A 113959-nucleotide genomic window follows, 5' to 3' on the forward strand; every position below is an offset into this window, starting at 1 on the left:
TCACGAACCACCACCACCCTGATGGAGCGTCAGCTCACTAGACTCACAAAAGACCCTGTGACCAGGACAAATGGAGAAGTGCAACTGGAGTACTACGTAACAACGCCCGGCTGGACAGACTCGAACATTGGTGGTCAGTAACGGAGGCGGGCCGTGTCCCCGTGGATACGCAAGATGCAGTCTCTGAAGCAGGTCAGAGGCGCGCCCCCGTCCGAAGGGTGCAAGGTCGGCCCAAGTCCCATCAGGGGGCGGATGACCTCCGCATTCCTACTCCCGTCGGGGTCAGGTCCTTGTACAGCCGTCCACGCCTCGAACAGCGCCCTGCAGGTCTCCCACCCCAATCCGGGCACGAAGCGGCACAAGACCGTTGGCTGGTCGACCCCGTACTCACGAAGCTCACCGACCCGGACGTCTCCGCGCGTGAGCCACCACGTCCTCACCTGAACCTCCCCGGTCCTTGCGACGGAAGCACGCTATCGCCGTTCGCTCGCGCTCGGGTTGCTCGATTCAGTCGCTCCGCATCGGCACAGGACGGTTGAACCGTCCCCGACAAGGGCTATGAACGCGGCTTGACATGGATCATCAAGCAGCTTTCACAGCCCTTTGAGCGTCTGGAGACGACGGGGATGGGCAGTTGGGCCCGTAGGCACGGCGAGTACTTCGAACTCTGGTCGCTGGTGGCAGCGGCCAACCACCCGCTCACCGGGTTGATATGCCTCCGTGTGGGCTGCTGACCACCAGGGCAGTGGCTCATCGGCGAGGTAAGAGTGCCCGGGGATGTAATCGATGCGGAGGTGACCGCCGTCCTCGGCAGGGGCCGTGTCCCGCAGGTTCTCCGCGGACTCTGCCCTGCTGGCACGGTCACGGCTGATCACAAGCGCCTGCCGCTCAATGCCCCGGATGAGGACTCCGAGGCCGGAGGTGTCTTTGGCCTCGGCCCCGCCCGAAGGAGTTGCCTCCCGGCAAAAAAGGGGAGCCGAGCGGGTGGCCCCGTGACCGGAGTGGTGGTCTGCCGTAGCTGCCGAGTCACTTTTCATGCGCAGGGAGCCCCTGAGGCGGTGGTCAGTCGACCTCCGCCCCTGCGGCCAGTTCATCGACCGCCATGCGCAGATCGGCCAGTTCAGCCGGGGTGGGATCGGCAGGCTCGTGCGGCACCAGCGAAGCGGGGTTCACCACGGGGGTGGTGCCCTCCGGACCAGGTGCACTGGTGGCGCGGGCAATGAGCGCGGCGCCGTCGGTCGGCGGGGTGCCGAGGCCGTCGCTGATCCGCCGCAGTGCGGCCGCGAGCGGCGGCTGTGGGAAGGGGAAGTCCGCCGGGAGCAGCCCGGCCTGCTGGATATGGTCGTCGCCGCGGAAATCCAGGACCCAGTTCTCCCAGCCCGGCAACGGCCAGTCGTGGATGCCGGCCACGGTCTGCACTGCCCAGAGCGAGACGGTGCGAGCCTGCGGGTCGAAATGGACGCCGCCGTTCGGCATGTCTGTGAGCGGAGGGGTGGCCTGCGACGCGACGAGCAGGTCGATCAGGCCGGGGCCGTCGGCGACGTGCTCGATGGGCTCCCGAGCGCTGCCCCACGCGCGGACGCTTCCGTCGGGCAGGCGCAGGGAGACAACGGAACAGGGCTCGGCGTTCTCGGTGTCCGAGAACCAGGAAGCCTCGAAGGTCTCGAACCAGCCCGGCGGACGCGTCAGGTCCCTGCCAAGGCCCAGGTGGTGGGTCAGATCACCCATGCCGTCGTGCGCGAAGCGGACGTCCCAACCGGTCCATGTCCGGGCCAGTACGGTGCGGGCGGCGAGGTGGTCGGCCCAGCTGTCCACGAAGGCGAACCAGAGCAGGACCCGGCGGTCGTGGTCAACGAGTGCGGCACCCTCGCACCACACGTCGTTGAGCCATTCGTCGATCTCCCGGCTGGCGCGGAAGCAGCGTGTCGCCGCGGCCGGGCCAGTCAGCAGGTCGTCGACCAACCGGTTGGCGGCCCAGTGTGAGTAGTACCGCTGCCAGGCGCCGTCCTCGACCACCACGTACTGCGCTCGTGCTCCCATGACCGGCGAGGCTAACGTGGCTGGACGACGGGCGGCGAACGCTTTTCAGGCCTGCCCGACGGCTGCGATGTCCATCCCAGATCCATCAGAGGAAGGGACGTCGTGGGCTTCGCCGCAAGCCGCGAGTACCAGCCACTCCTCATAACCACAGAGCGCTTCGACTGTCAGAGAAAGGGTCTAAGAACACGGCTTGACATGAATCATCAAGCCGCGTTCACAGACAGCATCCATGTCCCTGGCGGCGTGCCGGAGAGGTTGGCCGAGATATGGGGCGGCTCGCGGGGCGAACCCCATGACTTCCGGGAGAGCGAGCTGATCGCCCGCAGGACCGGTGTGTATGAGCCGAGAGGATCTGTGCGGTCAGTCGAACGCTACGACCAGGCGGACGCCGCCATCACCAAAGCGGTGTGCCAGCGCCTTCATCACGGCGAAGACATGTGACCAGTGCGTTTCAGGTCCCAGGACTGCGCCGACGGTCAGCGGTTCGTACGTGCACATCACTTCGCCGGTGGTCCACTTCCACGCGGAGCAATGCTCATGACCTGTGGATCGGCCTCGGGTTGGACGCGGAGGGCGTACCTTCCCGTGTGATCGACTTCTGGTCATCGAGTGGGTCGATGTTGCACCGTCGGTCGGGAAGGCACGCCCGTGCTGAGCGTAGTGAATGCCGGTGGAATGACCGAGACCGGCTCCCTCATCGACGACATCGTCCGTGAGGGTGCGAGGCGGATGCTGGCCGCCGCGCTGGAGGCCGAAGTCAACGCCTGCATAGCCGAGTTGGCTGACGAGCACGATGAGCGCGGGCGCCGCCTGGTCGTCCGCAACGGCTACCACCAGCCGAGGAAGGTGACCACCGCGGCCGGGACGGTCGAGGTGAGGGCCCCGCGAGTGAACGACAAGCGCGTCGATGAGGCGACGGGTGAGCGCAAGCGGTTCTCCTCGGCGATCCTGCCGCCGTGGTGCCGCAAGTCGCCGAAGACCAGCGAGGGGCTGCCGCTGCTGTATCTGCACGGCCTCTCGTCCGGCGACTTCGTGCCCGCGCTGGAGCAGTTCCTGGGCAGCTCCGCCGGGCTCTCTCCGGCAACCGTCACCCGGCTCACCCAGCAGTGGCAAGACGACCATGCCGCGTTCGGCGAGCGCGACCTGTCCGGGGCCGACTACGTCTACGTCTGGGCTGACGGCATCCATCTGCGCATCCGCCTGCGCGAGGCCAGGTCGTGCGTGCTCGTGCTGATGGGCGTGCGCGCCGACGGCACGAAAGAGCTGGTCGCCATGGCCGACGGCTACCGCGAATCGGCCGACTCCTGGGCGGACTTGCTGCGGGATGCCCAGCGGCGCGGCATGCGCGCTCCCGTCCTCGCGGTCGGCGACGGAGCCCTGGGCTTTTGGAAGGCCCTTGCCGAGGTGTTCCCTGTCACCCGGCATCAGAGGTACTGGGTTCACAAGGTCGCCAATGTCGCGAACGTCCTGCCGAAGTCCGCGCAACCCGGCGCGAAGAAGGCCCTGCAGGAGATCTACAACGCCGAGGACCGCGACCACGCGCTCATGGCCATCGCTGCGTTCGAGAAGACGTACGGAGCGAAGTTCCCCAAGGCCGTCAAGAAGATCACCGATGACGCGGACGAGCTGCTGGCGTTCTACGACTTCCCCGCCGAGCACTGGATCCACCTGCGGACCACGAATCCGATCGAGTCGACCTTCGCCACCGTCCGGCTGCGGACCAAGGTCACCCGCGGAGCCGGCAGCGCGGCCGCCGCCCTGGCCATGGTCTTCAAGCCCGTCGAGTCCGCCCAGCAACGGTGGCGGGCCGTGAACGCACCCCATCTCGTCGCTCTCGTCCGCGCCGGGGCCCGCTTCGAACGTGGGCACCTCGTCGAACGACCCGCGACCCTCGTGGCATGAAACAACTCCACCTGCTGAAGCACAGATCTACCTGAGTGTGTGGTCGGATCGGCCGCCTGTTCCTAAAGGTCCGCTACGAGAAGTCGGTAGCCGACGTCCAGTGTGTCGCGGTCAAGCAGGTCAGTATGGCGTGCGTGCCACAGGCCGGAAGACAGGTCGCTGGACAACCGGTCCAGGCACGGGCGGAGGATCTCCTCGCCGGTTTCAGCGAGCATCGATATGCCTGCTCGCACCTCCGGATCGAGGTATGCCTCGGGTCGGCGCCAGAAGGCAGCGCCGAATCCGTCGGTGCAGTCGTGCGGGATCGGGACCGTCTCGATGCGGGCGCCTTCCAGCAGCGCAAGCAGCCGGTCAATCAGAACAGCGCGTGTGTCGACGAACGCGGCTACCTCCGGCAGGTACTCGTCCAGCAGCCAGTACCTGCGGAAGACGGCCTGGTCCCACGTGAAGATGACGACACGCTGCCGGGCGATCCGGAGAAGTTCTCTGATACCGGCTTCCAGGTCAGTCCAGTGGTGCACGGTCAGCAGGGCCATCGCCGCGTCGGCCGAGTCGTCGGCGATGGGGATCGACTCCGCGGATGCCTGAAGGGCCCGCGCGGATCCGGCCGGACGTTGGGCGATCATCACTGCACTGGGTTCAACCGCCAGCACCGTTTGCGGTGGTTCGTAGGAGCCAGCGCCAGCACCGACGTTGATGACAGTGCCGGCATCGCCAAGCGCCTCATGGATCTTGACAGAAATCCGGTGGTCGGCGCGTCGCGTGTGATTGTAGGTCGCACCGATGCGGTCATACATGGTCACGATCGACAGTGTGCCTCGTCACTCACCACCCACCGTCGCTAATGAGCCATCCACAAGTATTGATAATTTCTCCTTCACGCGTCCCGTCGCGCTGTACAAGTCCGCGGGCGGCACGCCTACCGCGGACAGAGCTTCCGGCGGCCAGGAAACGCACACGAGTTGTTGGTGCAAGGCCGACGGCAACGATTTCGTGCGCCAGGTCAGCCGACCGATGAAATGATCAGGCCCGGTCGCGAGATCCATCGCAACAAGCTCCGTCCAGCTGACCCAGCTCGCGCCGTGGAGATCGCCCGCTGCAACAGAGGCCCCCAACTGTGAACGCAGCCCGCTCGACAGATCGATGGGGAGGCCACGGTCCGGCGCGAGCGGTTGAAAGCCCGCGTACTTGCGCACTCCGAAGAGACAGCCGAAAACCGCGTAGTCGGTCTCGTCGTACAGCGGCCAAAGATCCATAGCGGCAACCCACGGCTCACCGGCGTAGTAGTCGGTGTCGACACTGGGGTGACGGAACTCGATGCCACCATGAATGTCCGTACTCACAACGCCGGACCCTAACAACGGCAGTCTCGACAGACACACGATTATCGGTCGATCAGCAACGGACTCGGCCCGTGTCACCACAGACGTGCAGGGTGCACCCTCTGAAGTAGCCCCGAGGTGCGCCGCCTGCTTGCATGGCCAGGAATGAACACCAAACGGCCAAGCTCTTGGCGGGACAGAGGCGAGGAAAGGTCTGTGAACACGGCTTGACATGAATCATCAAGCCGCGTTCACAGATCTAACGCACCGCAGCAGCATCTGGACGCGGGAGCGATCTAGTCCACCTCGATGCCGAAATCCTGCACGAGTTCCTCCAGGCCGCCGGTGTAGCCCTTGCCGCCCAGGACGAAGTCCCAGTCCCCGTTTGGCCTTCGGCGGAAGGAGCCGAGTACCAAGGCGGTTTCGCGGGACCGGCCGTCGGAAACCTCAAGTTGTCCCAGCTCAGTCAGCCCCGGGTCGAGCAGACGGATACGGGCGTCCGTGAAACCGGAGAGGTCGGCGTCCGGGTTGACCTCTGGGTCGATCGCTGCCACCAGTACGAACCGGTCAGCCTCATCCGGCAACCCGTCGAAAGAGACGGAGATCGCGGCCTTGTCAGGTGCAGTGGCGGTTAGAGCGCGCACGGAACCGTCTGCTGTCCGCGGGTTGTTGAAGAAGACGAAGTGATCGTCGCTGAGGACGCGGTTGCCACGGCAGACGAGAGCACACACATCCAAGGCGACGCTGCCGGTCCATGACATGCCGAGGACGTTGTAGTCGTCGGGCAATCGAGTGTCAGGGCCCGATGGCGTCGGCTGTGCCGCAGTTTGACGGCCGCCCTCACCCAGGCGCCCACGCAGCCCATGACGATGCAGCAGGTCGACAAGTTCAGTGCCCGAGATCAGTTCCAGCGGCTTGCCGTTGGCGAAGGTGTGCGAGCCGGGGCCGAACCCCGACGTCGTCACGAGGACGCCCTTGTTGGCGCCAGCATCCTGCACGGTTCCATACAAGTCACGTACAGCAGTGGGCGGCACCGTGTTGCGGTAGCGCTTCACCTGAACGACGATCTTCCCGCCTCGGATCGGTGTCGGATCCAGCGCGTCGACGTCCACGCCGCCATCGTTGGAGCGCTGGGTCGTGACCGCCTGCATTCCCATGGCCCGGAAGAGGTCGGCAACGAGATCTTCGAAGGCGATCGGATCCATGTCGTACAGGTCAGGTTCCTCATCGCCGCCATGCGCGACAACGCGGTTGCCGACATCCTGCGGCCGACGACTCGGCCGTACCGGCGCAAGTTGGTCGGGCCGGGCCGAGAGCTGTCCGCGTAGTGCGTCGGCCAGGCAGCTGCTTGCGTCCACCTGTGCCAGGTGCAGGTCGCGGAACGTCGAGCGCGAAGCCATCACGGTTGCCAGGTGGATGTGGCCCGGTCGGCCCGTCGTAGGGTCGTGCCCATCCACGAACCCGTTCAGAGTCACAGACTCAAGCGCGCCCAGCTCATCTGCGCCGAAGATCTCGTGCAGAACAAGAAGCATGCACTGCGCGAGGACTTCCCGGTACAGGGCGCGACGCTGGCCCACTGGGCGGGGGGTCTCCTTGTCCTGGTCGGTCCCGGACACGTACCGAACGGACTTGACGTCGGGGACGATGCTGTAAGCGGGCAACTCCCAGTCCAGTACCAACTGTCGAGCTGCCGAGTCATAGGCTGCGGTCACCTGACGGGGAAAGCCCTCCGGCCATGCAGCCGAGGCGTAGAGAGCGGCGGAGAAGTACTCCACGACCGAGTCAGGATCGTGGCGTCTCACTCCATCGGTCACCTGGACGATGCCAGCGTTGTGCCGCCTCACATCGGCGAGCTGGGCATCGGCCCACTGCTGGTGTTCCCGCTGGTACGACGCCAGCTGTTGTTGCCGCTGAGCCTCCGCCGCCTGGGCCGCGTGCCAGTCCCGCTCGAAGCGAGCCCGCGCTTCAGCCTGCGCCTGGGCCCGGCGGCTGGAAGTCCACCCACTCTGCGTCTGGTAATGACTGAGGTCAGGCATGGGCACGGGCTGCGCCAACGGTCCCGGAGTGAATGGCTGGACCTCCTCATGGCGCATGAGAGAGGAAGCTCTGAAGGCCGGAGCCTGACAACCCAAGGCGAGAAGGCTTTGCAGCGACGCAACCAGTGCGTCCAACTCTTCCGTGCGGCGTAGCGCTTCCGCCTGCCTGTACTCGCGGTGGCCTTGGGCGGCCCGCCGCTGATAAGCACGTGCCTGCTGAGCTTCTTGTCTCCGCCGTCTGGCTTCGGCTTCCAGCTGGCGTTGCTGCTGCCGCTGCACTTCTGCCCAGACGCCGACAAAGCCAGTTGACCGACGACTCATGTGTTGCAGGCCCTCCCCAATGCGCTCTGGCTGCCCCCACAACCAGGTGTGACGAGACGACTCTATCCAGCAACAGTCGTCCCGCATATCCACTTGCCAAAGGCAACTGGGTCGCATCATCCCTGCAGGTCAACCTGACTGGAGGGTAAGCATGGCCGTGTCTGGCCGCAGCACCCGCACTGTCGCGGTCCGCAGGTTGTTCCCGCCAGCGCACGCCGCCGACCGAAAGGTCTGCGAACGCGGCTTGACATGGATCACCAAAGCGCGTTCACAGCCCCGTCCGTGGTCGTAAGATCTCCCGCCGGTGGTCGACACAGTTTGTGGGGGCGAACATGGAGAGACCGGACGACCGCATCGCATCCGTCCTGCGCTTCGCTGCGGAACTCGTCGCCTGGGTGGCCACTCCCTGGGCCTTGTCCCCGTACTCATGGCTGCTTGCCGTCTTGGCTGTGGTGGTACTGATCGGCCTCCCGACCGTCTTCTCCACTCCGGGAGACAAGGCGCAGGTGATCGTCCCTGTCTCGGGTGCGGTCACGATCCTGCTCGTGCTGCTCCAGCTCACCGCTGCCGCGATCGCCGCATGGTCGGCATGGCCCATCCACGCGGCAGCCCTCGTGTTCTTCCTCGTGGCCGCCACCCTCGTCACGGAACGTCAACGCTGGCAGTGGCTGCTCGCCACGGACCGGCACACCGGCTGAGCTGCGGAGGGTTGGCACCGGAGTGCGTTCGCTCTCCGGGCAGGCCCGCCACTTCCCGGCCTCTCCCTACCCTTCGGTGAAGTAGGCATACGGCGCGACCGAGACTCCTTCGGAGACCGCGCGTTCGTCGTCCTCGCCGGCATCCGGGTCGAGGTCGAGCGCCCACAACGCATGCATGGACCACACGGAGAAGCCGGCGTGGAAGTCGTGGCCGATGTCTGAGGGTGTGCTCGAGTGCCCCAGGGCGTGGAGGTCCGCGACGACGTCATCCAGAAAGCGATGGGTCAGCTGAACCCCGTCGTACTGCGCTTCGGCATCGCCGCCTTCGCCGCTGTAGGCGATCTCCACGAGTTCGACCGTCTCGTCGGCCGCGTAGGTGATCACCAGCGTGGGTGAGGTGGTGTAGACGGCCCGCTGTCCGCCTGGGCCGTGATACGGCGACCCGACGCGCTCCTCGACCTGCGAGCGCGGATCGCCGCTCCTGACGAGGGCCACGCCTTGTCCCGGGATGATCTCCATGTCGACCATCCTGTCAACCAGGACAACCACTCGGAAGTCCGCGGAGCGATGAGAGCGCCGCCGCTCCATCCGGCACACGTCTGCGACGGCTATTCCTCAGGCTGAGGCATCGCAGATGTCCCTGCGGGGCTCCCGTCCGAGGGCGGGTCGACGGGTGCCGTGACCACACGAGCGGCCCCCTGCTGTGCCGCTCGCAGCGCCGCGCCGAGCAGTCCCGGCGCCTGTGCCAGCGACGGCCCGTACCAGGTCAGCAGGCGGCCGTCGACGAGCGCGCAGGGCACGCCCTCGAACGCCTCGGGTCCGTCGTCCGCGGTGAAGCGGTACGGCTCGTCGGGCAGGACCACGAGGTCGGGGGCCGCCGCCCGGAGTTCGGGGAGTGGGACGCGGGGGTATCGGTCGGCGTGGTGCGCGTACACGTTGTCGACGCCCAGGCGCGCCAGGACGTCCCCGGCGAAGGTGTCCCTGCCGAGGACCATCCAGGGGCGCCGCCAGATCGGCACGATCGCGGTCGTACGGCGGTCGGGAGCGGGGAGCCGCGCCCACGCGGCCTCCGCCTCGTCCAGCCAGCGGGGGCGGGCCCGCGCCCCGCACGCGCCCAGCACTCGCGCCAGCTCGCGGAAGGCCTCCGGCACCGCGCGGACCTCCGTGACCAGCACCTCGATCCCCGCCTCCCGCAAAGCCGTCAGATCAGGCTCGCGGTTCTCCTCCTCGTTGGCGATCACCAGATCCGGGGCGAGTCGTACGATCCGGTCGACCGCGGGGTTCTTGGTGCCGCCGACCCGCACGACGTCGAGGTCCGGCGGACGGCTGCACCAGTCGGTCGCGCCGACCAGGGCACCGGGGACGGTGACGGCCACGGCCTCCGTGAGTGAGGGCACGAGGGACACGACCCGCGCTCCCGCGGGCCCGCTAGACATGACGGGAGGTCTCGGGCGGCATGGCACCCAGTATCGCAGCGGCCCGCGATCGTGGCCGCTCGCGATCGTCGCGGCCCGCGCGGCAACGGCTCAGCGCTTGCCGAAGGTCTGGCGGTCCTCCACGGCCTCGATGTGGTCGGCGACCTCGACCACGACCACCCGGGTGTCCGGCACGGTCGCCCGCCACCGGTGGCGCACCCCACCCGTGAGGTACAGCGTGTCGCCGCGCCCCAGGCGGTGGGCGCGGCCCTCCGCCTCGACCTCGACGGCCCCGTCGGCGACGTACATCAACTTGTCGTTGCGGTGCTGGAGTTCGCGGCCCTCCTCGTGGTCACCGGTGAACTCCGTGGCGTGCAACTGGTGGTGACCGCGCACCAGGGGGCGCATATGGGCTTCGGGAGTGAACTCGGCGCCCGAGTCGGCGCGCACCACATCGACACTGCACGCCGGGTCGGCCGCCGCGAGCAGTTCGACGGCGGTGGTGCCCAGGGCGTCGGCGACCCTCTCCAGGGAACTCTGGCTGGGCCGGGCCCGTTCGTTCTCGACCTGACTGAGGAAGGGCACCGACAGGCCGCTGCGCTCGGCCACGACGGCGAGCGTGAGCTCCAGTGTCCGGCGCCGCCGCCGGACGGCCGCACCCACCCGAAGGCGTTGTTCTTTGTGGTCGCCCATCGCTCCGGCTCCCTCCCACGCGTCGTCGGTCCACTGCTTCGGTCTGCCGCTTCGGCTGCTGCCTCGGCTGCCGTTTCGGCGCACAACTTCTGATGAGTTGTTTGCACCCTACGCATGTTCGGCAAACCGTTTCATGCACCCGTCACATCGCTGACACATCGGAGGAGGGTGAGGGCCACAATTCGCGCCAATAGACGAGTCGCCCCGGCTCCCCCGGCGCCACACCCTCCCACGGGACGAAAAGGCTGACCAGCAGGGCCGGATGCCCCTGCGGATCGATGAGCGCGGGCACGGAAGGACCGGCGCGGGCGCGACTGCCGCCGTGGGTGCGGATGGTCAGCCGATCAGCCCGCCCGGTCGTCGGATCATAGGCGTACGTCTGTCACCTCCCGAAGCCCGGCACCTAAGCTGACTTTCCGTCAAACTCAGTCCGCAGGAGCCGAGTTGGAGGAGCGAGCGACTGCCGATGTCGCCGCGCGCACCCCAGGAATCCAGGGCGCGGTCCGGCCGCCGGTCGAGGCTTGCGTGCCAGGTCGTGAAGTCCTCGGGGGTGGCGCGGAGTTCACGGTCGGTGTCGCAGCGTGCCCGGCGGTGACCGGCGAGCTCGACCGTGCCGTCGTGCACGGAGGTGATGTCCGGAGTGCCTCGGCGCAGCGCGACAGGGTGCGCGGCGCATCGACGGCGCGGGAGGTGTTCCCGGACAGGAGGGCGTCCAGATCGGCGTAGCCGCGTACGGCGATGTGGTTGTCCGGATCCTTCCCATACGCCAGTACGTAGCCACTGGTGCCGTCGGTCGCGAGTGCGGGCCGGAACGGGGGGCGCACGGACGTCGGGGTGGCCGTCGGTCACACGGGGGCCGGGACCCGTGTGACCGACGGCCACCCCTCGTCGAACGACCTTGCGGCTACTGCGGCGTCATCCGCTCCACCACGTCCGGGTGCTCCGTCAGCCATGCGGCGACGGCCGCCTCCTCATTGCCCTGGCCGCGCTGCTTGATCTCGCTCTCCAGGGTGCCGAGCTCGGACTCGCTCATCCTGAAGTTCTTGATCCACTTGGTGAGCTGCGGGTACTGCTCGGGGAACTTCTTGCTGGAGATGGTCCGGATCGTGTTCCCCTCACCGAAGAGCTTCTTGTCGTCGGCGAGCTTGGTGAGCTTGTACTCGCTGTACGCCCAGTGCGGGGACCACAGGACGACGGCGACCGGCTGCTTCTTGGCGTACGCGCGCTTCAGCTCGGCCAGCATCGCGGGCGTGGAGCCGTCGACGACCTTGTACTCCTTGTCCAGGCCGTAGCCCGGAAGGACCTTCGTCTTCAGGAGGTTCATCTCGCCGGTGCCCGGCTCGATGCCGATGATCCGGCCGCCGAAGGTGCCCGCCTTGCCCTTGAGGTCCGCGAGGGACTTGACATCCTTCACGTACGAGGGCACGGCGATCTCCAGCGAGGTCGGCCGGTACCAGGTACCCAGGTCCCTCAGGTCGTTCTTGTGCTGGTCCCAGTAGTTCGACTGGGCGTACGGCAGCCAGGCGTCGAAGTTGAGGTCCAGGTCGCCGGAGGCGAGGCCGGTGTACACGGGGCCGACGTCCATCTGCTTGAGGTTCAGCGTGTAGCCGCGCCGCGCCAGGACGTTCTTCCAGAGGTAGCTGACGGCGACGTCCTCGTCCCAGGGGAACCAGGCCACGTCCAGCGGACGCTTCGTCTCGGCGGCCGCCGTGGAGTTCTTGACCGGGGCCAGCTTGTCGACGACTGAGGGGTTCCGCTTCAGCCAGGCGCGCACCGCGTCCTGCTGCTTGCCCTTGCCCACCTTGTTGATCTCGGCCTCGAGACCGGTGAGCTGCTTCTCCGTCATCCTGAAGTTCTTCAGCCACTGCCCGACGACCGGGTTGTCCTGCGCGAAGCCCTTGCGGGCGAGGGTGTGCACGCCGTCGCCCTTGCCCCAGGCACCCTTCGGGTCCTTGAGTTTCTTCAAGTCGTAGTCGCTGTAGGCCCAGTGCGGCGACCAGAGGGTGACGACGATCGGCTGCTTCTTGGCGTACGCGCGCTTCAGCTCGGCCAGCATCGCGGGCGTGGAGCTGTCGACGACCTTGTACTCCTTGTCGAGGCCGTAGTCCTTCAGGACCTTGCTCTTGAGCAGGCCCATCATTCCGGCGCTCGACTCGATGCCGGTGATCTTGCCACCGAAGGTGCCGGCCTTGCCCTTGAGGTCCGTCAGGGAGTCGACGCCCTTCATGTACGAGGGGACGCTCAGCTCCAGCGAGGTGGGGCCGAACCAGGAGCCCAGGTCGTCGAGCTTGCTGCCGTACTTCTTCCAGTACTGCTCGTGGGTGGTCGGCAGCCAGGAGTCCGTCTCGAAGTCGATGTCGCCCTGGGACAGGGAGGTGTACAGCGGACCCGCGTCGAACTGCCTGGCGTCGACCTGGAAGCCGCGCTCCTCGAGGATCTCCTTCCACAGGAAGGTGGAGGCGACGCCCTCGTCCCACGGGATGTAGCCGATGGTGATCTTCTTGCCCTGGCCGACGTTCTGGCCGTCGGCCGCGGTGGACGTCGCGTCGGTCCCGCCGAACATGCCCATGCCGCCCGCGACCAGCGCGAGCACGACGACACCGATGACGGCGACGGCCGCGCGGGGGCGGTAGGACCAGATCTTCAGGCCCTGCGCGGCGCGCAGTTTGGCGGCGGCGCGGCGGCCGAGCGGGGAGACCTGAGTGCCCAGGGCGCTGGTCATACGGTCCAGGTAGATCGCCAGGATGACGATGGCAACGCCCGCCTCGGAGCCGAGGCCGACGTTCAGCTGCCCGATGGCCTCGTTGACGTCGCCGCCGAGGCCACCGGTGCCGACCATGCCCGCGATGGCGGCCATGGACAGGCCCAGCATGATGACCTGGTTGACGCCCGCCATCACCGTGGGCAGCGCGAGCGGCAGCTGGATGCGCAGCAGGGTGTCACGGGGCGTGGTGCCGAACGCGTCGGCGGCCTCGACGAGTTCCTTGTCGACCTGGCGGATGCCCAGCTCAGTCATGCGGACGCCGGGGGCCAGCGCGAAGATCAGGGTGGCCACGATGCCGGCCGGGGCGCCGGTGCCGAAGAACAGGATCGCCGGGATGAGGTAGATCATCGCGGGCAGCGTCTGCATGAAGTCCAGGACCGGGCGGACGATGCCGCTGACCCGGTCGGAGCGCGCCGCCCAGATGCCCACGGGTACCGAGACGACGAGCGCGATGAGCGTGGCGACGAGGACCAGCGAGAGGGTCACCATCGCGTCCTCCCACAGTTCGAGGGAGTCGATGAACGCGAATCCCGCGAAGGTGAGAACACCGGCGGAGGTGCCGCGCAGCCAGAACGCGATCACCGCGAAGATGCCCGCGAGGAGGAGCGGTTGGGGGGCCTGGAGGACGGCGTCGATACCGTCGTAGGTGCCCTGGAAGACGGTCTTGAAGAAGTCGAAGAGCCACGCCATGTGGTTCAGCAGCCAGTCGACGGCGCTGTTGACCCAGTCGCCGAAGGGAATCCTAGGCACCGGCCGTCACCGCCTCGTCCCGAGGACTGGCACAGCGTGCGGGGGTCCCCTGCTCGTCGCCGAGGAAGGCGACGAGGCGCTGCCGGTGGACGACGCCCACGAGTGCGCGCCGCTCGTCGAGCACCGCCACCGGGTGCGTGAGGCGGGCGCTGATCGCGCAGAGGTCCACGAAGGGGGTGTCGGGCGTGGCGGTCTCGCAGTCGCAGTCCGCCTCGTCGCCGCGTACGTCGGTGTCCATGACGGCCCCGGCGGTCAGGACCCGGGAGCGGTCGACGTCCTGGGTGAAGGAGGCGACGTAGTCGTTCGCGGGACGCACGAGGATGTCCTCGGCCGTGCCGGTCTGGACGATGCGGCCGTCACGCATGACGGCGATCCGGTCGCCGAGGCGCATCGCCTCGTTGAGGTCGTGGGTGATGAAGACGATGGTCTTCTTGAGCTTCTTCTGGAGCTCGATCAGCTGGTCCTGCATGTCACGGCGGATCAGTGGGTCCAGCGCGCTGAACGACTCGTCCATCAGCAGCAGATCGGCGTCGGTGGCGAGCGCGCGGGCGAGGCCGACGCGCTGCTGCATACCGCCGGACAGCTCGTCGGGCCAGGACTTCTCCCAGCCGGCGAGCCCGGCCAGCTCCAGGGCCCTGGTGGCGCGTTCCTTGCGCTCGGCACTGGGCACGCCCTGGACCTCCAGGCCGTAGGCCGCGTTCTCCAGGACGCTGCGGTGCGGGAAGAGCGCGAAGTGCTGGAAGACCATGCTGATCTTCTTCGAGCGGACCTCGCGCAGCGCGCGGGCGCTGAGCGCGGTCAGGTCCTGGCCGTCGAAGCGCACCTGGCCCGCGGTGGGCTCCAGAAGTCCGTTGAGCATGCGCAGGAGGGTGGACTTGCCGGATCCGGACAGGCCCATGACGACGAAGATCTGGCCGGGTTCCACCGTGAAGGACGCGTCGATCACCGCGGCGGTCGTGCCGTCGGCGCGCAGTTCCTCACGGTCGGCTCCCTGACGGAGCCGCTCCACCGCGGCGTCGGGTCGTCTCCCGAACACCTTGTACAAATGCTCGGCCTCAAGCCTGGATGACACGGGTGCCTCTCGATCGGACAGTTGAAAAACCAACGGGGTTGTCCCGGGGCCGCGCCTGCCCACGCTTACACGGAGCAAACACACGAGTGGTCCAGGTCACTGTCAGTGGCGTACGGCATGATGCGAGGCGTGACCAGACGCCTGATGCTGCTCGACACCGCTTCCCTGTACTTCCGGGCCTACTTCGGGGTCCCCGACTCGGTGAAGGCCCCGGACGGCACGCCCGTGAACGCCGTGCGCGGGCTGCTCGACTTCGTCGACCGGCTGGTCAAGGACCACCGCCCCGACGACCTGGTGGCCTGCATGGACGCGGACTGGCGCCCGCAGTGGCGGGTCGACCTGATCCCCTCGTACAAGGCGCATCGCGTCGCCGTGGAGACCGAGGCCGGCCGGCCGGACGAGGAGGAGGTGCCGGACACGCTCTCCCCGCAGGTGCCGGTCATCGAGGAGGTCCTCGACGCGCTGGGCATCGCCCGCGTGGGGGTCGAGGGGTACGAGGCGGACGATGTGATCGGCACCTTCACCGGCCGCGCCGACGGCCCGGTCGACATCGTCACCGGCGACCGCGACCTCTACCAACTCGTCGACGACAAGCGGGGGGTGCGCGTCCTGTATCCCCTCAAGGGTGTGGGCACGCTCCAGCTCACCGACGAGACCTGGCTGCGCGAGAAGTACGGGGTCGACGGCGGCGGATACGCGGATCTGGCGCTGCTGCGCGGCGACCCGAGCGACGGTCTGCCGGGGGTGCCGGGGATCGGCGAGAAGACGGCGGCCAAGCTGCTCGACCAGTTCGGCGACCTGGCCGGAATCATGGCGGCGGTCGACGATCCGACGGCGAAGCTGACACCTTCTCAGCGCAAGCGGCTCGACGAGTCACGGCCGTACGTCGCGGTCGCGCCCAAGGTCGTACGGGTCGCCGGTGACGTTCCCCTGCCGGACGTCGACACGGCGTTGCCACACGCGCCGCGCGATCCGGCCGCGCTGGAGGCACTGGCCGCGCGTTGGGGTCTGGGCGGGTCGCTGCAGCGGTTGCTCACCACGCTCGGCGAGTGAACGGGAGCGAGCGGAAGTAAACGTGCAAGTGCCGTTCTCACTCAGAAGAGTGAGATTCTCAATTTAGGGAAGCCTTACTCACACAGCGGGACTCGACCCCGGCCACCGCGCGACTCGAGTCCTGGTGTGGGGGGCTCATGGGCTTTTCACACAGGGGGTGTTAACTAGGAGAGAGATGCTAACTTAGGTAAGCCTAAGCGAGTGAACGAGGAGGCCGTCATGGCAGAGCGTCCGGCACGCAGGTCCAGGAAGCCGCACTCCGCGCACGTCGTGCGGACCGAGCGGTTGACCCCCCACATGCAGCGTGTCGTGCTGGGCGGCGAGGGCCTCGCCGAGTTCACCGCGGGCACCAGCACCGACCACTACGTGAAGCTGCTGTTCGCCCCGAAGGGTGTCACCTACCCCGAGCCCTTCGACGTCGAGCGGATCCGCGAGGAACTCCCGCGCGAGCAGTGGCCGGTGACCCGGACGTACACCGTGCGTGCCTGGGACCCCGAACTGCGCGAGCTGACGCTCGACTTCGTGGTGCACGGCGACGAGGGACTGGCCGGGCCGTGGGCGGCGCACGTCCAGCCGGGCGAGGTCGTGCGGTTCATGGGTCCGGGTGGCGCCTACGCGCCCGACGCGAGCGCCGACTGGCATCTGCTCGCCGGTGACGAGAGCGCGCTGCCCGCGATCAGCGCCGCTCTGGAGGCACTGCCGGAGGGCGCCGTGGCCCGCGCCTTCGTGGAGATCTCCGGGCGCGAGGAGGAGCAGAAGATCGACTCCGACATGGAGGTCGTCTGGCTGCACCGCGGGGACCGGCCGCTCGGCGAGGCCCTGGTGGAGGCCGTCCGCGCCCTCGACTTCCCGGCGGGCCGGGTACACGCGTTCGTCCACGGCGAGGCGGGCTTCGTGAAGGAGCTGCGCCGGCTGCTGCGGGTCGAGCGTGAGATCCCGCGCGAGGACCTGTCGATCTCCGGCTACTGGCGTCTCGGTCACAACGAGGACGGCTGGCAGGCCTCCAAGCGGGACTGGAACGCGCAGGTGGAGGCGGAGCAGGAGGCGACCGCGTCGGCCGCCTCCTGACTCCCGCCCCCTCGTCACCCCGGACGCCACCCCCGGCCCCTCGGGGTCACACGGAACGCTGGTACGACCTGAACGTACGGATCGACAGCCACACCGCCGCCACGGCCAGCGCGAGCAGCGCGCCCGAGCGGCCGAGCACGACACCCCAGTCGGGATGCTCGGACATCGCCGAACGCCCCGCCACCATCGCCCAGTTGAGTGGATTGAAGTCGGCGATGTGCCGCATCCAGCCGGGCATCTGGGACGGGGCCATGAAGGCCGAGGAGAGGAAGGTCAGCGGCAGCAGCAGGAACGTGTTGATGCCGATGATCGACTCCCGCTCCCGGACCAGCATGCCCAGCGCGTTGGACAGCGCTCCGAAGATCGTGCCGAGCAGTACCGAGGCGACGATCAGGATCGCGATACCGCCGATTCCGCCCGGGTAGTCCGCGCCGCCCAGCAGGCCGAGCAGCACGATGATGACCGACTGCAGGGCGGTGATCAGGCCGTTGTTGACGACGTTGCCGTTCATCAGGGCGGCCCGGCTGACGGGCGTGGTCAGGAAGCGGTTGAGCGTGCCGCGCTGGATCTCGTCGAGCGTGCCCATGCCCGCCCACATGTTGGAGCTGAGCGCGCTCATCACGACCACGCCCGGGACGAGGTAGTCCAGATACGAGGTGGTGCCGAAGCCTCCGAGTTCGACGACCTTCTTGAAGAGGTTGCCGAACAGGAACAGCCAGATCACCGGCTGGATCAGGGTGATGATCGCGTACGCGGGCTGACGTGCGAACACCATCAGCTGACGCTGGGTCATGTACCAGGTCTGGGAGACGGCTGTGCTCATCGGGCACCTCCGGCGAGGACGAGGTTCTCGGCGCCTTCCGCTTCCGCCTCCGCGTAACGGCGGCCCGCGTAGCGGAGGTAGACGTCGTCGAGCGAGGGGCGGGCGACGGTCGCGGCGGCGACCCCGACCCCCGCCCGCTCCAGCACCCCGAGCAGGGCGGGCATCGCGGCGGCCCCGTCATCGGCGCGGACACTGACACGGCGGCCGTCGAACAGCGCCTCGTGCACGCCCGGCAGCCCGGTGAGGGCGCCGTTCAGCAGCGTACGACCGGCGTCTCCCAGGGCTTCGCGCAGTTCCACGTGGACGGCGTCACCGCGGAGTTCGCCCTTCAGGGCGTCCGGGGTGCCCTCGACCACGACACGCCCGCGGTCGACGATCGCGATGCGCTCGGCGAGCCGGTCGGCCTCCTCCAGGTAGTGCGTGGTGAGCAGGATGGTCAGCCCCTCGTCGCCGGCGAGGCGGGCGATCTCGTCCCACATCGCGGTGCGCGCCTCGGGGTCGAGTCCGGTGGTGGGCTCGTCGAGGAAGAGCACCTCGGGCCGGTGGACGAGACCGAGCGCGACGTCGAGCCGGCGCCGCATGCCGCCCGAGTAGCCCTTGACCGGGCGCCGCGCCGCGTCGGTGAGCGTGAAGCGGTCGAGCAGTTCGTCCACCCGGCGGTTCAGCCCGGCTCCCTTCAAGCCGTAGAGCCTGCCCTGGAGTTGGAGGTTCTCCCGGCCGGTGGCCACCGGGTCGGCGCCGGAGTTCTGGGCGACCACGCCGATCGCGCGGCGCACCCGGTCCGGATGGCGCAGCACGTCGTGCCCGGCCACGGTGGCGGTGCCCGAGTCGGGACGGGCCAGGGTGGTGAGGATCTTGACGGTGGTGGACTTGCCGGCGCCGTTCGGGCCGAGCAGGCCGAAGACGGTGCCGGTCTCGACGGTGACGTCCATACCGCTGAGCGCGGTGACGTCACCCGGGTAGGTCTTGATCAGCTGACGCGCCTCGACCGCGGGCGCACGGGTACTGCTCATGACGACTGCTCTCCTGTGTGAGCGGTGATCTCGGGTGGGTGTGCCGAGCCGATCCGCGTGAAGAGCGCCGGGCTATCCTGGGTGTGCCGCACCTCGATGGCCCGGAGCTGCCTCACGGCGGGTTCGGTTCGGGGTTCGAGACCCCGGCGGGGCTGCTGCAACAGCGCTGCCGGGGTCATTTCTCTGTCCGGCTACAGCCTTTCGACCTCACCGGCTTCCAGCTTCAGATACTCCTCGGGGACCTCCCCCGTCTCGCTGAAGGACCGCCACTCCTTCACGCCCGGAAACGTGCCCTCGGTGACCTCCGCCAGGAAGCCGCGGACCCATTCCGCCTCCGCCTCGATCATGTGCAGGTTGAACTCGGCCTCGATCAGGAAGAGCCGGGGCAGCGTCTCGTGGAGCTTCTCCAGGCCGCCGCGCAGACTCGCGGCCCGCACCTCCAGCATGTTGAGCCGCTCTCCCAACAGGCGAGCCACCTCGTCGGGATGGAGCACGCCCATCAGTGAGAGCGCGGCCTCGAAGATCGGATACTCCTCCGCCGGGACGGCGAGCAGATCCGACAGCCACTCCGTGGCCTCCACACGTCCGGCGTCCGTGATGCCGTACAGCGTGCGCTCGGGGCGGTTGCCCTGTCGCTGCACCTCCGCGACCTCGACGAAGCCGTGCTTCTCCAGGTTCTGCACGACGGTGTAGAGCGAGCCATAGTTGATCTTCAGGCTGGTGTCCTTGCCCCGTCGGCGCAGGGTCTGGGCGATCTCGTACGGATGCATCGGCTTCTCGGTGAGCAGCACCATGACCGCGAGCGCCAGCGGATTGCTCAGCTTCCGGCGTTTCGTCGCCATGATGACCTCACCTCGTTTCCGAATATCCGTGGACGAACATATCGCGTGTACGCGGCGAGCGTCAATACACACGATGTATCGCGATCCTCCACGGGGCGCAAGGGCGTGAGGACTTAGGCCCGACCCCGACACGGCCGTGTCATGCGAGCGAAACAGGCACTCCCTAATTTCTGTCACCCGACAGGAATCCGGCTCACGCCGTCCAGCACACCCACCCCGCCCACCCTTCCGCGCCGAAGGCAGGTGCCGCCGTGACCACCACCGCCCCCTCCGACGTACGCCCCGACCCTCCGGAGTCCTCCGGCGACCGCTCGCTGGCCGAGTTCGGCTACCGCCAGGAGCTGCACCGCAGCCTCGGCCGGTACGCCTCGTTCGCCGCCGGCTTCTCCTTCATCTCCGTCCTGACGACCGTCTTCCAGTTCTTCGCCTTCGGGTACGCGTTCGGCGGCCCCGTCTTCTTCTGGACCTGGCCGGCCGTGCTGGTGGGCCAGTTGGCGGTCGCCGCCTGCTTCGCGGAGCTGGCCGCGCGCTATCCGATCTCGGGCGCGATCTACCAGTGGTCCTCGCGTCTGTCGAACCTCTCCTTCGGCTGGTTCGCCGGCTGGATCATGGTGATCGGGCAGATCGTGGTGGTCGCGGCGGCGGCGCTCGCGCTGCAGATGGTGCTGCCCGCGATCTGGTCCGGCTTCCAGCTGGTCGGCAGCGATCCGGCTCCCACCAGTCCCGACGGCGCGGCCAACGCGGCGGTCCTCGGCGTGATCCTCCTCGTGCTGACCACACTGGTGAACGTCATCGACAACCGCGTGATGTCGATGATCAACCGCATCGGTGTCACCGCCGAGATCATCGGCGCCGTCCTGATCATCGTGCTCCTGCTCACCCACTCCGAGCGCTCCCCCGGCATCACCTTCCACACCGGCCAGGGCGGCACCGGCCTGTTCGGGGCGCTGATGGTGGGCTCGTTCATGGCCGCGTACGTCATGATCGGCTTCGACAGCGCCGGTGAGATGAGCGAGGAGACCCACAACCCGCGCCGCACCGCACCCCGCACGATCCTCACCGCGCTCGGCGCCGCGGGTCTGCTCGGCGGACTGATCGTGCTCGGCGGACTGCTCGCCGCGCCCAGCCTCACCGACGGCCGTCTCGGCGTCGACGGTCTGAGCTACGTCCTGACCAGCAGCCTCGGCGACGGGGTCGGCCGCGCGCTGCTGGCCGACGTCGTGGTGGCCATCGCGGTGGCGACCCTGGCGATCCAGACCGCCGCCTGCCGCATGCTCTTCTCGATGGCCCGCGACCACCAGCTCCCCTTCTCCCGCCGCCTCCGCGCGGTCAACCCGCGCACCGGCATGCCGAGCGCTCCCGCCCTGGTCGTCGGCGTCCTCGCCGCCGCCCTGCTACTGCTCGACTTCGCCTCCCCGGACGCCTTCCTGGCGATCGGCACCACCTGCATCGTGATGCTGTACCTGGCGTACGCGATGGTGACCGGCCCGCTGCTGGTCCGCAGGCTGCGCGGGGAGTTCACCGCCGACGGCACCGACGAGAGGGGTGCCCCGCTCTTCTCGCTGGGCCGCTGGGGCCTCCCCGTCAACGCGATCGCCCTCGTCTACGGCCTCTTCATGACCGTCAACCTCGCCTGGCCGCGCGCGGCGGTGTACGACCCGGCGGGCGGGCACTGGTACTTCCAGTGGTTCACGGTGCTGTTCCTGGGCCTGACGCTGGTCGCGGGCGCCGTCTACCGGGCGTACCGGGCGCGGACACCTGTGGCCCAGACTCCCGAGGTGGTCCCGGCCTCGTACGCCTGAAGCCCTCCCCCGCCCGCGCCTCGTACGCTTGACCAGGTGAGACGCAGACCCCGGATCCCGCCCTCCCCCCTCCCGCAGCGCGAGGGAGTCGACCCCGTGCGGATCAGGCTGCCGCGGGACGGGGAGTGGGCCACCGTGCGGGAGCATCTGGTGGAGCGGCTCGCAGCGGGGGCCGGGGTGATCGACGGGATGCTCGGGGACGGGCTGATCGTCGGCGCCGACGGGCGTCCGGTGGCGCCCGACGCGGCATACGAGCCGGGGATGTTCGTGTGGTTCCACCGGGAGCTGCCCGACGAGGTACCGGTGCCGTTCGCCCTCGACGTGGTGTACCGCGACGATCACATCGTCGTCGCAGACAAGCCGCACTTCCTCGCCACCACCCCGCGCGGGAGCCATGTCGCCGAGACGGCGCTGGCCCGGCTGCGGCGGGAGCTCGGCCTGCCGGCGATCGGCGCCGCCCACCGGCTGGACCGCCTCACCGCCGGGCTCGTGCTGTTCACCGTGCGGCCCGAGGAGCGCGGCGCCTACCAGACGCAGTTCCGCGACCGGCTGGTCCGCAAGGAGTACGAGGCGGTGGCCCCGTACGACGCGGGGCTCGCGCTGCCCCGGACGGTCACCAGCCGGATCGTGAAGGAGCGCGGGGTGCTGGCCGCTCGCGAGGTGGCGGGCGAGCCGAACGCCCTCACGGAGGTCGAACTCACCGGCCACCGCGCCGGACTGGGGCGCTACCGCCTGCTGCCGCGCACCGGGCAGACCCATCAACTGCGGGTGCACATGAACACGTTGGGCGTGCCGATCCTCGGCGATCCGCTCTACCCGGTGGTGACCGGCCCCGTGCCGGCCGGCGACTTCCGGCGCCCGCTCCAACTGCTCGCGCGGGTGCTGGAGTTCACCGATCCGGTCACGGGGCGCGCGCACCGGTTCGTCAGTGGGCGGGCACTGCGGGCCTGGTCCTCGTACGACGACTGGGCCCGGGAGGCGTGATCGTCGGCGGCCGGGCTCAGTAGCCGCGCCACCAGCGCAGGAAGCGCTGCCAGGCGCCGAGTCGGCGCACGGGTTCCGGTGTCGGCGGCAGGGCGGGCGGTGCCACGGGTGCCGGGGCGGGCGCCGCGGCCGGCTCGTCCGTCGTGACCTCCAGGCTCGGCCGCTGCCGCGGGAGGGGGTTGATGGAGGGCACGTCCTCGACGTCCTGGGGCGCCTGCGGCGCGAAGTACACCGGAAGCTCCACCAGGTGGCGCGAGGACATCGACGAGCGCCAGCGCAACTCGTCCTCGTCGCCCTCGAGTTCGACGTCGGGCAGCCGGATCAGCAGTGCCTCGACCCCGACGTCCGCGATGGCACGGCCGATGTCCTGGCCCGGGCACTCGTGGGGGCCGCCGCCGAAGGCGAGGTGGGCGCGGTTGCCCATCATGTTGGCCTTGAGGTCGGGACGCACCTTGGGGTCGATGTTGCCCGGCGCGATCCCCAGGATCAGACCGTCGCCCCGGAGGATCTCCCGGCCGCCCAACTCCGTGTCCTGCTTGGCGAAGTAGCCGAGGACCGCGCTGAACGGCGGCTCGTCCCACAGGGACTGCTCGACCGCCTGGGGCACCGTCATCTGGCCGCCGTTCAGCTGGGCGCGGAAGCGCGGGTCGGTGAGCACCACGCGCAGCACGTTGGCGAGCAGGTTGGCCGTGGCCTCGTACGCGGCGAGCAGCACCAGGCGCAGATGCTGGGAGACCTCGTCGTCGGTGAGCTGGGCCGGGTGGTTGATCAGGACGCTGGTGAAGTCCCCGGTGGTCTCGGCCCGGCGCCGGGCGGTGTGCCGGATCAGGATGTTCATGACGTACTCGTTGCTGGCGATCGCGGTTTCGGTGCCCCTGAGCAGGTCGCGGGTGGCCTGCACCAGCCGGTCGTCGTACTCGTCGGGCATGCCGAGGATCTCGCACAGCACGGCCATCGGCAGGTGCTCGGCGAACTGGCTGACCAGGTCGGCCCGGCCCTTCTCGCAGAACCGGTTGACGAGCAGCTGGGTCGCGCGGTTGATGTGCCGCCGGATGGTGCGGTGGTTGATGGTCGACATGGCACCGATGACCGCGCCGCGCAGCCGCAGGTGTTCGTCGCCCTCGGCGTGGGAACAGATCGGCTGCCAGGCGATGTGCGGCGCGAGGGGGTGGTCGGCGCCGGCCGTGCCGTCCTGGACGGCCTTCCACAGCCGGCTGTCCCGGGAGAAGTGTGTGGGGGTGCTCACCAGGTGCAGGTTCTCGGCATGGCCGAGCACCACCCAGATCGGCACGTCGTTGTGGAGCAGGACGGGGGCGACCGCACCGTGCTCCTGACGGAGTTTCTCGTACAGGTCTCCCAGGTCGTCCGCCTCGGGGCCGTACAGCCGGTGCAGCCCGCCGGGACCGAGGCCGTGGGCGGGGCAGCCGGGCGGCGGGGCGAGCGTACGGTCGTCCGTACCGGCCGGGAAGTGGGATTCAGACGTCACGGTGATCGCTCCGAAACTGAAGTGGATCCGGTGTCTTGGGGGTGTCCCGGTTCTTGGGGGTGTCCGGGTTCTTGGGGGTGTCCGGGTTCTTGGGGGTGGTCCGGTGTCTTGGGACGGGAGTGGTGGCCGCCGCGGGCATCAGGCGCGCGCCTGGCTCATCGTGAGCGAGTACAGGAAGTGCATCAGCGTCATCAGGACGTCCCGGCTGGAGGCCCGGCGGCGCGCGTCGCACTGCACGATCGGGATGTCCTCGGACAGGTCGAGCGCGGCGCGCAGGTCCTCGATCGGATAGCTGGGCGCGTCCGGGAAGGTGTTCATGGCGACGACGAAGGGCACACCACGCTCCTCCAGACGGCCGATCACGTCGAAGCTGACTTCCAGGCGGCGGGTGTCGATCAGTACGACCGCGCCGAGCGCGCCTTCGAAGAGGCCGTTCCACAGGAACCAGAAGCGCTCCTGGCCGGGGGTGCCGAAGAGGTAGAGCACCAGCCGTTCCGTGATGCTGATGCGGCCGAAGTCCATGGCGACGGTGGTCGCGGTCTTGGTCTCCGAGCCGTAGTTGTCGTCGATGCCGATACCGGCCTGCGTCATGGTTTCCTCGGTGGTCAGCGGTTTGATCTCGCTGACGGCACCCACCATGGTCGTCTTGCCGACTCCGAACCCGCCCACGATCACGATCTTCACGGCGGCTTGCGCCGTGTGCGGCAGATGGTCCTCGGCGCGCGGGCCGGTGATCGTCTCAGAGCTTTTGAAGTCCATGCATCACCGCTTCGAGGAGGGAACGGTCGGGGAGCGCCGAGCGAACGATCGGGGCGCGTGCCTGTACCAGTTCGGCCGCCAGCAGCTCGGTGAGCAGGACGGTCACCACGCTGAACGGCAGATTGAGATAGGCCGAGAGCTCGGCCACGGACAGTGGGGCCTGGCAGAGCCGGAGCAGCGCCGACTGCTCCGGCTGGGTGGTGGGTGTCGGCGCGTCGGCGTGCGCCACGATCAAGGTGACCAGGTCCAGGTCGGCGCGCTCGCCCGCCTCGCCCCCACCGGTGAGCAGATACAGGCGCCCGGGGTTCTTGGGGTCCTCTTCCTCACCGTCTTCCTCGCCCTCTTGGGGAGGCCGCTCCCGGGGAGGCTCGGTGAACTCTTCCTTGGGGTATCGCCGTCGGCGTTGCGGAGGAGTCATACGGTCTGCCCGTTGCGCCTCGGCGGACTGGTCAGATGGGCGCCGATCCGGGCGACGAGGTCGCTCATGCGGTTGCTCATGAGGCCGGGCTCCGCGATCTGGTTGGCGAGGACCGCGAGATAGGCGTTGGCCCCGGCGGACATGAGATAGAAGTAGCCTCCGTCGATCTCGATGAGGACCATCTTCATCGTGCCGTCGCTGCTGGGAACCTCGCCCGCGACCGCCGCTGCCAGGCTCTGCAGGCCCGCGCAGGCCGCGGCGACACGGTCGGCGGCATCCGGGTTGCCGCCGTAGCGTGCGATGCGCAGTCCGTCGGCGGAGAGCACCACGATCTGTTGGATTCCCGGTACACCGTCAGCGAGATCCCTGAGCATCCAGTCGAAGTTGTCCCGCTGATGGATCACTTGAGGTCCCCCTCGTCGTCGGCCTCCGCGGCCGCCTGGTTCTTCCTGGTGAACGCGTCGGGATCCGGGTCACGCTTGAGGCCCTCCCAGAACGCCTCGACCCAGTGCCCCGGTGGCTTCTCCTTTTCCTTCTCCTTCTCCTGCTTCTTCGGGGCGGCGGGCACCGTGCCCCAGGAGGGCGCCGCGGCGGCGGCCGCCGCCGCTTCCTCGGCGGCGAGCCGGGCGGCCTCGGCGTACCGCTCCTTGAGCGGGATCTTGACCCGGCTGCGCCGCTGCGGCAGGCCGTTGGGCGTCCACTCGGTGACCAGGGGGGCGTCGTCGTCCCTGGACCCGTCTTCCTGCTCGGGGAGGCGGGGTCCGGTGGTCGGGCGGCGCTTCTTCGGCTTGCGGTCGGGCCCCTCGACCCCGTCGGTGTCCATGGTCGCGGTCGAGTTCGCGCCGATGCCGTGGGCGAGGGAGGCCGCGGGGTCCTTGGTGAGCATGTTGCTCGGCACCACGACGACCGCGCGGACACCGCCGTAGGCGGACTGCCGGAGCGCGATCGCCATGTCGTACATCTTCGAGAGCCGGCCGACGACGGAGATGCCGAGCCGGGGGGCCTCGCCGAGGACCTGGAGGTCGGTGCCGGCCGCGGCCTGCCGGAGCAGTTCCTCCATCTTGCCGCGGGCCTCGTCGCTGAAGCTGACGCCGGAGTCCTCGATCTCGATGGCGACACCGGTCTGCACCTTGAGTGCGGTCAGGTGCACCTTGCTGTTCGGCGGCGAATAGCGCGTCGCGTTGTCGAGGAGTTCGGCGACCGCGTGGATGACCGGTTCGACGTGGATGCCGTTGACGTTGACGTCGGCGATCGAGTGCAGCTCGATGCGCCGGTACTCGAGGATCCGGGACATCGCGCCGCGCATCACGCTGAACAACGGAACGGGCTTGGGCCAGTTGCGGCCCGGGCGGCCGCCGCCGAGCACCGCGATGGAGTCGGCGAGGCGGCCGATCAGCGCGGTGCCGTGGTCGATGCGCAGCAGGTCGTCGAAGACCTCGGGGTTGCGCCCGTGGTCCTCCTCCATCTCGCGGAGTTCCTTGTTCTGCTGGTGGACGATCGCCTGCACGCGGCGGGCGATGTTGACGAAGGAGCGGTGCGAGGAGTCGAGCAGCAGCTTCTCGGTGTCCAGCAGCTGGAGGACGGTGCCCAGCAGGTCCCGTTCCACCTCGGAGATCTGCGGCAGGCTGGGGTCGTCGTCGCCGAAGCGGAGCGCCACGCTGTCGGGGTTCATGCCGCGGTTCATGCGCCGGATCGCGGCGGGCAGGACTTCGTGGTGGAAGCGCACGACGTCCTGGTCGTGGGCGGCGATGCGCTGTTCCAGGTACGCGGTACGGCGGGCCAGTTCGGCGCGCACGGCACGGATGACGCGGCCACGGCGTACGGCTTCGGCGGCGACCGCGATCACCAGCAGCGTCGCGACGGCGCCGCACCAGCCGACGGCGGCCCGGGCCGGGCCCGTCACCAAGGCGACGGCGGCCCCGGTCACCGCGGCCATCAGTATGGCCGGCGGCAACAGCACGCGCGCGTAGGGAAGTTCACGGCCACCGGGAGGCGATTGAACACTCACCATGTATGCCCTCTGAGACAAATCGGCTGGGGTAGGGGGGAGTTCGTGGGGAAACTACGTGGTCAAACCGAATCTTCGGAACTTTTGGGAACAAGCGCACGATTACATCTCAACTCGGTGCGCTGCGGGCGAGCTTAGTCCGACCGGATCATCGCCGTGTCATATTCAGCAACCGCCTGAAATCGCCCGAGCGACAGGAGTACTCTCGGCCATTTACACGCTCAGGCTTCGTTCGCACACGGTGAGTAGTGGCGTACTGGCATGCGAAAATCGCACCCCCACAGGGCGGTAGGTCAGATTCCGGCGATCCGCAGCGCCGCGTCGGCGGTTGCTTCGGCGAAGGCGGACACGGGCCGCTCGGGGTCGGACCGGTGCACGAGGATCACCCCTTCGATGAGGCCGAACAGCAGATCCGTCCGCAGGTCGAGTTCACTCTTGACGAGCGCGCCACCCGTCGTGGTCGCGGCCAGCAACTGCCGGTAGGTGTCCTTCAACTCGGCCCGTACGGCGTGGAAGCCGGCGAAGCGCTCGGCGCGCACCTCGGGCAGCAGATACAGCCCGCCCAGGTTGTGCGGGCCCCCGCAGAGCAGCTCCACGTCGGTGCGGCACAGCTCCCACAGCCGGCTCTCGGGCGGGGTCGCGTCGTCGGCGAGGAGCTCCCGGGCGAAGGCGAGCGAGGGTGTGACGGTCGACTCCAGGAGCTCGGCGAGCAGCTCCTCCTTGCCGGAGACGTAGTGGTACATCGACGCCTGGCGCATCCCGGCCCGCTCGGCGACGGCGCGGGTGGTCGTCGCGGCGTAGCCGTGCGTCGTGAACAACTCGGCGGCGGCGTCGAGCAGTTCGTCCCGCGGCGACAGTCCGCTGTCCGGCCGTTGCGCAGCCCGGGGCCGCCCGACCCGTCGCCCACCACCACTTCCCATGCGTTCGATCCTCGCACACGGCACCACCCCCAAGGCGCGCGAGGAACCACGCCCCCAGCCACCACCGGCCCGCGGCTCCACACCCACGACACACCCCACCCATCAGGGGCGCGAGGAACTGCGCGCCCCGCCACGAACGACCCGCACCCTCAAGCCGGCGTGAGGGGTCGGTTACCGTCCGGCAACACTCGGGACACGGCCCCGACCCTCCCCGCCCCTAATTTCTGTCGAGCGACAGAAACCACCCAGGAGCCGGAGGACTCGCGATGGCGACAGCGACCACTTACGGAGCCCGTGCCCACGCCCGGGCGCAAGCGGGCTCCCGCACGGAGGCCATGCCCGTCGTCCCGGCGAGCGCCTGGCCCGCGCCGCCCTGCGAGGCGGGCCATCTGGTGTGGGCGGAGACGGTGGCGGGCGGCAACTACACGCACAAGGTGCTGGCCCGCGGTACGGAACTCAGGCTCACCGACCTCAGGGGCGACGCCTGCGCACACCTGCTCCTGTACGCCGCCGACCGCCCCTGGGAACGCCTGAACGTGGCGGACACGGTCAAGGTCCAGTGGAACGCCTACCTCGGCGAGGGGCAGCTGCTCCTCTCCGACCAGGGCCGCGTCCTCGCCGCCCTGGTCACCGACACCTCGGGCCGCCACGACACGCTCTGCGGCACCTCCACCCTCGTACGCAACACCCGGCGCTACGGCGACGGAACCCCGCAGTCCACCTCCCCCGCCGGCCGCGAACTGTTCAAGCTGGCCGCCGCCAAGAACGGACTCGAACCCCGCGATCTGCCACCCTCGCTCTCCTTCTTCCAGGGCGTGAAGGTCCGTGACGACGGCTCGCTGGACTTCACCGGTTCCGCGGGCCCCGGCGGCAGCGTGACGCTCCGCGCCGAGCAGGACGTGACCGTGCTGATCGCGAACGTGCCGCACCCCGCCGACCCCCGTACGGAGTACGTCAGCACGCCCCTGGAGGTCCTCGCCTGGCGCGCGGCCGCGACCGCGCCCGGCGACCCGCTGTGGGAGGCCACGCCCGAGGGCCGCCGCGCCTTCCTGAACACCGCCGAGTTCCTTGCCGCGAGGGGGATCGCATGAAGACCGTGGTTTTGGCCCGGGCCGCCTGGTCCGCCGTCGTCCGCGCCGGAGAGACGCTCACCGTCACCGACCTGCACGGCAACCAGGCCGTCGACTTCCTGGTGTACGACGCCCACGACACGACCGTCCGCTACAGCGCGCCCGACACGATCCACGCGCAGGGCAATCTCTTCCTCACCACCGGCAGCGTGCTGATGTCCAATGAGCACACCCCGCTGATGACCGTGGTCGCGGACGAGGTCGGCCGGCACGACACGGTCGGCGGCGCCTGCTCCAAGGAGTCGAACACCCTGCGGTACGGCCACCACACCTGGCCCCAGCATGCCTGCGTGGACAACTTCCTCGCGGAGGGCGCCAAGTACGGCCTCGGCAAGCGCGATCTCGTCTCGAACATCAACTGGTACATGAACGTGCCGGTCGAGAAGGACGGCACCCTCGGCATCGTCGACGGCATCTCGGCCCCGGGGCTCACACTGACCCTGCGCGCCGAGTGCGACGTCCTCGTGCTGGTCTCCAACTGCCCCCAGATCAACAACCCCTGCAACGGCTTCGAGCCGACCGCGGTGGAAATGACCATCGAGGCGAGCGGGGCGACGGGATGACCTTCGACACCCTGCTGGTCGCCAACCGCGGCGAGATCGCGGTACGGATCATCCGCACGGCCCGCGAACTCGGCCTGCGCACGGTCGCCGTGTACTCGGACGCCGACCGCTCCGCGCCCCACGTCCGGCTCGCCGACGAGGCGGTACGGCTGGGGCCCGCGCCCGCGAAGGAGTCCTATCTCGACGCCGACCTCGTCCTGAAGGCGGCCAAGGACACCGGGGCCGGGGCGATCCACCCCGGGTACGGCTTCCTGTCCGAGGACGCGGCCTTCGCGCGGCGCTGCGAGGACGCCGGGATCGTGTTCGTGGGTCCGACGCCCGAGCAGCTGGAGCTGTTCGGGGCGAAGCACACGGCGCGGGCGGCGGCGGAGGCGGCCGGGGTGCCGCTCGCGCCCGGCACGGGACTTCTCCCCGGTCTCGCCGAGGCTCTGGAGGCGGCCACCCGCATCGGCTATCCCGTCATGCTGAAGGCCACCGGCGGTGGCGGCGGCATCGGTATGTCGGCATGTCGCTCCGCCGATGAACTGACCGGGGCATGGGAGCGGGTACAGCGCGTCGCCGCCGCCTCCTTCTCCTCCGCCGGGGTCTTCCTGGAGCGGCTGGTGGAGCACGCCCGCCATGTCGAGGTACAGGTCTTCGGCGACGGCCGGGGCCGGGTCGTCACCTTCGGCGACCGGGACTGCTCGCTCCAGCGCCGCAACCAGAAGGTGCTGGAGGAGGCCCCCGCACCGGGCCTGCCGCCTTCCGTGCGCGCCCAACTCGCCGCTGCCGCACGAGACTTGTGTGCCGCCGTCGGATACCGCTCGGCCGGAACCGTCGAGTTCGTCTACGACGCCGCCCGCGAGGAGGCCTACTTCCTGGAGGTCAACACCCGCCTCCAGGTGGAGCATCCGGTCACCGAGGAGATCTACGGCGTCGACCTCGTCGCCTGGATGCTGCGGCTCGCGCGCGGGGAGTCGGAGGTCGTACGCGATCCGGGGGTGCCGCGCGGTCACGCCGTCGAGGCCCGGGTGTACGCCGAGGACCCCTCGCGCGACCACCGGCCGAGCGCGGGCCTGCTCACGCGGGTCGAGTTCCCCGGCGGCGTCCGCGTGGACGGCTGGGTGGAGACGGGCACCGAGGTGACCACCTCGTACGACCCGATGCTCGCGAAGGTCATCGCGTACGGCCCGGACCGGGCGCACGCGCTGGAACGCCTCGACGAGGCGCTGGCCAGGACCCGGGTGGACGGTATCGAGACGAACCTGGGGCTGGTGCGGGCCGCGCTCGCCGAACCGTCCTTCCGGCGGGCGACGCACTCGACGGCGACGCTGGCCGAAGTCAGCGATCCCACGCAGCGCGTCGAGGTCGTCTCCGGCGGGACCCTCACCACGGTCCAGGACTGGCCGGGCCGCACCGGCCACTGGCAGGTGGGCGTGCCCCCGTGCGGTCCGATGGACGACCTCTCCTTCCGGCTCGGCAACCGCGCCCTCGGCAACCACGAGGGGGCACCCGGTCTGGAGTGCACCCTCCAGGGGCCGACCCTGCGCTTCACCCATGCCACGACGGTGTGCGTCACGGGCGCACCGGCGCGGGTCACCGTGGACGGCGCGGCGGTCGCGCAGTGGGAACCGGTGACGGTACCGGCGGGGGCCCTGCTGGAGGTCGGCTCCCCCACCGAACACGGCCTGCGCACATACGTGCTCTTCGCGGGCGGGGGCCTGGACGTACCGGCGTTCCTCGGCAGCGCGTCCACGTTCACGCTGGGCCGATTCGGCGGGCACGGAGGCCGCGCCCTGCGCACGGGCGACGTACTGCACGGCGGCTCGGCGTCGGATCAGGGGGCGCCGGTACCGGTCGGCGAGCGCCCCGGGTTCTCCTCCACCTGGCGGGTCGGCGCGCTCGAAGGCCCGCACGCCGCACCGGAGTTCTTCACCGAGGACGACATCCACGACTTCTACGCCGCCGACTGGAAGGTCCACTTCAACTCGGCGCGCACGGGCGTACGGCTGATCGGCCCGAAGCCCCGCTGGGCGCGCACGGACGGCGGCGAGGCGGGCCTGCACCCGTCCAACATCCACGACACGCCGTACTCGGTCGGCGCCGTCGACTACACCGGCGACATGCCGGTGCTGCTCGGCCCGGACGGCCCCTCGCTCGGCGGCTTCGTCTGCCCGGCGACGGTCGTCAGCACGGAACGCTGGAAGCTCGGCCAGTTCCGCCCCGGTGACACCGTGCGCTTCGCACCGCTGGCCGACGACGGCTCGCCGCGGCCCGCGATCGTCGACGGCGGGGTGCTCGCGCGGGACGGCGACGTGACGTACCGCCGCAGCGGCGACGACAACCTGCTGGTCGAATTCGGGCCCATGCACCTGGACCTGGCGCTGCGCATGCGGGTCCACGCGCTGATGGAAGCCGTGGCCGAGTCCGCGCTCGACGGCGTCACGGACCTGACCCCCGGCATCCGCTCCCTGCAGATCCGGACGGACCCCGGCAGGCTTGCGCAACGCGAACTCCTCGCCCTGGTGCGGGAGACGGTCCGCACGCTCCCTCCGAGCGACCAGTTGGTCGTCCCCTCCCGCACGGTGCACCTCCCCCTCTCCTGGGACGACCCCGCGACCCGCGAGGCGATCGCCCGCTACATGGCGGGCGTCCGCGACGACGCGCCCTGGTGCCCGTGGAACATCGAGTTCATCCGCCGCGTGAACGGCCTCGACTCGGTGGACGACGTGTACCGCACGGTGTTCGACGCGGAGTACCTCGTCCTGGGCCTGGGCGACGTCTACCTCGGCGCACCGGTGGCCACCCCGCTGGACCCGCGCCACCGCCTGGTGACCACCAAGTACAACCCGGCGCGCACCTGGACCGCCGAGAACTCGGTCGGCATCGGCGGCGCCTACCTCTGCGTCTACGGCATGGAGGGCCCCGGCGGCTACCAGTTCGTCGGCCGTACGACCCAGGTGTGGTCGGGGTGGCAGCAGCGCGGCGCGTTCGAGCCGGGCTCGCCCTGGCTGCTGCGCTTCTTCGACCGCATCAAGTGGTACGCCGTCGAGCCCGACGAACTCCTCGACCTGCGCGCCGACATCATCTCGGGCCGTTTCGTGCCCCGGATCGAGGAGGGCGTCTTCTCACTCGCCGAGTACGAGGCCTTCCTCGCCGCCCACGCCACGTCCATCGCGGAGTTCCGGGCCAGGCAGGGCGCCGCGTTCTCCGCCGAGCGGGACGCCTGGGAGGCGGCGGGCGAGTTCGACCGCGCGGACGCCGCGTCCACGCCCGCGGCGCCCGCCGCCGAGGTGACCGTCCCCCCGGGCGGCCGTCTGATCGAGGCCGAGTTCGCGGCCTCCGTATGGCAGCTGAACGTCAAGCCGGGCGACCGGGTGACGACCGGCCAGCCCCTGCTGGCGCTGGAGGCGATGAAGATGGAGTCCAGGGTGCCCGCCCCGATGGACGGAGTGGTCCGACAAGTCCTCACCAAGCCCGGCGCCCAGGTCGAAGCGGGCACAGTACTGGTGGTCCTGGCACCGGTGAGCTGAGAACACGCCGGTGGTCTGTGGGCAGGCGCTCCGCGAGGGGCGGAACGGGTGGGCACAGACCATCCACCGGCCCGCGCCCGAAGAACAAGGAGCAACGCATGTCCGCCCTGACCCGAGTCCGCCTGGCCTACGCCCGCATCGAAACCGTCGACCGCCCCGAGATCTGGATCGACCTCCGCCCCCAGGCAGAGGTCGAGAAGGAAGCCCAGGCCATCGACGCCCGCCTCGCCGCGGGCGAACACCTCCCCCTCGCCGGCAAGCTCCTCGCCGTGAAGGGCAACATCGACGTGGCCGGCCTGAAGACCACCGCGGGCTGCCCGGCCTACGCGTACACCCCGGAGGGCGACGCCCCCGCGGTCGCCCGCCTCCGCACGGCCGGCGCGCTCGTCCTCGGCACCACGAACCTCGACCAGTTCGCCACCGGCCTGGTCGGCACCCGCTCCCCGCACGGCGCCGTACGAGGCGCCCTGGACCCGGCCAGGATCAGCGGCGGCTCCAGCTCGGGATCGGCCGTGGCCGTGGCCCTCGGCATCGTCGACCTCGCCCTCGGCACCGACACGGCCGGCTCCGGACGCGTCCCCGCCGCCTTCAACGGCATCGTCGGCCTCAAGCCCACCCGCGGCCTGGTCCCGGCCACCGGTGTCGTCCCGGCCTGCGCCTCGCTCGACTGCGTGAGCGTCTTCGCCCGTACGCTCCCGGAGGCCGAGCAGGCCCTCGCGTACCTGGCGTCCCCCTCCGGACGCGAACTCCCCGCACTCCCCCAAAGGGCCCCCGGCCCCTGGCGCGTCGCCGTCCCCCCAACGACCCAGCTCGGCGAACTCGACGAAGGCTGGGCGCAGGCGTACGAGGCCGCCGTGGAGCAGTTCGTCGCGGCCGGGGCCGAGGTGCGCACGCTCGACCTCACCCCGTTCACCGAGGCGGCGGCGATGCTCTACGAGGGCGCGTTCGTCGCCGAGCGCTACACGGCGGTGGGAAGTTTTGTCGACAAGTTGATCAGTGAGGGGGGTGCGGGTCTCGACCCGACCGTCGCCGGGATCATCACCCGCGCCCGGAACATCCCGGCCCACCAGCTCTTCGCCGACCAGGACCGGCTGGCGGCCCTGCGCACCCGGGCCCTCGCCGAACTCGGCGACGCGGACGCCCTGTTGCTGCCGACCGCACCCGGCCACCCCACGCTCGCGGAGGTCGCGGCCGACCCGCTCGGCGCAAACGCCCGCCTGGGCCGCTTCACCAACTCCACGAACCTCTTCGACCTGGCGGCGGTCGCCGTCCCGGCCGGTCTCACGCCCGCCGCTCTGCCCTTCGGCGTGATGCTGATCGGCCCGGCGTTCACCGACGAACGCCTCGTCCGGATCGCCGCGCTGCTCCAGCCGGTGCTGCGGATCGCGGTGGTCGGCGCCCACCTGTCCGGCCAGCCGCTCAACCCCCAGCTCCTGTCCCTGGGCGCGGAGTGGGAACGTACGACCACGACGGCACCCGCCTACCGGCTGCACGCACTGTCCACCACCCCGCCCAAGCCGGGCCTGGTCCACGTCGGCGAGAGCGCCGGAGCCGGCATCGAGGCCGAGGTGTGGCGACTGCCCGCGGCGGGCCTCGGCCGGCTGGTCGCCGACCTGCCCCGGCCGATGGCACTGGGCCGGGTCGAACTGGCCGACGGCACCCACGTGCCCGGCTTCCTGTGCGAGCCCGCGGCGCTCGAAGGCGCCGAGGACATCACGAAGTACGGCGGCTGGCGCAGCTACCTCCAAACCCGCGCCTGACCTCACGGCCGTGGTCGGGCGGGAGCCGGAAAGCCGCCGCGTCACGATGCGTCACGTCAACAAGCATCGCCTGCTGGACGCCCACACCGGCCGCCCCGTGCCGCTTGAGGGGCGCACGAGGCCTCACCGAGCTGGAGCTGACAGGAAAGCGCGCCGTCCCCGGCAGGGAGGCGGCGCGCCACGAGCGACCGGGCCGCAGGCTCAGCCCACCGACGAGTAGGCGACCACTCCGCGCAGCAGGCCGTCGACCGCCTTGCGCGCGTTCTTCGCGACCGTCGACCTCTCACCGCCGGCGACCGGCGCGGCGGCCGAGATCTGGCCCAGCACGTCGATGACCTGCTTGCACCAGCGGACGAAGTCACCGGCCGGCATCTCCGCCTCGCGCAGCACCTCGTCGAGGCCCTTGCCGGAAGCCCACTCGTAGGCCGCCCAGGCGAAGCCGAGGTCCGGCTCGCGCTGGCCGACGCCCTCGGACTGGGTGATCCGGAAGTCCTCCTCCAGCGCGTCGAGACGGCCCCAGATGCGGACCATCTCACCGAGCGCCGCCTTGGCCTTGCCGGACGGCAGCTTCGGCGCCATCGCGTCGTCGCCGACGCGCGACTCGTACACCAACGCCGAGACGCAGGCCGCGAGTTCGGCCGGGTCGAGACCTTCCCAGACCCCGGCGCGCAGGCATTCGCTGGCCAGCAGGTCGAGTTCGCCGTACAGCCGGGCGAGCCGTCTGCCGTGCTCCGTGGCCTCGTCGCCGCGCAGGTAGTCCAGCTCGGTGAGGAGGGCGACGATCCGGTCGAAGGTGCGGGCGATGGTGTTCGTCCGGCCCTCGATGCGGTTCTCCAACTGTTTGGTGTCGCGCAGCAGCCGGTGGTAGCGCTCGGCCCAACGGGCGTGGTCCTCGCGGTCGTTGCACCCGTGGCAGGGGTGGGCACGGATCGCGGTGCGCAGCCGGGCGATCTCCCGGTCGTCGGCGGCCTCGGAGCGGCGCTTGCGCAGCCGGTCGGGGACGATGTGCCCGGCCTTGGTGCGCAGCGCGGAGGCGAGGTCGCGCCGGGACTGCGGGGAGCGCGGGTTGAAGGACTTCGGGATGCGCATCCGCTCCAGCGCCTCGACCGGCACCGGGAAGTCCATCGAGGCCAGTCGCTTCACCTGACGCTCGGCGGTGAGGACCAGCGGGCGTGGCCCGTCGTGGTGTTCGAAGCCGCGGTGACCGTTGGACCGGCCCGCGGGCAGCCCCGGGTCGAGGACCAGCGCCAGGCCCGCGAACTTGCCCGTCGGGACATGGATGATGTCGCCGGGCTTGAGCTTCTCCAGTGCCACGGCCGCCTCGGCGCGCCGCTGTGCCGCGCCCTGCTTGGCGAGCTCCGTCTCGCGGTCCTTGAGTTCGCGGCGCAGTCGCGCGTACTCGTCGAAGTCCCCGAGGTGGCAGGTCATGGACTCCTTGTAGCCCTCAAGACCCTCCTCGTTGCGCTGCACCTGCCGGGAGATCCCGACCACCGACTTGTCGGCCTGGAACTGCGCGAAGGACGTCTCCAGCAGCTCGCGCGAGCGGTGCCGGCCGAACTGCTCGACCAGGTTCACGGCCATGTTGTACGACGGCTTGAAGCTGGAGCGCAGGGGGTAGGTGCGGGTGCCCGCGAGTCCCGCCAGGTGGTCGGGGCTGAAGCCGCGCTGCCACAACACGACGGCGTGGCCCTCGACATCGATGCCGCGCCGCCCGGCACGGCCGGTAAGCTGGGTGTACTCGCCGGGTGTGATGTCGGCGTGCTGCTCGCCGTTCCACTTGACGAGCTTCTCCAACACCACCGAGCGGGCAGGCATGTTGATGCCCAGTGCCAGGGTCTCGGTCGCGAACACGGCCTTCACCAGGCCGCGTACGAAGAGTTCCTCGACGACTTCCTTGAACGTGGGCAGCATGCCCGCGTGGTGGGCCGCGATGCCGCGCTCCAGGCCCTCCAGCCACTCGTAGTAGCCCAGGACGTGCAGGTCCTCGGAGGGGATGGACGCGGTGCGCTCCTCGACGATCTCGCGGACCTTCGCGCGCGACTCCTCGTCGTTGAGCCTGAGGCCCGCGTACAGGCACTGCTGGACGGCGGCCTCGCAGGCGGCACGGCTGAAGATGAACGTGATCGCGGGCAGCAGGCCCTCGGCGTCGAGCCGTTCGATGACCTCGGGGCGGCCCGGCGTCCAGATCCGCGAGCGCTGCCGGCGCTCGCGCTCGCGGTCGGCCTCGCGCATGGCGCGGCCTCGTCTGCGGTCCTGGAACGACGGACGGCTGGCCTCCATCCGGGCCAGGCGGGTGAGATCGGGGTTGACCGCCTTCTTGTTGCCCTCGCCCTCCTCGAAGAGGTCGTACATCCGGCGCCCGGCCAGCACGTGCTGGAACAGCGGGACGGGCCGGTGCTCGGAGACGATCACCTCGGTGTGGCCGCGCACGGTGTCCAGCCAGTCGCCGAACTCCTCCGCGTTCGACACGGTCGCCGAGAGTGACACCAGGGTCACCGACTCCGGGAGGTGGATGATCACTTCCTCCCAGACGGCGCCGCGGAAGCGGTCGGAGAGGTAGTGCACCTCGTCCATGACCACATAGCCGAGGCCGAGAAGGGTCTGGGAGCCCGCGTACAGCATGTTGCGCAGCACCTCGGTGGTCATGACGACCACCGGGGCATCGGAGTTGACGCTGTTGTCGCCGGTGAGCAGGCCGACCTTGTCCGCGCCGTAGCGGCGGCACAGATCGGCGTACTTCTGGTTCGAGAGCGCCTTGATCGGCGTGGTGTAGAAGCACTTCTTGCCCTGCTGGAGGGCGAGGTGGACGGCGAACTCGCCGACGACCGTCTTGCCCGAGCCCGTGGGCGCGGCCACGAGCACACCCTTGCCCGCTTCGAGCGCCTGGCAGGCCTCGATCTGGTAGGGGTCGAGGCCGAAGTCGTACATCTCGCGGAAGGAGGCGAGCGCGGTGGCCTGCTCGACAGCGCGCTTCCGTGCTGCCGCATACCGCTCGGCCGGTGAGAGGTCCTCTGTCATCGTGCTTTCGAGACTACCGGCAGGCACTGACAACATGACGATCAATATCCGGATCTGTTTATCTCAAACCCCGGATTCCCGCAGCTCAGGGAACGGCCACGCGCACCGCGGCGGGCACGCACTCCGCCGTGAGCGGCAGCGGCCCCAGCGGCTCCCCGTCCGCGTACGCGGTGACACCCTCGGCGACGAGCTCGACCTTGACGGCCCGGTGCACGGTGACGACGGGGTGATCGAGGTGGGTGCCCCGGTAGACCCTGGGGAACACCTTGAGCAGGGTCGTACGGCTGCACTCCCCGACGACCGTGACGTCGAACAGCCCGTCCTCCAGGTCGGCGTCCGCGCAGATCCTCATCCCGCCGCCGTACGACGATCCGTTGCCGACCGCCACGAGGGTCGCCCCGATCTCCCGGACCTCGCCGTCGTCCAGGGTGATCCGGTACGGGAGGGGCTTGAGGGCGGCCAGTTCGGCGAGCATGGCGAGGTCGTACTTGAAGCGGCCGACCGGCCACCGCATGCGATTTCCACGATCGTTGACCCGGGAGTCGAAGCCGGAGGCGAGAACGGTGGCGAACCAGGTGCCGTTCACCCGGCCCAGGTCGATGTCGCGCAGCCGCGCCCCCTTGAGGGACTCGGCGATCAGCCGTCCCGCGGCCGCCGGGTCGCGCACCGGAAGTCCGAGGGCGCGGGCGAAGTCGTTCCCGGTGCCGGCGGCGACCAGACCGAGCGGGGTGCGGGTGCCGGCGACGGCCTGGAGGGCGAGGTTCGCCATGCCGTCGCCCCCGACGGCTATCAGGGCGCCGGTGCCGCCCTCGACGGCCGCACGCGCGCGTGTGAGGGCGTCCTCGGCGTTCTCCCCGAGGACCGTACGGACGGAGAATCCCGCCGCCCGCAATGCGAAAGCGGCCGGCTGCGCCGCGCGGGCGCCCCGGCCGCGTCCCGCGGTGGGGTTGACGAAGAGGGTGATCTCGCTGGTCACGGCCCCGACCTTACGAGATCACCGGGCTTCGTCAGGTCACGTCGTCATAACCGTTGACCCGGTCCGTGCTCGACTGCTCGGGCAGCGCGCGGTTCGCCGACACGCTCTCGACCTCGCCGATGTCCTCGGGCGTGAGGTCCAGGTCGGACGCCTCGTCGTCCGCAGGACCCTCGGCGGCACGCAGCCGCTTGCGCCGGTCGTTCAGCAGCGAGAAGACGACGGCGCCGAAGTACAGGACCCAGATCGGTACCGCGAGCGCCAGCATCGTCAGCGGGTCGGTGCTCGGCGTGGCGACGGCCGCGAACACCGTGATGCCCATGATCATGGCCCGCCACCAGCCGAGCATGCGCTTGCCGGTGAGGATGCCGGTGAGGTTGAGCATGACCAGCAGCAGCGGCAGCTCGAAGGAGAGACCGAAGACGAGCACCATGCGCGTGACCAGGTCGAGCAGGTCGTCCAGCGGCAACAGGTTGTTCACGCCGTCCGGCGTGAACCCCATCAGGACCTTCGCGGTGGTGGGCAGCACCTTGTAGGCGAAGAGCCCACCGGCGAAGAAGAGCGGAACGCCGGTGCCGACGAACGCGTACGCGTACTTCTTCTCGTTCCTGTGCAGACCCGGCGCGACGAACGCCCAGAGCTGGTAGAGCCAGATCGGGGAGGCGATCGCGACACCGGCCATCAACGAGACCTTCAACGCCAGGGTGAAGGGAGCTAGCAGACCGTTGATCGTGATCTGCGCGCACTGTTGGCCCTTGGGCATCTTCGCCAGCTGGGCGAAGGTCGAAGGACACCCGACAGAGTCCAGCACCGGCTTGGTGAAGAAGTTGATGATGTCGTTGTAGTAGAAGGCGGCCACGACCGTGACGATGACGATGGCCAGCATCGCCTTCGCGAGGCGGTTGCGGAGCTCACGAAGGTGGTCCGCAAGGGGCATCCGTCCCTCGGGATCCTTCTCCTTCTTGCGGGCAGACTTGAGCAACCCACGTCCTCATCTCGTGCGGCGGGCCGGAGGCGTCCGGCCCTGCGTCAGCGCTTGGTCGTGTCCGTCGGCTCGGTGACCGGGCGGGAGCTGGTCACATCGCCGGGCGCGGCCTGGATCGTGCGCTGAGCCGGGGTCTGCTCGTCGGTGCTGGGCGGACCGGCCGGGGCGGGGTTGCTGCCCTCGTCCTTCATCGCCTTGGCCTCGCTCTTCAGGATGCGCGCGGACTTGCCGAGGGAGCGCGCCATGTCCGGAAGCTTCTTCGCGCCGAACAGCAGGATGATGACGACGAGGATGAGAATGATCTCGGGAGCGCCGAGCCTTCCGAACATAAGTCTTTACCTTCTCACCGAGGCGGCTGGGTCGGGGTGCTGTCCGATCGGTCGGACATGTGCCCGAACGTCGTGATGACAGCGATCGTAACGCTCAGGGGTGAACGCGGGGCAATCCCTGTGCGTACTCCCAGTTCGCGGCCCGCGCCTCGTTCTCCGGACCGCGATCAGAAGCGTACCCGCCCTCACCGGCAAGTCGACAGGCTCAAACGCCTCATTGCCGATACCTCGACGGACTCATACCTGGATCCCTGGAAGGTCATACGGCATCCACAGAGCGCGCGACCCCGACGGCCGCCCGCTCCAGGTCGTCGGCCGCCTGGTTGATCCGGCGCGCCGAGTCCGTCACCTGCTTGCCCAGACGTTCCGCTTCCACGAAGACACGGACAGCGAGCACGCCGAGAACGGCGATTCCCAGAAAACCCACAACAATCGCGAACATCGGCCAGAACATGGGGTCGAGCCTAAGTCTTGGAGTGCAGGCGGAGTGTGCGCACCCCACCGCCGGTGAGGAGTTCGACGATGCGCTCGCCCGCGGGCTTGCGGACGGCCGAGCCGCACTCGGTGCAGGTGAAGGAGTAGAACGTGGTGCGGCTGGTGGCGCCGATGGCCAGCATCAGGGCGTTCGCCCTGAGCTCCAGAGCGGCCCGGCAGTCGGGGCAGCCGGCCTTGAACAGCACGTCGGCGACTCTGCGCATACCGGCGAACGCGGTGCCGACCGTCATCTCCGCCGCGCTCGAGGACACACCGGCGCGCTCCGTACCGCCCGCCTTCACCGACCCGCCGGCCCTCTGCGAGGTACCGGCTTTCCCCGACGCGCCCGACATCGCCGACGTGGTCAAAGCCCCTGCTCCTGACTGTCGTACGGTCCGTCCTGATCGCCCTTGAGCCCGTCGTAGGCCGCGAGCGCCTCCCGAGCCGCCTCACGGGCGCTGTCCGCCAGCTCGGGGGGCGACACGATCCGGCCGTCGCGGCCCAGGCGCAGCGCCAGCCGCCGCAGCGACGCGGGGTCGGGGGTCCGCAAGGTGATACGCAGCCCGCCCTCCGGCAGCTCATCCGCACTGTCGTGGGGGTAGTACTCCGCGACCCAGCGCCCGCCAGGACCGACCTCGACGACCACCTCGGGATCCTCGGCCGCGGGCTGCACCAGGCCCTCGGAGAGGTCCCGCAGCTCGATCTCGGGCGGCGCGGACGGCTCGTCGAGGATGCGGATCTCGGCGACCCGGTCGAGCCGGAAGGTGCGGCGCGCCTCGGAGCGGCGGCACCAGGCCTCCACGTACGTGTGCCCGACGCTGACCAGGCGGATCGGGTCGATCTCGCGCTCGGTGAGCTCGTCACGCGAGGGCGAGTAGTAGCGGATCCACAGCCTGCGCCGCTCGGAGATCGCCCGGTCGACGTCCGCGAAGACCCCGCCCTCGGACTCGAAGGTCACCGAGAGGCGGGAGCTGGCGCCCGCCGCCTCGCCCGAGGCGGCCTCCACCTTGGCGGTGGCGCGCAGCAGCGCCTGCCGGTCGCCCTCGCGCAGCCCGGGCAGCGTGGAGACCGCGCGGGCGGCCACCAGCAGCGCGGTCGCCTCGTCCGCGGCGATACGCAGGGGTTCGGCGACGTCGTCGGGGTTGTGCCACCAGATGCGGTCGCCGTCGGTGTCGATGTCGAGGAGGTCACCGCCGCGGAAGCTGGTCCCGCACAGCGGCAGCACGTCGAGGTCGGAGATCAGCTCGTCCTCGGTGATCCCGAAGGCCCGGGCGACATCACCGACGTGCGCGCCGGGGCGCTCGCGCAGATAGGTCACCAGGGACAGCATCCGCCGGGTCTGGTCGATCGCGTTCGTGGGCCTGGCCGGTTTTCCTGCCACGTTCTCTACGTTCCCCCTCAGCCCTTGGCCACGGCGCGCAGCCGGTCCACTACATCGGCCCGCAGCTCGGCGGGCTCCAGGACCACCACGTCGGGCCCGAACTCGACGAGCCAGGCGTCCAGGCCGTGCCCGTACGGAATCTCCAACTCGTCCCAGCCGTCGCCGAGTTCCCGTACGGAGACCGCTTTGGCCCGCAGCGGGTAGCCGGAGCCGGTGCGCAGCCGGATCAGCGCGGAGCGGTCGGCGATCTCGCCCGCCCAGCTCGCCACGGTCTCCCGCACGGTGACGACGTCGGGCACCTCGGCGGTGTAGCGCCCGGCGCGGGAGCGGACCCGGCCGGTGATCCGCGAGAGCCTGAAGACGCGCTCGGCGCCACGATCACGGTCCCAGCCCGCGAGGTACCAGTGGCCGCGCCAGCACTCCAGCGCCCACGGCTCGACCTGCCGGGTCTCGGGGTGGGCGGCGGTGGCCTTGCGGTAGTCGAAGACGACCGGGCGGCGGTCGCGGCAGGCCAGCATGAGCGGCTCGAAGGCCGCCTCGTGCACGGGGATGTGCGGCTCGAGGGCGCCATGCGCCTCGTACGGGTCGAAGTCCTCGGGCAGCCCGGCGGCGCGCAGCTTCTGCAACGCACCGCTGGCCGCGCCGGCCAGCCGGGCCTGCTGCCAGACCTTGGCGGCGAGGCCGAGGGCGGCGGCCTCCTCGGCGTCGAGGGTGACGGGCGGCAGGCGGTTGCTGTCGCGGCGGGCGAGATAGCCGACCTCGCCGTCGAGGTTCTCCACCGTCTCGATGACCAGGCCCAGCTCGCGCAGATCGTCCTTGTCGCGCTCGAACATCCGGTTGAAGGAGTCGTCCGACCCGGCTTCCAGATAGGCCTCGATGGACTCGCGGAGTTCGCGCTTGCTGAGCGGCCGCCGCGTCCCGAGCAGACACAGCGCGAGGTTCATCAGCCGCTCGGCCTTGGCAATGGCCATCGACGCCCTTCCTATGGTGCTTCCGACCGATGACCGTACCGCTCCGGAGTGCCCCGGCAAAAGCCGAGGGCCCATGCCCGGACAGGCATGGGCCCCAGGTGATCGGCTTCGGACGAATCCCGATCACAGAGCGTACGAAGATCGGGCGGGAACCCGACCCTCATGCTGATCGGATCACGACCCGATCCGGCTGTGGATCAGACCGCGACCAGGTCGCAGACGAAGATCAGCGTCTCGCCGGGGCCGATTCGGCCACCGGCGCCACGGTCGCCGTAGGCGAGGTGTGCCGGGATGACCAGCTGGCGACGGCCGCCGACCTTCATGCCCTGCACACCCTGGTCCCAGCCGCTGATGACCTGACCGACACCGAGCTGGAACTCCAGCGGGGTGCCGCGGTTCCAGGAGGCGTCGAACTCCTCGCCGGTGGAGAAGGCCACGCCCACGTAGTGGACCTTGACGAAGTCGCCGGCCTTGGCGACCTGGCCTTCGCCCTCCCAGATGTCCTTGATCTCGAGGTCCGCCGGGGGCTCGCCGCCCGGGAAGTCGATCTCGGGCTTCTCGATGCTCACGTCTCTAGCTCCTGCTTGTTCGCGTAAAGGCCTTAAAGCAACACCGACAGTCTCACATCCCGCAACGCGTTACATCTTGGCCAGGATGTCCACCGAGAACACCAGGGTGGAGTCCTTCTTGATGCCACTGCCGCTCGGCGGGTTGTTGCCGTAGCCCAGCGCCGGGGGAATGGTGATGAGGACGCGGCTGCCCACCTTCTTGCCGGTCAGGCCCTGCGCCCAGCCCTTGACGACCTGCTGCAGCGAGAACGACGCCAGCCGGCCGCTGCTGTACGTCGAGTCGAACTCCTTGCCGGTGTCCCAGAGCACGCCCTTGTACTGCACCAGGACGCTGCTGTCCGCCTTGACCTCGTCGCCGTCGCCCTCGAGGACGTAGTTCGCCACGAGCTTCGTCGGGGCCGTCGCCTTCGGCACGTCGATGGAGGGGGCCTTGCCGTCGGTGTTGGTGCCGACCTTCGGGAGGGCGGCGTCGCTCTGCGCGACCTCCTTGCCCTGGGCGGAGCTCTTCGCGTTGAAGGTGTTCTCGATGTCGACGACGAACACCAGCGTGTCGGTGCCCTTGATGCCCGCCTGCGTGTTGCCCTGCGAGCCGTAGCCCCAGGTGGGCGGCACGGACATCTGGACGCGGCTGCCGACCTTCTTGCCCACCAGGGCATAGCGCCAGCCGTCGATGATGCCGCCCTGCGCGAGCTGGATGATCAGCGGCGTCTTACGGTCGTAGGAGTTGTCGAAGACCTTGGCGGTGTCCCAGATCTGGCCGAGGTAGTTGGCCTGGATGTAGTCGTTCTCCGCGACCGTCTTGCCGCCGCCCGCGATGACCGTCTTGACCGCCAGATCCTTCGACGGGGAGCCGCTGCCCTTGGCCACGGTCGGCTTCTCACCGAACTTCGCCCCGGCCGTGATCGCCGGCAGCGGACCGTCGACGATCTTCGGCGGCGGCGCCGCCGAGGCGGACGCGGCGGCCGACGGGGACGGGCTACTGGTGCTGGACTTGGCCTTGTCCGACTTGTCGTCACCGCATCCGGCGAGCGTGACCAGTCCGGCGGGTACGGCAATCATGAGGGAGCGTCGGCGCACGGTGAGGGCCTCGTATCGATCGATCTTGGTTGATGGCGTGCGCGCAACTCTACGACGTGAGAAGGGCGCCGTACGGAAAACGTACGGCGCCCCGCGTTGCGTTCCGCCATCACACCCGGAACTCAGCGCTCACATTCCCGCGATCAGCTTCTCCACCCGGTCGTCGACCGAACGGAACGGGTCCTTGCACAACACCGTGCGTTGTGCCTGGTCGTTGAGCTTGAGGTGGACCCAGTCGACGGTGAAATCGCGGCGCTGCTCCTGAGCGCGCCGGATGAAGTCGCCGCGCAGCCGGGCCCGAGTGGTCTGCGGCGGCACGGACTTGCCTTCGAAGATCTTCAAATCGTTGCAGATCCGGGTGGCTTGTCCCTTCCTCTCCAGCAGGTAGTACAGACCACGACGCCGGTGGATGTCGTGATATGCGAGGTCTATCTGCGCGACCCGGGGATGCGACATCGTCATGTTGTGCTTGGCCCGGTACCGCTCGATGAGCTTGTACTTCATCACCCAGTCGATTTCGGTACCGATACGGTCGAGGTCCTCGGCCTCGATCGCGTCGAGCGTGCGGCCCCACAGTTCGAGCACCTGCTCGACCGTGCCGGTGCGGATGCCGCGGCGCTCGCAGAAGTCCACGGCCTTCTCGAAGTACTCCCGCTGCACTTCCAGCGCGGAGGCCTCCCGGCCGCTGGCCAGACGCACCTTGCGCCGGCCCGTGATGTCGTGACTGACCTCGCGGATCGCCCGAATGGGGTTCTCCAGGGTGAGGTCGCGCATGACCGTACCGGCCTCGATCATGCGCAGTACCAGGTCGGTGGCGCCGACCTTGAGGAGCATCGTCGTCTCGGACATGTTCGAGTCACCGACGATGACGTGCAGCCGCCGGTAACGCTCGGCGTCGGCGTGCGGTTCGTCGCGGGTGTTGATGATCGGCCGGGAGCGGGTCGTCGCCGAGCTGACGCCCTCCCAGATGTGCTCGGCGCGCTGGCTCACGCAGTACACGGCGCCGCGCGGAGTCTGCAGCACCTTGCCGGCACCGCACAGCAGCTGCCGGGTGACCAGGAAGGGAATGAGAATGTCCGCGAGCCGGGAGAACTCCCCGTGCCGGGCCACCAGATAGTTCTCGTGGCACCCGTAGGAGTTGCCCGCCGAGTCGGTGTTGTTCTTGAACAGATAGACGTCGCCCGCGATTCCTTCCTCGTGCAGGCGTCGTTCGGCGTCGACCAGGAGTCCTTCGAGAATGCGCTCGCCGGCCTTGTCGTGGGTGACGAGTTCCGTCACGTTGTCACATTCGGGTGTCGCGTATTCCGGATGTGATCCCACGTCGAGATAGAGGCGGGCACCGTTCCGCAGAAAGACATTGCTGCTGCGGCCCCATGACACGACACGGCGGAAGAGGTACCGCGCCACCTCGTCGGGAGACAGGCGACGCTGTCCCCTGAACGTACACGTGACGCCGTACTCGTTCTCCAGCCCGAAAATGCGGCGGTCCATGACTGAACATTACGCCCGATCCCCCGAGCTGAAACGGGGTTCGACGGCACGGTTTGGATCATTTTCCGATGAGACCGCAACGACCGCACCGTCCCCGGTAGCTGCGAGGACCCGCCCCGTGGCCAGCAGAACCACCAACGCGGCGGCACCCGCGGCACCCGGCAGGGCGAAGCCCCACACCGCCCCGCCCCACTCGACGACCGGGCCCGCGAGGCCCGTTCCGACCGACGCGCCCACGGTGAACGTCGTCACAAGCCAGGAGAACGCCTCGGTGACGGTGCCCCTGGGCGCGTGCCGGTCGACGATGATGAAGGCGCAGGCGATGCAGGGCGCCAGGAAGACCCCGGCGAGTGCCGCTAGGGCCGTCATGGCGACCACGCCCGGCATCAGCACGAGTGGCAGATAACACACCGCCAGAAGGGCGACCAGCACCCGCAGTCGCCGTTCGGGCGCGCCGCTCCACCGCCGCGCCCCGTACGCCGTCCCACCGACGAGGGCCCCGAGCCCCACGGCCGCCATCAGCCAGCCGTACACCGCGTCGCCGCCGTGGTCGTCGGCGTACGACACCGCGGCGACCGTGATCGAGCCGAGCGCGATCCCCACGAACAGGAACGCGCCGAGCAGCGCCAGCAGCCCGGGTGAGCGCAACGCGCCGAGCCAGTGCGCCTCGCGCGGTGCCGAACGCCACGCGCGCGAGGGTGGCGAGAGGACCACGGAGAGGGCGCCCAGCACCCCGACGACGTTCAGGATCAGCAGCGCCGCCCGGGCGGACCAGAGCGAGGCACACAGGGTCAGCAGCAACGGTCCGACGGTGAACATGACTTCCTGCGCCACGGCGTCCATCGCGTACGCGGTGTGCACCTGCTCCTCCCGGCGCAGCACGGAGGGCCACAACGCCCGCAGACCGCCCTCCAGGGGCGGCGTGAAGAGCCCGGCGACGACCATCGCCAGATACGCCACCGGCAGCGGGTCGGTGCCCGAGAAGGCGAAGACGCCCATCCCGAGGGCCGAGACAAGCGCGGCCGGCAACTGGACACGCGGCTGCCCGTACAGATCCACGAGCCGCCCGAGGAGCGGCTGCCCCACGGCATTGCCCACCCCGTACACGGCCGCGAGCGCACCGGCCAGGCTGTACGTCCCGCCCTCCGCCCGGACGAAGAGCACGACGGCGATGGCGGCGGTGGCGTTCGGCAGCCGCCCGGTGAGCGTGCCGGCGAGCAGCCGTGCGGCGTGCCTCGCCCTGAGGATCTCCAGGTATCCAGCGGCCATGTCATGCCCTTCCGGTCACGCGTGACGTCCGACTGGTCATGCACACGAGGTTTTACGTATAACTTCCTGTGTCATACGTACCATGTGCCCAGTCCGCGAGTCCAGACGAAGGAGCAGGTCGCCGGTGGCACGAGGTAGCACCCGCCCGACGAGCCGTGACGTCGCCCAGGCCGCCGGGGTGTCCCAGGCCGCGGTCTCCCTGGTGCTGGGCGACAAGTGGCGCGGCCGGGTCTCGGAGACGACCGCGGAACGCGTCCGCGAGGCCGCCCAGGAGCTCGGCTACCGCCCGAACCTGGCCGCCCGCAACCTCCGCCTGGGCCGTACCCGTACGGTCCTCCTGGTGGTCCCGGCGCTGACCACCGAGTTCTTCGCCGGGGTCTACACCGGCGCGGCCCGCGTCGCGGCGGAACACGGCTTCGGCGTGGTCCTGTACCCCTCCCCCGAGGGCATCGGCCCCGCCCGTGACCCGTTCGGCTCCGCGGCGGCCGCCCTGGACGGCGTCATCGCCTCCTCCATGGCCGCGGACGCCCTGACCGCCATCCGGGGCGACCAGCTCCCCCTGGTGATGCTCGACAGCGACCCCGAAGGCAGCCTGGGCGCGGCCACCGTCAATCTCGACATCACGGACGGCGTACGACAGGTGGCCGAGCACCTCCTGTCCCTGGGCCACCGCCGTTTCCTCCATCTGGCGGCGGACATCCCGTCCTGGACCTTCGAGGTACGCGCCCGGGAACTGGCCGAGCGCCTGTCCGAGGTCCCCGGCACGGACCTCCGCACCACCCGGGCCCCGATCTCCATCGAGGACGCGGTGGCCGCCGCGGGATCGGCCCTGGCCGTCCCCGGCTCCCGCCCCACCGCCCTGGTCTGCGACGACGACAAACTGGCGGCAGGCGCCTACAAGGCGGCCCGCCGCCTGGGCCTGCGCATCCCCGAGGACCTCTCCGTCACGGGCGTGGACGACCTGGCCCTGGCCCAGGCCATCGACCCGGAGCTCACCACCGTCCGCCTGGACGCGGAACGCTTCGGCGAACGCGGCATGGAAGCCCTCCTGGCCGTCCTGGACGGCCGGACACCCCCCGTGAGCGACATCCCGGTACAGCTGGTCGTACGAGGCTCCACGGCCCCACCGGGCGCCGCGTAGACCGCACACCCCACGCGCCCGCAGCCGCCGATGCACGAAAGGGCCCGTGCCGGTACATCAAAGCCCGTCGCTCACGTCCGGGTCTGGAAACGGCTCCCCATAGGGCAACGTCTGATCCGGCGGCGACGGGCTGATGTACCGGCACGGCCCCGCCCCACCCACCGGCACCCGGCGGGCAGGGCGAAGACGCACAGTCACTCCTCGTCTTCGGCGTCCTCGGCCTCCGTGGCGGTCTCCGCGCCGCCCTCCTCCAGCAGACGGTCCAGCTGACGCCCGACGATCCGCCTGAACTTGCGCTGCTGCGGACGCGTACGGTCCAGGACCGCGACCTCCAGGCGCTCCGCGGGGATCTCCCGCTCGCCCCCGTTCGGCTCCCTGGACAGCGACTGCACGGCCAGCTTCAGCGCCTCCGCCAGCGACATCCCGTCCTGGTGGCGCTGGTCCAGATAACTGCTGATCTGCTCGGCATTGCCGCCCACCGCGACGGACCCGTGCTCGTCCACGATGGATCCGTCGTGCGGCAGCCGATAGATCTGGTCGCCCTCGGGGGTCTCCCCCACCTCGGCGACGACGAGCTCCACCTCGTACGGCTTCTCGGCGGCCGAGGAGAAGATCGTGCCCAGCGTCTGTGCGTACACATTCGCCAGACCACGGGCGGTCACATCATCACGGTCATAGGTGTAACCCCGCAGATCGGCATAGCGCACGCCGCCGATCCGCAGATTCTCGTATTCGTTGTACTTGCCGGCGGCCGCGAAGCCGATCCGGTCGTAGATCTCGCTGAACTTGTGCAGCGCACGGGACGGGTTCTCGCCGACGAACACAATGCCGTCGGCGTACTGCAGCACAACGAGGCTGCGACCGCGGGCGATGCCCTTACGGGCGTACTCCGCCCGGTCGGCCATGGCCTGCTGGGGTGAGACATAGAACGGCGTCGACACCGGTTATCCGTCCCTTTCTGTCGAAGTCACTGGGTCACCTTGGCAAAAGGAGCCGGGCTCAGAGCAGCGCGGCCCGCGGACCGTCCGGCTGCTCCAGACGCCGCTCCAGAATCGCGCGGGCGATGTCGGAGGACTCGTCGTCGGTGAGCCTGCGGAAGCCGTCCTCGGTGATCACGGTGACGATCGGGTAGATCCGGCGGGCGACGTCGGGACCACCGGTCGCCGAGTCGTCGTCGGCCGCGTCGTACAGCGCCTGGATGACGAGGGTCGTGGCCTGCTCTTCGGTCAGGTCGTCGCGGTAGAGCTTCTTCATGGCACCGCGCGCGAAGATCGAGCCGGAGCCGGTGGAGGCGTAGCCGTGCTCCTCGGAGCGGCCGCCCGTGACGTCGTAGGAGAAGATGCGGCCCTTGTCGCGGTCCACGTCGTAACCCGCGAAGAGGGGGACCACGGCGAGGCCCTGCATGGCCATGCCGAGGTTGGAGCGGATCATGGTGGAGAGCCGGTTCGCCTTGCCCTCCAGGGAGAGCGTGGTGCCCTCCACCTTCTCGAAGTGCTCCAGCTCCAGCTGGAACAGCTTGACCATCTCGACGGCCAGACCGGCCGTACCGGCGATGCCCACCGCCGAGTACTCGTCGGCCGGGAAGACCTTCTCGATGTCGCGCTGAGCGATCATGTTGCCCATGGTGGCCCGGCGGTCGCCGGCGAGGACGACCCCGCCGGGGAACGTGACGGCGACGATGGTCGTGCCGTGCGGGGCCTCGATCACGCCCTGGACGGGCGGCAGCTGCCGCTTGCCCGGCAGCATCTCCGGCTGGTGCTCGGACAGGAAGTCCATGAAGGACGACGAACCGGGCGTCAGGAAGGCAGCCGGTAGACGCCCGGTGCTACGAGTGTTGGCTTCCACGGGGATCCTTCCAAGTAGGCGGCAGCCCGACGAACAGCGTCGGGATCATCTCCCAACTTGCCGATGGCCGAATTGCAGTTGAAGCACAGTACGCCACGGACCCTACCCGTCTCGTGGCGTTGATCCACATGAACTGCGGGACCTTTCAAACCGATCCCGCAGAGCCCCATTGATGACGAGGAGCCGCCGTGATCTCACAGAGCCCTTTGATCTCACAGAGCCTTTTGATCACATGCAGCCCCAGGGAAGAGGCGACACCCTTTCGAGCGCCGGGCATCGCCGACGAAGGCTGCCCGCGGCCCGGTTTCCCGTCACCGCGAGCAGCACTTCACGCCCAGCCCTGCCGGCGCTCAGTCGCCTCCGAGTAAGGCCTTCGAATCGAAGGGAAAGGCGGCCTACTGGCCACCCTTCTGAACGAAAGAGCGCACGAAGTCCTCGGCGTTCTCCTCGAGGACATCGTCGATCTCGTCCAGAACCGAGTCGACGTCGTCGCTCAGCTTCTCCTGGCGTTCCTTGAGGTCGTCCGATACCTGCGCGTCCTGCGCCTGCTCCTCGACCTCCTCGGTGGAACGCGTCGCCTTCTGCTGTCCGCCGCCGGTGTCCTTGGTCGCCATAACCCTCACCCCGCTCGGTTCGACGTTCTTGATCAGACCCTACAAGCAGGGTCCGACATCGGCCCCGCAGTTGCTACAACGTCCGGGAGCCACCTCGATGATTCCCGGACGTCGCGTCTTTCCACCCCGTTGTGCCGCCCGGGCTCCGACGCCCCTGGCGGCCAGGTCAGCCGCCCGACAGGACCCTGACCAGGTCTTCCGCCGTACGGCAGCGGTCGAGGAGCTCCTTGACGTGATTACGCGTTCCGCGAAGCGGCTCCAGGGTTGGGACGCGCTGGAGCGAGTCCCGGCCCGGCAGATCGAAGATCACCGAGTCCCAGGAGGCCGCCGCCACATCGTCCGCGTACTGCTCCAGACAGCGCCCGCGGAAGTACGCACGGGTGTCCTCGGGCGGCTTCGTACGGGCCCGCTCGACGTCCCGCTCGTCCAGGAGCCGCTTCATCTTGCCGCGCGCCGCCAGACGGTTGTACAGGCCCTTCTCGGCCCGTACGTCGGCGTACTGGAGGTCGACCAGGTGCAGCCGTGCCGCGTCCCAGTCGAGGCCGTCACGGCGCCGATAGCCCTCCATGAGCTCACGCTTGGCGACCCAGTCGAGCTCCCCTGAGAGACTCATCGGATCGTTCTCCAGGCGGTTGAGAGTGTCCTCCCAGCGGGCCAGGACGTCCTTGGTCTGGTCGTCGGCGTCCGCCCCGAAGCGTTCCTCCACGTATTTGCGCGACAGCTCGAAGTACTCCATCTGGAGCTGCACCGCGGTCAGCGTGCGTCCGCTGCGCAGCGTGACGAGCCGCTTCAGCGTGGGGTCGTGCGAGACCTGGTGCAGCGTGCGCACGGGCTGGTCGACGGCCAGGTCGACGGCGATGAAGCCGTCCTCGATCATGGACAGGACCAGGGCGGTCGTGCCCAGCTTGAGGTAGGTCGAGATCTCCGACAGGTTCGCGTCACCGATGATCACGTGCAGCCTGCGGTACTTCTCGGCGTCCGCGTGCGGCTCGTCGCGGGTGTTGATGATGGGGCGCTTGAGCGTGGTCTCGAGGCCCACCTCGACCTCGAAGTAGTCCGCGCGCTGACTGAGCTGGAAGCCGTGCTCGTGCCCGTCCTGGCCGATACCGACGCGGCCCGCTCCGGTGACGACCTGGCGTGAGACGAAGAACGGCGTGAGGTGGCGCACGATGTCCGAGAAGGGGGTCTCCCGCTTCATCAGATAGTTCTCGTGCGTGCCGTACGAGGCGCCCTTGTTGTCGGTGTTGTTCTTGTAGAGGTGGATCGGCTGGGCGCCGGGGAGCTGGGCCGCGCGCTCCGCGGCCTCCGCCATGATGCGCTCGCCGGCCTTGTCCCACAGGACGGCATCCCACGGGTTGGTGACCTCGGGAGCGCTGTACTCCGGGTGCGCGTGGTCCACGTACAGCCGTGCGCCATTGGTGAGGATGACATTGGCCAGGCCGATGTCCTCGTCGGTGAGCTGGCTGGAGTCGGCGGCCTCGCGGGCGAGGTCGAAGCCTCGCGCGTCCCGCAGCGGGTTCTCCTCCTCGAAATCCCAGCGGGCGCGGCGCGCCCGGTGCATCGCCGCCGCGTACGCGTTGACGATCTGGGACGAGGTGAGCATGGCATTGGCGTTGGGGTGGCCGGGGACGGAGATCCCGTACTCCGTCTCGATGCCCATTACTCGCCGTACGGTCATGCGGCCCTCCTTGCCCGGCAGCGCCCTCGGTCGGGGGCGCTGCTCAAGTACCGCTGGTGCTCCGGTGCGTGTGCGGTGCCCGTCCCCGCAACGCGCGACTCGGCGGTACGAAAGAGCCTAGAACGCCTCTGCGCTGGTGGGGAGATCATTTGCGTCATTGCTCTGCTCCAGCCGTGCCCCGGAAAGCAGTCGGCTGCGGGTACCCGTGGAGGGCACCCGCAGCCGCCCTGTCTTTTACAGGTACTGCCCGGTGTTCGCCACCGTGTCGATGGAGCGTCCGGTGTCCGCACCCTGCTTTCCGGTGACGAGCGTACGGATGTAAACGATCCGTTCGCCCTTCTTTCCGGAGATTCGGGCCCAGTCGTCCGGGTTGGTGGTGTTCGGAAGGTCCTCGTTCTCCTTGAACTCGTCCACGCACGCCTGGAGGAGGTGGGAGACCCGAAGGCCCTTCTGGTTCTGCTCGAGGAAGGCCTTGATCGCTGCCTTCTTGGCGCGGCCGACGATGTTCTCGATCATGGCGCCCGAGTTGAAGTCCTTGAAGTACAGGACTTCCTTGTCGCCGTTGGCGTAGGTGACCTCGAGGAAGCGGTTTTCCTCGGACTCGGCGTACATCTGTTCCACAGCGGTCTGGATCATGCCGTGGACGGTGGCCGCCCGGTCCCCGCCGTGCTCTCCGAGGTCGTCGGAGTGCAGCGGGAGGCGTTGTGTGAGGTACTTGGCGAAGATGTCCTTGGCGGCCTCGGCGTCCGGGCGCTCGATCTTGATCTTCACATCGAGTCGTCCGGGGCGCAGGATCGCGGGGTCGATCATGTCCTCGCGGTTCGAGGCGCCGATCACGACCACGTTCTCCAGGCCTTCCACGCCGTCGATCTCGGCGAGCAGCTGGGGGACGATGGTGTTCTCCACGTCCGAGCTGACGCCCGATCCACGGGTGCGGAAGAGGGATTCCATCTCGTCGAAGAAGACGATGACGGGAGTGCCCTCGCTGGCCTTCTCACGAGCACGCTGGAAGACGAGGCGGATCTGCCGCTCGGTCTCGCCGACGTACTTGTTCAGAAGCTCGGGGCCCTTGATGTTGAGGAAGAAGCTCTTTCCGGTGGCCTGGCCGGTGACCTCGGCGACCTTTTTGGCCAGCGAGTTGGCGACCGCCTTGGCGATGAGCGTCTTACCGCATCCGGGAGGCCCGTACAGCAGCACACCCTTGGGCGGCCGCAGTTCGTGCTCCTTGAAGAGGTCGGGGTAGAGGTAGGGGAGCTCGACCGCGTCGCGGATCAGTTCGATCTGGTTTCCCAGGCCGCCGATCTGCTCGTAGCCGATGTCCGGAACCTCTTCGAGGACAAGCTCCTCGACCTCGCTCTTGGGGACAACTTCGTAGACATAGCCGGAACGCGGTTCGAGAAGCAGGGCGTCTCCAGGACGGATGGTGACGTCCAGCAGCGGCTCGGCGAGCCGTACCACCCGTTCCTCGTCGGTGTGCCCCACCACGAGGGCGCGTTCGCCGTCCTCGAGGATCTCCTTGAGGGTGACGATGTCGCCGACGCTCTCGTACTCCATGGCCTCGACCACGTTGAGAGCTTCGTTGAGCATCACTTCCTGGCCGCGCCTGAGCTCTTCGAGCTCGACGCTGGGGCTGACGTTCACCCGGAGCTTGCGGCCCCCGGTGAAGATGTCCGCCGTGCCGTCCTCGTTCGCCACGAGGAAGACACCGAAGCCCGCCGGCGGCTGCGCCAGCCGGTCGACCTCCTCCTTGAGGGCCACGATCTGGTCGCGGGCCTCACGGAGCGTGTTGGCGAGCCGCTCGTTCTGTGCGGACACGCCGGCCAGGTTGGTCTGCAGCTCGACGATCCGCTCTTCGAGAATCCTCGTGTGCCGCGGAGAGTCGGCGAGCTTGCGTCGCAGGACGGCGATCTCCTGCTCAAGGTAGGCAACCTGCCCGGCAGGGTCATCGGACCCTCGTCCCGGGCGGATGCCGCGGTTCATGTCGTCGTCGTGGGCTGCCACGGTCCTCACCTCCTCCAAGGGGAGCTGGACGCTTCCAGACCCTACCTGGGTGGGTGTCGATTGAAACCCCTAGATCACAAAGACTGTCGAGGTGTGTCCGATCTTCACCCTTGCGCTCTCCCTCACGCCAGGGGAATACCCACCGAACACGGTCGGGAAGCGGGCGGAGGTAGGGTCGACGTGTTCAACACCCGTCAGAGCTGGCCCGATTCCCCAGTCTTCGGATCGCTCGACGCAGGAAACGGCAGGAGAAATGACCGTGCAGCAGGAGGCCCCAGGCGACAGCGAGGCTCTCGAGGTCTGGATCGACCAGGATCTCTGTACCGGAGACGGTATCTGCGTCCAGTACGCGCCGGAGGTCTTCGAGCTGGACATCGACGGCCTGGCCTATGTGAAGAGCGCCGAGGACGAGCTCCTGCAGGCCCCGGGCGCCACAACGCCCGTACCGCTGACGCTTCTGCGGGATGTCGCCGACTCCGCGAAGGAGTGCCCGGGCGACTGCATCCACGTACGTCGAGTTTCGGACAGGGTCGAGGTCTACGGCCCCGACGCGGAGTGACCTGAAGGCCACTCCGCGTCACGATATGTCTCTTTTCTCACATGCTTCTCATGCGCTCTGGGACCCGGAGGGTGTCGAGCGGATGAACGTGCCGTTCTTCCACTGCCACTTGGCCTGCTCCTTCACGTCCGGGCAGCAACTCGGCACGTCGGCAGAGGAGTAGCCGAGCAGGGTCGCCGTGACGGCGCCGTCACGCACCGCGAAGTCGGTGACGTTGAGGCGGTCCTTCGGGTCGACCAGGGTGGCCACGACGCGGGGCTTCTTGGCTCCCGACCCGCCCTGGGTGATGACGTAGACGCCGTTGGGCGGGGTGCCGATGCCCGCGTCGCAGCGGACCACGGCCACGGTCTCCGGACTGCCGTCGCCGTCGAGGTCTCCGGACGCCTTCTTCTGCACGACGACCTTGACGGGCCCGCACTCGATCGGGAACGTGACGCCCGCGGGGTCCGGGGGCGCCGTCGCGGCCGGGGCGGACTTGGCCCCGGGGCGGGGCTGGGCAGCCGTCGCGGAGCCGGGCTGCAGGACCGAGGAGAGGGCGACGACTCCCGCCAGGGCGGTGGCCGTGGCGAGCCAGTGGATGGGCCGGGTGTGGGTGTGTGCCAGTTCCGGGACGACGGATTGCTGCACTAGGAGCGTCTCCTGGGAGGGCCGTGACGGTGGGGGTGGGGTGGCCAGCATGGTGCCACACGTCACAGTGGGGTGGAACGGCAGGGTCCGGACTTCTGGCGGCGCGTCAACGCGGCACGCCAACGGAAAGGGCTTGCGGCGGAGTTGCCCACCGGTTCCGCGGCCCCCGCGCGGGAACGCACCGCGGCCGAGCTCCCGAGTGCTTCCGGGAACTCGGCCACAGGTGTGGTGCGTTGAGTACGTCGACGGCGTGGGCGCCGGTCGGGTCAGCGGCCTGAGCCGCCGTCGGCGTTCGGGCCGGAGTAGTCCTCGCCGTAGGCACCCTTGGCGGGGCGGCGGCGGCGCATGGGCGGCTCGACGCCGTCCGCGAGGCGGCGGGCGGTGAGCAGGAAGCCGGTGTGGCCGATCATCCGGTGGTCCGGACGGACCGCCAGGCCCTCCACGTGCCAGTTGCGGATCATCGACTCCCACGCGGTCGGCTCGTTGAAGGAACCGATCTCACGGATGGACTCGACGGTGCGCGCGAGCTGGGTGGTGGTGGCGACGTAGCAGCACAGGATGCCGCCGGGGACCAGCGCCTTGGAGACGGCCTCCAGGCACTCCCAGGGGGCGAGCATGTCGAGGATGACGCGGTCGACATCGGTGTCGGACAGGTTGTCCTGGAGGTCGCCCACGGTGAGCTGCCAGGCGGGGTGCGGGCCGCCGAAGTAGCGCTCCACGTTCTGCTGGGCGATCTCCGCGAAGTCCTCGCGGCGCTCGTAGGAGTGGAGCATGCCCTGGTCGCCGATGGCGCGCAGCAGGAAGCTGCTGAGCGAGCCGGAGCCCACGCCCGCTTCCACGACGCGCGCGCCGGGGAAGATGTCGGCGAAGGCCAGGATCTGCCCCGCGTCCTTGGGGTAGACCACGGCGGCGCCGCGGGGCATGGACAGGACGTAGTCGGGGAGCAGGGGGCGCAGCGCGAGATAGGCGACGTTCCCCGTGGTGCGGACAACGCTGCCCTCGGGAGCGCCGATCAGCTCGTCGTGGGGGAAGGAACCCTTGTGGGTGTGGAAGTTCTTCCCGGCCTCGAGCGTGAACGTGTAGTGGCGGCCCTTGGGGTCGGTCAGCTGAACCTGGTCCCCGACCTTGAAGGGCCCGCGCCTGCGGGCGGCACCGGTCGGTTCGGACATGTGACCAGCCTACCGGTCCCTGCGCGGGGCGCCGACCACGTTCGGGCCGCGCTCAGGACGGGCGGGCCATGGCCTTGACGAAGGCTCGCTCGACGTCTGCCGCCGAGAGGACTCCGTAGATCTCGCCCGAATCCTCCACCACCAGGTACTCGGTCGCCGGGGTGGCACGGAGGGTGTCCAGGAGGGCCTCGCCGGCGAGCTCCGCGGAGACGCGCATGCCGTCGGTGAGGTCCTGGGCGAGGCCGCTGACGGCGACCCAGGGGCGGCGGTGCTCCGGTACGCCGACGATGGCGGCCTCGCGGACGAGGGAGAGCGGTTCGCCGTCGGCGTCGACGACGACCAGGGCGCGGGCGCCTGCTTCGTTGGCACGGCGCAGCGCCTCCGAGAGCGGGGTGCTGGTCTCGACCGGGACCGCGCGCCGGGTGAGTGAGCGGGCGCGCAGCTCGGGCAGGTGTTCGCGCAGACGGGCCATGCGGAGGCTGTTGCCGGCGCCGGTCCAGATGATCGCGGCGAGGATCGCGGCGAGCAGGGCGTCGGTGACCGTGTCCATGCCGCCGATGTTGTCCTGGGTGGCGCCGAGCGCTCCGGACTGGGTGAGTAGGGGCAGCCCGATCAGTACGGAGACGGCGAGGGCGCGGCCGACCCAGGCGGCGGCGATCGTGCCGCTCATCGGCCTGCCGGTGATCTTCCAGACGACGGCGCGGAGCATGCGGCCGCCGTCCAGGGGCAGGCCGGGGAGCAGGTTGAAGGCGGCCACGATGAGGTTGGAGATCATCAGGCCGGCCAGCAGCACACCGGGGACCGTGCCGGGCTCGACGGCCAGCATGGCGAGGTAGAAGAGGCCCGAGAGGACGAGGGAGAGCAGTGGTCCGACGAAGGACAGCACGAACTCACGGCCCGGGGTCTCGGCCTCCTTCTCGATCTCCGAGACACCGCCGAAGAACTGCAGCTGGATCCGGCGCACCGGCAGTTTGAAGCGCAGGGCGGCGACCGTGTGGGCCAGCTCGTGGACGAGGACGGAGGCGTAGAAGGCGACCGCGAAGAAGAGGGACACGAGGTAGCGCAGGGCGCCGAGTTCGGGCAGCACGCGGTCGAGCTGGCCGCCGAACACCCAGGTGATCAGCGCGGCCACGAGGAACCAGCTGGGCGCCACGTACACGGGCACACCGAACGGCCGCCCCATCAGCAGCCCGCCACCGGGCTCCCGGCCACGACGCGGGGGCTGCCGCTTGCCGGTACCGGTGCCGCTTCCGGAGTGGGCGAGGGTTCGGGGGGGTTCGGGCTCGGGGTGCGGGTGGCTTCCGGCGGAGGAGCCGTGGGACGCGTCCTGGGCGGACGACCCGGCCTCGTCCGGGGAACCGGAACCGGCGGGTGCCTCGACCTGGTCCGAGGAAGCGCCGGGCACCTCGGCCCCGTCCTCGGCCCCGCTCGAAGGGTCGCTGCGCGTCGCGGCCGCGCGGGCGGAGTCGGTGGGGTCGTGGGGCCGGTCGGGGGACGGGGCGGCCTCGGAGGTGCCCGGGGCCGTGGGTGGTGTCGGCCCGGTGGGGTGCTCGGGGCGCTCCGGTCCGGGGCGCGTGGCATCCGCGGCCGGGGCCGAGGAGGCCCGCTGCTCCCCGTGGCGCTCGGTCGCTTCGTCGGTGCCGGACCGCGGCTGCCCGCTCCCGCCGCTCTCGTCCACGATGTCCCCTCGTTCGAAGCGTCTCCCGCTCCCGATCATGCGAAGCAGGAGGGTCTGGGTCGATGGTATGCGTCCGTCGCGACGCGTTCCGCCCCGGCACCCCCTCTGTTTTCCGCTCCGTCGCACAAGCGCGCACAAGCCCCGACCGTGCACTCACTGTCAGTGGCGGGCCGTAAGGTCTGTGGACATGGAAACCAGCACCGGGGGCGCCGTGCCGCCCGAGCCGACCGAAGCCGTCACGGCCGAAGCCGCCGTGGCCGAAGCCGCCGTGGCCGAAGCGACGGACGCGTCGGCGGTTCCCGCGGCCCGCCGGGCCCTGGCTCCGAGCTCACTGTCGCCCTCACGGGCGGGCGACTTCATGCAGTGCCCGTTGCTCTACCGGTTCCGGGTGATCGACAGACTCCCCGAGAAGCCGAGCGAGGCGGCCACCCGCGGCACGCTGGTCCACGCGGTGCTGGAGCGCCTTTTCGACGCCCCGGCGGCGGAGCGCACGGCTCCGCGCGCCAAGTCACTCATTCCGGGGCAGTGGGACCGGCTGCGCGAGACGCGGCCGGAGGTCGTGGAGCTGTTCGCCGACGATCCCGAGGGCGAGCGGTTGACGCGCTGGCTCGGCGAGGCCGAGCAGCTGGTGGAGCGCTGGTTCAGTCTCGAGGACCCGACGCGGCTGGAGCCCGCCGAGCGTGAGCTGTCCGTCGAGGCCCGACTCGACTCCGGGCTGAAGCTGCGCGGCATCATCGACCGCGTCGACGTGGCCCCGACGGGCGAGGTCCGGATCGTCGACTACAAGACGGGCAAGGCGCCGCGGCCGGAGTACGCCGAGGGTGCGCTGTTCCAGATGAAGTTCTACGCCCTGGTGGTGTGGCGGCTGAAGCAGGTGGTCCCGCGCCGGCTCCAGCTCGTCTACCTCGGCAGCGGCGACGTGGTGACGTACGACCCGATGGTCGAGGACCTGGAGCGGGTCGAGCGCAAACTGCTCGCCTTGTGGGAGGCGATCCAGGAGGCCACCGAGACGGGCGACTGGCGACCGAGGCCCACCAAGCTCTGCGGCTGGTGCGACCACCAAGCGGTTTGTCCGGAATTCGGCGGTACTCCCCCGCCTTACCCGCTGCCGGTCAGGGCGCCGGATTCCGGCGTCGCCGAGCAGGGCAGAATGGGGCGGGACTAGGGCCTGTCCGGCGTTGTTGCTCACCTCCGGCCTGGTCCGCCGGACAGACCCAAGGAGACTTGCGTGGCCATCCGCGTCCTACTGGTCGACGACCAGCCGCTGCTGCGTACCGGCTTCCGGATGATTCTGGAGGCGGAGCAGGACATCGCGGTCGTCGGCGAGGCCGGTGACGGTCTGCAGGCACTGGATCAGGTACGTGCGCTGCAGCCCGATGTGGTTCTGATGGACATCCGTATGCCGAGGATGGACGGGGTGGAGGCGACCCGGCAGATCACCGGGCCGGGACGGGACGGGCCGGCCAAGGTGCTCGTCCTGACGACCTTCGACCTCGACGAGTACGTGGTGGAGGCACTGCGCGCCGGGGCCAGCGGCTTCCTCCTCAAGGACGCGCCGGCCAATGAGCTGGTGCAGGCGATCCGAGTGGTCGCCGCGGGCGAGGCGATGCTCGCGCCGAGCATCACCCGCCGGCTTCTCGACAAGTACGCGGGGCATCTGCCGTCGGGCGACGAGCCGGTGCCCGACACGCTGCACACCCTGACCGAGCGGGAGGTCGAGGTGCTGAAGCTGGTGGCGCGCGGCCTGTCGAACGCGGAGATCGCCGCCGACCTGTTCGTCAGCGAGACCACCGTCAAGACGCATGTGGGCCACGTGCTCACCAAGTTGGGGCTGCGCGACCGGGTGCAGGCCGCGGTGTACGCGTACGAGAGCGGTTTGGTGCGCCCGGGCGCACAGCAGTGACCCCCGGACGCCGTCCACTCCCCCAGGAGCTCGGCCGAGGGTCCCAGGAGCACGACCGAGGGCGCCCCTTCCACGAAGAGGGCGCCCTCGGCGTCGGTACCGGCGCTGGTGGAGTCAGTCCTTGCTGATCTCCCAGAAGCGGAACACCGTCGAGGCGTCGAGGCAGTTCTCGAGGCCGTAGACGTTGTCCCGCACGATCGCGTACTGCTTGGCCTGCCAGATCGGGAGGACCGGGAGGTCCTCGGCCACGATGCTCTGGATCTTGCCGTACTCGGTGTCGGTCGAGGAGCGGTCGCTCTGGGCGGCCGTCTTCGGGATGAGCCGCCCGGTGATCGTGCTGTTCGAGTAGTGGTTGCCCAGCACGTTGCCCTTGCCGAAGAAGGGGGCCGTGAAGTTGTCGGGGTCCGGGTAGTCGGGCACCCAGCCCTTCACATAGACGCCGTACTTGCCCTTGGCGATGTCCTTCTCGTACTGGTCGTACGCGACGGACTTCACGGTCGCGTCGAACAGCCCGCTGGCGTTGAGCTGCTGGGCGATCGCCTTGAACTCCTGGTCGGTGGCGGGGCCGTAGCGCGAGGGGGTCGACCAGAGCGTGAGCCTGACCTTGCCAGTGATGCCTTCGGCCCGGAGCGCTGCGGCGGCCTTCGTCCTCGACGGACGGGCGCCGTAGCGGTCGAAGAAGGCCGTGGTGTGGCCGGTGACACCGGCCGGGACGATCGAGTACAGCGGCGTCGCGGTGTCCTCGTAGACCTTGTTGACCAGGGCCTCGCGGTCGAGCAGATAGGCGATGGCCTTGCGCACGCCGAGCTTGCCCGCGACCGGGTCGTCCATGTTGAAGACCATGTGCTGGACCTCGGCGCTGGTGCCCTCGACGACGTTGACGCCCCTGCCGGTGGAGGTGTCGTTGCTGATGTCCGCGATGTCGTCGGCGGCGAGACCTCGGTAGGCGATGTCGACCTGGTGGTTCAGCAGCGCCTTCTTCAGAGCGGTCTGGTCGCCGTGGAAGAACTTCAGCGTGATGCCGGAGTTCTTCACCTTGGCGGTGCCCTTGTAGCTGTCGTTGACCGAGAAGACGGCCTGGTCCTTGCCGAAGGAGTCCAGCTTGTACGGGCCCGAGCCGACCGCCTGGTTGTCCCTGCGCAGCCCGTTGTCCGCGTACTGCCGGTGGTCCACGATCGAGCCGGCGCCGGAGGCGATCTTGCTGGGGAAGGTGGCGTCGGCGTACTTCAGCCTGAAGACGACGGTCTTCGCGTCCGGGGTCTGGACCGTGTCGAGCATGGGGAACATGACGGCCGGGCCGGAGGCGTCGTCGATCTTCAGAATGCGGTCGAAGGAGAACTTGACGTCCTCGGAGGTGAGGGCGTCACCGTTGCTGAACTTCAGGCCGTCCTGGAGCGTGCACGTGTAGACCTTGGTCGTGGCGTCCGAGAACGCGCACTCCTTGGCCGCCTCGGGAGCCGGCTCCGTGCCACCGTTGGGGAAGCTCAGCAACGACTGGAAGACGTTGTTGAACAACAGCCAGGATCCCGGGTCGTAGCCGGAAGCGGGGTCGGTGGCCAGGACGTCGTCGGACATCCCCATCACCAGGGCGGAGCCGGTACTGCCGGTGTCGCTCGTCTGCGAGCCGCAGCCGGCGAGCAGACCGACGGCCAGCCCCGTCGCGACGGACAGGACTGGCCACTGGTTGCGCATGTTCACGAGGAGGTGCCTTGTCATTGTTTCTCTGGGACGCCACATGGAGCGGGCGCCGGGTCGTGCGGTCGGGCGCCGGGCCCGTAGGACCCGGCGCCCTGAGAAGGACCGGTCAGCCGCTCACACCGCGGCCGAGCTCCCACAGCTGAAGCGTGGAGGACGAGTTGAGCGCCCACTCGGTGCCCGTGATGTCGTCCCGCGCGGCGATGTACTGCTTGCCCTGCCACAGCGGCAGGAGCGGTACGTCGTCGGCCACCTTGTCCTGGATGTCGGTGAGGCTCTTCGACGCGGTGAGACGGTCGGCCTCGCGGCGGGACTCCGGGATCAGCGTGCCGCGGATCGTGGAGTTCACGTACGGGGAGCCGAGGGTGTTGTCCTTGTCGAGGAACGGCGCCAGGTAGTTGTCGGCGTCCGGGAAGTCGGGGAACCATCCCATGCCGTAGACCTGGTACTCGTTCTTCTTCTCGGCCGGGCGGAACGTCGTCCAGGGCTCGCCCTTGATCTCGACACTGAACAGGCCGCTGGAGTTGAGCTGCTGCTTCAGCACCTCGAACTCCTTCGCGGTGGCCGAGCCGTAGTGGTCGGTCGTGTAGTGCAGGGTGAGCTTCACCGGAGTGGTGATGCCGGCCTTGTTCAGCGTCGTGGTGGCCTTGGAGACGCTCGGGTCGCCGTACTTGTTGAAGAACGAGTTGGAGTGACCCGTGATGGTGGCCGGGACCATCGAGAACAGCGGCTCGGCCTGGGAGCCGTACACCTTGGAGACGAGCTCGCCGCGGTTGATCACCTCGGCCATGGCCTGGCGGACGGCCTTGTTCTTCACCGACGGGTCGTCGGTGTTGAAGCCGAGGTAGCGGATCTCGAGGCCGGGCATCTCGACCAGGTTGACCTTGCCGGTCGCACCGGCGGCGCCGAGCTTGTTGATCTGCTCCGGCGTCATCGCACGGGTCATGAGGTCGATGTCGCCCTTGTCGAGCGCGGCGCTCATGGCGTCGGCGCTCTCGAAGGAGCGAATCTCGGCCTTGTCGTTCTTCGGCTTCAACAGACCCTTGTAGTTCGGGTTCTTGGTGAAGGTGATCTTGACGGCCTCGTCGTTCTTGACGTCGGCCTGGAGCGTGTACGGGCCGGAGCCGTCGACGGCGAAGCCGTCGCGCAGCTTGCCCTTCTCGTAGTCCTTCGGGTTCACGATGCCGGCGACCGGGGTCGACAGCTTGAACGGGAAGGTGGCGTCCGCGGTCTTCAGGTGGAAGATCACCTGACGGTCGCCCTGCGTCTCCACGGTGTCGACGGTGGACAGCAGCGCGAACACACCGCTGTCGGCCTTGAGCGACATCGCGCGGTCGATCGAGAACTTCACGTCCTTGGCGGTGATCGGGTCACCGCTCGCGAACTTCAGTCCGTCGCGCAGCGTGCAGGCGTAGCGCTCGTTGCCGGAGTCGGTGAAACCGCAGCTCTCGGCAGCCTCGGGCTGGGGGTCGCCGTCACCGCGGGGCTGGACCATCAGCGTCTGTACGGTCTGGCGCAGGATGTTCCAGGTGCCGACGTCGTACGCGTACGCCGGGTCGAGAGGAGCCGGGGCATCCTTCGATGCGGTGAACCGGTCCGTGGTGCCCACGACGATCGCGTCGCCGCCGCTTCCCCCGCTGTCGGAACCGCCACACGCGGCGAGCACCGGGGCGAGCAAGCCGACAACGGCCGGCAGCACCAAAGTCTTGCGGTTCATGCTCGAGTTTCTCCAGAGCTGTCGTGTCCGTGTACCCGCCATGCAGGGGTGGTGCGGGCGAGTCACCGGGGTTATGGCGAGGTTCTCGCGACGACATTAGTCCGCACCACCAGGACGGCCCGCAGAGACCGGAGTTGAGTTCCCATCACGCTGCGAAACCGGGCGCGGACGCACCGATAACCCGACAGCGGAAGGATTCGTGCAGCGTTCCACCAATCGGGACACAAGGGCACTCCGACCACCCCCGAAAGGGGGGTTACGGCACAGGACAGGCCGAATGTCGACCCCCCATCAAGTGACGAACCTCACACTGCCAACTCGATGGGCGAGTACCGGAATTCGGCCATCCGGCCCCGGAATCAATTTCCCGCGGCAGGTCCGGGGCCCTTACCTGCGGATACGCAGGGGTTATCGGCACATTCGGTTACGCACGCTGGGTGAACGCCTAGCGCATTTCCGTCATCAGCCCACGGAGAAAAGGCAGGTCGACCTCTTCCAGGGAGGTCACGACCGTGCGCCGGACGGCGGGGGCGATCGGCGCGACGGAGGGGACGGCGACCACGTGGCAGCCCGCGGCCTCCGCGGCGGCGACGCCCGTGGCGGTGTCCTCGATGACGGCGCACCGGGCCGGTTCGGCGCCGAGTCCGGACGCCGCCAGCAGATACGGGTCGGGGAAGGGCTTGGTCCGTTCCACCTCGTCGCCCGCGACGGTCAGCGCGAAGTACTGGGGCCCCAGGGAGGCCAGAACACGGTCGATGATGCGCCGGTGCGAGGCGGAGACCAGGGCGGTGGGGATCTCGTGCGCGGCGAGCTCCGCGAGGAGTCTGGCCGCCCCCGGCATCAGCGGCAGCGCCCGGTCGATACGGTCCTCGAAACCGTCGTTGAGCAGCACCGTGAGCTCGCCGAGCGTGATGTCGGCCCCGGTGGCCTCGATCAGGAAACCCGCGCTGCGGGTCATGGGTCCGCCGACCACCACATGACGCCAGGAGTCGTCGAGGGAGTGCCCGAGCGTCCGGAAGATCTCGACCTCGACGTCCCACCAGAACCCCTCGGTGTCCACCAGGGTGCCGTCCATGTCCAGGAGCACGGCCTGCAGCGCTGAGCCTTCGGCCGTACGGGTACCGAGCGCGGGAACCGTAGTGGTCATCCTGGCGCACCTCCTTGAGGGACGAGAAGGCCGGTTCCCTCAGGGGGAACCGGCCTGCTGTGGACCGTCCAGTGTACGACGGCGTCAGGTGAAACGCCTGTTGGTTATGAGGGGGCCCTCCGACGCGCCTCGCGCCGGGTCACCTCGCGTTGAAGTACTTCGCCTCCGGGTGGTGGATCACGATCGCGTCCGTGGACTGCTCGGGGTGCAGCTGGAACTCCTCCGAGAGGTGGACGCCGATGCGCTCGGGCTCCAGGAGCCGGGCGATCTTGGCGCGGTCCTCCAGGTCGGGGCAGGCGCCGTAGCCGAGGGAGAAACGGGCACCGCGGTACTTGAGGTCGAACATGTCCTCGATGGCCGAGGGGTCGTCACCGGCGAAGCCGAGCTCGGAGCGGACGCGGGCGTGCCAGTACTCGGCGAGGGCTTCGGCCAGCTGCACGGACAGGCCGTGCAGTTCGAGGTAGTCGCGGTAGGAGTTCGCCTCGAAGAGCTTGGCCGTCTCCTCACCGATGCGGGAGCCGACTGTGACGACCTGGAGGCCGACGACGTCCCGCTCGCCGGACTCCTCGGGCCGGAAGAAGTCGGCCAGGCACAGCCGCCGTCCGCGGCGCTGGCGCGGGAAGGTGAAGCGGGTGCGCTCGTTGCCCTCTTCGTCCAGGATGATCAGGTCGTCGTCCTTGGACACACAGGGGAAGTAGCCGTAGACGACGGCCGCTTCGAGCAGGTTGTCGGTCTGGAGCTTGTCCAGCAGTCCGCGCAGCCGGGGCCGGCCCTCGGTCTCGACGAGTTCCTCGTACGTCGGTCCGTCGCCCGCACGGGCCTGCTTCAGGCCCCACTGGCCCTTGAACAGCGCGCCCTCGTCCAGCCAGGAGGCGTACTCCTTGAGCTGGATGCCCTTGATGACACGGGTGCCCCAGAAGGGCGGCGTGGGCACCGGGTTGTCGACGGCGACGTCCGAGCGGACGTGGCCCTCCTCCGGGCGCTCCTCGACGACCGTCGGGGCGGCGGCCCGCACCCGGCGCTGCTTGAGCTCCGGCAGTACGGCTCCCGGCACGCCCCGCTTGACCCCGATGAGCGCGTCCATCAGGCGCAGGCCCTCGAACGCGTCCCGGGCATAGCGGACTTCGCCCTCGTAGATCTCGTACAGATCCTGCTCCACGTACGCCCTCGTCAGGGCGGCGCCGCCGAGGATGACCGGGTAATCGGCGGACAGACCGCGCTGGTTGAGCTCCTCCAGGTTCTCCTTCATGATCACCGTGGACTTGACCAGCAGGCCCGACATGCCGATGACGTCGGCCCGGTGTTCCGCGGCCGCGTCCAGGATCGCGGAGACCGGCTGCTTGATGCCCAGGTTGACGACGTTGTAGCCGTTGTTCGACAGGATGATGTCGACGAGGTTCTTGCCGATGTCGTGCACGTCGCCGCGCACGGTCGCCAGCACGATGGTGCCCTTGCCCTCGGCGTCCGACTTCTCCATGTGCGGTTCGAGGTAGGCGACCGCGGACTTCATGACCTCGGCGGACTGGAGCACGAACGGCAGCTGCATCTGGCCGGAGCCGAACAGCTCGCCGACCACCTTCATGCCGTCGAGCAGCGTCTCGTTGACGATGTCGAGGGCGGGGCGGGTCTGGAGGGCCTCGGCGAGGTCGGCCTCGAGGCCGTTCTTCTCGCCGTCGATGATGCGCCGCTTGAGTCGCTCGTCCAGGGGCAGCGCGGCCAGTTCCTCGGCCTTGCCCGCCTTGAGCGACTTGGTGGTGGCGCCCTCGAACAGTGCCATCAGCTTCTGGAGGGGGTCGTAGCCCTCGGCGCGGCGGTCGTGGATCAGGTCCAGGGCTGTCTGGACCTCTTCCTCGGTGAAGCGGGCGATCGGCAGGATCTTCGACGCGTGCACGATCGCCGAGTCCAGGCCCGCCTTGACGCACTCGTCGAGGAAGACCGAGTTGAGCAGGATGCGGGCCGCCGGGTTGAGACCGAAGGAGATGTTCGACAGGCCCAGCGTGGTCTGCACGTCGGGGCGGCGGCGCTTGAGCTCGCGGATCGCCTCGATGGTGGCGATGCCGTCCTTGCGGGACTCCTCCTGGCCGGTGCAGATAGTGAAGGTCAGGGCGTCGATGAGGATGTCCGACTCGTGGATGCCCCAGTTCGTCGTCAGGTCCTCGATGAGCCGTTCGGCGATGGCGACCTTGGTCTCGACGGTACGGGCCTGGCCCTCCTCGTCGATGGTCAGCGCGATCAGCGCCGCGCCGTGCTCCTGCGCCAACCGGGTGACCTTGGCGAAGCGGGACTCGGGGCCGTCGCCGTCCTCGTAGTTGACGGAGTTGATGACGGCCCGGCCGCCGAGCTTCTCCAAGCCGGCGCGCAGGACGCCGACCTCGGTGGAGTCCAGCACGATGGGCAGCGTGGAGGCGGTGGCGAAGCGTCCGGCGAGCTCCCGCATGTCCGCGACGCCGTCCCGGCCGACGTAGTCGACGCACAGGTCGAGCATGTGGGCGCCCTCGCGGATCTGGTCGCGGGCCATCTCCACACAGTCGTCCCAGCGGGCCTCCAGCATGGCCTCGCGGAACTTCTTCGAGCCGTTGGCGTTGGTGCGCTCGCCGATCGCCATGTACGCGGTGTCCTGGCGGAACGCGACGGTCTGGTAGAGGGAGGCGGCACCCGGCTCCGGCTGGGGGCGCCGCTGCGTCGGTGCCATCCCGCGCACGCGCTCGACGACCTGGCGCAGGTGCTCGGGGGTGCTGCCGCAGCAGCCTCCGACCAGGGACAGGCCGTACTGCTGGACGAAGGTCTCCTGCGCGTCCGCCATCTCGGGCGGGGTCAGCGGGAAGTACGCCCCGTCCTTGGTGAGGATGGGCAGCCCGGCGTTCGGCATGCACAGCAGCGGGATGCGGGAGTGGCGGGCGAGGTAGCGCAGGTGCTCGCTCATCTCGGCGGGGCCGGTGGAGCAGTTCAGGCCGATCATGTCGATGCCCAGCGGCTCCAGCGCGGTCAGCGCGGCGCCGATCTCCGAGCCCAGCAGCATCGTGCCGGTCGTCTCGAAGGCGAGGGAGACCAGCAGCGGCAGGTCGGCCCCGAGCGCGTCCAGGGCCCGGCGGGCGCCGAGGATGGACGACTTGGTCTGGAGGAGGTCCTGGGTGGTCTCGACGATCAGGGCGTCCGCGCCGCCGGCGATCAGGCCCTCGGCGTTCGCCTGGAAGCCGTCGCGCAGCGTGTGGAAGCCGATGTGGCCGAGGGTCGGCAACTTCGTACCGGGGCCGATGGAGCCCAGCACCCACCGCCGGCGGCCGTCGCGGCCGGCGAACTCGTCGGCCACCTCGCGGGCGATGCGGGCGCCCGCCTCGGACAGCTCGTGCACGCGCTCGGAGATCTCGTACTCGGCCATGGCCGAGTGGTTGGCGCCGAAGGTGTTCGTCTCGACACAGTCCACGCCCACCTCGAAGTAGGCCTCGTGGACGGAACGGACGATGTCGGGGCGGGTGATGTTCAGAATCTCGTTGCAGCCCTCGAGGTTCTCGAAGTCCTCCAGCGTCGGATCCTGCGCCTGCAACATGGTGCCCATCGCGCCGTCGGCCACCACGACACGCTCGGCGAGCGCCTCCCGGAGGGCGGCGATGCGGGTCCGGTTCTCGGCAAGCTCGGACGAAAGGGACGGGTTCGGCAACGAAGCCATGAAGGTGCTCCCTGAAGTGCGACGGCTGTCGGCTTTGCGCTTCCCATGGAAGGCGCACGCCGTCAGGGTAGCCCGAGCACCGTCGCAGGGTCAGGGCCGTCCACGGGGCGGACGGGCGTGGCGGGAGCGTCCGGGGTGTTAAGACAGACCGAACACGTTGCGACGACCCATTAGCGGGAGCTCGGCAACGAACGGTAGTGTTCGACATTGCCGAACGGCGGTAGCGGAGGAGCAACGCTGTCGGTCGAAGGGGACGGAGGCAGCACGGCGATGGCACGGAACATCCAGTCGCTCGAACGGGCGGCGGCGATGCTGCGGCTCCTCGCGGGCGGCGAGCGGCAGCTCGGCCTGTCCGACATCGCCTCCTCGCTGGGCCTGGCCAAGGGCACGGCCCACGGCATACTGCGCACCCTCCAGCAGGAGGGCTTCGTCGAACAGGACAGCGTCTCGGGGCGCTACCAGCTGGGCGCCGAGCTGCTGCGGCTCGGCACCACCTATCTCGACGTGCACGAGCTGCGCGCGCGGGCGCTGGTGTGGACCGACGACCTGGCCCGCTCCAGCGGCGAGAGCGTCTACCTCGGTGTGCTGCACCAACATGGCGTACTGATCGTGCACCACGTGTTCCGGCCCGACGACAGCCGTCAGGTGCTGGAGGTCGGGGCCATGCAGCCGCTGCACTCCACGGCCCTGGGCAAGGTCCTGTCGGCCTACGACCCGGTGGCGCACAGCGAGGTCCTGGAGGCCGAGCGGAAGACGTTCACGGCCCGCACGACGGTCGAACCGGAGCAGTTCGAGGGAGTCCTCGACCTGACCCGCGCGCGCGGGTACGCCGACGACGTCGAGGAGACATGGACGGGCGTCGCCTCGGTCGCGGCACCCATCCACAACCGGCGGCGCATGCCGGTGGGCGCGGTGGGCATCACGGGAGCCGTGGAGCGGATCTGCCGGGACGGCGAGCTGCGCCCCGAGCTGATCGCGGCGGTGCGGGACTGCGCCCGCGCGGTCTCCCGGGACCTGGGAGCCGGGCGGTTCTGACCCCCCGAAGGACGATCCCCGTACGACAGCAGGCCGGTACGTCTCCGACGTACCGGCCCCTTTGACGTGTGCGCGCCGACTTCCCGAGCCCCCTCAAGATCGATAACTCACGGCGATCAATAACGATCGTGTTTTCGATAACGGAACTCTTGACGAGCTGGTAACCCCGGAGCAAGACTCCCGTCCATCGGTCGGCATTGTCGAACACCTACCGGCAATACGCGTTAGAGTGTGACAACGCCATGGGCCGGCATCGCCCTCACCCCCGAGGGCGCGAACCACCGGAGGGACCCGGGGTTCGCCTTCCCCTGGACGAAGGACAAAGGAGTCGCGGGTGTCCAGCTCCGACATCTTCATCGGCGAGACCATAGGTACCGCCATACTCATCCTGCTCGGCGGTGGCGTCTGTGCCGCCGTCACGCTGAAGGCCTCCAAGGCCAGAAACGCCGGCTGGCTCGCCATCGCCTTCGGGTGGGGCTTCGCGGTCCTCACGGCGGTCTACACCTCCGCGCCGCTGTCCGGCGCACACCTGAACCCGGCCGTGACGCTGGCGCTGACCATCAAGGACGGCGGCTGGAACAACCTGCCGGTGTACTGGGGCGGCCAGCTGCTCGGCGCGATGATCGGCGCCACGCTGGTCTGGGTCGTGTACTACGGACAGTTCCACGCGCACCTGACCGATCCCGACATCGTGGGGGCGGACGCGCAGGCCGCTGGTTCCAAGGCCGTCGAGGCGGAGGAGAAGGGCGCCGGCCCCGTGCTCGGTATCTTCTCCACCGGCCCCGAGATCCGCAACGCGGTGCAGAACCTCGCCACGGAGATCATCGCCACCGTCGTGCTGGTGCTCGCGGTCCTCACGCAAGGTCTCAACGACAAGGGCAACGGCCTCGGCCCCCTGGGCGCCCTGATCACCGCGCTGGTGGTTGTCTCCATCGGCCTCTCCCTCGGTGGACCCACCGGCTACGCGATCAACCCGGCCCGTGACCTCGGCCCGCGCATCGTGCACGCACTGCTCCCCCTGCCCAACAAGGGCGGCTCCGACTGGAGCTACGCCTGGGTCCCGGTCGTCGGTCCGCTGATCGGCGGTGCGATCGCTGCAGGCCTGTACAACGTCGCCTTTGCTTAAAGATCCGAGGCCTTCGGGCCTCGGGCCCTCCTTGAACCGCAAGGTTTTCCGAGCCGTGAGCAATACGCCGTCAGGCCGTGAGCAGTAATCCGTGAGCCAGCCCCTTTCATACGGAACCTTCAGGAGCACACCGTGACCGACGCACACACCGCCGGCCCCTTCATCGCCGCGATCGACCAGGGCACCACGTCCAGCCGCTGCATCGTCTTCGACCGCGACGGACGCATCGTCTCCGTCGACCAGAAGGAGCACGAGCAGATCTTCCCGAAGCCGGGCTGGGTCGAGCACAACGCCGCCGAGATCTGGACCAACGTCCAGGAAGTGGTGGCCGGGGCCATCGAGAAGGCGGGCATCACCCGCGACGACATCAAGGCCATCGGCATCACCAACCAGCGCGAGACCACCGTGCTGTGGGACAAGAACACCGGTGAGCCCGTCCACAACGCCATCGTCTGGCAGGACACCCGCACCGACGCGCTCTGCAAGGAGCTCGGCCGCAACGTGGGCCAGGACCGCTTCCGCCGCGAGACCGGCCTGCCGCTCGCGTCCTACTTCGCCGGTCCCAAGGCCCGCTGGCTGCTCGACAACGTCGAGGGCCTGCGCGAGCGCGCCGAGGCCGGGGACATCCTCTTCGGCACCATGGACACCTGGGTCATCTGGAACCTGACGGGCGGTGCGAACGGCGGTCACCACGTCACCGACGTCACCAACGCCTCCCGCACCATGCTGATGAACCTGCACACCCTGGCGTGGGACGACAAGATCGCCGAGTCCATCGGCGTCCCGCTGGCCATGCTGCCGGAGATCCGCTCCTCCGCCGAGGTGTACGGCGAGGTGACCGGCGGCCGGCTCGGCGAGCTGCTCGGCGGCATCCCGGTCGCCTCCGCGCTCGGCGACCAGCAGGCGGCCCTGTTCGGCCAGACCTGCTTCTCCGAGGGCGAGGCCAAGTCCACGTACGGCACCGGCACGTTCATGCTGATGAACACCGGTGACAAGATCATCAACTCGTACTCGGGCCTGCTGACCACGGTCGGCTACCGCATCGGGGACCAGGCCCCGGTCTACGCCCTCGAGGGCTCCATCGCCGTCACCGGTTCGCTGGTGCAGTGGATGCGCGACCAGATGGGCCTGATCAAGTCCGCCGCCGAGATCGAGACGCTCGCGTCCTCGGTCGAGGACAACGGCGGCGCCTACTTCGTACCGGCCTTCTCCGGGCTGTTCGCCCCGTACTGGCGCTCCGACGCCCGCGGCGTGATCGCCGGTCTGACCCGGTACGTCACCAAGGCGCACATCGCGCGCGCCGTCCTGGAGGCCACCGCCTGGCAGACCCGTGAGATCACCGACGCCATGACGAAGGACTCCGGCGTCGAGCTCACGGCCCTCAAGGTCGACGGCGGCATGACCTCCAACAACCTGCTGATGCAGACCCTGGCCGACGTCCTGGACGCCCCCGTGGTGCGCCCGATGGTCGCCGAGACCACCTGCCTCGGCGCCGCCTACGCCGCCGGCCTCGCCGTCGGCTTCTGGACCAACACCGAGGACCTGCGCGCCAACTGGCGCCGGGCCGCGGAATGGACCCCCAACATGGACGCGGAGATCCGCGACCGTGAGTACAAGAGCTGGCTCAAGGCCGTGGAGCGGACCATGGGCTGGATCGAAGACGAGAACTGACGAGGAGTAAGAACCCGCAATGACCAGTCAGTCCACCCTGCAGACCGTGCCTGCCCTGGGTACGCACCCGGCCTCCGGCTCCAACCCGAGCCGCGCCGAGACCCGGGAGCAGCTCTCCAAGGCGACGTACGACCTTCTCGTGATCGGCGGCGGCATCCTGGGCATCTCCACCGCCTGGCACGCCGCGCAGTCCGGTCTGCGGGTGGCTCTGGTCGACGCCGGCGACTTCGCCGGCGCCACCTCCTCCGCCTCCTCCAAGCTGCTCCACGGCGGTCTGCGCTACCTGCAGACCGGCGCGGTGAAGCTGGTGGCGGAGAACCACTTCGAGCGCCGTGCGGTCTCCCGTCAGGTGGCCCCCCACCTGGCGAACCCGCTCACGTTCTACCTCCCCGTGTACAAGGGCGGGCCGCACGGCGCGGCGAAGCTCGGGGCGGGCGTCTTCGCCTACTCCGCACTGTCGGCGTTCGGGGACGGCGTCGGCCACCTGCTCTCGCCGGCCAAGGCGCAGCAGGACGTGCCGGAGCTGCGCACCGAGAACCTCAAGGCCGTGGCCGTGTACGGCGACGACCAGATGAACGACGCGCGCATGGCGCTGATGACGGTCCGCGCGGCCGTCGAGGCGGGCGCGGTCGTGCTCAACCACGCGGAGGTGACCGGCCTGCGCTTCACCAAGGGCCGGGTCACGGGCGCGGACCTCAAGGACGGTACGAACGGCGCGGAGTTCGGCGTCAACGCTCACCTCGTCCTCAACGCCACCGGTCCCTGGGTCGACCACCTGCGCAGGATGGAGGACCCGAACGCGGCGCCGTCCATCCGCCTGTCCAAGGGCGCGCACCTGGTTCTCAAGCGCACCTCCCCCTGGAAGGCCGCGCTCGCCACCCCGATCGACAAGTACCGCATCACCTTCGCCCTCCCCTGGGAGGACATGCTGCTGCTCGGCACGACCGACGAGGAGTACGAGGGCGACCCGGCGGACGTCGCGGTCAACGAGAAGGACACGGCCCAGATCCTGGACGAGGCCGCGTTCTCCATACGCGACCAGCAGCTCTCCCGTGATCTGATCACGTACTCCTTCGCCGGTCTGCGGGTGCTGCCCGGCGGCCCCGGCGACACCTCGAAGGCCAAGCGCGAGACGGTCGTCACGGAGGGCCGTGGCGGGATGCTGTCCGTCGCGGGCGGCAAGTGGACCACCTTCCGGCACATCGGCCGTACGGTCATGAAGAAGCTGGAGTCGCTGCCGGGCCGCCCGCTGGGCGAGGACTTCGAGCCGATCTCCGAGCTGCCGAAGAAGCTGCCGCTGCCCGGTGTCGCCAACCCGCGCGCGGTCGCCCACCGGCTGCTCGTCGACGGCCCGGCGCCCGGCCCCCGTATGGGTGCCGACACCGCCAAGCACCTGGCGACGCACTACGGTTCGCTGGCCTTCGACATCGCGCGCCTGGCGAACGAGAACCCGGAGCTCGGCGAGCGCGTCCACCCGGACGCCCCGGAGATCTGGGCGCAGGTCGTGTGGGCCCGCGACCACGAGTGGGCGGAGACGACGGACGACGTGCTGCGCCGCCGTACGACGCTGACGATCCGCGGGCTCGCCACGGACGAGGTCCGCGGCAAGGTGCAGGACCTGCTCGACAAGAAGTGACAAGGAAGTGATCGGATCCTGAGCGGATGATCCGATCGGTTTGAGGGGCGGCTCCCACGGGGGGAGCCGCCCTTCTGCGTGCGCGGATGCGGCGGCGCGCGGTCTTCGGGGTGTGCGCGGCGGCGCTCGTGGCACTGGCGGCCGTGGTGCGTGACGCGCGCGACGAGAACACCGCGGGTGTGCTCGTCTCCGTGATCGCCGCCGTCGTGTCGGTGGCCGCCTTCCTCGGGGACGCGCTGCGCGACAACGCGGACGCGCCGCGGCCGGCCGTCGAGGTACGCCGCCGGGCCGCCGACGCGCGCGACGAGGCGGTGCGGGAGCAGTGGGCGGCCGAGGCGCGGCGGCGCGCGCTCCAGGACCCCGGGCCGCTGGACGTGCGGTGGGCCCCGCCGACCGGCGGCTCGCGGACCGTCCGGAGAACATCCGCCAGGGGCGGCGGTTCCCACCCCTCGGCACGGCGGGCGCCTGCTCGACGCCGTGGTGGAGGCGTTCGTGGCGCTGCCCCGCCGGCGCGGGCGGCACGGTGGCGTACGCGGCGAACATGCGGTCCGTGCTGCCGGGCGAGGCCCGTGCCTGGCTCACCCGGGGCCCGGCGCTGGGTGTCGCCGCCCGCTGTCTGCCGGCGATCGTCGCCTCGGGCCTGCTGGTCGGCCTAGGCGGCGGGTGCGTCCGCGGTGTCTACCGGGCGTTGAGCGCGCCCTCCGACGTACTGCGCGCGGCCGGACCGCACAGCACACTGCGCACCGACCGGACCGCCTCCCTCGCGCGCGGTGGCATCGCGGCCCTGCTGACGGCGGTCGTCTGCCTGCCGGTCGTCCTGCTCTCCCACGGCTGGGGCGGCCTCGCCACCGCCGGGGCCCAGCTGTGGATCCCGGTCGGCGTCACCGCCCTGGCACTCGGCGCCTGGGGACGCTTCCTGGTCACCCGGGTCTGGCTCGCCGTGACCGGGCGCGCGCCCTGGCGGCTCATGGGCTTCCTCGACGCGGCCCACCGGCGGGGTGTGCTGCGGCGGTCGGGCGCGTACTACGACTTCCGCCACCGGCGGCTGCAACGACGGCTCGCCGGTGTCGGACGGCGGGTCGGCGGCCCGTCAGCGCAGGAGCGCCTCGACCTCCTCGGGTGACGTCAACTCGTCGCGACGCACCATCAGTTCGCGCCCGAGGAGGAGCGCGCGCCGGGAGGCGGGTACCGGGTCCGGCAGGGTGGTGAGGTCGGTGAGGTGGGCGAAGCCGATGATGCGGCGGACGATCTCCGCGCCGGCGAAGCCCAGGGACTCCGTCCAGACGCGGTCCAGGAAGCGGTCGAGGAAGGCGTCGTCGAAGAAGGTGTCGACACGGGTCGGCCACAGGCGGCGGAACTCCGTCCTGAACGCGTCCCAGGAGAGGCGGAGTTGGTCGCCGTGGTCGCCCTCGACGCCGAGCGCGTCCGCGCGGGCCGCGGAGACGAGCGTGTTCGCCCAGTACAGGCCGAGGTCGAAGCCGATCGGGCCGACGAAGGAGAACTCGGGGTCGAAGACCCGTACCACCGGGGCGCCCTGGCGCGCGCCGACCATGATGCTGCCGGTGTGCAGATCGCCGTGGAGCAGGGCCTGCGCGCCGGTCATGAAGAGGTGGCGCAGTTCGGCGACCTCGGTGCGCAGCCGGGGGTCGGAGCGGAAGGCGGCGGCGAGGTCGTCGAGGCCGGGGTGCCAGTGGTTGTGCTCGTGTTCGAGGTACGGCTCGCTGAGCACGACGTCCTCGGTGATCTTGCACAGCTCGGGGCTGACGGAGGCCGCGATCAGCGCCTTGCGCTCGGCGGAGGGCATACCGAAGTCGCTGGTGGCGAAGGAGAGCTGGGCGACGAACTCGCCGATACGGCGGGAGGTGTCCGGGCCGTAGGCGCCGCCCTCGTCGAGGAGCGTGCGCAGCACCTCCAGGTCGGACATGTCCTCCATGACGAGGGCGTAGTTGTCGGAGTCGTAGCCGTGGATCGCCGGGATCTTGTCCGGGGCGACCTTGGCGACCTGCTCATAGGCGCGGGCCTCGGCGTCGGCGCGCTCGGGGCTCATCGGCCAGGAGGGGCCCGCGACCCGCACCCAGGGCAGGGCCTGCTTGACGGCGAGGCCCCGGGTGCCGTCGGTGGCGGTGACGAGGAAGACGCGGTTCATGTTGCCGTCGGAGACCTCGCGGACCTCCGGCTCGTCGGTGCCCCAGTGGCCGCGCTCGCGCAGATAGCCGGCGATGTCCTCGGTCTCCAGGATGCGGTAGCCCATCGACTCGTAACTCCCTTATGCGGTGCGGCGCTTGGACAGGGTGAAGCTGAAGACCAGGGCGAGGATGAGGACCGCGCCCTCGACGACGTCCTGTGTGTAGTACGGCAGTCCCTCGATGGTCAGACCCGTGGTGATGATCCCGATCAGGACGGCGCCGAGGGCCGTGCCCCAGACGTTGGGGCGGCCCCGGCCGAGGACGGAGGTGCCGACGAGGGCGACGGCGACGGCTTCGAGCAGCTGGGAGGTACCGGCGGAGACATCGCCCTGGCCGATGCGGGAGGCCAGGATCAGGCCGCCGATGGAGGCGAGGACGCCGGAGAGGACGTAGGCGAGCGCCCGGTACGCGCCGACGCGGATGCCGGCCAGCCGCGAGGCCTCGGGGTTGGCGCCGATCGCGTACAGCACGCGCCCCCAGCGGGTGCGGGCCAGGAACACCCAGGCGACGACGGTCAGGGCGCCGAAGATCAGCACCGAGACGGGTACGCCGAGGAAGGTGCCGCGGTCGATGCGCAGGAAGCCCTCGGTGAACCTGCCGGGCGCGGTGGTCCCGTCGGACCGGGTCATGCCGGGGGTGATGGACTGGCCGTCGACCAGGATGAGTTTGGTGCCCTGGATCACGAACATGGTGCCGAGCGTGGCGAGCATGTCGGGGATCTTGAGGACGACGATCAGCAGGGCGTTCAGCAACCCGGCCAGGGCGCCCGCCGCGACGACCGCGAGGATCGCGACCGTGCCGACCTGGTTGTAGGTGACCATCGTCTTCGCGGCGACCGTGACGCCGAGGCCGGCGACGGCGCCGACCGACATGTCCATTCCGCCGACGGCCATGGTGAGCGTGACGCCGAGACCGAGGATGGCGGCGACGGAGACGTACCGGAGGGTGTCGAGGAGCGTCGCCGAGTCGCGGAAGGACGGCTCGCTGATCGCGAAGTACGCGAAGAGCGTGACGGTGACGAAGATGAAGCCGTACTTGATGACGGCGTTCTGGATCCGGTGGGCGACGGCGGGTGCGGACGGGGCCGCCGTCGGCACGGAGGTGCTCTGGGTGGTGGTCATGGCGTGCTTCCTGGTGTGCCGGGCATCAGACGGACGCCGAGATGGTCTGGATCACGCGGTCGCGCTTCGCGTCTTCCCCGTACGCGTCGAGGCGGATCTCGCCCGCGGCCAGCACGACGACCCGGTCGGCGATCTCGAGGATCTCGTCGACGTCGGCGGACAGCACGAGGACGGCCGCCCCTTCGGCGGCCAGCGCGCGGGCGCGGCGGCCGATGTCGCGGCGGGCGCCGATGTCCACTCCTCGGAACGGTTCGTCCAGGATGAGGACGCGGGGGTTCTCGGCGAGCCAGCGGCCGACGACGACCTTCTGCTGGTTGCCGCCCGACAGCTCCTCGACGGTGCTGTGTTCGTCCCGGGCGACGACACCGAGCTGCTCGATGGTGGCGCGGCCGAGCGCGTCCTCCTTGGAGCGGCTCACGAGTCCCACCGTGGAGAGCGACCTGAGGAACGGCAGGGAGATGTTCTGGGCCACCGACCAGCCGGGGACCAGCGCGTCCGTGTGCCGGTCCTCCGGGACCAGGTGGATGCCGCCGCGGATGGCGTCGGCCGGGCGGCGCGGCTCGTAGGGCTTCCCGTCCAGCTCGACGGCTCCCCCGGTGAAGGGTTCGGCGCCGAAGAGGCCGCGGGCCAGTTCGGTCTTGCCCGCGCCCAGCAGCCCGACGACGCCGGTGACTTCGCCGGTGCGCAGGTCGAGGTCCTGGGGCGGGTGGCCGGCCAGGAACGGAACGCCGCGCAGGGAGAGAACGACCTCGCCGTGTTCGCCCGTGTGCCGCGGCCGAGCGGTGGTCGTCTCCTGGGCCTGGGCGAGCATGGCGCTGTCCCAGTCGAAGGGCTTGACCTGGTCCTCGGTGAGACGGCCGTCCCGCAGGACGACCAGGCGGTCGGCGAGCGCGTCGATCTCGCCGAGGCGGTGGGAGACGTAGAGCACCGCGATGCCCTCCGACCGCATCCGCTCGACGAGCGCGAACAGGCGCTCCGCCTCGGCGGCGGAGAGTGCGGAGGTCGGCTCGTCGAGGACGAGGAGGCGGGGCCGGGTCGCCAGGGCCCGGGCCAGGATCAGCAACTGGCGGTCGGAGATGCCGAGTTCGGTGACGTCCCGCCGCAGCACGGCGTCGCTCCAGGCGAGGTCGAGGGCCGACTGGATCTCACGGGCCCGGGCCAGCGTCCGGCGTCCGCTCAGGAACGGGTTGCCGCGCGTCTGGGCCAGTTCCTCGAAGACCAGGTTCTCGGCGACCGAGAGGCCGGGAACGATGCCCTCGCCGATGCGCTGGTGCACCGTCTGGATGCCCAACTGGCGGGCGGCGAGCGGGGAGTGGAGCGTGGCGGGCACGCCGTTCACGCTCACCCGGCCGCCGTGCTCCGTGTGCACGCCGGAGAGGATCTTGATGAGGGTGGACTTGCCCGCGCCGTTCGCGCCGAGCAGCGCGACGACGCTGCCCGGCGCGATGTCGAGGGAGACGGAGGCGAGCACCGTCTTGCCCCCGAAGGCCATGCTGACGTCGCGGAGGGCGACCGCCGCGCTCTCCACCGGAGCGTCAGTGGGCGACATTGGGAATCCAGTCCGCGGTGCTGACCTTGGAGAGGTTCAGCGCGGGCAGCGCCGTGCGCAGCTGGTCCATGTTCTCGATCTTGTTCTGCTTCAGGAAGTCCTGGGTGATGGCGACGGCCGGGAACTCGACCGAGGTGATGTTCAGCTGACCGGCCAGTTCCAGGGCGGCCGTACGGACCACCGCGGCGCCGACCGCGGACGGGTCGGTGCCCGCCGTGGCGACCCACGGGCTGTCCTCGGCGGTCATGTTCTGGATGTCGGCGTTGGAGACGTCCGCGCCGAAGACCTTCACCTTGCCCTGGAGCCTCTTGTTCTGGACGGCGAGGACGGTGCCCTTGGCGAGTTCGTCGTAGGGGGCGAAGACGCCGGTCACGTCGGAGTTCTGGGTGAGCGCGGCGGACACCAGGGGAACGTTGTCGGTGGCGGTGGAGTCGGTGACCTTGCCGACCTTGAACGCCTGCTTCCAGCCATGGGCGTCGGCGGTCTTCTTCCAGACACTGTCGCGCTTGTCGAGGGCGGCGTACCCGGCGACGTTGACGTAACCGACCTTGGCGTTCTTGCCGAGGTCCTTCGCCATGACGTCGAGCACGGCCTGCGCCATGCTCGCGTCGTCCTGCTTGGTGCTGACGACGCTCTTGTTGGTGGTCTCGACGTCGTAGACGACGACCTTGATGCCCTTCTTCACCGCCCGGTCGATCTCGGGCTGGATCGTGGCAGGGAAGCCGTGGTCGACGACGATGGCCTGCGCGCCGGAGTTGATGGCCGAGGACAGGTCGGTGGCCTGCTTGGCGTTGTCCGCCTGGGCGTCGTACACGGTCAGGTCGATGCCGAGGGCCTTGGCCTGCGCCTTGGCGCCGTTGCCCCACTGCTCGAAGTAGTCGCCGGCGCCGCTCTGCCGGACCAGGGCCACCTTCACGTCGCCCTTGCTGAACGGCGCGGGCTTCCTGCCGGTCGCGGCGGCGGCCGAGGCGGCCCGGTCGCCGGTGCTCCGCGAGGCGTTGGAGGACTGGGAGCAGCCCGCGAGGAAGAGCGCGGAGACGGAAGCGAGCGACAGCGCGGCGAGGGGGACGCGGGTGCGGGCGGTACGGGACATGGGGGCTCCAGGGCTGGGAAAGCAGAAATGAGCGGGCGCAGCAGAAATGAGCGGGCGAAGAGGGAGTGCCGGTCCGGAGCGCCGGGGAGGAGACATGCCAGGGCGGCATACGTCTCGTACACGGGCGGGTGCCTCGGGTTCACGGGGAACGCACCGAAGGCGGGGCGTGGTTGAGCGCTCCGGGGGGAAGGTCAGCGACAGCGGGCTGTGGTCGACCGGAGCAAGTCCACGTACAGCCGCCGCACGAGCAGCAGCGTCTTCATGGACAGATCATGTGAACGATTCCAGCCAGCCGTCAAAGTATTGGACGTCGTTTCTCAGTATGTGGAACAACCGCTTTCTCGCACTCGGCCGATCAACGGGTGGGAGTTACGATCGCCGGACGACGTTGGACAGTGAGGCTTCCGATGACGACACCCTGCGCGACAGCGACGCACCGCTGCACCGGCGCGGTATGTCGCGGCTGACCACCGGCTCTCCCGCCTCCTGCACGCCGCCCACCTCAACTCCGGGCCGGGCATCGATGCCAGTCTCGGTATCCGGACACCCCATCCACTCCTTGGAGTTTCTCCCATGACCCTGCTGACGACGTGGCCCGAGTTGGGACCCGAGACGCTGGTGCGCCGTACCTCCGACCCGGCCGAGATCGCCGCCGCGCTCGCGCCGATCGGTGTGCGCTACGAGCAGTGGCCGGTCCGCGAGGACGTGCCCGCGGACGCGGACAGCGACACGGTGTTCGCCGCGTACGGTGCCGAGATCGAGAAGCTGAACGCGGAGGAGGGCTTCACGACGGTCGACGTCCTCGGGCTGCACCCGAGCGACGACCCCGAGTACCCCGCCAAGGCGAAGGCCGCGCGCGCGAAGTTCCTCCAGGAGCACACGCACGACGACGATGACGAGGTGCGCTTCTTCGTCTCGGGGTCGGGGATCTTCTACCTCCACGTCGGCGGCGAGGTGCACGCCGTGCTGTGCGAGAAGGGCGACCTGCTGGGGGTGCCGCGCGGTACGACGCACTGGTTCGACATGGGTACGTCGCCGTCGTTCACCGCGATCCGGTTCTTCCACGAGGAGGACGGCTGGGTCGGGAACTTCACCGGTGACGGGATCGCGGACCGCTTCCCGGACTTCGACACGATCGACGCGGGGTACCAGCGCGACCGGGCCACGGCGTGACGCTCCGGTTCGACGTGGACGCCGTGGTGCTCGACATCGAGGGCACCACGAGCGCCACGGGATTCGTCGTGGACGTGCTGTACCCGTACTCCCGCTCTCGATTCGGAGCACTGCTCTCGGAGCGGAGCGGTGATCCGGCGGTGGCGCGGGCGACCGCGCAGGTGCGGGAGCTGATCGCGGAGCCCGACGCGGACGCCGCCCGCGTCGAGAAGGCCCTGAACGGCTGGCTCGACGAGGACCGCAAGGCCACCCCGCTCAAGACCCTCCAGGGCATCATCTGGTCCGAGGGCTTCGCGCGCGGCGACCTCGTCTCGCACTTCTACGAGGACGTCGTCCCGGCGCTGCGCGCCTGGCACGCGGCGGGCGTACGGCTGCACGTGTACTCGTCGGGGTCCGTGGCGGCGCAGCGGGCGTGGTTCCGGTCCAGCCCCGAGGGCGATCTGCTGCCGCTCGTCGAGGGGTTGTACGACACGGAGAGCGCGGGGCCCAAGCAGGAACCGGCGTCGTACGAGACGATCGCGGCGGCGCTGGGCACCGCGCCCGACCGGCTGCTCTTCCTCTCCGACCGGCCGGGTGAGCTGGACGCGGCGCGGGCTGCCGGATGGCGGACCGTGGGGGTGCGCCGCCCCGGGGAGCCGTACTACGAGCAGGGCGTCGGCGATCACCCGCAGGCGGGGACGTTCGACGAGATCACCATCGCGAGGAGCACCACATGACCGCCGAGACGCCCGCCCTCGACCTCAAGGAGGCGGGCGCGGTCCTGGCCGCCGAGTCGGTCCGCTTCGCCTCCTTCGGCTGGATGCGCGGCACGTCCGGCAACCTGTCCGTCGTCCTGAGCCGGGACCCGCTGCGGCTCGCCGTCACCGCGAGCGGGCACGACAAGGGCGAACTCACGCCCGACGACGTGGTGCTGGTGGACGGTTCGGGTGCGGCGGTCGCGGGCGGGAAGCCGTCGGCGGAGGCCGAGCTGCACGCGCGTGTGGCCGCGCTCACGGGTGCGGGGGCCGTCGTCCACGTCCACACGGTCGCGTCCGTGGCCATGGGGCGCCGGGAGCCCGGGGGCATCGTGTTCCGGGACCTGGAGATGCTCAAGGGCGTCGGCCTGCCCGCCCACGACGTCGAGGTCACCCTCCCCGTCATCGCCAACAGCCAGGACATGAAGGTCCTGGGCGACCGCCTGGAAGCGGCCCGCGACCCCCGCATGCCGGCGGTCGTCGTGGCGGGCCACGGGCTGTACGTCTGGGGTACGGACCCACGCCGGGCCCGCCATCACACCGAAGTGGTGGAGTGGCTGCTGGAGTTGGAACTGACGGGCCGCTGAGTCACCGCGGCGGGTGGACTCACCCGGGAGGAAAGCACCGTGTGAGTCCGCCCCAGGCGGCTAGCGCAGATGGTGGGCCGGGAGTTCGCCCGCCGATATCTCCAGCACCCCGCGTTCGGTCACCAGGCCCGTCACCAGGCGGCCCGGGGTGACGTCGAAGGCCGGGTTGTGGCCTCGGGACTCCGTCGGCGCCGCTCGTACGCCCGACCACTCCAGTACCTCGTCCTCGCCGCGGAGTTCGATGTGGATGTCGGCGCCCCTGGCCGTGGTCAGGTCGACCGTCGTGGTGGGGGCGGCCACCAGGAACGGGATTCCGGCGTCCGCGCAGGCCAGGGCGACCCCGACCGTGCCCACCTTGTTGGCCGTGTCGCCGTTGGCGGCGATGCGGTCCGCGCCGACGATCGCCGCGTCGACCTCGCCCCTCAGAATCGTTCCCGCGGCGGCACCGTCCGCCTGGACGTAGTGCGGTATGCCCTCCTGGACGAGTTCCCAGGCGGTGAGGCGGGAGCCCTGGAGGAGGGGACGCGTCTCGTCGGCGTACACGACCTCGACCAGGTCGCGCGCGTGCAGTTCACGGATGACGCCGAGCGCCGTGCCCCAGCCGGCGGTGGCGAGCGCACCGGTGTTGCAGTGCGTGAGCACCCGCAGCGGCCGGTCCACCCCGACCTTCTTGAGCAGCCAGTCCGCGCCGTACGCCCCCATCGCCCGGTTCGCCTCGACGTCCTCGCGCTGGACGGCCGCGGCCTCCGCGAGCACGGCGTCCAGCCCCTCGTCGAAGCGGGCCATCACCCGGTCGACGCACACCATGAGGTTCACCGCGGTCGGGCGCGCCGCACGGACGCGGGCCACGGCCGTCCGCGTCTCCTCGGCCGACCAGCCCTCGCGCTCGCCCTGCAACAGCGCGAGCGCCACCCCGTACGCCCCCGCCGCCCCGATCGCCGGCGCGCCGCGCACGACGAGCCGCTGGATGGCGTCCACCAGCGCGTCCACGTCACGGACCTCGCGGGTCTCGGTGCGATGCGGCAGGACCGTCTGGTCGATGAGCGCGAGGCTGCTTCCGGTCCAGTCGACGGCGCGCAGTTCCTGGGGCATGGCGGGCACTCCTGATGTTCCGGACGTCCGCGACACCGTACATGAGCGCGAGAAACGCCGGTGTTTCTGTCCGTTCGGCCTGGTGACCCCACATAATGGCCCAAGACATCGGATGACTCAGCGCCATCCGGAGTGACAGGGAGGTCGGCCATGGCAGTCACCGATGAGGCGATCGAGAAGATCAAGGGCATGATCGTCTCCGGCACGCTGCGCCCCGGCGACCGGCTTCCCAAGGAGAGCGAGCTCGCCGCCGACCTCGGCCTGTCCCGCAACTCCCTGCGGGAGGCGGTGCGCGCGCTCTCGCTGATCCGCATCCTGGACGTACGGCAGGGCGACGGCACGTACGTCACCAGCCTGGACCCCCAGCTCCTCCTGGAGGCGCTGAGCTTCGTCGTCGACTTCCACCGGGACGACACGGTGCTCGAGTTCCTCGCTGTGCGCCGGATCCTGGAGCCCGCCGCGACGGCGATGGCCGCCTCGAGGATCAGCGAGCAGCAACTGCACGTCCTGACCTCCCAGCTGGACGCGCTGGGCGGCGCCCCCTCGGTGGAGGAACTCGTCGCCTGCGACCTGGAGTTCCACCGGGGCATCGTGCAGAGCTCCGGGAACTCGGTCCTGTGCTCGCTGCTGGATGGCCTCTCGGGGCCCACCACCCGGGCCCGGATCTGGCGCGGTCTCACCCAGGAGGACGCGGTCAGCCGCACCCTCCACGAGCACCGGGCGATCCTGTCCGCCCTGCGGGACGGCGACGCGGAGGCGGCCCGCTCGTGGGCGACGGTGCACATCGCGAGCGTGGAGCAGTGGCTGCGCAGCACCCTGTAGAAACAGCTCGGATGACTCGGGGGGTGGTTCAGGGTGGCGATCACGCGTGTTTCCGGCCCCTCGGTGGGGCAGTGATCCGTTCACTCCCCCGTGCAAGGGGGCTGCGGAGGCCCCCTCGGCACGCCGTAAGGTTGGGGCGTACGTAAGGGGCACGTCGGAAGGAGGCGCTGGGTGATCGAGCTCGAGGGGGTTCCCGAGCTGATCGACCCGGTCATGGTGGCCGCGTTCGAGGGCTGGAACGACGCCGGCGACGCCGCCTCCACCGCGGTCGCGCATCTCGACAAGGAGTGGAAGGGCGAGGTGTTCGCGGCGCTGGACGCCGAGGACTACTACGACTTCCAGGTGAACCGCCCCACGGTGTGGCTGGACGGCGGGGTCCGCAAGATCACCTGGCCGACCACGCGCCTGTCGGTGGTCCGGGTCGGCGGTGACAAGCCGCGCGACCTGGTGCTGGTCCGGGGGATCGAGCCGTCGATGCGGTGGCGCTCGTTCTGCAACGAGCTGCTCGGCTTCGCGCACGAGCTGGGTGTGGAGCTGGTGGTGATCCTGGGCGCACTGCTCGGTGACACCCCGCACACACGTCCGGTGCCGGTGAGCGGGGTCACCTCCGACCCGGACCTGGCCCGCACGATGGACCTGGAGGAGACCAAGTACGAGGGCCCCACGGGCATCGTCGGCATCCTCCAGGAGGCGTGCACGCACGCGGGCGTACCGGCGGTGTCACTGTGGGCGGCCGTACCGCACTATGTGTCGCAGCCGCCGAACCCGAAGGCGACGCTGGCCCTCCTCAACCGCCTGGAGGACCTGATCGACCTGCGGATCCCGCTGGGCGAGCTGCCCGAGGACGCGCGTGCCTGGCAGCTGGGCGTGGACCAGCTGGCCGCCGAGGACAGCGAGGTCGCCGAGTACGTGCAGACGCTGGAGGAGGCACGGGACACCGCGGAGCTGCCGGAGGCGTCGGGCGAGGCGATCGCACGCGAGTTCGAGCGCTATCTGCGGCGGCGGGACGGCGGCGGTCCGGCGGGTCCGGCCCCCGGCGGACACGCCACGGCCGACGGCAGCGACAGCTCCTCGTATCTGCGGGACAACCCCGGCGGTCGTCCGAAGCCTCCGAAGTCCCCGCGGCCGGAGACCGGCACCGAGGACGAGGACTCCCCGGAGGACTGAGCGGACGGATCGGGCCGGGCGGAAGCCGGGCCGACGGAAGGGGCGGTGCGCACCTGGCGCACCGCCCCTCCGCGTTCAGCGCCCCGCGGTCTCCTCGCGTCAGCGCGCGACGGCGATCACGTCGTACGGGGTGTCCGGCGTCGGCGTGGTCGTGAACCGGGCGTTGGGCAGGTACAGGCGGTCCCCGTACGCGGCCACGGTGGTCGGCACGTCGAGGTCCGGGTCGGTGAGGCGGCACTGGAAGACGCCGCTGCGCCCGTCGGGCGAGAGCCGGAAGACGTCGATCGCGTTCTGCATGTTCTGCACCACGTACAGCGTCCGGCCGGTGAGCAGCAGCCCGTCGCCGTTGACGAGGGGCGCCGCGTCCCCGAGGTCGACGAGCCGGGTGACTCCGGTCCTCGGATCGACCCGGTGCAGGCCGCCGGCCCCGGTCTGCACGACGAGCAGGGCGGCACCGTCCGGGGTCCGTGTGATCCCGTTGGCGTTGATCGTGGCGCCGGGCACCTGGCTCCAGTCGCCGCTCAGGGGGAGCCGTACGACGTCGGCCGCGACCGGCAGGGCGCCGCCGGGGCCGAGCGGCAGCGCGTACAGCGTGGGCTGGTAGGAGTCCGTGAACCAGACCGCGCGGGGGGTCAGGACCACGTCGTTGGCGAAGGTCTCGGGCTCCGTGGCGAGGACGTACGACGCGAGTTCGGCGCCGCTACGGACGTCCACCACGCGGGCGCCCGTACCGACCGTGGCGATGAACAGCCGCCCCCGGCCGTCGAGTTTGAGCCCGGCCGCCGCCGTACCCGGCCCCGGGGCGATGGTCCGGCCCTGTCCGGTGCGCAGATCGGCGCGGTAGACCGAACCGTCGGCGATGGATCCGAGGTAGGCGTACGGGCCGCCCCCGATCGTGATGCCCTCCGGGCGGATGCCGTTCGGCAGATGGATCACGGTGGGTAACGAGTTCTCCGCTGCCCAGGCCGGGCCGGCCGAGGACCCGGCGAGCGCGGCGCCGGCGGCCGCGGCACCGGCGGTGAGCAGTCTTCGGCGGCTGAGACGGTCTGGGAACGAACGGTGCGTGGATGTCACGGTGCGTCCTTCCGGGCGGGACCGGGAGTTGACCGGTCCAGCGATCAACTGTCCCTGCCACCCCACCACATGACCCACGACGCCGCAGCCTTTGGCCGGATTGCTACGTGACATCTGTTTCAGGACGGATTGCACAGGTTTCCCCATTCAACTTGTTTTCAAACCGAGTTGGCGACGCCGGGGTGGACGAGTCGCCGTGGGCGTGCCAGGTTGTGCCCCGAAGACGCGGCCCGGGGACGGGACATGGCAACACCCGCAGAACCGAACCGAGAGGAGCGGTACGCGATGACCGACCATGTACAGCCGACGCAGGGCCCGGGAACGGCCGGGCCGGGACCCGATGGAGCGGGGTTCACCTACCGGGGAGCCGAGCAGGAGCTGATCGTCGTCGCACGCCCCGAGGCCCGGCTGCGCGCCGGGGCCGAGGGCGTCCGCTCGGCGGCGGGCTCGGACGTGTCGGCCCTCAACATGTTCCTCAGTGACGAACAGCTCGCCCTGGAGCCGCTGTTCGGCGGCGAGGAACGACTGCGGCAGTCCGAGGTGGCGGACGGCGGGGGCGGAAGCGACCTCGCGCTCTTCTACCGGGTGCGCGGCGTCGAGAGCCGCGCCCAGGAGCTGCGTGCACGGATCGCCGCACTGCCGGAGATCGACACGGCGTACGTGAAGCCTGGCGCCGTCCCCGCCTCGGTGGGGTCGGTCGGGCGGAGCACGAACGGCTCGGCGAGCGCGGACGACGGCCGGCGGACCAAGGAAGGGGCGCCGGTCACCCCGGACTTCACCAGCCGCCAGGGCTATCTGCGGCCGGCGCCCGAGGGCATCGACGCCCACTGGGCCTGGCAGCGGCCGGGCGGTACGGGCCAGGGCGTGACGGTGATCGACGTGGAGGGGGCGTGGCAGCTGGGCCATGAGGACCTGACCGCGAAGCTCGCCGGCGTGGTCGTCGGCACCCCGCTGACGGACCTCGCCTGGCGCAACCACGGCACCGCCGTCATCGGGGTGATCGGCGGCGACCGCGACGAGCGCGGGATCACCGGCATCGCGCCGGACGCGGTGACCGCCGCCGCGTCCTTCCAGGGCATGGGCACGGCGGCCGCGATCCACGCGGCGGCCGACCGGCTGGGCCCCGGTGACATCATCCTGGTCGAACTGCATGCCCCAGGGCCGCGGTTCGACTTCGAGGAGCGCGACGACCAGCAGGGTTACATCGCGATCGAGTGGTGGCCGGACAACTTCGCGGCCATCCGGTACGCGACCGCCAAGGGGGTGCTCGTCGTGGCGGCCGCGGGCAACGGAGCCGAGTCGCTCGACGACGCGGTGTACGAGCGGCGCCCCGCCGAGTTCCCCGCGTGGTGGCGCAACCCCTTCAACCCCGCCAACCCGTCCTCGGGCGCGGTGGTGGTCGGCGCGGGCGCACCGCCGCCCGGCACGCACGGCCGCGACCACGGCCCGGACCGCTCCCGCCTCGCCTTCTCCAACTACGGGGCGCGGGTGGACGCGCAGGGCTGGGGGCGCGAGGTCACGACCACCGGCGGCTTCTGGGACCGGCCCGGCGACCTGCAGGGCGGTGCCGAGGAGATCGGCTGGTACACGGACACGTTCTCCGGAACCTCCTCCGCCTCCCCGGTGGTGGTCGGCGCCCTGGCCGCGCTGCAGGGCATGCTCAAGGCGGCGGTCCAGGAACCGATGTCCCCGGAGCGTGCCCGCGCGGTGCTGCGGGCCACCGGCTCCCCGCAGCAGGACGCGCCGGGCCGGCCCGCCTCCCAGCGGATCGGCAACCGGCCGGACATCAAAGCGGCGGTCACCCGTCTGCTGCCGGAGGCGGTCGGCTCGGGCCAGGCCGAACGGTACTGGGACGAGCTGCTGCCGTACCCGCGCGAACTCCCGCCCAGGCTCCGGCTGTTCGTGGCCGGTGACTGGCGCAACCTCGCCAACCCCTCCCCCGAGATCCGTCAGGCGGTGCACTCCGCCTTCGCGGGCGGACGGCCCGACGTACGTGTCTGGTTCTCGGACGACGAGATCGTCGGCCTGGTGGTCACGGGCTGACGTGTCCGAGGGCTTAGCCGCAAGTCAACGATTCGATGATTCACGGAAGGTGGCACCCGTATGAGCACCACCCCGCAGATGAGTCAGCAGCAAGGGCACCAGCAGGGCATCCAGCAAGGCATCCAGCTGGGGCAGCAGGGACCGAGCACGGCGCCGCCCCAGCAGTTCGGACAGCAGCAGCCCATGGCGTTCGGACAGCAGATGCAGCAGCCGTTCGGCCCGCTGCACAACCCGCAACTCCAGATCCCGCAGCACCAGAACCCGCAACCGCAGATCCCGCAACCGCAGATTCCGCAGCACCTCCAGCAGCAGCTCCAGCAGATGGGGCAGCAGCAGCCGTTCCAGCAGCTGCTCCAGCAGCTCGGCGGACAGCAGCAACAGCAGCAGGCGCAGGTCCTGACGAGCGGGATCGCCCAGCACTTCTGGGACGTGGTCACCCCGCTCCCGGGCCAGCCGTCGATCCTCTACCTGTTCATCGACAACGCCTGGCGCCCGCTGGTGAACCCCAACCAGGTCACCCACGACGAGGTCCAGCAGGCCTTCGCCTACGGGCAGCAGGTCATCGGCGTCTACGACGCCAACAGCAGCGCCGTACAGGCCGTCATCGTCAACAAGTGACGCACTGAGAGGGAGCCGAGAGAGAAGGGGCGCCGGGCGGTACGACCGCCCGGCGCCCCACACGTACGGGAGGACTACAGGGCCACGCCCAAGAGGGCGTCCACGGCACGCGAGACGACGCCGGGGGCGCCCTCGTCCGTACCGCCCGTCTCGTGCTGGAGCGCCGCCCAGCGGTCGACCGCGGCGAGCGCGGCCGGTGCGTCCAGGTCGTTCGCGAGGGCCTCGCGGATCTCCTCGACCAGCGCCTCGGCGGACGGCCCGTCGGGACGCGACACCGCCGCCCGCCAGTTCTCCAGACGGGTGACCGCGTCCGCGAGGACGGTGTCCGTCCACTCCCAGTCGGCGCGGTAGTGGTGCGCGAGGAGGGCGAGGCGGATGGCGGCCGGGTCGACGCCGTCGCGCCGGAGCTTCGACACGAAGACGAGGTTGCCCTTCGACTTCGACATCTTCTCGCCGTCGAGGGCGACCATGCCGGCGTGCACGTACGCCTTGGCCATCGGGAACTCGCCGGTGAGCACCTGGGCGTGCGAGGCGCCCATCTCGTGGTGCGGGAAGGCGAGGTCGGAGCCGCCGCCCTGGACGTCGAAGCCCATCCCGAGGTGGTCGAGGGCGATGGCGACGCACTCGATGTGCCAGCCGGGCCGGCCGCGGCCGAGCGAGCCGCCGTCCCAGCTGGGCTCCCCCTCCCGCGCCGCCATCCAGAGCATCGGGTCGAGCGGGTTCTTCTTGCCCGGACGGTCCGGGTCGCCGCCCCGCTCGGCGGAGAGCAGGCGCATGGCGGCGGCGTCCAGGTTGGACACCCTGCCGAAGTCGGGGTCGGACTCGACGGAGAAGTAGACGTCCCCTTCGAGTTCGTACGCCGCACCCGCGTCCCGCAGCCGCTCGACGAGCGGCACGATGCCGGGTATCGCCTCGACGGCGCCTATGTAGTGCCGCGGCGGCAGCATCCGCAGGGCGGTCATGTCCTCACGGAAGAGGGCGGTCTCCTTCTCGGCGAGTCCTACCCAGTCGACGCCGTCGCGCTCCGCCCGCTCCAGGAGCGGGTCGTCGACGTCGGTCACGTTCTGGACGTAGTGAACCTGCCGCTTGGTGTCGAGCCACACGCGCTGAACGAGGTCGAACGCGTTGTAGGTCGCCGCGTGACCCATGTGGGTCGCGTCGTACGGCGTGATGCCGCAGACGTAGATACGGGCGACGGGACCGGGGTCGAGTGTGACGAGGCCGCCGGTCGCGGTGTCGTGGATCTGGAGGTCGCGGCCCTCACCAGGCAGGGCGGGGACCTCAGAAGCGGGCCAGGCATGCATGTCATGAGCCTAACCGGACGGAACTTCCGTATACGAACCGGACCAGCCCTGATGACGCGGAAGGCCCTCTTGCGCAACGCCCGACGGTGTGCGTCAACCGGTCCTACGGGGGTGAGGCCGCCGTACGACGGCACAACCCACGGCGCGCATCGCGAGAACGGCTGTCCGCCCCCCTCACATGCGCCGTGCGCGCGAGCGCGAGCCGCCGGGCCCGCGCCCCGCCCCACGGGCCTGTACACCGCCAGGACCGGCTGCGCGCGAGGCGGTGAGTGTCACATGTCACGCGCCACGGACCGGACGCCACCCGTCAGCCAGAGCCGACCGAGGGCGCGACAACGGACGCCCACCACCAAACACCGGACAAGGCACCGCCACGGGCGGCTGCGCGCCCGGGCGTGCCCCCGTCCGGTTGTAGCGCCGCACGGATCTGGTCACGCCCGGGAGTGGGCCCACCCGGGAGTAGCCCCCCACGGGAGCGAGCCCATCCGGGAGTGGCCCCGTCCGGGTGCGGGTCGTCCCAGGATGGGCCCGTCTGCTGCTGGGGCGGCGGAATCCGTCCCGGGGGAGTCGGATTTCGTGAGACCCCGTGGGCGTACTCACTGTGAGGTGGGCGAGCCCGGCCCCCGGATGGTCGGGGGGTTCACACCGGTGGCCAGGGGATCGCCGGCCACTCCCCGCTCGGCTCCGGGTGTTTTCCCGAGGCGAGCATCGCCTCGACCCGCGCGCGTGTGGCGTCGATTTCGGTGGTGGTGATGAGTTCGGCCAACCGGGTGGCGAGCGACGCGCCCGGCGCCAGGCCGTCCCGCAGGGAGGTGAGGACCCCGACCGCCTCCGGCGTCAGCGACTCCCCCGCCCAGCCCCACAGCAGCGTGCGCAGCTTGTTCTCGGCGTTGAAGGTGACCCCGTGGTCGATGCCGTACAACCGCCCCTCGCCGGCGGGCAGCAGATGCCCTCCCTTGCGGTCGGCGTTGTTGATCACGGCGTCGAGCACGGCGAGCCGCCGCAGCCGCACGTCGTCGGCGTGCACGAGCAGCGCCGTCTCTCCCTCACCGACCTCGGCGAAGCCGATCGCCTTCCAGCCCGCCGCGGGCTCCTCGGCCTCCACCAGGGCCAGCAGTCCGTCCCCGTCGGCCTCCGGCAGGGCCTCGATCCACAGCTGGCACATGCCCTCGCCGTAGGGCCCGTCGCGCAGCACGGTGGTGGGGACCAGCCCCCAGCCCGTGGCCTCGGAGACCTCGTACGCGGCCACCTCACGCTGGGCGAGGTTCCCGTCGGGAAAGTCCCACAGGGGCCGCTCCCCCGCGATCGGTTTGTAGACGCAGAACGCGTCCCTGCCCTCGTACGAAACGGAGCAGTACAGCACCGCGTTCGAGGCCTCACGGATCCGTCCGCGCACCTTCAGCTCGCCCAGGGCGAGCAGCTCGGCCGTGGTCACGCTCCGCGGCGGTATCCGTTCTGGCGCGGACATACGTGTCCTTCCGGGTCGAGCGGGAGGCTGCACAGCGGGCAGGGCGGCCGGCCCGCGTTGACGACATCGAGGGCGCGCTTGGCGAAGGCCCTGGCCTGCGCGCCGGTGAGCCGGACGCGGAGCATCGGCGGGCCGTTCTCCTCGTCCTGGAGCAACCTTTCCTCGGCCTCGGCGAGGTCCTCGTCGGTGTCGGCGTCGAGCTCCACGAGCGCCTGCGCCTCGACGATCATGCGCTGTTCGTCACCGTCCCAGGCCAGCGCCATCGTGCCGACCCGGAACTCCTCCTCCACCGGGGTGTCGAGAGGGGCGGTGTCGGACACCTCGGCGGGGGCCATGGCCGGGACGGGTGCGCTGCCGCCGGTGCGCCGTACGACCTCGTCGAGGAGCTCGTCCATACGTTCGGCGAGCGCGGCGACCTGGGTCTTCTCCAGGGCGACGCTGGTCACCCTGGGGCCTGAGGAGGCCTGCAGGAAGAAGGTACGGCGCCCGGGCAACCCGACCGTACCGGCCACGAAACGGTCCGGGGGGTCGTAGAGGAACACCTGACGGGACACGTCCTGTCTCCATTGGAATCGGCATGTGGACCGGCTGACTGCCTCGGCCCTCATCGGCTGCTGACAACTTGCTGACAACTACTGCGCTGCTTCGACCGCTTCACCCTACTGCGGCCGACGATCACGGTGCGCCCGCACCGCCACCGACCGTGGCGTCCCCGCTGGGGGGCTCCTCGCGCGGCGCCAGGGAGGCGAGGTCGCCGGTGTCCCCGAGGCGCACGAGGAAGGGACGCAGTCGTGTGTAACGGATCGCGGTGATGGAACACGGTTCTACAGAGATCCGCTGGAAGAGGTCGAGATGAAGTCCGAGTGCGTCCGCGACAAGGGATTTGATGATGTCGCCGTGCGAGCACATGACGTAGACGGCCTCGCCGCCGTGGTCGCGCTCCACGCGCGCGTTCCACTCGCGCACCGCTTCGGCCGCCCGCGTCTGCATGGCCCGCATCGATTCTCCGCCGGGGAACGCGGCCGCGGACGGATGCGCCTGTACGACCTCCATCAGCGGCTCGTCCTTCAGCTCGGCGAGCTTGCGGCCGGACCAGTCGCCGTAGTGAGCCTCCCCTATCCGCTCGTCGGTGTGCGCACGCAGCCCGGGGCGGGCGTCGAGCAGCGGCTGCACGGTCTCCTGGCAGCGCTGCAGGGGGCTGGTGACGACTTCGGAGATCGGCAGCGTGGCGAGCCGCCCGGGCAGCGCCGCGGCCTGCTGGGCGCCGCGCTCGTCGAGGGCGACGCCGGGCGTCCAGCCGGCGAGCAGCCCAGCGGTGTTGGCGGTCGAACGTCCGTGCCGTACGAGAATCAAGGTGGGCATGCGGCCCAGCGTAAACGGGTGGCTCAGGGACCCGGAGGGGCCTGTGGACAACGGCGGCCGGAGTGCGGTGGCGGCCGGACGACGGGAGAATACGCTCCGTGATCGTCGACTGCGCCATTTACCATCACGGGCGCCGGACGGAGGGCCCCGAGGACCTCTCCGACGCCCTGGATCTGGCACGCGCCGAGGGCGACGCGTTCATCTGGATCGGGCTGTACGAGCCGACGGAGCAGGAGTTCGACCTCGTCACCGAGGAGTTCGGGCTGCACCCGCTGGCGGTCGAGGACGCCCTCAAGGCGCATCAGCGGCCCAAGCTGGAGATGTACGCCGATTCACTGTTCGTGGTCCTGAAGCCGGTCGCGTACGAGGCGGAGAGCGATGTCGTCACCACCGGTGAGGTGATGGTGTTCATCGGGGACGCCTTCGTGGTGACCGTCCGGCACGGCGAGTGCTCGCCCCTCGCGCAGGTGCGCCGCAGGCTGGAGGAGGACCCCGAGATGCTGCGGCAGGGGCCGACGGCGGTGCTCTACTCGATCGCGGACGCCACGGTCGACCACTACCTGGAAGTGGCGACCGAGCTCCAGACGGACCTGGAGGAGCTGGAGTCGGAGGTCTTCTCGCCGAACGGCGGCGGTTCACGGAACACCGCGTCCAGGATCTACACGTTCAAGCGGCAGATCCTGGAGTTCCGGCGGGCCACGGTCCCACTGACCGTTCCGCTGACCCGCCTCTCGGGCTCGGGCACCGCCGGCACCCCGGTGCCGTTCGTGAACAAGAAGGCGCAGCCCTTCTTCCGCGACGTCAACGACCATCTGGCCCGTGTGAACGAGTCGGTGGAGGGCCTGGACCGGCTGGTCTCGGACGTCCTCGCGGCCCATCTCGCGCAGATGAGCGTGCGCCAGAACGACGACATGCGGAAGATCTCGGCGTGGGCGGCCATGGCCGCGGTCCCCACGATGATCGCCGGCATCTACGGCATGAACTTCGACCACATGCCCGAGTTGCACTGGCTCTGGTCGTACCCGGTGGTGATCCTGACGATGGTGGCGCTGGAATTCCTGCTGTACCACCTCTTCAAGCGGCGAGGCTGGCTGTGAACCGCGTGCGACCGGGCGGGCGACGTACGGAGGTGACCGCGGGTCACGCCACCTCCGGTGCGGGGGGTGCGGGGCCGCCCAGGGCGTCGCGGTGTTCCGGCATCTTCAGGGAGACCATGCGACGCCAGCCCGCGGCGCGCTCGTAGGCGTAGAGGGTGTGGATGGCCGCGGCGAGCGTCGCCGCCCTGGCCCTCGACCAGCCGAGAATGCCTCCCATGTGGGCCATCACGGCGAGACTGACGTCCCGGTAGACGCGGATCTCGGCGAGCGCGCACGCGCGCAGCGTCCGTCGGATGGCGCGGCCGTGTCCGGCGGACGCGAAGCGGAGCAGCTCCTCGTGGCAGTAGGCGAGGTGCCGGTCCTCGTCCTCGGAGATCATCCGGACCGCGCGACCGATGTCGGGATGGTCGGCGAAATACCTGAGCAGCAACTCCATCTGCTCGGAGGCACGCTGCTCGGTGACCCTGCTGTGGGCGAGGTAGGTGACGATGTCCCCTACGGTGAGTGGCTGCCGGCTCTTCAGCTTGTCGTGGGCGAGGCCGATCCCGTGCCGTTCCAGGAGCATCGTGTAGTCGGTGTCGGCCGGGACCTCGACCGGTGTGAGGCCACGCCTGTTCATCAGGGCGTGGAAGATCCGCCCGTGCTTGTCCTCGTCGGCGCCGTGCCGGGTGATCTTCGGGGCGAGTTCGCGGGCGCTCGGCGGAACGAGGGCGGCGATGCGCGCGTTCTCCCAGCCACCCTGCGACTCCCCGCTGGCGGCGATGGAGCAGAAGAGCCGGAACGACTCGTCGTTGTCGAGGATCTCCTGGAACAGACTCTTGGCCGAAAGCATCGATGACACCCTTTCTGCAGGGTCCGCAGAAAACGAGTCAAATGGGATGCCGGGGGCCCGGCAACCGATGTGTCGGACAAATGCGCCGAACGAAGGATGACGGGGCGGGCCCGAGCGCGTAACCCAGGGCACGCCCGCGCGTTGTTCCCCGTGACGGCCGTGGCGGGGAAGACCCCCCGAGCCCCCACCACGGCCGCAGAACTTCTTCCGTCCCTCCGGGGAACGGGTTGCGACGCGTTACGCCAGACCGGCCCGCTCCAGCGCGTCCGAACCGGCGCGGAGCGAGGCGATCCGGTCCTCCAGCGTGAAGCCGGCCGGCGACAGCGTGAGCGTGGTGACGCCCGCCGCCGCGTAGGCCTTCATCCGCTCGGCGATGCGGTCCACGGAGCCGAGCAGGGTGGTCTGGTCGATCAGCGCGTGCGGAACGGCGGCGGCCGCACCCTCCTTGTCGCCGGACAGGTACTTGTCCTGGATCTCGGCGGCCTCCTTCTCATACCCCATGCGCTGCGCGAGCTGGTTGTAGAAGTTCTGCTTGCGGCTGCCCATGCCGCCGACGTACAGCGCGGTGTAGGGGCGGAACATGTCGGCGAGCGCCGTCACGTCCTTGTCGGCGCCGACGGCGAGCGGCAGCGTCGGACAGACGTCGAAGCCCTCCATGGTCTTGCCGGCCTTCTCGCGACCCGCGCGCAGATGGCGCAGCGCGGTGTCCTCGAGGTGCTCGGCCGAGGGGAAGATCAGCAGGGCGCCGTCGGCGATCTCGCCGGTCTGCTCCAGGTTCTTCGGGCCGATCGCGGCGATGTACAGCGGGATGTGCTCGCGCTGCGGGTGCACCGTCAGCTTGATCGGCTTGCCCGGACCGTCCGGCAGCGGCAGCGTCCAGTGCTCGCCCTCGTACGACAGCCGCTCGCGGGTCATCGCCTTGCGGACGATCTCGACGTACTCGCGGGTGCGGGCCAGCGGCTTGTCGAACTTGACGCCGTACCAGCCCTCGGAGACCTGCGGCCCGGAAACGCCGAGGCCGAGGCGGAAGCGCCCGCCGGAGAGCGAGTCGAGCGTCGCGGCGGTCATCGCGGTCATCGCGGGCTGACGGGCCGGGATCTGGAAGATCGCCGAGCCGACGTCGATGCGCTCGGTCTTGGCCGCGACCCAGGTGAGCACGGTGGCCGCGTCCGAGCCGTAGGCCTCGGCGGCCCAGCACACCGCGTATCCCAGTCGGTCGGCCTCCTGGGCGACGGCGAGATTGTCCGCGTCCATTCCGCCGCCCCAGTAGCCGAGGTTGATCCCGAGCTGCATGGCCGATCCCCTTACCGATCAGTAACGTCCCTTGTGCCGCAGACCCTAGCGCGCTGGTGGGCGCGGCGGCGGGAACGGGTTCAGGTCTGATCATCCAGGTTGTCCACAGGGCCCCCACGAGGCCAGTTTTGGCCAGTAATCTCGGCGTCCATGGAGCAGAGGCATCTCGGCCGTACCGGCCTGCGTGTGTCCCGGATCGGACTCGGCACCCTCACATGGGGGCGGGATACCGACGAGCACGACGCCGCGGAGCTGTTGAAGGTGTTCTGGGAAGCGGGCGGGAACCTCGTCGACACCGCGGATGTGTACGGGGACGGGGAGTCGGAGTACCTGCTCGGACAACTCATAGAAGGGCTCGTGCCGCGTCGCGACCTGGTCATTTCCACGAAGGCGGGCAGTGTGCCCGACCCGGACCGGCGGTTCGACGGCTCGCGCGGGCATCTCCTGTCGGCACTCGACGCCTCGCTTCAGCGTCTCGGCACGGACTACGTGGATCTGTGGCACGTCCACGCCTTCGACCCGGACACCCCGCTGGATGAGACCCTCCAGGCGCTCGACCTCGCGGTCAGCAGCGGTCGCGCGCGGTACGCGGGGGTGTCCAACTTCTGCGGCTGGCAGCTCGCCAAGGCGGCGACCTGGCAGCTGGCGGCGCCCGGGACACGGACGCGGATCGCGAGTACGCAGATGGAGTACTCCCTGCTCCAGCGCGGTGTGGAGCGGGAGGTACTGCCCGCGGCGCTCGACCTGGGCGTGGGCCTGCTGCCGTCCTCCCCGCTCGGGCGGGGTGTACTCACCGGGAAGTACCGGGGCGGCACACCGTCGGACTCCCGGGGCGGCTCTGAGCACCTCGCGCCGTTCGTCGCGCCGTACCTGGACGACACCGCGAGCGGCATCGTGGACGCGGTGACGACGGCGGCGGACGGCCTCGCGGTCACGCCGTTGCAGGTCGCCCTCGCCTGGGTCCGCGACCGGCCCGGTGTCGCCGCCCCGATCGTCGGCGCGCGCAACGCGCAGCAGCTCACGGCCGCGTTGTCAGTGGAGACCCTTAGTCTTCCTGACGAGATCTGCCGGGCGCTCGACGATGTGTCGGCACCGGTGCACCACTATCCCGATCACGACTGGAGCACGCTGTGAGCACGGAGCCCGAGACCACGGAGGAAGTGGAGCCGGGGACGCCGGGCGCGGGAGCGACCGCCGGCCCGCAGGACGTGGACACGGATAAAGACGCGCAGACAGACGCGGACACGGACACGGCCGCGGACGCCGTCGAGGGCGGCGCGGAAACCGAAGGCGCGGCGGACGCCAAGAAGCTGTCCGAGGCAGAGGCCGAGTTGGCGGCGCAGCGGCTGGAGCGGGAGCGGATCGAGCGGCGGAAGGCAGAGAAGCAGGGGCCGATCGCGGCCGGGACCAAGCTCAGCGGTACGGCCGCCGATCTGCTCGCGGCGGTGCGGGCCGTGGAGAGCGGCGAGAAGCCCGTGGCCACCGCCTTCCGTGAGCCCGAGCCGACGCCGCGCAGGGCGGTCGCCCCGGAGCCCGTGCAGCGCCCGCAGCCGGTGGCCGCCCCGGCCGAGACCTCGGCGACCCTCGCACCGGAAGCCGCCGCCGCCGTCCGCGCCGTACTGGGCGAAGGCGGCGCACCCGACACCCTCGCGCCGGGGGCCCTCGCAGCACTCGGCGAGGGCGCGGACGACCAGCTGCGCGAGGACCCCTGGCAGTTGCTGCGGGTCGCCGGGGTGCGGCCCGAGCAGGCCGACGGGTTCGCCCGCGCGCTGCTCGGCTCGGAGTGCCGCCCGGACGACGAGCGGCGCGGGCGGGCGGTCACCGTATGGCTCCTCGAGCAGGCCGCCCTCGCCGGGCACACCGCTCTCGACGCCCCGGCGCTCACCGCCGCGCTCGCCCAGCGCGCGGTGCCGGATCCGGACGCGGCCGTGCAGAGCGCCCTCGCGGAGGGCGACGCGCTGGTCTTCCAGGACGCCCTCGACACCGCGCCCCCGGCCCAGGAGGAGGGCGCCGAGGAGTCCGAGGAGCGGCCGGTCCGCGTCCTCATCGGCCTGGAGCGGTACGCGCTGGCCGAGGAGAGCCTCGCCGACGGACTGGCCCGGGTCATGAACTCCGTACCGAAGACGGACGGCTCCGCCGACAGCTGGGAGCAGGCCGCCGCCTCGGCCACCCGCTCCGCCGCGGAGCTGATCCGGGCAGTCGCGGGCCACGGCCTGGTCCTGCATACCGGTGGGCACGCGTCCCAGGCCGAGGTGGCGGCGCTGCTGCACGCCGCGCGCGGTCTCGGCCTGCGCGGCTGGGCGGCCACCCACACGCCGAGCGGCCGTGACGACTGCACGGCCCGGATGGCGGGGTACGACCTGCCGGACGGCCCCTCGGGCCACGCCGGGGACGGGCCGGTCACCGGGGTCACCACCGTCGCGGGACTCCTCTCGGGCGCCGAAGGCCCGGGCCGGGACGCGGACGGCGCATTCGACCTGGACCTCCTGGTCGTCCTGGACGCGCCGCAGCTGGACGTCGAGACAGCGGCCATGCTCGCCGAATCGCTGCCGGACGGCGCACGGCTGGTGCTGAGCGGCGACCCGGGAGTGCTGTGGTCGGCGGGTCCCGGGCGGGTGTTCGCCGATCTGCTCGCCGCCCGGGTGTGCCCGCAGGTGGCCTCGCGGACGCCGGACCCCGGCCCCGTCGGGGAGCTGGTCTCCGGGGTCGGCATCGGCGAGCTGAACCAGGTCGAGGCGCCCGGCAAGGAAGTCGTGATCGTCCCCGTGCGGGACGCCGGCGAGGCGGTGCACCGGACCGTGCAGCTGGTCGCGGACTCGGTGCCGCGCGCCATCGGCATCCCGGCCGAGCAGACGCAGGTGATCACTCCGGGGCACGGCGGTGCCGTCGGCACCCGCGCACTCAACAGCGCGCTCAAGGAGCGGCTGAACCCGGGCCCCGGCCGCTTCGGGGGCTTCGACCCCGGGGACCGCGTCGCCCACTCCCCCGCTCCGGGTCGTACGGCGGTGGGACACGTGGTGAAGGCCGATGCCGACGGGCTGCACCTGGAGTGCTCGGGTCTGCCCGTCGTCGTACCGAAGGAGCGGGTGGAGCAGTCCGTGCGGCACGGCTGGGCGCTCACCGCGCACCAGGCGGTCGGTCTGCGCTGGCCCGCCGTGGTCGTGGTGCTCCCTGGTGACGCCGCGGCGGCCCTGACCAGGCCCTGGGTCTACACGGCCTTCGGCCGGGCCGAGCGCCATCTGTCCGTGGTCCACGGGGTGGAGCAGGCCCTGCAGCGGGCGGTGGCCGAGGTCCCGCAGAAGGCGCGCACCACGCGCCTGCCCGCCCTGCTCAAGGCACAGGTCCCGGCGGCGGGCTGAGCCGCCGCCCAGGGACACGGCTCCCGAACGCGGGAAGGTGGCGGCCACCGGGCTTCCGGTGACCGCCACCTTCCTGTGCCGCGGTGCTCAGCGATCGGCGTCCAGCGGCTCCAGATCCCCGTCCTCGTCCAGTTCGGAGTCCGGGGCGAGGTCGTCCTCCAGCTCGTCGTCGTCCGACTCGTCGTCGAAGACCGCGCTGACGTCGAAGCGGCAGACCACGCGCTGCGGGTCGATCGCCTCGAAGGGGGTCTCCAGCCACTCGCCGGGGTCGGCCGGTTCGTCGGCGGCCGTGACCCAGAGTGTGGAGTCGCCTTCCTCCAGGCCGAACTCCTTGTGCCGGGAGGCGATCTCGTCCGGCTCGAACTCGCCGAACAGGACTCCCAGCGCCCCGTGCACCGTGCCGGACGCCGCGTCGAAGCCCGCGGCCGCGGTGGCCCCGTTCTCCTCCACGGCCTCCACCCGCTGGGCCTGTGCCAGCAGTCGCTGCGGCTCCACCACCGCGTAGTCCCGGCGGATCAGCACGCTCAGCGCGTTCGGCTCCTCGGGGCCCGTGTACGGCGGCAGCGTGTCGTCGCTGCCAGGGATCTCGAAGGGAGTGACCTCGTCATAACGGTCGTAGAGCAGCTCGTCGTACTCCTCGGCCGCGGCGGCCAGCTCGTTGAACGCCTCGTATACGGCCGGGTCGTCATCGCCCGACCTGCGCTCGACCGCGGCCAGGTGGCGGTCGAGCGCGGTCTTGACAGCCTCGGCGGCGGCGCGTACCTCGGCAGCGGTGGGCTGCACAGCATCAGACATAGTGCAGACGCTATCCGTACCGGGCCTCTGCCCGCACAATAGATGCGATGCCGGAATACGAATTTGTCGACGTGTACGTGCCGCGCGGGGTGTCCCGCAAGGAGACGACACGCCTGCTGACGGACCATGCGGAGTACGGACACTGGGAGTTGGACCGCCTCAGCCTGCACCCCGACGGCAGCCGCAAGGTGCGGCTGCGCCGGCGGATCATCCGCCAGGTGCGTGCCACGTGGTGAGCGAAAGCGGCTGAAACGGAGCGGGCCCCGCCAGTGCGGGCCCGCGCCGGTCGCTTCGCCACAGGATGCCTGTGGCGAAGCGATCACGGCTGCCCCGGCCCCCGTTCCGGGCCCGGACACTTCTCTCCGTCCTGCCGATTACGCGCCCGAGCGCGCCCGGCGGTAGAGCACGGCGCCCACCAGCAGCGCGCCCGCGCCCGCCGGGATCACCGCGCCGATCGGCAGGTCACTGCCGGTGTGGGCGAGCTGCGCCGCGGCGCTGTGCGGCTGGGAGACGTGCTGCGTCCCCGGGTGGTTGGGGTACGAGCTGGGCGGCGTGCCCGGGGTTCCGGGGTGGCCGGGCGTACCCGGGTGTCCGGGGGTGCCAGGCTGACCCGGGTTCCCGGGGTGACCAGGCTGACCGGGGTGTCCGGGCTGCCCTGGGTTCCCGGGCTGACCGGGGTGCCCCGGCTGTCCCGGGTTCCCGGGCTGGCCCGGGTAACCAGGGTGTCCCGGGTAACCGGGGTGACCAGGATGGCCGGGGTGACCAGGCTGACCGGGGTGACCGCCGCCGGGCGGGTAGTGGGTGTGGCCGCCGTGTCCGTTCGCGCAGTCGTTGCCCATCGCCGGGTTGCCGACTCCGACGACGTTCACGCTGTTGCCGCACACGTTGACCGGCACGTCGATCGGCACCTGGACGTGGTTGCCGGAGCCGACGCCCGGCGAGCCACTCGCGTGCCCACCGGCGTGGGAGCCGCCCGAGTGCGAACCACCACCCCCGTAGCCACCACCTCCGTAGCCACCACCGCCATAGCCACCACCGTCATGGCCGCCACTCCCGTAGCCACCACCTCCGTAGCCGCCACCGTCATGGCCGCCACCGCCGTAGCCGCCTCCGTAACCGCTCCCGTGCCCCCCGGCGGACGACCCACCGCCGCCGTGGTTGACGCACTTGTTGCCCATCGCCGGGTTGAGCAACCCGACGACGTTCACGGTGTTTCCGCAGACGTTGACCGGCACGTGCACCGGCGCCTGCACCGTGTTGCCCGACAGCACGCCGGGCGAGTCCGAACTGGCGCCGTTCGCACCCGAGTCGGCGTGTGCGTAGCCTCCGGTCGCGGCGAGTACGCCGGTCGCGGCCGCCACGGTCATCAGGCCCTTGCGGGTGACCTGTCGCATAGCTGAATTCCCTGCCTTAGTCCTTGGCTTGGACCCTCCGGAACGCGCACGCATCCGTCCTGTGCGTGCGCCGAAAGCCGGTCGGCCCCGGAGCGCATGGCGCGCGCTCCGGGGCCGAGGGGCTCAGACCCTCATGGGGTGAGGCACAACGTCAGTTGTTGATGCAAGTGTTGCCGAAGGCGGGGTTCAGCAGCCCGATCACGGAGACCGTGTTGCCGCAAACGTTCACCGGGACGTGAACGGGAACCTGGATGACGTTGCCGGAGATGACACCCGGGGAGTGCACAGCGGCACCCTGGGCACCCGAGTCGGCGACGGCCAGGCCCGCACCCGCGAGAACCAGACCACCAGTGGCAGCCGCAGCAGCGACGACCTTCTTGATCATTATTCCTCCTTGTTGGCAATGCGATCCCAAGCAGCGGATCACATCACCTGTAACGAGGAGGGACTACTAGAGCTACGAGCTTATGGTCGCATTCACCCGTCCCGGGTGATCTCCGTACGTACGGGCGAATGCGGGCGTCAACGTGTCATGACGCCTCGATGAAGCGGTCGAGCACACGGACGCCGAACTTCAGGGCATCCACCGGCACCCGCTCGTCGACCCCGTGGAACATGCCCGCGAAGTCCAGCTCCGGCGGCAGCTTCAGGGGGGCGAAGCCGAAGCAGCGGATGCCGAGGTCGGCGAAGGACTTGGCGTCGGTGCCGGCCGAGAGCATGTAGGGCACGGCCCGCGCGATCGGGTCCTCGGCGGACAGCGCGGTCTGCATGGCGTCGACCAGCGCTCCGTCGAAGGTGGTCTCCAGCGCCTTGTCCGCGTGCACGTCCTCACGCTTGACCCGCGGTCCGAGAATCCGGTCCAGGTCGGCGAGGAACTCCTCCTCGTACCCCGGCAGGTAACGCCCGTCGACGTGTGCGGTCGCCTGCCCCGGAATCACGTTGACCTTGTATCCGGCACCGAGCTGGGTCGGGTTGGCGGTGTTCTGCAGGGAGGCGCCGATGAGCTTGGCGATGCCGCCGAGCTTGGCGAGCGTCTCGTCCATGTTCTCCGGGTCGAGCTCGGTGCCGAGCGCGTCGCCGAGCTCGTCGAGGAAGTGCCGCAGCGTCTTCGTCACCCGGACCGGGAACTTGTGCCGCCCGAGCCGTCCGACGGCCTCGGACAGCTCGGTGATCGCATTGTCCTTGTGGATCATCGAACCGTGCCCGGCGGTGCCGTCCACGGTGAGCTTCATCCAGTGCATGCCCTTCTGGGCGGTCTCGACGAGGTACAGCCGCAGCTTCTCGTTGACCGTGAAGGAGAACCCGCCGACCTCGCCGATCGCCTCGGTCACGCCCTCGAAGAGGTCGGGGTGCTTGTCGACGAGGTGCCGCGCGCCCCACGTACCGCCGGCCTCCTCGTCGGCGAGGAACGCGAGGACGATGTCACGCGGCGGCTTGCGCCCGCTGCGCAGCCGGTCCCGGACGACCGCCAGCGTCATGGCGTCCATGTCCTTCATGTCGACCGCGCCGCGGCCCCACACCATCCCGTCCGCGATCTCGCCGGAGAAGGGGTGATGGGTCCAGTCCGCCGCGTTGGCCGGTACGACGTCGGTGTGGCCGTGGATGAGCAGCCCGGGGCGCGAGCGGTCCTCGCCCTCGATACGGACGACGGTCGACGCGCGTCCCTTGTGCGACTCGAAGATCTGCGGCTCGAGCCCGACCTCGGCGAGCTTCTCGGCCACGTACTCCGCGGCCTTGCGCTCACCGGGTCCGGAGTGGTCCCCGTAGTTGCTGGTGTCGATCTGGATCAGCTCGCGACAGAGGTCCACGACCTCGTCCTCGCCAGAGACGCTCCTGGCCGTGTTCGACTCGCTCACGCTGCTTCCTCCCACTGTCACTGCTGGTGGTCCCCCCTCATCCTCTCCCCCACCCCCTCCTCGCCCCAAGGCCGGACCCGGCCCGTCACACGCCGTTCACCCGGCGACGGGGTGTGACCGGAGGCCCTCGAAAGCCTGGTAATGTTTCCTCTGTCGCCGCGAGGGAAACCCCGCGCGACAGACACCTTGTCCGGGTGGCGGAATGGCAGACGCGCTAGCTTGAGGTGCTAGTGCCCTTTATCGGGCGTGGGGGTTCAAGTCCCCCCTCGGACACACAGAGGAGTGAGGGCCGCGACCTGATGGTCGCGGCCCTCACTCGTTGTACGCATCGCAGGCCCCTTGTCTGCGGACCGCAGGCCTCAACTCGTCGTGTTCATCGCGTTACGGACAGATGTGGGGCAGATCTCGTCAGGATGACATACCCCCATGTCAGAGCACCGTCACCACAGCGGAATCAGTGGTTCCGGTGCCCTCGGACGGCCTCCCCGCATGGCTGATGACCAGGTACGCGACTAGCGTCGTACTAAAATTCAAGGCTTGTTTGGAGCTGGACCGGAATATCCCCAGGCATACCTGCGGGCCCACCAGCTCCCCGGACGCTCCGGGAACAACACGTGAGGACCCGATGGCAGCCCTCGAGCAAGGCCCCGCACTCGCGCTGTCCGACGAGGAGGTGCGCGCGGAGTTCGGCGACCCGGCGCGCTTCTCCGCCTCCGTCGCCGCCTCGCCGCGCACGCTGGTCGACATCCTCGACGCCACCGTCCGGGCCCACCCCGACGAGCCCGCCCTCGACGACGGCCACCGGGCCCTCACCTACCGCGCCCTGGCCGTCGAGGTCGAGGCCCTGCGGCGGCGGCTGAGCGACGCCGGGGTGGGCCTCGGCGACCGGGTCGGCGTCCGCGTCCCCTCCGGCACCAACGAGCTGTACGTCGCCATCCTCGCCGTACTGGCCGCGGGCGCGGCCTATGTGCCGGTGGACGCCGAGGACCCCGACGAGCGGGCCGAGCTGGTCTTCGGCGAGGCGGAGGTGCGGGCCGTCATCGGGGCCGGGCACCGGCTGACCGTCAACGGCACCTCCGAGGTGCCCGCCGCGCGGCCCGCTGTCGAGCACGACGCCTGGATCATCTTCACCTCCGGGTCCACGGGCAAGCCCAAGGGTGTGGCTGTCAGTCACCGCAGCGCCGCCGCGTTCGTCGACGCCGAGGCGGAGCTGTTCCTCACCGAGGACCCGATCGGGCCCGGCGACCGGGTCATGGCGGGCCTGTCCGTCGCCTTCGACGCCTCCTGCGAGGAGATGTGGCTGGCCTGGCGCTACGGCGCCTGCCTGGTGCCCGTGCCGCGCTCCCAGGTGCGCAGCGGCGCCGACCTGGGGCCCTGGCTGGTCGAGCAGGAGATCAGCGTCGTCTCGACCGTGCCGACGCTCGCCGCCCTCTGGGAGCCGGAGGCCCTGGCCGACGTACGGCTGCTGATCTTCGGCGGTGAGGCCTGCCCGCCCGAGCTGGTCCAGCGACTGGTGACCGAGGGCCGCGAGGTGTGGAACACCTACGGGCCCACCGAGGCGACCGTTGTCGCCTGTGCCTCGCTGATGACCGGCGAGGAGCCGATCCGGATCGGGCTGCCGCTGAACGGCTGGGAGCTGGCCGTGGTCGACGATGCCGGCGAGCCCGTGGCCATGGGCGACAGCGGCCAGCTGGTGATCGGCGGGGTCGGGCTCGCCCGGTATCTCGACGCCGAGAAGGACGCGGAGAAGTACGCGCCGCTGCAGGCGCTCGGCTGGGAGCGGGCGTACCGCAGTGGTGACCTCGTCAAGGCCGAGCCGGAGGGGCTGATCTTCCTCGGGCGGGCCGACGAGCAGATCAAGCTCGGCGGGCGCCGCATCGAGCTCGGCGAGGTCGACACGGCGCTCCAGGCGCTCCCCGGTGTGGCGGGCGCCGCCGCCGCCGTCCGGACCGCCCGCAGCGGCAACCAGCTGCTGGTCGGCTATGTGGTCACGCAGGAGGGCTGGGACCAGGCCGCCGCCGTCGAGAAGCTGCGCGCCGAGCTGCCCGCGGCCCTCGTCCCGCTGCTCGCCCCGGTCGCGGACCTGCCGACCCGTACCTCGGGCAAGGTCGACCGGGGCGCGCTTCCCTGGCCCCTGGAGGGCCTGGAGACGGGCGGTGCGAAGGAACAGCTCTACGGCACCGAGGCCTGGCTCGCCGAGCAGTGGAGCGAGGTCCTCGGCATCCCGGTCGGCAGCGGGTCCGACGACTTCTTCGCGATCGGCGGTGGCAGCCTCGCCGCCGCCCAGCTCACCACCCGGCTGCGCACCCGCTACCCCAGCGCCGCCGTCCTCGACATCTACCAGCAGCCCGTCCTGCGCAAGCTGGCCCGGCACTTGGAGAAGTCCGCGCAGGACGACGGCGGCGACCGGTTGATCGCCCCGGTGCCGCTGCGCGCCAAGGTGGCCCAGCTGTTCCTGCTGATACCCCTGTTCACGCTGATGGGGCTGCGCTGGACCGTGGCGCTGGCCGCGCTCGGGAACGTGCTGCACTGGTTCGGTCCGTACTCCTGGGCGCCGAGCGCCCCGTGGTGGCTCGTCGGCGCCGGGGCGGTCGTGCTCTACAGCCCGCCGGGGCGGCTCGCGATCGCGGCGGGCGGGGCGCGGCTGCTGCTGCGCCGCGTCAAGCCCGGGCGCTACCCGCGCGGCGGAAGTGTGCATCTGCGGCTGTGGACCGCCGAGCGGCTGGCCGAGTTCAGTGGTGCGGCCTCGCTGACCGGGTCCTGGCTGGAGCGGTACGCGCGTGCCCTGGGCGCCAAGGTCGGCGCGGACGTCGATCTGCACTCGCTGCCGCCGGTGACCGGCATGCTCAAGCTGGGCCGGGGCGCCGCCGTCGAGTCCGAGGTGGACCTGTCGGGGTACTGGCTGGACGGTGACCGGCTGGAGATCGGGCAGGTCAAGGTCGGCGCCGGTGCGGTGGTCGGGACGCGCAGCATCCTCTTCCCGGGCGCGCGCGTCGGCAAGCGGGCCGAGGTGGCGCCGGGTTCGGCGGTCGCCGGGCAGATTCCCACCGGGCAGCGCTGGGCCGGAGCGCCCGCCGGCAAGCTCGGCAAGGCGAAGCGTGCCTGGCCCAAGGAGCGTCCGCGCCGGGGTACGTACTGGCGGGCGATGTACGGCGCGACCGGTTTCGCGCTGACCGCACTGCCCGTTCTTTCCGCCGTGGCCGCGCTCCTGGTGGCTCATCTGTTCGTGAGCGCGGACGCCGGGCTCGGTGCGGCCCTGCGCGGCGCGGCGCTCGCGCTGGTCCCGGCCACGCTCGCCTTCGGGCTCGCGTACGCGCTGCTGCTCCTGGTCGGCGTGCGTCTGCTCAGCCTGGGCCTGCGCGAGGGCACCTACCCGACGCACAGCCGGATCGGCTGGCAGGCCTGGACCGTCACGCAGCTGATGGACCGCTCACGCGACACGCTGTTCCCGCTCTACGCCGGGCTGATCACGCCGGTGTGGCTGCGGCTGCTCGGTATGAGGATCGGCCGGGGTGCCGAGGTCTCCACCGTCCTCGCGCTGCCGAGTCTCACCACCGTGGGTGAGGGCGCCTTCCTCGCCGACGACACCCTGACCGCGCCGTACGAACTGGGCGGCGGTTGGATGCGGATCGGGCGTGCCGAGATCGGCCGCCGGGCCTTCCTGGGCAACTCCGGGATGACCGCGCCGGGCCGCAGCGTGCCGGACGGCGGGCTGGTCGGGGTGCTGTCGGCGACGCCGAAGAAGGCGAAGAAGGGCAGCTCGTACCTGGGTCTGCCGCCGGTGAAGCTGCCGCGCTCGACGCAGGACGGCGATCAGAGCCGTACCTACGACCCGCCCGCGCGGCTGCTGTGGGCGCGGGCGCTCGTGGAGCTGTGCCGGATCGTGCCGGTGTTCTGCTCGGCGGCGCTGGCGGTGCTGACCGTCGCCGCGCTGAGCGCGCTGGGCGTCTGGGCGCCGCTGCTGGCCGGAGTCGTGTTCCTGGGCGTCGGTGTGCTGGCGTGCCTGACGTCCATCGTGGCGAAGTGGCTGCTGGTGGGCCGGCACCGGGCGGGCGAGCACCCGCTGTGGAGCGGTTTCGTGTGGCGCAACGAGCTGGCGGACACCTTCGTCGAGGTCGTCGCCGTGCCGTGGCTGGCCGGATCCGTGCCCGGTACGCCGCTGATGACGGCGTGGCTGCGCGGCCTCGGCGCCCATATCGGCAAGGGCGCATGGATCGAGAGTTACTGGCTACCCGAGACGGACCTGGTGACCCTGGAGGACGCGACCACGGTCAACCGGGGCTGTGTCCTGCAGACCCACCTCTTCCACGACCGGATCTTGCGGACGGATACTGTTGTCCTCCGTGAGGGCGCCACTCTGGGCCCGGGCGGAATCGTCCTTCCCGGCAGCACAGTCGGGGCGCGCAGCACGCTGGGACCCGCGTCGCTCGTCATGGCGGCGGAGTCCGTCCCCGACGACACCCGCTGGCTGGGCAACCCGATCGAGGCATGGCGTTCCTAGGCGCGGCCCGTACGGCGTCCGGGGACGGTGCACCGGCACGTCGTACGAGCACAGCGCAGGGAGCAGACGCAAGCGTGAGCGTTCAGCAGACAGTGGGTTCGGACCCGTACTTCCCGGCCAACGGTGATCCCCGTTACCGGGTGCACCGGTATGAGCTCGCGCTGGACTACCGCCCCGGCCCCAACCGGCTGTCCGGCACCGCGCGGCTCAACGCCATAGCGGGCCGGGCTCCACTCGCCGAGTTCCAGCTGAACCTGGCCGACTTCCGGATCGGCCGGGTCCGGGTCGACGGCAAGGCACCGCACTACACGCACCGGGGCGGCCGGTTGCGCGTCCGCCCGCCGAAGCCGATACGGGCCGGGGCCGCGTTCACCGTGGAGGTGCACTGGTCGGGCAACCCCAAGCCGGTCCCCAGCCCCTGGGGCGAGCTCGGCTGGGAGGAGCTGGAGGACGGGGCGCTGGTGGCGAGCCAGCCGATCGGCGCGCCCTCCTGGTACCCGTGCAACGACCGCCCCGCCGACAAGGCCTCGTACCAGATCTCGATCACGACGCCGTCGGCGTACTCGGTGGTGGCGGGCGGCCGGCTGCTCACCCGCACGACGAAGGCGTCGACGACGACCTGGGTGTACGAGCAGGCGGCGCCGACGTCCAGCTATCTGGTCGGGATGTCGATCGGGAAGTACCAGACGGTGCTGCTCGGCGACCCCGGGCTCGGCGGCGTACCGCAGACGGGGCATCTGCCCGCGCATCTGCTCGCCGCGTTCTCCCGGGACTTCGCGCGACAGCCCGCGATGATGGAGCTGTTCGAGCAGATCTTCGGGCCGTATCCGTTCGGCGAGTACGCCGTCGTGGTGACCGAGGAGGAGCTCGATGTCCCCGTCGAGGCACAGGGGTTGTCGCTGTTCGGCGCCAACCACGTGGACGGGGCGCGGGGTTCGGAGCGGCTGGTCGCGCACGAGCTGGCGCACCAGTGGTTCGGCAACAGCGTGTCCATCGCGGACTGGCGGCACATCTGGCTGAACGAGGGCTTCGCGAAGTACGCCGAGTGGCTGTGGTCGGAGCGGTCGGGAGGCCGTACGGCCCAGCAGCTGGCCGCTCTCGCGCACCGCAAGCTGTCCGGGCAGCCGAAGGACCTGGTGCTGTCCGACCCGGGCCGCAAGCTGATGTTCGACGACCGGCTCTACGAGCGCGGCGGGCTCACTCTGCACGCGCTGCGCTGCGCGATGGGCGACGACGCCTTCTTCCGCATGGTGCGCGGCTGGGCCGCCCTGCACCGGGGCGGCGCGGTCACCACGGCGGCGTTCACCGCGCATGCCGCCCGGTACTCGGCCGAGCCGCTGGACGACCTGTTCGGGGCCTGGCTGCGTACGGCGAAGCTGCCGCCGCTGCCCACCCTGGCCGTACCGGTCGCGCCGATGCCGGCCCGCCCGACGTACCCGCCGACCAACGCCGACTCGGCGTAGGGCCCTCCGGGCCGGCAGAGAGGCCCCTCCGGGCCGGGAGAGAATGGCGGTCATGACCAGTCGTAGCTGCCCGTGCGGGCTGCCCGAGCCGTACGCGCGGTGCTGTGGGCGCTTCCACCGCGGTGAGGCGCTCGCGCCGACCGCGGAGCGTCTGATGCGGTCGCGGTACTGCGCCTTCGTCAAGGAGGACGAGGGGTATCTGCTGCGGACCTGGCATCCGCGGACACGGCCGGCGCGGGTCGACTTCGATCCGGGGATGCGGTGGACGGGTCTGGAGATCCTCGGCACGGGGCAGGGGTCGGCCTTCCACTCCGCGGGGACCGTGACCTTCCGGGCCTCCTACCGGGGCGGTTCGCTGCACGAGCGGAGCCGGTTCGAGCGGGTCGACGGTGCCTGGGTGTACGTCGACGGCGACTTCCTGGAGTAGGACGCCTACGGCGCGAGGATGTCCAGTTCCTGGAGCGCGCCGACCGTGATCTGGCGGGTGAGTTCCTCGGCGCGGGACGCGTCGCCCCCGCGGACCGCCTCCGCGACCTGGACGTGGAGGGTGACGGCGGCCGGGTCGGGGTCCTCGAACATCACCTCGTGGTGGGTGCGGCCCGCGAGGACCTCGGCGACCACGTCACCGAGACGGGCGAACATCTCGTTCCCGGAGGCGTTGAGGATCACCCGGTGGAAGGCCATGTCGTGGACGAGATACTCCTCCAGCTTGTGGCCACGTGAGTTGGCCACCATGCCGAGGGCGCACTCGGTGAGTTCCGCGCACTGCGCGGCGGTGGCGTGCCGGGCGGACAGGCCCGCGGCGATCGGCTCGACGGCGGAGCGCAGCACGGTGAGCGAACGCAGTTGGTGGGGGCGGTCGGCGCCGGCCAGCCGCCAGCGGATGACCTGAGGGTCGAACACGTTCCATTCCGCCTTGGGGCGGACCGTGACGCCGACGCGGCGACGGGACTCGACCAGGTCCATGGACTCCAGCACCCTGACCGCCTCGCGCATCACGGAGCGTGACACCTCGAAGCGCTGCGCGAGTTCGTCGGTGCGCAGCACGCTCCCCGGCGGGTACTCGCCCGCCGTGATCGCCGGCCCGAGGGATTCCAGTACTTGTCCGTGCAGCCCCCGGCCCCGTGTGGTCATGGGGTCAGCGTACGAGGCGGAGCCCTGGAACAAAAAGTCAGACTTATATGTCACACACTCTTGAATTCGTCGTACCTAATGAGTTTCAGTGTCGTCGACATCAGATGTCGACGAAGACAGTCACGTGACAGTGACGTAGACAGTGAGGCAGCGATGAGCACCCCCCATGTCGTCGTGGTCATGGGCGTCGCAGGCACCGGCAAGACCACCATCGGTCCCCTGCTTGCGGCCCGGCTCGGCGTTCCGTACGCCGAGGGCGACGACTTCCACCCGCAGGCCAACATCGCCAAGATGTCGGCCGGGACCCCGCTGACGGACAACGACCGCTGGCCGTGGCTGGACGCCATCGGCCGTTGGGCGCACGACCGGCACGGGCTCGGCGGAGTGGTCAGCAGTTCGGCGCTCAAGCGCAGCTATCGCGACCGGCTGCGGGCCGAGGCGCCCGGGGTCGTCTTCGTCCATCTGACCGGTGACCGCGCGCTCATCGAGGACCGGATGTCGCACCGTCAGGGGCACTTCATGCCGACGGCGCTGCTGGACTCGCAGTTCGCCACCCTCCAGCCGCTGGAAGCGGACGAGGCGGGTGTCTCCGTGGACGTCTCCGGCGACCCCGGGGAGATCACCGAACGGGCCGTGGCCGCACTCCAGGGGCTTGCCCAGCCCTCGCTCTAACACCTTTCCCACGTACGTTTCTCAAGCAAGGGACCACCGTGACCAGACTCAGCGTCGAGATGCTGGCAGCGGACACCGTCGAGCCGATCACCTCGGCGGGCCATGCTCAGCTGGGCATCGCCGTGCTGGCGGGCATCGCCGTCATCGTCCTGCTCATCACCCAGTTCAAGCTGCACGCATTCCTCGCCCTGACCATCGGCTCGCTCGCCCTCGGCGCCTTCGCCGGGGCCCCGCTGGACAAGACCATCGCCAGTTTCACCACCGGCCTCGGCGCCACCGTCGCCGGTGTGGGCGTCCTGATCGCGCTCGGCGCGATCCTCGGCAAACTGCTCGCCGACTCCGGCGGCGCCGACCAGATCGTCGACACCATCCTCGCCAAGGCCGGCGGGCGCGCCATGCCCTGGGCGATGGTGCTGATCGCCTCGGTGATCGGTCTGCCGCTGTTCTTCGAGGTCGGCATCGTGCTGCTGATCCCGGTCGTGCTGATGGTCGCCAAGCGCGGCAACTACTCCCTGATGCGCATCGGCATCCCGGCGCTGGCCGGTCTGTCCGTGATGCACGGCCTGATCCCGCCGCACCCCGGCCCGCTGGTCGCGATCGACGCGGTCAAGGCCAACCTGGGCATCACGCTCGCGCTGGGCGTCCTGGTCGCCATCCCGACGGTGATCATCGCGGGCCCGGTCTTCTCCCGCTACGCGGCCCGCTGGGTCGACGTCCCGGCCCCCGACCGCATGATCCCCACCCGCGCCTCCGAGGAACTGGACAAGCGTCCCGGCTTCGGCGCCACCCTCGCCACCATGCTGCTGCCGGTCGTCCTCATGCTCTCCAAGGCGCTGGTCGACATCATCGTGGACGACCCCACCCACATGGTGCAGCGCGTCTTCGACATCGTCGGCTCCCCGCTGATCGCCCTGCTCGCCGCCGTGATCGTGGGCATGTTCACGCTGGGCCGCGCGGCCGGCTTCACCAAGGACCGCATCTCGACGACCGTCGAGAAGTCCCTCGCCCCCATCGCGGGCATCCTGCTGATCGTGGGCGCGGGCGGCGGCTTCAAGCAGACCCTGATCGACTCCGGCGTGGGCCAGATGATCCTGGACATCTCCAAGGACTGGTCGATCCCCGCGCTGCTGCTCGCCTGGCTGATCGCGGTGGCCATCCGCCTCGCGACCGGCTCCGCGACCGTCGCCACCATCTCGGCCGCCGGACTGGTCGCGCCCCTCGCGGCCGACATGTCCACCACCCACACCTCGCTCCTGGTCCTCGCGATCGGCGCCGGCTCGCTCTTCTTCAGCCATGTCAACGACGCCGGGTTCTGGCTGGTCAAGGAGTACTTCGGCCTCAGCGTCGGCCAGACAGTCAAGACCTGGTCCGTCATGGAGACGATCATCTCGGTGGTGGCGGGCGGGCTGGTCCTGCTGCTGTCGCTGGTCATCTAGGGGTACGAGGACGAGAGACGGGAGTACGGGGATGAGCCACCCTCTGTTCGACATCAGTGGTCGCCGGGCCCTGGTCACCGGCTCCAGCCGGGGCATCGGGTTCGCACTCGCCCGCGGGCTCCTGGAGGCGGGTT

General features: G+C 70.1%; 97 protein-coding genes, 1 tRNA gene and 1 pseudogene (1 of these 99 cut by a window edge). 39 read left to right on the plus strand and 60 right to left on the minus strand.

The window, feature by feature from the left end; all coding sequences use genetic code 11:
- Positions 1-1062: 1062 nt before the first annotated feature.
- The gene (locus ACZ7M2_RS37200; protein WP_471599043.1) at positions 1063-2040 is read right to left on the minus strand and encodes a hypothetical protein; all 978 of its coding nucleotides are present in this window, start codon (positions 2038-2040) and stop codon (positions 1063-1065) included.
- A gap of 102 nt (positions 2041-2142) precedes the next feature.
- Between ACZ7M2_RS37200 and ACZ7M2_RS37205 the strand changes: the two genes are divergently transcribed.
- A complete protein-coding gene (locus tag ACZ7M2_RS37205) occupies positions 2143-2481 on the plus strand; it encodes a hypothetical protein (protein ID WP_471599044.1) in 339 nt (112 codons plus the stop codon).
- Between the two features lie 234 nt (positions 2482-2715).
- Positions 2716-3942: an IS256 family transposase gene (locus ACZ7M2_RS37210; RefSeq protein ID WP_471599045.1), complete on the plus strand. Its 1227-nt coding sequence runs from the start codon at positions 2716-2718 to the stop codon at positions 3940-3942.
- A gap of 62 nt (positions 3943-4004) precedes the next feature.
- Here the strand turns inward: ACZ7M2_RS37210 and ACZ7M2_RS37215 are convergent, their stop codons facing one another.
- From ACZ7M2_RS37215 to ACZ7M2_RS37225, 3 genes are all read right to left on the minus strand, one after another.
- Positions 4005-4739: a class I SAM-dependent methyltransferase gene (locus ACZ7M2_RS37215; protein WP_471599201.1), complete on the minus strand. Its 735-nt coding sequence runs from the start codon at positions 4737-4739 to the stop codon at positions 4005-4007.
- A gap of 24 nt (positions 4740-4763) precedes the next feature.
- Positions 4764-5285, minus strand: a complete 522-nt coding sequence (locus tag ACZ7M2_RS37220; RefSeq protein WP_471599046.1) for a hypothetical protein — start codon at positions 5283-5285, stop codon at positions 4764-4766.
- Positions 5286-5560: 275 nt separating this feature from the next.
- Positions 5561-7621 (minus strand): restriction endonuclease, encoded by a 2061-nt coding sequence (locus ACZ7M2_RS37225; protein WP_471599047.1) that lies wholly within the window; start codon positions 7619-7621, stop codon positions 5561-5563.
- A gap of 332 nt (positions 7622-7953) precedes the next feature.
- On the opposite strand from ACZ7M2_RS37225, the gene ACZ7M2_RS37230 reads away from it, so the two are divergent.
- Positions 7954-8319, plus strand: a complete 366-nt coding sequence (locus tag ACZ7M2_RS37230; RefSeq protein WP_471599048.1) for a hypothetical protein — start codon at positions 7954-7956, stop codon at positions 8317-8319.
- A gap of 66 nt (positions 8320-8385) precedes the next feature.
- Here the strand turns inward: ACZ7M2_RS37230 and ACZ7M2_RS37235 are convergent, their stop codons facing one another.
- The 5 genes from ACZ7M2_RS37235 to ACZ7M2_RS37255 all read right to left on the minus strand — a co-directional run bounded on the left by ACZ7M2_RS37235 (position 8386) and on the right by ACZ7M2_RS37255 (position 15013).
- A complete protein-coding gene (locus ACZ7M2_RS37235) occupies positions 8386-8838 on the minus strand; it encodes a hypothetical protein (RefSeq protein ID WP_471599049.1) in 453 nt (150 codons plus the stop codon).
- An 89-nt stretch (positions 8839-8927) separates the two neighbouring features.
- Complete coding sequence (locus ACZ7M2_RS37240; protein ID WP_471599050.1) at positions 8928-9755, minus strand: helical backbone metal receptor; 828 nt, start codon at positions 9753-9755, stop codon at positions 8928-8930.
- Positions 9756-9845: 90 nt separating this feature from the next.
- A complete protein-coding gene (locus tag ACZ7M2_RS37245; protein WP_470051365.1) occupies positions 9846-10427 on the minus strand; it encodes a helix-turn-helix domain-containing protein in 582 nt (193 codons plus the stop codon).
- A gap of 904 nt (positions 10428-11331) precedes the next feature.
- The gene (locus ACZ7M2_RS37250) at positions 11332-13941 is read right to left on the minus strand and encodes an ABC transporter permease/substrate binding protein (protein ID WP_471599051.1); all 2610 of its coding nucleotides are present in this window, start codon (positions 13939-13941) and stop codon (positions 11332-11334) included.
- Positions 13934-15013, minus strand: coding sequence for a quaternary amine ABC transporter ATP-binding protein (locus tag ACZ7M2_RS37255; protein WP_352048000.1), 1080 nt, complete (start codon positions 15011-15013; stop codon positions 13934-13936). Before ACZ7M2_RS37255 ends, ACZ7M2_RS37250 begins: the two co-directional genes overlap by 8 nt.
- 120 nt (positions 15014-15133) lie before the next feature.
- On the opposite strand from ACZ7M2_RS37255, the gene ACZ7M2_RS37260 reads away from it, so the two are divergent.
- Both ACZ7M2_RS37260 and ACZ7M2_RS37265 read left to right on the plus strand, forming a co-directional pair.
- Positions 15134-16066, plus strand: coding sequence for a 5'-3' exonuclease (locus ACZ7M2_RS37260; protein ID WP_352048023.1), 933 nt, complete (start codon positions 15134-15136; stop codon positions 16064-16066).
- A 219-nt stretch (positions 16067-16285) separates the two neighbouring features.
- Entirely contained in the window at positions 16286-17134 is an 849-nt protein-coding gene (locus ACZ7M2_RS37265; RefSeq protein WP_471599052.1) for a siderophore-interacting protein, read from the plus strand.
- A gap of 46 nt (positions 17135-17180) precedes the next feature.
- Here ACZ7M2_RS37265 and ACZ7M2_RS37270 read toward each other — a convergent pair whose 3' ends face one another.
- From ACZ7M2_RS37270 to ACZ7M2_RS37280, 3 genes are all read right to left on the minus strand, one after another.
- The gene (locus ACZ7M2_RS37270) at positions 17181-17957 is read right to left on the minus strand and encodes an ABC transporter permease (RefSeq protein WP_060899887.1); all 777 of its coding nucleotides are present in this window, start codon (positions 17955-17957) and stop codon (positions 17181-17183) included.
- Positions 17954-18970, minus strand: a complete 1017-nt coding sequence (locus tag ACZ7M2_RS37275) for an ATP-binding cassette domain-containing protein (protein ID WP_471599053.1) — start codon at positions 18968-18970, stop codon at positions 17954-17956. Before ACZ7M2_RS37275 ends, ACZ7M2_RS37270 begins: the two co-directional genes overlap by 4 nt.
- A gap of 191 nt (positions 18971-19161) precedes the next feature.
- Entirely contained in the window at positions 19162-19812 is a 651-nt protein-coding gene (locus tag ACZ7M2_RS37280; RefSeq protein ID WP_471599054.1) for a PadR family transcriptional regulator, read from the minus strand.
- 251 nt (positions 19813-20063) lie between these two features.
- Here ACZ7M2_RS37280 and ACZ7M2_RS37285 point away from each other — a divergent pair, with 251 nt between their 5' ends.
- Both ACZ7M2_RS37285 and ACZ7M2_RS37290 read left to right on the plus strand, forming a co-directional pair.
- Complete coding sequence (locus tag ACZ7M2_RS37285) at positions 20064-21614, plus strand: amino acid permease (RefSeq protein ID WP_471599055.1); 1551 nt, start codon at positions 20064-20066, stop codon at positions 21612-21614.
- 36 nt (positions 21615-21650) lie between these two features.
- Positions 21651-22598 carry an RluA family pseudouridine synthase gene (locus tag ACZ7M2_RS37290; RefSeq protein WP_471599056.1) on the plus strand — a complete coding sequence of 316 codons (948 nt, stop codon included), beginning with the start codon at positions 21651-21653 and terminating at the stop codon, positions 22596-22598.
- Positions 22599-22614: 16 nt separating this feature from the next.
- On the opposite strand, the gene ACZ7M2_RS37295 is transcribed toward ACZ7M2_RS37290, so the two are convergent.
- From ACZ7M2_RS37295 to ACZ7M2_RS37320, 6 genes are all read right to left on the minus strand, one after another.
- The gene (locus tag ACZ7M2_RS37295) at positions 22615-24084 is read right to left on the minus strand and encodes a cytochrome P450 (RefSeq protein WP_471599057.1); all 1470 of its coding nucleotides are present in this window, start codon (positions 24082-24084) and stop codon (positions 22615-22617) included.
- 138 nt (positions 24085-24222) lie between these two features.
- Complete coding sequence (locus ACZ7M2_RS37300; protein ID WP_471599058.1) at positions 24223-24843, minus strand: GTP-binding protein; 621 nt, start codon at positions 24841-24843, stop codon at positions 24223-24225.
- Positions 24824-25261 carry a DUF742 domain-containing protein gene (locus ACZ7M2_RS37305; protein WP_352048007.1) on the minus strand — a complete coding sequence of 146 codons (438 nt, stop codon included), beginning with the start codon at positions 25259-25261 and terminating at the stop codon, positions 24824-24826. The genes ACZ7M2_RS37300 and ACZ7M2_RS37305 overlap by 20 nt, the downstream gene beginning before the upstream one ends.
- Entirely contained in the window at positions 25258-25665 is a 408-nt protein-coding gene (locus ACZ7M2_RS37310; protein ID WP_352048008.1) for a roadblock/LC7 domain-containing protein, read from the minus strand. Before ACZ7M2_RS37310 ends, ACZ7M2_RS37305 begins: the two co-directional genes overlap by 4 nt.
- Positions 25662-27272 (minus strand): ATP-binding protein, encoded by a 1611-nt coding sequence (locus ACZ7M2_RS37315; RefSeq protein WP_471599059.1) that lies wholly within the window; start codon positions 27270-27272, stop codon positions 25662-25664. The genes ACZ7M2_RS37310 and ACZ7M2_RS37315 overlap by 4 nt, the downstream gene beginning before the upstream one ends.
- 290 nt (positions 27273-27562) lie before the next feature.
- The gene (locus ACZ7M2_RS37320) at positions 27563-28189 is read right to left on the minus strand and encodes a TetR/AcrR family transcriptional regulator (RefSeq protein WP_471599060.1); all 627 of its coding nucleotides are present in this window, start codon (positions 28187-28189) and stop codon (positions 27563-27565) included.
- Here ACZ7M2_RS37320 and ACZ7M2_RS37325 point away from each other — a divergent pair.
- From ACZ7M2_RS37325 to atzF, 5 genes are all read left to right on the plus strand, one after another.
- Positions 28188-28352, plus strand: coding sequence for a hypothetical protein (locus ACZ7M2_RS37325; RefSeq protein WP_471599061.1), 165 nt, complete (start codon positions 28188-28190; stop codon positions 28350-28352). The genes ACZ7M2_RS37320 and ACZ7M2_RS37325 overlap by 2 nt on opposite strands.
- A gap of 103 nt (positions 28353-28455) precedes the next feature.
- Positions 28456-29280, plus strand: a complete 825-nt coding sequence (locus ACZ7M2_RS37330; protein WP_471599062.1) for an urea amidolyase associated protein UAAP1 — start codon at positions 28456-28458, stop codon at positions 29278-29280.
- Entirely contained in the window at positions 29277-29882 is a 606-nt protein-coding gene (locus ACZ7M2_RS37335) for an urea amidolyase associated protein UAAP2 (protein ID WP_471599063.1), read from the plus strand. Before ACZ7M2_RS37330 ends, ACZ7M2_RS37335 begins: the two co-directional genes overlap by 4 nt.
- The gene (locus ACZ7M2_RS37340; RefSeq protein ID WP_471599064.1) at positions 29879-33394 is read left to right on the plus strand and encodes a 5-oxoprolinase/urea amidolyase family protein; all 3516 of its coding nucleotides are present in this window, start codon (positions 29879-29881) and stop codon (positions 33392-33394) included. Before ACZ7M2_RS37335 ends, ACZ7M2_RS37340 begins: the two co-directional genes overlap by 4 nt.
- A 17-nt stretch (positions 33395-33411) precedes the next feature.
- Positions 33412-35154: an allophanate hydrolase gene (gene atzF / locus ACZ7M2_RS37345; protein WP_471599065.1), complete on the plus strand. Its 1743-nt coding sequence runs from the start codon at positions 33412-33414 to the stop codon at positions 35152-35154.
- A 201-nt stretch (positions 35155-35355) separates the two neighbouring features.
- On the opposite strand, the gene ACZ7M2_RS37350 is transcribed toward atzF, so the two are convergent.
- The 12 genes from ACZ7M2_RS37350 to ACZ7M2_RS37405 form a co-directional block, all read right to left on the minus strand.
- Complete coding sequence (locus ACZ7M2_RS37350; protein WP_471599066.1) at positions 35356-38217, minus strand: DEAD/DEAH box helicase; 2862 nt, start codon at positions 38215-38217, stop codon at positions 35356-35358.
- 40 nt (positions 38218-38257) lie between these two features.
- The gene (locus ACZ7M2_RS37355; protein WP_471599067.1) at positions 38258-39148 is read right to left on the minus strand and encodes a diacylglycerol kinase; all 891 of its coding nucleotides are present in this window, start codon (positions 39146-39148) and stop codon (positions 38258-38260) included.
- A 31-nt stretch (positions 39149-39179) separates the two neighbouring features.
- Entirely contained in the window at positions 39180-40127 is a 948-nt protein-coding gene (gene tatC, locus ACZ7M2_RS37360) for a twin-arginine translocase subunit TatC (RefSeq protein ID WP_352052342.1), read from the minus strand.
- A 47-nt stretch (positions 40128-40174) separates the two neighbouring features.
- Positions 40175-40459 carry a Sec-independent protein translocase subunit TatA gene (gene tatA / locus ACZ7M2_RS37365; protein ID WP_352052343.1) on the minus strand — a complete coding sequence of 95 codons (285 nt, stop codon included), beginning with the start codon at positions 40457-40459 and terminating at the stop codon, positions 40175-40177.
- A 259-nt stretch (positions 40460-40718) separates the two neighbouring features.
- Positions 40719-40913 (minus strand): hypothetical protein, encoded by a 195-nt coding sequence (locus tag ACZ7M2_RS37370; protein ID WP_067365373.1) that lies wholly within the window; start codon positions 40911-40913, stop codon positions 40719-40721.
- Positions 40914-40923: 10 nt separating this feature from the next.
- Complete coding sequence (locus ACZ7M2_RS37375) at positions 40924-41184, minus strand: hypothetical protein (RefSeq protein WP_471599202.1); 261 nt, start codon at positions 41182-41184, stop codon at positions 40924-40926.
- Positions 41185-41297: 113 nt separating this feature from the next.
- Positions 41298-42314, minus strand: a complete 1017-nt coding sequence (locus tag ACZ7M2_RS37380) for a helix-turn-helix transcriptional regulator (protein ID WP_471599068.1) — start codon at positions 42312-42314, stop codon at positions 41298-41300.
- A 17-nt stretch (positions 42315-42331) separates the two neighbouring features.
- Complete coding sequence (locus ACZ7M2_RS37385; RefSeq protein ID WP_403694578.1) at positions 42332-43285, minus strand: helix-turn-helix transcriptional regulator; 954 nt, start codon at positions 43283-43285, stop codon at positions 42332-42334.
- 197 nt (positions 43286-43482) lie between these two features.
- Positions 43483-43854, minus strand: coding sequence for an FKBP-type peptidyl-prolyl cis-trans isomerase (locus tag ACZ7M2_RS37390; RefSeq protein ID WP_101406107.1), 372 nt, complete (start codon positions 43852-43854; stop codon positions 43483-43485).
- 69 nt (positions 43855-43923) lie between these two features.
- A complete protein-coding gene (locus tag ACZ7M2_RS37395; RefSeq protein WP_471599069.1) occupies positions 43924-44931 on the minus strand; it encodes an FKBP-type peptidyl-prolyl cis-trans isomerase in 1008 nt (335 codons plus the stop codon).
- Between the two features lie 129 nt (positions 44932-45060).
- Positions 45061-46422, minus strand: coding sequence for a Pup--protein ligase (gene pafA / locus ACZ7M2_RS37400; protein ID WP_054231169.1), 1362 nt, complete (start codon positions 46420-46422; stop codon positions 45061-45063).
- Positions 46423-46431: 9 nt separating this feature from the next.
- Entirely contained in the window at positions 46432-47691 is a 1260-nt protein-coding gene (locus ACZ7M2_RS37405) for an MFS transporter (protein WP_471599070.1), read from the minus strand.
- 124 nt (positions 47692-47815) lie between these two features.
- On the opposite strand from ACZ7M2_RS37405, the gene ACZ7M2_RS37410 reads away from it, so the two are divergent.
- Positions 47816-48832: a LacI family DNA-binding transcriptional regulator gene (locus tag ACZ7M2_RS37410; RefSeq protein ID WP_471599071.1), complete on the plus strand. Its 1017-nt coding sequence runs from the start codon at positions 47816-47818 to the stop codon at positions 48830-48832.
- Positions 48833-49026: 194 nt separating this feature from the next.
- Here the strand turns inward: ACZ7M2_RS37410 and prcA are convergent, their stop codons facing one another.
- The 6 genes and pseudogenes from prcA to arc form a co-directional block, all read right to left on the minus strand.
- Positions 49027-49773, minus strand: a complete 747-nt coding sequence (prcA, locus tag ACZ7M2_RS37415; RefSeq protein WP_067365348.1) for a proteasome subunit alpha — start codon at positions 49771-49773, stop codon at positions 49027-49029.
- Positions 49774-49831: 58 nt separating this feature from the next.
- Positions 49832-50677 (minus strand): proteasome subunit beta, encoded by an 846-nt coding sequence (prcB, locus tag ACZ7M2_RS37420; RefSeq protein WP_403694564.1) that lies wholly within the window; start codon positions 50675-50677, stop codon positions 49832-49834.
- Positions 50629-50856, minus strand: a pseudogene (locus ACZ7M2_RS37425) (endonuclease VII domain-containing protein); the annotation flags it as partial. The gene prcB and the pseudogene ACZ7M2_RS37425, both read right to left, overlap by 49 nt.
- A gap of 216 nt (positions 50857-51072) precedes the next feature.
- Positions 51073-51291: a ubiquitin-like protein Pup gene (locus tag ACZ7M2_RS37430; protein WP_060902297.1), complete on the minus strand. Its 219-nt coding sequence runs from the start codon at positions 51289-51291 to the stop codon at positions 51073-51075.
- Positions 51292-51457: 166 nt separating this feature from the next.
- Positions 51458-52969 (minus strand): depupylase/deamidase Dop, encoded by a 1512-nt coding sequence (dop, locus tag ACZ7M2_RS37435; RefSeq protein WP_343323942.1) that lies wholly within the window; start codon positions 52967-52969, stop codon positions 51458-51460.
- A gap of 234 nt (positions 52970-53203) precedes the next feature.
- Entirely contained in the window at positions 53204-54970 is a 1767-nt protein-coding gene (arc, locus tag ACZ7M2_RS37440) for a proteasome ATPase (protein WP_099923559.1), read from the minus strand.
- A 253-nt stretch (positions 54971-55223) separates the two neighbouring features.
- On the opposite strand from arc, the gene ACZ7M2_RS37445 reads away from it, so the two are divergent.
- Positions 55224-55529, plus strand: a complete 306-nt coding sequence (locus ACZ7M2_RS37445) for a ferredoxin (protein WP_352052349.1) — start codon at positions 55224-55226, stop codon at positions 55527-55529.
- 48 nt (positions 55530-55577) lie between these two features.
- On the opposite strand, the gene ACZ7M2_RS37450 is transcribed toward ACZ7M2_RS37445, so the two are convergent.
- The 3 genes from ACZ7M2_RS37450 to ACZ7M2_RS37460 form a co-directional block, all read right to left on the minus strand.
- Positions 55578-56156, minus strand: a complete 579-nt coding sequence (locus ACZ7M2_RS37450; protein ID WP_471599072.1) for a hypothetical protein — start codon at positions 56154-56156, stop codon at positions 55578-55580.
- 266 nt (positions 56157-56422) lie between these two features.
- Positions 56423-57325: a tRNA (adenine-N1)-methyltransferase gene (locus ACZ7M2_RS37455; RefSeq protein ID WP_054231160.1), complete on the minus strand. Its 903-nt coding sequence runs from the start codon at positions 57323-57325 to the stop codon at positions 56423-56425.
- Between the two features lie 52 nt (positions 57326-57377).
- Positions 57378-59003: a site-2 protease family protein gene (locus ACZ7M2_RS37460; RefSeq protein ID WP_471599073.1), complete on the minus strand. Its 1626-nt coding sequence runs from the start codon at positions 59001-59003 to the stop codon at positions 57378-57380.
- 187 nt (positions 59004-59190) lie between these two features.
- Between ACZ7M2_RS37460 and ACZ7M2_RS37465 the strand changes: the two genes are divergently transcribed.
- Positions 59191-60168 carry a RecB family exonuclease gene (locus ACZ7M2_RS37465; protein WP_471599074.1) on the plus strand — a complete coding sequence of 326 codons (978 nt, stop codon included), beginning with the start codon at positions 59191-59193 and terminating at the stop codon, positions 60166-60168.
- A 63-nt stretch (positions 60169-60231) separates the two neighbouring features.
- Positions 60232-60906: a response regulator gene (locus tag ACZ7M2_RS37470; RefSeq protein WP_075027695.1), complete on the plus strand. Its 675-nt coding sequence runs from the start codon at positions 60232-60234 to the stop codon at positions 60904-60906.
- 114 nt (positions 60907-61020) lie between these two features.
- On the opposite strand, the gene ACZ7M2_RS37475 is transcribed toward ACZ7M2_RS37470, so the two are convergent.
- From ACZ7M2_RS37475 to metH, 4 genes are all read right to left on the minus strand, one after another.
- Entirely contained in the window at positions 61021-62604 is a 1584-nt protein-coding gene (locus ACZ7M2_RS37475) for an ABC transporter substrate-binding protein (RefSeq protein ID WP_471599075.1), read from the minus strand.
- A 106-nt stretch (positions 62605-62710) separates the two neighbouring features.
- Positions 62711-64318, minus strand: a complete 1608-nt coding sequence (locus ACZ7M2_RS37480; protein ID WP_471599076.1) for an ABC transporter substrate-binding protein — start codon at positions 64316-64318, stop codon at positions 62711-62713.
- A gap of 445 nt (positions 64319-64763) precedes the next feature.
- Positions 64764-65465 carry an HAD family hydrolase gene (locus tag ACZ7M2_RS37485; RefSeq protein WP_471599077.1) on the minus strand — a complete coding sequence of 234 codons (702 nt, stop codon included), beginning with the start codon at positions 65463-65465 and terminating at the stop codon, positions 64764-64766.
- Positions 65466-65604: 139 nt separating this feature from the next.
- Positions 65605-69132, minus strand: coding sequence for a methionine synthase (gene metH / locus ACZ7M2_RS37490; protein ID WP_471599078.1), 3528 nt, complete (start codon positions 69130-69132; stop codon positions 65605-65607).
- A gap of 270 nt (positions 69133-69402) precedes the next feature.
- Between metH and ACZ7M2_RS37495 the strand changes: the two genes are divergently transcribed.
- The 5 genes from ACZ7M2_RS37495 (at position 69403) to ACZ7M2_RS37515 (ending at position 75723) form a co-directional block, all read left to right on the plus strand.
- The gene (locus tag ACZ7M2_RS37495) at positions 69403-70167 is read left to right on the plus strand and encodes an IclR family transcriptional regulator (protein WP_067365314.1); all 765 of its coding nucleotides are present in this window, start codon (positions 69403-69405) and stop codon (positions 70165-70167) included.
- Between the two features lie 334 nt (positions 70168-70501).
- Positions 70502-71293 carry an MIP/aquaporin family protein gene (locus ACZ7M2_RS37500; protein ID WP_352052356.1) on the plus strand — a complete coding sequence of 264 codons (792 nt, stop codon included), beginning with the start codon at positions 70502-70504 and terminating at the stop codon, positions 71291-71293.
- Between the two features lie 132 nt (positions 71294-71425).
- On the plus strand, positions 71426-72964 hold the full coding sequence (glpK, locus tag ACZ7M2_RS37505) for a glycerol kinase GlpK (protein WP_095855569.1): 1539 nt from the start codon (positions 71426-71428) through the stop codon (positions 72962-72964).
- A 19-nt stretch (positions 72965-72983) separates the two neighbouring features.
- Positions 72984-74600, plus strand: a complete 1617-nt coding sequence (locus ACZ7M2_RS37510) for a glycerol-3-phosphate dehydrogenase/oxidase (RefSeq protein WP_352052357.1) — start codon at positions 72984-72986, stop codon at positions 74598-74600.
- Positions 74601-74979: 379 nt separating this feature from the next.
- On the plus strand, positions 74980-75723 hold the full coding sequence (locus tag ACZ7M2_RS37515; RefSeq protein WP_471599079.1) for a hypothetical protein: 744 nt from the start codon (positions 74980-74982) through the stop codon (positions 75721-75723).
- On the opposite strand, the gene mtnK is transcribed toward ACZ7M2_RS37515, so the two are convergent.
- Genes mtnK through ACZ7M2_RS37535 form a run of 4 tightly spaced genes read right to left on the minus strand, consistent with a single transcriptional unit; the run spans position 75691 to position 80549 of the window.
- The gene (mtnK, locus tag ACZ7M2_RS37520) at positions 75691-76851 is read right to left on the minus strand and encodes an S-methyl-5-thioribose kinase (RefSeq protein WP_471599080.1); all 1161 of its coding nucleotides are present in this window, start codon (positions 76849-76851) and stop codon (positions 75691-75693) included. The two genes, ACZ7M2_RS37515 and mtnK, sit on opposite strands and share 33 nt — an antisense overlap.
- 15 nt (positions 76852-76866) lie before the next feature.
- A complete protein-coding gene (locus tag ACZ7M2_RS37525; protein ID WP_352052360.1) occupies positions 76867-77907 on the minus strand; it encodes an ABC transporter permease in 1041 nt (346 codons plus the stop codon).
- A 25-nt stretch (positions 77908-77932) separates the two neighbouring features.
- On the minus strand, positions 77933-79456 hold the full coding sequence (locus ACZ7M2_RS37530; RefSeq protein ID WP_471599081.1) for a sugar ABC transporter ATP-binding protein: 1524 nt from the start codon (positions 79454-79456) through the stop codon (positions 77933-77935).
- Positions 79443-80549: a substrate-binding domain-containing protein gene (locus ACZ7M2_RS37535; RefSeq protein WP_471599082.1), complete on the minus strand. Its 1107-nt coding sequence runs from the start codon at positions 80547-80549 to the stop codon at positions 79443-79445. Before ACZ7M2_RS37535 ends, ACZ7M2_RS37530 begins: the two co-directional genes overlap by 14 nt.
- Before the next feature lie 573 nt (positions 80550-81122).
- Here ACZ7M2_RS37535 and ACZ7M2_RS37540 point away from each other — a divergent pair.
- From ACZ7M2_RS37540 to mtnB, 3 genes are read left to right on the plus strand one after another with little or no spacing between them, the layout of a single operon-like run.
- Positions 81123-81722 carry a 1,2-dihydroxy-3-keto-5-methylthiopentene dioxygenase gene (locus ACZ7M2_RS37540; RefSeq protein WP_471599083.1) on the plus strand — a complete coding sequence of 200 codons (600 nt, stop codon included), beginning with the start codon at positions 81123-81125 and terminating at the stop codon, positions 81720-81722.
- Positions 81719-82438, plus strand: coding sequence for an acireductone synthase (gene mtnC, locus ACZ7M2_RS37545; protein ID WP_471599084.1), 720 nt, complete (start codon positions 81719-81721; stop codon positions 82436-82438). The genes ACZ7M2_RS37540 and mtnC overlap by 4 nt, the downstream gene beginning before the upstream one ends.
- Positions 82435-83043 carry a methylthioribulose 1-phosphate dehydratase gene (gene mtnB, locus ACZ7M2_RS37550; RefSeq protein ID WP_471599085.1) on the plus strand — a complete coding sequence of 203 codons (609 nt, stop codon included), beginning with the start codon at positions 82435-82437 and terminating at the stop codon, positions 83041-83043. Before mtnC ends, mtnB begins: the two co-directional genes overlap by 4 nt.
- A 60-nt stretch (positions 83044-83103) precedes the next feature.
- On the opposite strand, the gene mtnA is transcribed toward mtnB, so the two are convergent.
- Complete coding sequence (gene mtnA, locus ACZ7M2_RS37555) at positions 83104-84135, minus strand: S-methyl-5-thioribose-1-phosphate isomerase (RefSeq protein ID WP_471599086.1); 1032 nt, start codon at positions 84133-84135, stop codon at positions 83104-83106.
- A gap of 150 nt (positions 84136-84285) precedes the next feature.
- Here mtnA and ACZ7M2_RS37560 point away from each other — a divergent pair, with 150 nt between their 5' ends.
- Positions 84286-84957 carry a FadR/GntR family transcriptional regulator gene (locus ACZ7M2_RS37560; protein ID WP_470051443.1) on the plus strand — a complete coding sequence of 224 codons (672 nt, stop codon included), beginning with the start codon at positions 84286-84288 and terminating at the stop codon, positions 84955-84957.
- 171 nt (positions 84958-85128) lie between these two features.
- The gene (locus tag ACZ7M2_RS37565; protein WP_352052366.1) at positions 85129-86124 is read left to right on the plus strand and encodes a PAC2 family protein; all 996 of its coding nucleotides are present in this window, start codon (positions 85129-85131) and stop codon (positions 86122-86124) included.
- Positions 86125-86223: 99 nt separating this feature from the next.
- Here ACZ7M2_RS37565 and ACZ7M2_RS37570 read toward each other — a convergent pair whose 3' ends face one another.
- Entirely contained in the window at positions 86224-87198 is a 975-nt protein-coding gene (locus tag ACZ7M2_RS37570) for an SMP-30/gluconolactonase/LRE family protein (protein WP_471599087.1), read from the minus strand.
- A 285-nt stretch (positions 87199-87483) separates the two neighbouring features.
- On the opposite strand from ACZ7M2_RS37570, the gene ACZ7M2_RS37575 reads away from it, so the two are divergent.
- Complete coding sequence (locus ACZ7M2_RS37575) at positions 87484-89241, plus strand: S8 family peptidase (protein ID WP_471599088.1); 1758 nt, start codon at positions 87484-87486, stop codon at positions 89239-89241.
- A gap of 60 nt (positions 89242-89301) precedes the next feature.
- Entirely contained in the window at positions 89302-89859 is a 558-nt protein-coding gene (locus tag ACZ7M2_RS37580; RefSeq protein WP_471599089.1) for a hypothetical protein, read from the plus strand.
- Between the two features lie 74 nt (positions 89860-89933).
- Here ACZ7M2_RS37580 and mshC read toward each other — a convergent pair whose 3' ends face one another.
- The 4 genes from mshC to ACZ7M2_RS37600 all read right to left on the minus strand — a co-directional run bounded on the left by mshC (position 89934) and on the right by ACZ7M2_RS37600 (position 93993).
- On the minus strand, positions 89934-91163 hold the full coding sequence (mshC, locus tag ACZ7M2_RS37585) for a cysteine--1-D-myo-inosityl 2-amino-2-deoxy-alpha-D-glucopyranoside ligase (RefSeq protein ID WP_471599090.1): 1230 nt from the start codon (positions 91161-91163) through the stop codon (positions 89934-89936).
- Between the two features lie 640 nt (positions 91164-91803).
- Positions 91804-92631 carry an SCO1664 family protein gene (locus ACZ7M2_RS37590; RefSeq protein ID WP_471599091.1) on the minus strand — a complete coding sequence of 276 codons (828 nt, stop codon included), beginning with the start codon at positions 92629-92631 and terminating at the stop codon, positions 91804-91806.
- The gene (locus tag ACZ7M2_RS37595; protein ID WP_054231134.1) at positions 92595-93185 is read right to left on the minus strand and encodes a DUF3090 domain-containing protein; all 591 of its coding nucleotides are present in this window, start codon (positions 93183-93185) and stop codon (positions 92595-92597) included. Before ACZ7M2_RS37595 ends, ACZ7M2_RS37590 begins: the two co-directional genes overlap by 37 nt.
- A gap of 121 nt (positions 93186-93306) precedes the next feature.
- On the minus strand, positions 93307-93993 hold the full coding sequence (locus ACZ7M2_RS37600; RefSeq protein WP_471599092.1) for a histidine phosphatase family protein: 687 nt from the start codon (positions 93991-93993) through the stop codon (positions 93307-93309).
- Between the two features lie 98 nt (positions 93994-94091).
- Between ACZ7M2_RS37600 and corA the strand changes: the two genes are divergently transcribed.
- The gene (corA, locus tag ACZ7M2_RS37605; protein ID WP_471599093.1) at positions 94092-95090 is read left to right on the plus strand and encodes a magnesium/cobalt transporter CorA; all 999 of its coding nucleotides are present in this window, start codon (positions 94092-94094) and stop codon (positions 95088-95090) included.
- A 43-nt stretch (positions 95091-95133) separates the two neighbouring features.
- On the opposite strand, the gene ACZ7M2_RS37610 is transcribed toward corA, so the two are convergent.
- Complete coding sequence (locus ACZ7M2_RS37610) at positions 95134-95922, minus strand: ferritin-like domain-containing protein (protein ID WP_471599094.1); 789 nt, start codon at positions 95920-95922, stop codon at positions 95134-95136.
- Between the two features lie 237 nt (positions 95923-96159).
- Positions 96160-97215, minus strand: coding sequence for an LLM class F420-dependent oxidoreductase (locus ACZ7M2_RS37615; RefSeq protein ID WP_099923531.1), 1056 nt, complete (start codon positions 97213-97215; stop codon positions 96160-96162).
- Between the two features lie 150 nt (positions 97216-97365).
- On the opposite strand from ACZ7M2_RS37615, the gene ACZ7M2_RS37620 reads away from it, so the two are divergent.
- Both ACZ7M2_RS37620 and ACZ7M2_RS37625 read left to right on the plus strand, forming a co-directional pair.
- Positions 97366-98349, plus strand: a complete 984-nt coding sequence (locus ACZ7M2_RS37620; protein ID WP_095855547.1) for an aldo/keto reductase — start codon at positions 97366-97368, stop codon at positions 98347-98349.
- Complete coding sequence (locus tag ACZ7M2_RS37625; RefSeq protein ID WP_471599095.1) at positions 98346-100574, plus strand: helix-hairpin-helix domain-containing protein; 2229 nt, start codon at positions 98346-98348, stop codon at positions 100572-100574. The genes ACZ7M2_RS37620 and ACZ7M2_RS37625 overlap by 4 nt, the downstream gene beginning before the upstream one ends.
- Before the next feature lie 87 nt (positions 100575-100661).
- On the opposite strand, the gene ACZ7M2_RS37630 is transcribed toward ACZ7M2_RS37625, so the two are convergent.
- Positions 100662-101369, minus strand: a complete 708-nt coding sequence (locus tag ACZ7M2_RS37630; protein WP_075027721.1) for a hypothetical protein — start codon at positions 101367-101369, stop codon at positions 100662-100664.
- 47 nt (positions 101370-101416) lie between these two features.
- On the opposite strand from ACZ7M2_RS37630, the gene ACZ7M2_RS37635 reads away from it, so the two are divergent.
- A complete protein-coding gene (locus ACZ7M2_RS37635; RefSeq protein ID WP_054231126.1) occupies positions 101417-101605 on the plus strand; it encodes a DUF5703 family protein in 189 nt (62 codons plus the stop codon).
- 138 nt (positions 101606-101743) lie between these two features.
- Here the strand turns inward: ACZ7M2_RS37635 and ACZ7M2_RS37640 are convergent, their stop codons facing one another.
- From ACZ7M2_RS37640 to ACZ7M2_RS37650, 3 genes are all read right to left on the minus strand, one after another.
- The gene (locus ACZ7M2_RS37640) at positions 101744-102763 is read right to left on the minus strand and encodes a chaplin family protein (protein ID WP_471599096.1); all 1020 of its coding nucleotides are present in this window, start codon (positions 102761-102763) and stop codon (positions 101744-101746) included.
- A 151-nt stretch (positions 102764-102914) separates the two neighbouring features.
- Complete coding sequence (gene chpH, locus ACZ7M2_RS37645; protein WP_099940520.1) at positions 102915-103148, minus strand: chaplin ChpH; 234 nt, start codon at positions 103146-103148, stop codon at positions 102915-102917.
- 145 nt (positions 103149-103293) lie between these two features.
- Complete coding sequence (locus ACZ7M2_RS37650; RefSeq protein WP_471599097.1) at positions 103294-104619, minus strand: M20/M25/M40 family metallo-hydrolase; 1326 nt, start codon at positions 104617-104619, stop codon at positions 103294-103296.
- A 188-nt stretch (positions 104620-104807) separates the two neighbouring features.
- Between ACZ7M2_RS37650 and ACZ7M2_RS37655 the strand changes: the two genes are divergently transcribed.
- The 4 genes from ACZ7M2_RS37655 (at position 104808) to ACZ7M2_RS37670 (ending at position 111010) form a co-directional block, all read left to right on the plus strand.
- Positions 104808-104892 (plus strand) — tRNA-Leu (locus tag ACZ7M2_RS37655).
- A 352-nt stretch (positions 104893-105244) separates the two neighbouring features.
- Complete coding sequence (locus ACZ7M2_RS37660; protein WP_471599098.1) at positions 105245-109120, plus strand: Pls/PosA family non-ribosomal peptide synthetase; 3876 nt, start codon at positions 105245-105247, stop codon at positions 109118-109120.
- Between the two features lie 74 nt (positions 109121-109194).
- A complete protein-coding gene (locus ACZ7M2_RS37665) occupies positions 109195-110583 on the plus strand; it encodes a M1 family metallopeptidase (protein ID WP_471599099.1) in 1389 nt (462 codons plus the stop codon).
- A gap of 52 nt (positions 110584-110635) precedes the next feature.
- Positions 110636-111010 carry a YchJ family protein gene (locus ACZ7M2_RS37670; RefSeq protein ID WP_471599100.1) on the plus strand — a complete coding sequence of 125 codons (375 nt, stop codon included), beginning with the start codon at positions 110636-110638 and terminating at the stop codon, positions 111008-111010.
- 5 nt (positions 111011-111015) lie between these two features.
- Here the strand turns inward: ACZ7M2_RS37670 and ACZ7M2_RS37675 are convergent, their stop codons facing one another.
- Positions 111016-111717, minus strand: coding sequence for a FadR/GntR family transcriptional regulator (locus ACZ7M2_RS37675; RefSeq protein ID WP_471599101.1), 702 nt, complete (start codon positions 111715-111717; stop codon positions 111016-111018).
- Positions 111718-111870: 153 nt separating this feature from the next.
- On the opposite strand from ACZ7M2_RS37675, the gene ACZ7M2_RS37680 reads away from it, so the two are divergent.
- The 3 genes in view from ACZ7M2_RS37680 to ACZ7M2_RS37690 are tightly spaced (at most 38 nt apart) and all read left to right on the plus strand, a layout consistent with a single transcriptional unit that may run on beyond the window.
- Entirely contained in the window at positions 111871-112389 is a 519-nt protein-coding gene (locus tag ACZ7M2_RS37680) for a gluconokinase (protein WP_471599102.1), read from the plus strand.
- Between the two features lie 38 nt (positions 112390-112427).
- Positions 112428-113825 carry a GntT/GntP/DsdX family permease gene (locus ACZ7M2_RS37685; RefSeq protein WP_319744812.1) on the plus strand — a complete coding sequence of 466 codons (1398 nt, stop codon included), beginning with the start codon at positions 112428-112430 and terminating at the stop codon, positions 113823-113825.
- A 31-nt stretch (positions 113826-113856) separates the two neighbouring features.
- A protein-coding gene (locus ACZ7M2_RS37690) for an SDR family oxidoreductase (RefSeq protein ID WP_060902269.1) crosses the window boundary here: on the plus strand, positions 113857-113959 show its start. The gene runs 656 nt beyond the window's last position; 103 of the gene's 759 nt are visible here — the first part of the coding sequence; the start codon lies at positions 113857-113859; its stop codon lies beyond the right edge, outside the window.

The sequence above is a fragment of the Streptomyces sp. NPDC111507 genome, from assembly GCF_055638955.1.

Bases quoted from the DNA above. Each gene is read 5' to 3' on its own strand.
- ACZ7M2_RS37465 (WP_471599074.1), top strand. From the start codon at position 59,191: ATGGAAACCAGCACCGGGGGCGCCGTGCCGCCCGAGCCGACCGAAGCC.
- chpH (WP_099940520.1), bottom strand. From the start codon at position 103,148: ATGATCAAGAAGGTCGTCGCTGCTGCGGCTGCCACTGGTGGTCTGGTT.
- ACZ7M2_RS37600 (WP_471599092.1), bottom strand. From the start codon at position 93,993: ATGCCCACCTTGATTCTCGTACGGCACGGACGTTCGACCGCCAACACC.
- mshC (WP_471599090.1), bottom strand. From the start codon at position 91,163: ATGCATGCCTGGCCCGCTTCTGAGGTCCCCGCCCTGCCTGGTGAGGGC.
- ACZ7M2_RS37480 (WP_471599076.1), bottom strand. From the start codon at position 64,318: ATGAACCGCAAGACTTTGGTGCTGCCGGCCGTTGTCGGCTTGCTCGCC.
- ACZ7M2_RS37235 (WP_471599049.1), bottom strand. From the start codon at position 8,838: ATGGAGATCATCCCGGGACAAGGCGTGGCCCTCGTCAGGAGCGGCGAT.
- ACZ7M2_RS37575 (WP_471599088.1), top strand. From the start codon at position 87,484: ATGACCGACCATGTACAGCCGACGCAGGGCCCGGGAACGGCCGGGCCG.
- ACZ7M2_RS37325 (WP_471599061.1), top strand. From the start codon at position 28,188: ATGCGTTCGATCCTCGCACACGGCACCACCCCCAAGGCGCGCGAGGAA.
- ACZ7M2_RS37640 (WP_471599096.1), bottom strand. From the start codon at position 102,763: ATGCGACAGGTCACCCGCAAGGGCCTGATGACCGTGGCGGCCGCGACC.
- ACZ7M2_RS37215 (WP_471599201.1), bottom strand. From the start codon at position 4,739: ATGTATGACCGCATCGGTGCGACCTACAATCACACGCGACGCGCCGAC.
- ACZ7M2_RS37240 (WP_471599050.1), bottom strand. From the start codon at position 9,755: ATGTCTAGCGGGCCCGCGGGAGCGCGGGTCGTGTCCCTCGTGCCCTCA.
- ACZ7M2_RS37495 (WP_067365314.1), top strand. From the start codon at position 69,403: ATGGCACGGAACATCCAGTCGCTCGAACGGGCGGCGGCGATGCTGCGG.
- ACZ7M2_RS37370 (WP_067365373.1), bottom strand. From the start codon at position 40,913: ATGTTCTGGCCGATGTTCGCGATTGTTGTGGGTTTTCTGGGAATCGCC.
- ACZ7M2_RS37245 (WP_470051365.1), bottom strand. From the start codon at position 10,427: ATGGGCGACCACAAAGAACAACGCCTTCGGGTGGGTGCGGCCGTCCGG.
- dop (WP_343323942.1), bottom strand. From the start codon at position 52,969: ATGACCGTACGGCGAGTAATGGGCATCGAGACGGAGTACGGGATCTCC.
- ACZ7M2_RS37580 (WP_471599089.1), top strand. From the start codon at position 89,302: ATGAGCACCACCCCGCAGATGAGTCAGCAGCAAGGGCACCAGCAGGGC.
- ACZ7M2_RS37340 (WP_471599064.1), top strand. From the start codon at position 29,879: ATGACCTTCGACACCCTGCTGGTCGCCAACCGCGGCGAGATCGCGGTA.
- ACZ7M2_RS37540 (WP_471599083.1), top strand. From the start codon at position 81,123: ATGACCCTGCTGACGACGTGGCCCGAGTTGGGACCCGAGACGCTGGTG.
- ACZ7M2_RS37375 (WP_471599202.1), bottom strand. From the start codon at position 41,184: ATGACGGTCGGCACCGCGTTCGCCGGTATGCGCAGAGTCGCCGACGTG.
- ACZ7M2_RS37620 (WP_095855547.1), top strand. From the start codon at position 97,366: ATGGAGCAGAGGCATCTCGGCCGTACCGGCCTGCGTGTGTCCCGGATC.
- ACZ7M2_RS37335 (WP_471599063.1), top strand. From the start codon at position 29,277: ATGAAGACCGTGGTTTTGGCCCGGGCCGCCTGGTCCGCCGTCGTCCGC.
- ACZ7M2_RS37300 (WP_471599058.1), bottom strand. From the start codon at position 24,843: ATGGACTTCAAAAGCTCTGAGACGATCACCGGCCCGCGCGCCGAGGAC.
- ACZ7M2_RS37675 (WP_471599101.1), bottom strand. From the start codon at position 111,717: ATGACCACACGGGGCCGGGGGCTGCACGGACAAGTACTGGAATCCCTC.
- ACZ7M2_RS37230 (WP_471599048.1), top strand. From the start codon at position 7,954: ATGGAGAGACCGGACGACCGCATCGCATCCGTCCTGCGCTTCGCTGCG.
- ACZ7M2_RS37525 (WP_352052360.1), bottom strand. From the start codon at position 77,907: ATGACCACCACCCAGAGCACCTCCGTGCCGACGGCGGCCCCGTCCGCA.
- ACZ7M2_RS37260 (WP_352048023.1), top strand. From the start codon at position 15,134: ATGCGAGGCGTGACCAGACGCCTGATGCTGCTCGACACCGCTTCCCTG.
- ACZ7M2_RS37385 (WP_403694578.1), bottom strand. From the start codon at position 43,285: ATGGCCATTGCCAAGGCCGAGCGGCTGATGAACCTCGCGCTGTGTCTG.
- ACZ7M2_RS37445 (WP_352052349.1), top strand. From the start codon at position 55,224: ATGACCGTGCAGCAGGAGGCCCCAGGCGACAGCGAGGCTCTCGAGGTC.
- ACZ7M2_RS37455 (WP_054231160.1), bottom strand. From the start codon at position 57,325: ATGTCCGAACCGACCGGTGCCGCCCGCAGGCGCGGGCCCTTCAAGGTC.
- ACZ7M2_RS37210 (WP_471599045.1), top strand. From the start codon at position 2,716: ATGACCGAGACCGGCTCCCTCATCGACGACATCGTCCGTGAGGGTGCG.
- tatA (WP_352052343.1), bottom strand. From the start codon at position 40,459: ATGTTCGGAAGGCTCGGCGCTCCCGAGATCATTCTCATCCTCGTCGTC.
- ACZ7M2_RS37275 (WP_471599053.1), bottom strand. From the start codon at position 18,970: ATGAGCAGTACCCGTGCGCCCGCGGTCGAGGCGCGTCAGCTGATCAAG.
- ACZ7M2_RS37315 (WP_471599059.1), bottom strand. From the start codon at position 27,272: ATGGTGAGTGTTCAATCGCCTCCCGGTGGCCGTGAACTTCCCTACGCG.
- ACZ7M2_RS37610 (WP_471599094.1), bottom strand. From the start codon at position 95,922: ATGCTTTCGGCCAAGAGTCTGTTCCAGGAGATCCTCGACAACGACGAG.
- ACZ7M2_RS37560 (WP_470051443.1), top strand. From the start codon at position 84,286: ATGGCAGTCACCGATGAGGCGATCGAGAAGATCAAGGGCATGATCGTC.
- ACZ7M2_RS37510 (WP_352052357.1), top strand. From the start codon at position 72,984: ATGACCAGTCAGTCCACCCTGCAGACCGTGCCTGCCCTGGGTACGCAC.
- ACZ7M2_RS37430 (WP_060902297.1), bottom strand. From the start codon at position 51,291: ATGGCGACCAAGGACACCGGCGGCGGACAGCAGAAGGCGACGCGTTCC.
- mtnA (WP_471599086.1), bottom strand. From the start codon at position 84,135: ATGCCCCAGGAACTGCGCGCCGTCGACTGGACCGGAAGCAGCCTCGCG.
- ACZ7M2_RS37405 (WP_471599070.1), bottom strand. From the start codon at position 47,691: ATGGCCGCTGGATACCTGGAGATCCTCAGGGCGAGGCACGCCGCACGG.
- ACZ7M2_RS37535 (WP_471599082.1), bottom strand. From the start codon at position 80,549: ATGTCCCGTACCGCCCGCACCCGCGTCCCCCTCGCCGCGCTGTCGCTC.
- ACZ7M2_RS37270 (WP_060899887.1), bottom strand. From the start codon at position 17,957: ATGAGCACAGCCGTCTCCCAGACCTGGTACATGACCCAGCGTCAGCTG.
- metH (WP_471599078.1), bottom strand. From the start codon at position 69,132: ATGGCTTCGTTGCCGAACCCGTCCCTTTCGTCCGAGCTTGCCGAGAAC.
- ACZ7M2_RS37670 (WP_471599100.1), top strand. From the start codon at position 110,636: ATGACCAGTCGTAGCTGCCCGTGCGGGCTGCCCGAGCCGTACGCGCGG.
- ACZ7M2_RS37280 (WP_471599054.1), bottom strand. From the start codon at position 19,812: ATGGCGACGAAACGCCGGAAGCTGAGCAATCCGCTGGCGCTCGCGGTC.
- ACZ7M2_RS37225 (WP_471599047.1), bottom strand. From the start codon at position 7,621: ATGAGTCGTCGGTCAACTGGCTTTGTCGGCGTCTGGGCAGAAGTGCAG.
- ACZ7M2_RS37305 (WP_352048007.1), bottom strand. From the start codon at position 25,261: ATGACTCCTCCGCAACGCCGACGGCGATACCCCAAGGAAGAGTTCACC.
- ACZ7M2_RS37615 (WP_099923531.1), bottom strand. From the start codon at position 97,215: ATGCAGCTCGGGATCAACCTCGGCTACTGGGGCGGCGGAATGGACGCG.
- ACZ7M2_RS37660 (WP_471599098.1), top strand. From the start codon at position 105,245: ATGGCAGCCCTCGAGCAAGGCCCCGCACTCGCGCTGTCCGACGAGGAG.
- ACZ7M2_RS37485 (WP_471599077.1), bottom strand. From the start codon at position 65,465: ATGACCACTACGGTTCCCGCGCTCGGTACCCGTACGGCCGAAGGCTCA.
- ACZ7M2_RS37320 (WP_471599060.1), bottom strand. From the start codon at position 28,189: ATGGGAAGTGGTGGTGGGCGACGGGTCGGGCGGCCCCGGGCTGCGCAA.
- ACZ7M2_RS37265 (WP_471599052.1), top strand. From the start codon at position 16,286: ATGGCAGAGCGTCCGGCACGCAGGTCCAGGAAGCCGCACTCCGCGCAC.
- ACZ7M2_RS37680 (WP_471599102.1), top strand. From the start codon at position 111,871: ATGAGCACCCCCCATGTCGTCGTGGTCATGGGCGTCGCAGGCACCGGC.
- ACZ7M2_RS37635 (WP_054231126.1), top strand. From the start codon at position 101,417: ATGCCGGAATACGAATTTGTCGACGTGTACGTGCCGCGCGGGGTGTCC.
- ACZ7M2_RS37530 (WP_471599081.1), bottom strand. From the start codon at position 79,456: ATGTCGCCCACTGACGCTCCGGTGGAGAGCGCGGCGGTCGCCCTCCGC.
- ACZ7M2_RS37630 (WP_075027721.1), bottom strand. From the start codon at position 101,369: ATGTCTGATGCTGTGCAGCCCACCGCTGCCGAGGTACGCGCCGCCGCC.
- ACZ7M2_RS37590 (WP_471599091.1), bottom strand. From the start codon at position 92,631: ATGTCCGCGCCAGAACGGATACCGCCGCGGAGCGTGACCACGGCCGAG.
- ACZ7M2_RS37200 (WP_471599043.1), bottom strand. From the start codon at position 2,040: ATGGGAGCACGAGCGCAGTACGTGGTGGTCGAGGACGGCGCCTGGCAG.
- ACZ7M2_RS37330 (WP_471599062.1), top strand. From the start codon at position 28,456: ATGGCGACAGCGACCACTTACGGAGCCCGTGCCCACGCCCGGGCGCAA.
- mtnB (WP_471599085.1), top strand. From the start codon at position 82,435: ATGACCGCCGAGACGCCCGCCCTCGACCTCAAGGAGGCGGGCGCGGTC.
- pafA (WP_054231169.1), bottom strand. From the start codon at position 46,422: ATGGACCGCCGCATTTTCGGGCTGGAGAACGAGTACGGCGTCACGTGT.
- mtnK (WP_471599080.1), bottom strand. From the start codon at position 76,851: ATGGGCTACCGCATCCTGGAGACCGAGGACATCGCCGGCTATCTGCGC.